80 protein-coding genes, 1 tRNA gene, 2 pseudogenes, 1 riboswitch and 2 other annotated features are annotated in these 85413 nt (G+C 40.0%); of the genes and pseudogenes, 74 read left to right on the forward strand and 9 right to left on the reverse strand.

All coding sequences use genetic code 11. The features are described 5' to 3' along the window. Positions 1-236: 236 nt before the first annotated feature. The 16 genes from F4694_RS22015 (at position 237) to F4694_RS22090 (ending at position 19575) form a co-directional block, all read left to right on the forward strand. Positions 237-824 (forward strand): GNAT family N-acetyltransferase, encoded by a 588-nt coding sequence (locus F4694_RS22015; RefSeq protein WP_218895785.1) that lies wholly within the window; start codon positions 237-239, stop codon positions 822-824. Next, on the forward strand, positions 802-1800 hold the full coding sequence (locus F4694_RS22020; protein WP_308806527.1) for an alpha/beta hydrolase: 999 nt from the start codon (positions 802-804) through the stop codon (positions 1798-1800). The genes F4694_RS22015 and F4694_RS22020 overlap by 23 nt, the downstream gene beginning before the upstream one ends. Before the next feature lie 6 nt (positions 1801-1806). Beyond that, a complete protein-coding gene (locus F4694_RS22025; protein WP_179601921.1) occupies positions 1807-3159 on the forward strand; it encodes an aspartate aminotransferase family protein in 1353 nt (450 codons plus the stop codon). Positions 3160-3171: 12 nt separating this feature from the next. Then, positions 3172-4692 (forward strand): pyridoxal phosphate-dependent decarboxylase family protein, encoded by a 1521-nt coding sequence (locus tag F4694_RS22030; RefSeq protein WP_218895786.1) that lies wholly within the window; start codon positions 3172-3174, stop codon positions 4690-4692. Next, entirely contained in the window at positions 4673-6454 is a 1782-nt protein-coding gene (locus F4694_RS22035; RefSeq protein ID WP_179601923.1) for an IucA/IucC family protein, read from the forward strand. The genes F4694_RS22030 and F4694_RS22035 overlap by 20 nt, the downstream gene beginning before the upstream one ends. Then, positions 6451-7002 (forward strand): GNAT family N-acetyltransferase, encoded by a 552-nt coding sequence (locus F4694_RS22040; protein WP_179601925.1) that lies wholly within the window; start codon positions 6451-6453, stop codon positions 7000-7002. Before F4694_RS22035 ends, F4694_RS22040 begins: the two co-directional genes overlap by 4 nt. Positions 7003-7039: 37 nt before the next feature. Beyond that, on the forward strand, positions 7040-8299 hold the full coding sequence (locus tag F4694_RS22045) for a lysine N(6)-hydroxylase/L-ornithine N(5)-oxygenase family protein (protein WP_179602053.1): 1260 nt from the start codon (positions 7040-7042) through the stop codon (positions 8297-8299). Positions 8300-8312: 13 nt separating this feature from the next. Continuing rightward, a complete protein-coding gene (locus tag F4694_RS22050; protein ID WP_179602055.1) occupies positions 8313-10091 on the forward strand; it encodes an IucA/IucC family protein in 1779 nt (592 codons plus the stop codon). A gap of 324 nt (positions 10092-10415) precedes the next feature. Next, positions 10416-12119, forward strand: coding sequence for a long-chain-fatty-acid--CoA ligase (locus F4694_RS22055; RefSeq protein ID WP_179601927.1), 1704 nt, complete (start codon positions 10416-10418; stop codon positions 12117-12119). Between the two features lie 189 nt (positions 12120-12308). Next, a complete protein-coding gene (locus tag F4694_RS22060) occupies positions 12309-12893 on the forward strand; it encodes a TetR/AcrR family transcriptional regulator (protein ID WP_179601929.1) in 585 nt (194 codons plus the stop codon). A 31-nt stretch (positions 12894-12924) separates the two neighbouring features. Further along, positions 12925-13698: an enoyl-CoA hydratase gene (locus F4694_RS22065; RefSeq protein WP_179601931.1), complete on the forward strand. Its 774-nt coding sequence runs from the start codon at positions 12925-12927 to the stop codon at positions 13696-13698. A gap of 90 nt (positions 13699-13788) precedes the next feature. Continuing rightward, on the forward strand, positions 13789-14562 hold the full coding sequence (locus F4694_RS22070) for an electron transfer flavoprotein subunit beta/FixA family protein (RefSeq protein WP_179601933.1): 774 nt from the start codon (positions 13789-13791) through the stop codon (positions 14560-14562). Positions 14563-14621: 59 nt separating this feature from the next. Further along, positions 14622-15599 carry an electron transfer flavoprotein subunit alpha/FixB family protein gene (locus tag F4694_RS22075; protein ID WP_179601935.1) on the forward strand — a complete coding sequence of 326 codons (978 nt, stop codon included), beginning with the start codon at positions 14622-14624 and terminating at the stop codon, positions 15597-15599. A gap of 166 nt (positions 15600-15765) precedes the next feature. After that, a complete protein-coding gene (gene trxA, locus F4694_RS22080; protein WP_095248849.1) occupies positions 15766-16080 on the forward strand; it encodes a thioredoxin in 315 nt (104 codons plus the stop codon). Positions 16081-16211: 131 nt separating this feature from the next. Beyond that, on the forward strand, positions 16212-17984 hold the full coding sequence (gene uvrC / locus F4694_RS22085) for an excinuclease ABC subunit UvrC (protein WP_179601937.1): 1773 nt from the start codon (positions 16212-16214) through the stop codon (positions 17982-17984). Positions 17985-18053: 69 nt separating this feature from the next. Next, positions 18054-18232: riboswitch (Lysine riboswitch) on the forward strand. Positions 18233-18351: 119 nt separating this feature from the next. Next, positions 18352-19575: an aspartate kinase gene (locus F4694_RS22090; protein ID WP_179601939.1), complete on the forward strand. Its 1224-nt coding sequence runs from the start codon at positions 18352-18354 to the stop codon at positions 19573-19575. A gap of 47 nt (positions 19576-19622) precedes the next feature. On the opposite strand, the gene F4694_RS22095 is transcribed toward F4694_RS22090, so the two are convergent. Then, a complete protein-coding gene (locus F4694_RS22095; RefSeq protein ID WP_179601941.1) occupies positions 19623-20075 on the reverse strand; it encodes a YslB family protein in 453 nt (150 codons plus the stop codon). 437 nt (positions 20076-20512) lie between these two features. On the opposite strand from F4694_RS22095, the gene F4694_RS22100 reads away from it, so the two are divergent. The 18 genes from F4694_RS22100 to yihA all read left to right on the forward strand — a co-directional run bounded on the left by F4694_RS22100 (position 20513) and on the right by yihA (position 38999). Beyond that, a complete protein-coding gene (locus F4694_RS22100; RefSeq protein ID WP_179601943.1) occupies positions 20513-21121 on the forward strand; it encodes a succinate dehydrogenase cytochrome b558 subunit in 609 nt (202 codons plus the stop codon). A gap of 63 nt (positions 21122-21184) precedes the next feature. Further along, positions 21185-22942 (forward strand): succinate dehydrogenase flavoprotein subunit, encoded by a 1758-nt coding sequence (gene sdhA / locus F4694_RS22105; RefSeq protein ID WP_179601945.1) that lies wholly within the window; start codon positions 21185-21187, stop codon positions 22940-22942. 6 nt (positions 22943-22948) lie between these two features. Then, complete coding sequence (sdhB, locus tag F4694_RS22110; protein WP_179601947.1) at positions 22949-23710, forward strand: succinate dehydrogenase iron-sulfur subunit; 762 nt, start codon at positions 22949-22951, stop codon at positions 23708-23710. A 131-nt stretch (positions 23711-23841) separates the two neighbouring features. Then, entirely contained in the window at positions 23842-24426 is a 585-nt protein-coding gene (locus F4694_RS22115) for a class D sortase (RefSeq protein ID WP_308806531.1), read from the forward strand. Between the two features lie 164 nt (positions 24427-24590). Then, positions 24591-24815 carry a spore germination transcription factor GerE gene (gene gerE, locus F4694_RS22120; protein ID WP_009796032.1) on the forward strand — a complete coding sequence of 75 codons (225 nt, stop codon included), beginning with the start codon at positions 24591-24593 and terminating at the stop codon, positions 24813-24815. A 196-nt stretch (positions 24816-25011) separates the two neighbouring features. Next, positions 25012-25461 carry a MarR family winged helix-turn-helix transcriptional regulator gene (locus F4694_RS22125; protein WP_179601949.1) on the forward strand — a complete coding sequence of 150 codons (450 nt, stop codon included), beginning with the start codon at positions 25012-25014 and terminating at the stop codon, positions 25459-25461. A 16-nt stretch (positions 25462-25477) separates the two neighbouring features. Beyond that, complete coding sequence (gene racE, locus F4694_RS22130) at positions 25478-26272, forward strand: glutamate racemase (protein ID WP_179601951.1); 795 nt, start codon at positions 25478-25480, stop codon at positions 26270-26272. Positions 26273-26407: 135 nt separating this feature from the next. Then, complete coding sequence (locus F4694_RS22135) at positions 26408-27454, forward strand: GerMN domain-containing protein (protein ID WP_179601953.1); 1047 nt, start codon at positions 26408-26410, stop codon at positions 27452-27454. Positions 27455-27582: 128 nt separating this feature from the next. Continuing rightward, complete coding sequence (gene rph, locus F4694_RS22140) at positions 27583-28335, forward strand: ribonuclease PH (protein WP_179601955.1); 753 nt, start codon at positions 27583-27585, stop codon at positions 28333-28335. Between the two features lie 14 nt (positions 28336-28349). After that, the gene (locus F4694_RS22145) at positions 28350-28958 is read left to right on the forward strand and encodes an XTP/dITP diphosphatase (RefSeq protein ID WP_179601957.1); all 609 of its coding nucleotides are present in this window, start codon (positions 28350-28352) and stop codon (positions 28956-28958) included. Positions 28959-28960: 2 nt separating this feature from the next. Then, the gene (locus tag F4694_RS22150; RefSeq protein WP_179601959.1) at positions 28961-29479 is read left to right on the forward strand and encodes a metallophosphoesterase; all 519 of its coding nucleotides are present in this window, start codon (positions 28961-28963) and stop codon (positions 29477-29479) included. A 111-nt stretch (positions 29480-29590) separates the two neighbouring features. Further along, a tRNA-Arg gene (locus tag F4694_RS22155) sits at positions 29591-29667 on the forward strand. A gap of 281 nt (positions 29668-29948) precedes the next feature. Further along, positions 29949-30974 carry a tetratricopeptide repeat protein gene (locus F4694_RS22160; protein WP_179601961.1) on the forward strand — a complete coding sequence of 342 codons (1026 nt, stop codon included), beginning with the start codon at positions 29949-29951 and terminating at the stop codon, positions 30972-30974. Positions 30975-31123: 149 nt separating this feature from the next. Continuing rightward, entirely contained in the window at positions 31124-32401 is a 1278-nt protein-coding gene (tig, locus tag F4694_RS22165) for a trigger factor (RefSeq protein ID WP_179601963.1), read from the forward strand. A gap of 395 nt (positions 32402-32796) precedes the next feature. Beyond that, a complete protein-coding gene (clpX, locus tag F4694_RS22170; protein WP_179601965.1) occupies positions 32797-34056 on the forward strand; it encodes an ATP-dependent protease ATP-binding subunit ClpX in 1260 nt (419 codons plus the stop codon). A 163-nt stretch (positions 34057-34219) separates the two neighbouring features. After that, a complete protein-coding gene (gene lonB / locus F4694_RS22175) occupies positions 34220-35887 on the forward strand; it encodes an ATP-dependent protease LonB (protein ID WP_179601967.1) in 1668 nt (555 codons plus the stop codon). Between the two features lie 206 nt (positions 35888-36093). Then, positions 36094-38421 (forward strand): endopeptidase La, encoded by a 2328-nt coding sequence (gene lon, locus F4694_RS22180; RefSeq protein WP_179601969.1) that lies wholly within the window; start codon positions 36094-36096, stop codon positions 38419-38421. Next, positions 38418-38999: a ribosome biogenesis GTP-binding protein YihA/YsxC gene (gene yihA, locus F4694_RS22185; protein WP_179601971.1), complete on the forward strand. Its 582-nt coding sequence runs from the start codon at positions 38418-38420 to the stop codon at positions 38997-38999. Before lon ends, yihA begins: the two co-directional genes overlap by 4 nt. 30 nt (positions 39000-39029) lie before the next feature. Here the strand turns inward: yihA and F4694_RS22190 are convergent, their stop codons facing one another. After that, positions 39030-39518 (reverse strand): LiaI-LiaF-like domain-containing protein, encoded by a 489-nt coding sequence (locus tag F4694_RS22190; RefSeq protein ID WP_179601973.1) that lies wholly within the window; start codon positions 39516-39518, stop codon positions 39030-39032. A gap of 234 nt (positions 39519-39752) precedes the next feature. Here F4694_RS22190 and hemA point away from each other — a divergent pair, with 234 nt between their 5' ends. From hemA to ysxE, 8 genes are all read left to right on the forward strand, one after another. After that, positions 39753-41093 carry a glutamyl-tRNA reductase gene (hemA, locus tag F4694_RS22195; protein ID WP_179601975.1) on the forward strand — a complete coding sequence of 447 codons (1341 nt, stop codon included), beginning with the start codon at positions 39753-39755 and terminating at the stop codon, positions 41091-41093. Between the two features lie 12 nt (positions 41094-41105). Continuing rightward, complete coding sequence (locus F4694_RS22200; protein WP_179601977.1) at positions 41106-41939, forward strand: cytochrome C assembly family protein; 834 nt, start codon at positions 41106-41108, stop codon at positions 41937-41939. 9 nt (positions 41940-41948) lie between these two features. Further along, positions 41949-42887, forward strand: coding sequence for a hydroxymethylbilane synthase (gene hemC / locus F4694_RS22205; protein WP_179601979.1), 939 nt, complete (start codon positions 41949-41951; stop codon positions 42885-42887). Further along, entirely contained in the window at positions 42881-43654 is a 774-nt protein-coding gene (locus F4694_RS22210) for a uroporphyrinogen-III synthase (RefSeq protein ID WP_179601981.1), read from the forward strand. Before hemC ends, F4694_RS22210 begins: the two co-directional genes overlap by 7 nt. A gap of 32 nt (positions 43655-43686) precedes the next feature. Then, on the forward strand, positions 43687-44667 hold the full coding sequence (hemB, locus tag F4694_RS22215; protein WP_179601982.1) for a porphobilinogen synthase: 981 nt from the start codon (positions 43687-43689) through the stop codon (positions 44665-44667). Positions 44668-44694: 27 nt separating this feature from the next. Beyond that, on the forward strand, positions 44695-45981 hold the full coding sequence (gene hemL / locus F4694_RS22220) for a glutamate-1-semialdehyde 2,1-aminomutase (RefSeq protein WP_179601984.1): 1287 nt from the start codon (positions 44695-44697) through the stop codon (positions 45979-45981). 152 nt (positions 45982-46133) lie between these two features. Next, positions 46134-47231, forward strand: coding sequence for a stage VI sporulation protein D (gene spoVID, locus F4694_RS22225; RefSeq protein WP_179601986.1), 1098 nt, complete (start codon positions 46134-46136; stop codon positions 47229-47231). A gap of 84 nt (positions 47232-47315) precedes the next feature. Then, positions 47316-48353 carry a spore coat protein YsxE gene (gene ysxE, locus F4694_RS22230; RefSeq protein ID WP_179601988.1) on the forward strand — a complete coding sequence of 346 codons (1038 nt, stop codon included), beginning with the start codon at positions 47316-47318 and terminating at the stop codon, positions 48351-48353. 17 nt (positions 48354-48370) lie between these two features. Here the strand turns inward: ysxE and F4694_RS22235 are convergent, their stop codons facing one another. Next, complete coding sequence (locus F4694_RS22235; RefSeq protein WP_179601990.1) at positions 48371-48568, reverse strand: hypothetical protein; 198 nt, start codon at positions 48566-48568, stop codon at positions 48371-48373. Positions 48569-48740: 172 nt separating this feature from the next. Continuing rightward, positions 48741-48977 (forward strand) — a binding site (T-box leader). Between the two features lie 67 nt (positions 48978-49044). Between F4694_RS22235 and F4694_RS22240 the strand changes: the two genes are divergently transcribed. The 18 genes from F4694_RS22240 to minD all read left to right on the forward strand — a co-directional run bounded on the left by F4694_RS22240 (position 49045) and on the right by minD (position 66074). Then, positions 49045-51690, forward strand: coding sequence for a valine--tRNA ligase (locus F4694_RS22240; RefSeq protein WP_179601992.1), 2646 nt, complete (start codon positions 49045-49047; stop codon positions 51688-51690). 66 nt (positions 51691-51756) lie between these two features. Further along, a complete protein-coding gene (locus tag F4694_RS22245) occupies positions 51757-53079 on the forward strand; it encodes a bifunctional folylpolyglutamate synthase/dihydrofolate synthase (RefSeq protein WP_179601994.1) in 1323 nt (440 codons plus the stop codon). Between the two features lie 70 nt (positions 53080-53149). Further along, complete coding sequence (locus F4694_RS22250) at positions 53150-54865, forward strand: sensor domain-containing diguanylate cyclase (protein WP_179601996.1); 1716 nt, start codon at positions 53150-53152, stop codon at positions 54863-54865. Between the two features lie 343 nt (positions 54866-55208). After that, positions 55209-55475, forward strand: a complete 267-nt coding sequence (locus F4694_RS33005) for a pilin (RefSeq protein WP_374757442.1) — start codon at positions 55209-55211, stop codon at positions 55473-55475. Positions 55476-55510: 35 nt separating this feature from the next. Beyond that, a complete protein-coding gene (locus F4694_RS22260; RefSeq protein ID WP_179602061.1) occupies positions 55511-56251 on the forward strand; it encodes a prepilin peptidase in 741 nt (246 codons plus the stop codon). Positions 56252-56429: 178 nt separating this feature from the next. After that, complete coding sequence (gene pilM / locus F4694_RS22265) at positions 56430-57095, forward strand: type IV pilus biogenesis protein PilM (protein ID WP_257029345.1); 666 nt, start codon at positions 56430-56432, stop codon at positions 57093-57095. A 161-nt stretch (positions 57096-57256) separates the two neighbouring features. Then, positions 57257-57757, forward strand: coding sequence for a fimbrial assembly protein (locus F4694_RS22270; protein WP_179601997.1), 501 nt, complete (start codon positions 57257-57259; stop codon positions 57755-57757). 146 nt (positions 57758-57903) lie between these two features. Beyond that, the gene (locus tag F4694_RS31855) at positions 57904-58110 is read left to right on the forward strand and encodes a hypothetical protein (protein WP_218895788.1); all 207 of its coding nucleotides are present in this window, start codon (positions 57904-57906) and stop codon (positions 58108-58110) included. A gap of 5 nt (positions 58111-58115) precedes the next feature. Continuing rightward, a complete protein-coding gene (locus F4694_RS31860) occupies positions 58116-58451 on the forward strand; it encodes a hypothetical protein (RefSeq protein WP_218895789.1) in 336 nt (111 codons plus the stop codon). A 222-nt stretch (positions 58452-58673) separates the two neighbouring features. Next, complete coding sequence (locus F4694_RS22280) at positions 58674-59123, forward strand: type II secretion system protein (RefSeq protein WP_179601998.1); 450 nt, start codon at positions 58674-58676, stop codon at positions 59121-59123. A 115-nt stretch (positions 59124-59238) separates the two neighbouring features. Beyond that, positions 59239-60318, forward strand: a complete 1080-nt coding sequence (locus F4694_RS22285; RefSeq protein WP_179601999.1) for a hypothetical protein — start codon at positions 59239-59241, stop codon at positions 60316-60318. 230 nt (positions 60319-60548) lie between these two features. Then, a complete protein-coding gene (locus tag F4694_RS22290; protein ID WP_179602000.1) occupies positions 60549-61118 on the forward strand; it encodes a Maf family protein in 570 nt (189 codons plus the stop codon). 44 nt (positions 61119-61162) lie between these two features. Next, positions 61163-61852, forward strand: a complete 690-nt coding sequence (radC, locus tag F4694_RS22295; RefSeq protein WP_179602001.1) for a RadC family protein — start codon at positions 61163-61165, stop codon at positions 61850-61852. Positions 61853-62008: 156 nt separating this feature from the next. After that, positions 62009-63031 carry a rod shape-determining protein gene (locus F4694_RS22300; protein WP_179602002.1) on the forward strand — a complete coding sequence of 341 codons (1023 nt, stop codon included), beginning with the start codon at positions 62009-62011 and terminating at the stop codon, positions 63029-63031. 28 nt (positions 63032-63059) lie between these two features. Next, complete coding sequence (gene mreC / locus F4694_RS22305) at positions 63060-63947, forward strand: rod shape-determining protein MreC (RefSeq protein ID WP_179602003.1); 888 nt, start codon at positions 63060-63062, stop codon at positions 63945-63947. Continuing rightward, positions 63944-64462, forward strand: coding sequence for a rod shape-determining protein MreD (gene mreD, locus F4694_RS22310; protein WP_179602004.1), 519 nt, complete (start codon positions 63944-63946; stop codon positions 64460-64462). Before mreC ends, mreD begins: the two co-directional genes overlap by 4 nt. A gap of 126 nt (positions 64463-64588) precedes the next feature. After that, positions 64589-65269, forward strand: coding sequence for a septum site-determining protein MinC (gene minC, locus F4694_RS22315; RefSeq protein ID WP_179602005.1), 681 nt, complete (start codon positions 64589-64591; stop codon positions 65267-65269). 1 nt (position 65270) lies between these two features. Next, positions 65271-66074 (forward strand): septum site-determining protein MinD, encoded by an 804-nt coding sequence (gene minD / locus F4694_RS22320; RefSeq protein ID WP_179602006.1) that lies wholly within the window; start codon positions 65271-65273, stop codon positions 66072-66074. A gap of 236 nt (positions 66075-66310) precedes the next feature. Here minD and F4694_RS22325 read toward each other — a convergent pair whose 3' ends face one another. The 3 genes from F4694_RS22325 to F4694_RS22335 form a co-directional block, all read right to left on the reverse strand. After that, positions 66311-66757, reverse strand: coding sequence for a hypothetical protein (locus F4694_RS22325; RefSeq protein ID WP_179602007.1), 447 nt, complete (start codon positions 66755-66757; stop codon positions 66311-66313). 30 nt (positions 66758-66787) lie between these two features. Continuing rightward, positions 66788-67168, reverse strand: coding sequence for an adenosylmethionine decarboxylase (gene speD, locus F4694_RS22330; protein ID WP_179602008.1), 381 nt, complete (start codon positions 67166-67168; stop codon positions 66788-66790). A 145-nt stretch (positions 67169-67313) separates the two neighbouring features. Further along, entirely contained in the window at positions 67314-69095 is a 1782-nt protein-coding gene (locus F4694_RS22335) for a spermine/spermidine synthase domain-containing protein (RefSeq protein WP_179602009.1), read from the reverse strand. Positions 69096-69492: 397 nt separating this feature from the next. Between F4694_RS22335 and F4694_RS22340 the strand changes: the two genes are divergently transcribed. The 10 genes from F4694_RS22340 (at position 69493) to pheA (ending at position 77300) form a co-directional block, all read left to right on the forward strand. Further along, complete coding sequence (locus F4694_RS22340; protein ID WP_179602010.1) at positions 69493-70278, forward strand: M23 family metallopeptidase; 786 nt, start codon at positions 69493-69495, stop codon at positions 70276-70278. Further along, the gene (locus F4694_RS22345; RefSeq protein WP_179602012.1) at positions 70271-71137 is read left to right on the forward strand and encodes a M50 family metallopeptidase; all 867 of its coding nucleotides are present in this window, start codon (positions 70271-70273) and stop codon (positions 71135-71137) included. Before F4694_RS22340 ends, F4694_RS22345 begins: the two co-directional genes overlap by 8 nt. Positions 71138-71221: 84 nt before the next feature. Further along, positions 71222-72682, forward strand: a complete 1461-nt coding sequence (locus F4694_RS22350; RefSeq protein WP_179602014.1) for an Rne/Rng family ribonuclease — start codon at positions 71222-71224, stop codon at positions 72680-72682. 48 nt (positions 72683-72730) lie between these two features. After that, positions 72731-72812: a sequence feature (ribosomal protein L21 leader region), on the forward strand. 12 nt (positions 72813-72824) lie between these two features. Then, a complete protein-coding gene (gene rplU, locus F4694_RS22355; protein ID WP_179602016.1) occupies positions 72825-73133 on the forward strand; it encodes a 50S ribosomal protein L21 in 309 nt (102 codons plus the stop codon). 15 nt (positions 73134-73148) lie between these two features. Further along, positions 73149-73478 carry a ribosomal-processing cysteine protease Prp gene (locus F4694_RS22360; RefSeq protein ID WP_179602017.1) on the forward strand — a complete coding sequence of 110 codons (330 nt, stop codon included), beginning with the start codon at positions 73149-73151 and terminating at the stop codon, positions 73476-73478. Between the two features lie 12 nt (positions 73479-73490). After that, complete coding sequence (gene rpmA / locus F4694_RS22365) at positions 73491-73784, forward strand: 50S ribosomal protein L27 (RefSeq protein WP_034674968.1); 294 nt, start codon at positions 73491-73493, stop codon at positions 73782-73784. Between the two features lie 213 nt (positions 73785-73997). Further along, the gene (locus F4694_RS22370) at positions 73998-74528 is read left to right on the forward strand and encodes a sporulation initiation phosphotransferase B (protein ID WP_179602019.1); all 531 of its coding nucleotides are present in this window, start codon (positions 73998-74000) and stop codon (positions 74526-74528) included. Between the two features lie 43 nt (positions 74529-74571). After that, positions 74572-75861, forward strand: a complete 1290-nt coding sequence (gene obgE, locus F4694_RS22375; RefSeq protein ID WP_179602021.1) for a GTPase ObgE — start codon at positions 74572-74574, stop codon at positions 75859-75861. Positions 75862-75950: 89 nt separating this feature from the next. Next, the gene (locus F4694_RS22380; protein WP_179602023.1) at positions 75951-76406 is read left to right on the forward strand and encodes an ACT domain-containing protein; all 456 of its coding nucleotides are present in this window, start codon (positions 75951-75953) and stop codon (positions 76404-76406) included. A gap of 48 nt (positions 76407-76454) precedes the next feature. Then, positions 76455-77300, forward strand: coding sequence for a prephenate dehydratase (pheA, locus tag F4694_RS22385; protein ID WP_179602025.1), 846 nt, complete (start codon positions 76455-76457; stop codon positions 77298-77300). Between the two features lie 569 nt (positions 77301-77869). On the opposite strand, the gene F4694_RS22390 is transcribed toward pheA, so the two are convergent. Both F4694_RS22390 and F4694_RS22395 read right to left on the reverse strand, forming a co-directional pair. Continuing rightward, complete coding sequence (locus F4694_RS22390; protein ID WP_179602027.1) at positions 77870-78409, reverse strand: transcription repressor NadR; 540 nt, start codon at positions 78407-78409, stop codon at positions 77870-77872. A 39-nt stretch (positions 78410-78448) separates the two neighbouring features. Continuing rightward, positions 78449-79579, reverse strand: a complete 1131-nt coding sequence (locus tag F4694_RS22395; protein ID WP_179602029.1) for an IscS subfamily cysteine desulfurase — start codon at positions 79577-79579, stop codon at positions 78449-78451. 109 nt (positions 79580-79688) lie between these two features. Between F4694_RS22395 and nadB the strand changes: the two genes are divergently transcribed. The 4 genes and pseudogenes from nadB to safA all read left to right on the forward strand — a co-directional run. Continuing rightward, positions 79689-81266: an L-aspartate oxidase gene (gene nadB, locus F4694_RS22400; RefSeq protein ID WP_179602031.1), complete on the forward strand. Its 1578-nt coding sequence runs from the start codon at positions 79689-79691 to the stop codon at positions 81264-81266. After that, a complete protein-coding gene (nadC, locus tag F4694_RS22405; protein ID WP_179602033.1) occupies positions 81235-82083 on the forward strand; it encodes a carboxylating nicotinate-nucleotide diphosphorylase in 849 nt (282 codons plus the stop codon). The genes nadB and nadC overlap by 32 nt, the downstream gene beginning before the upstream one ends. A gap of 2 nt (positions 82084-82085) precedes the next feature. Continuing rightward, on the forward strand, positions 82086-83183 hold the full coding sequence (nadA, locus tag F4694_RS22410) for a quinolinate synthase NadA (RefSeq protein WP_179602035.1): 1098 nt from the start codon (positions 82086-82088) through the stop codon (positions 83181-83183). 142 nt (positions 83184-83325) lie between these two features. After that, positions 83326-83481: pseudogene (gene safA / locus F4694_RS32410) on the forward strand (SafA/ExsA family spore coat assembly protein); the annotation flags it as partial. A 197-nt stretch (positions 83482-83678) separates the two neighbouring features. On the opposite strand, the pseudogene F4694_RS33010 reads toward safA, so the two are convergent. Further along, positions 83679-83990 (reverse strand): annotated as a pseudogene (locus F4694_RS33010) (pentapeptide repeat-containing protein); the annotation flags it as partial. Between the last annotated feature and the right edge of the window lie 1423 nt (positions 83991-85413).

Here is an 85413-nt window from a genome sequence, read left to right on the forward strand (position 1 = left end):
TTTTTTATGGGTAAGAATAGGGCTAATGTTCTACCAAAGATCGTTCCCGAACACCGTGACTGGGCAGGATGAACTGATTTCTTGATTTTTATTGACAATGATAATCATTTTCAATTAAGATTTTCATGTAATCTAAATGTTCTGACAGGCAGGAGCTGATTGATATAAAGAGAGAAGAAGATTTTGAAGCAATTTTGCAAGACAGGGAATATCATAAATTCATCTCATTCAGACATGTGACTGGAAAAGATATAGATATCCTGCATACTTGGATGCAGCTTCCGCACATTGCCCCTTTTTGGAAGCTTAACGTGAGCAGAGATAGATTTGCCGGCTATTTGGACCGGACGCTTAACGCAGAAAATAAACGGGTTTTTCTCGTTTATGTAGATGATCTCCCTGTGGCCTACCTGATGGCGTACAGCATTTTTCAAGATCCCGTAAAAGACTATTACGAAGCAAAAAGTGGTGATCTTGGCATGCATCTGCTTATCGGGCCGAGAGAATTCTTAAATAAAGACGATGGGCTTATGCTCATAAGAGCCATGACGGCCTTTCTTATGAAAAAATATGAGTGCGGACGCATCATAGGTGAGCCTGATGTAAGAAATCGAATTGTCATTCCGATTTTAAAGAGAATTGGCGGAGAAAGATTTGGCACCATCACGATGCCCCATAAGAAAGCAGCTTTAATGATAGGTGACAGAAATCGTTTTTACCGCTATTTATTGACGAAAGATGTTGAATTTAGGAAAGAGCCTAAACTGGAAGACAACACTTTTTGGAAAGCAGGAGCGCCATGTGAAAAGGAACCATCCAATTGATCAGGATCTATCAGATTTGCTTGGGCGCATCAGTGAAAAAATGATGGAACTTAAGCATCCGCCATTGGAGGAACTGACGCCTGAACAGTCGCGATTTTTTTATAAAGAAGCAAGAACATTTTTCAAGCCGTTTGAGTCAGACGGCATTCAAACACATAATGTCAATGTTGGTGAAGGGAATATCCCTGTCAGGATTTATCAGCCGGCAGGAGCCGAAGAACTGCCGGTTTTTCTATTTATGCATGGAGGGGGATGGGTCTTTGGAGATTTAGACAGTGCGGACACATTATGCACGTATTTTGCAAAGAATGCGGAGTGCCTTGTGATTTCAGTAGGTTACAGGCTTGCTCCTGAACATCCGTTTCCGGCTGCACTGCAGGATGTCATGGTTGTGGCACAATGGGCGCTTCAAAATGTTTGGCACTGGAACGGAAATCCTGCTCAGATGGCGATTGGAGGCGAATCGTCTGGAGCGAATCTTGCAGCAGCGGCAGTCCTCTGGATGAAGGAACTTGGAAGCTGTCCTTTTCATCTTGAAGTCCTTATTACTCCTGTACTTCGTCATCAGTTTGAAACGGATTCCTATCAATCTGGGTATGCATTTAATTTGACGAAAGAAAAAATGGAGTGGTTTTGGAACCATTACGTAACCGATGCGAGACAGGGAAGCCATCCATTTGCTTCTCCTCTGAATGCCAAAAGTCATAAAGATGTGCCGCCATTGCTTTTGGTAACGGCAGAATATGATCCGTTAAGAGATGAAGGATTCCAGTATGCGGAAAAACTTAAAAACGAAGGGGTTCATGTGAAACATCTGCATTTCAGGCAGCTCGTTCACAGTTTTCCTAATATGATCGGCCAGGTCAAAAGTGCAGATTCAGCCATGATGGAACTGGCCGGAACTTTAAAAACGAAGCTAAGAGAACGTTTTTTATTTTTAATTGAGAATGAGAATTATTTTCAAAAAGAAAGGTGATTATATTTGCTGACAAATGAATTCTACCTAAACAGTCAAAACAAACGGGAATCGAATGCAAGATCCTATCCGCGCAGAATTCCGATTGCCATCAGTGAAGCAGAAGGGATTTATGTAAAAGACGTAGAGAACAAAACGTACATAGACTGTCTAGCAGGAGCAGGCACACTTGCACTTGGCCATAACCATCCTGTTGTGGTTGAGGCAATTGTAAAGGTAATCAGAGGGAAACGCCCGCTTCACACGCTTGATCTTACGACGCCAATGAAAGAGGAGTTTGTGGAAGAATTGTTTGCTGCACTGCCGGCCTCATTTGCAGAAAATGCGAAGATTCAATTTTGCGGCCCATCTGGTTCAGATGCGATTGAAGCAGCAATGAAGCTGGTGAAAACGGCAACTGGAAGGGGCGGAATGCTCTCGTTTCAAGGCGGATACCACGGAATGACCAATGGATCCCTCAGCCTCATGGGGAATCTTGGTCCGAAGACGAAAATTCCGAATCTGATGTCTGAAGTTCACTTTCTTCCATATCCATATGCATACCGCTGTCCGTTTGGCATTGGGGGAGAAGAAGGAGCAGCAGTTGGATCGACATTCATTGAACGGACCTTGAATGATCCGGAATCAGGGATTGTAAAGCCTGCGGGAATGGTCATGGAAGTTGTTCAGGGTGAGGGAGGCGCCATACCTGCACCAGATGAATGGGTGAAGCAAGTCCGCCGGATTACTTCTGAACAGCAGATTCCACTTATTGTGGATGAAGTGCAGACAGGATTCGGGCGTACGGGAAAAATGTTTGCATTTGAGCATGCGGGCATTACTCCTGATGTGGTTGTTTTATCAAAAGCAATTGGCGGTACTCTTCCTCTTGCGGTCGTTGTCTATCACAAAGATTTAGACCAGTGGGATCCTGGCGCTCATTCAGGAACCTTCCGCGGTAATCAGCTTGCCATTGCTGCAGGTACCGCAACAATGAAGTTTATTAAGCGGGAAAAACTTGACGAGCAGGCAGCTCTGCTTGGAGACTTCCTCATGCTGCGCTTAAAGGAAATGAAACAAGATGTCCAATCCATTGGTGACGTCCGAGGTTTAGGTCTTATGGTTGGGGCCGAAATCGTCGACAAAACCGCTCCTGCAGATGCACTCGGAAGTTATCCTGCAAATCCGCAGCTGGCTAAGAAAATTCAGCAGGAATGCTTTAAACGAGGGCTGATCCTTGAGCTTGGCGGCCGCCACGGAAGTACCGTCAGATTCCTGCCTCCGCTGATTATCACAAAAGAGCAGCTTGAAACGGTGTGCGATCTGTTCTTTGAAGCGGCTATGGCAGCGGAAAAAGCGCTTATGCCAAGTTTCGTATAGGAGGTGAAGAAATTGACACCCAGTATAAAAACAAAAATCAATGCTTTTTTTCTCACAAATTCACAAGGGAGCATGGAAAGCTATCAACATGTAATGAACCAGGCGATGGAAACGCTGAAATCAGCCGTTCTTGCAAATGCTCCATTCAGCGGTGCTTCTCCTCAGCTTGTTAAGGAAGGACTTGAAGCTCGATTTCCTGAGTTCCTCCCTGAAGCTACCTGCAGTCCCAGGGAGGTTTTTCACAAGCTTTCATCTGCGGTTGCTGACCATGCCGTCTCTGTCCATCATCCGTTATGTGCAGCACATTTACACTGTCCGCCGATGCTGCCTGGTTTAGCAGCTGAAGTGTTGATTTCAGGATTGAATCTTTCAATGGACTCCTGGGACCAAAGCGGCGCTGCAACCATGGTGGAGCAGATGGTAATGGATGGGCTTTGCCGCCTTTTCGGTCTTTATGAAGGCGACGGAGTCATGACGAGTGGAGGAACACAATCCAACTTGATGGGGCTTCTTCTTGCAAGAGAGCGTGCAGCTTTAAAGCTTTGGAACTGGGATATTAAGAAGCAGGGTCTCCCTGTAGAACACCACCTTCTTAAAATTCTGTGCTCGGATGCAGCCCATTTTTCCGTACAGCAGGCAGCCTCTGTTTTAGGGCTTGGAGAAGAAGCCGTCATTCCTGTAAAAACAGATGCAGCCCACAGGATGTGCATGAACGATTTAGAAGAAAAGCTGAAGCAGCTTAAAAAAGAAGGAAAAATTCCTTTTGCTCTAATCGCCACAGCAGGCACAACCGATTTTGGAGCCATAGATCCCCTAGAAAAAATGAGTCAGGCCGCTAAGCAATACGATCTTTGGTTCCATGTAGATGCGGCGTATGGGGGAGGCCTCATGATGTCAGATCAGCACAAACACAAACTGAAAGGCATTGATGAGGCGGACTCCATCACCGTTGATTTTCACAAAATGTTTTACCAGCCAATCAGCTGCGGGGCGTTCATGGTAAATGACCGCAGCACGTTTTCCTATATGAAGCGGCACGCAGATTACCTCAACCCAGAGGAAGATGATGAAGAAGAAGTGCCGAATCTTGTAGGAAAATCCCTGCAGACAACTAGAAGATTTGATGCGTTAAAACCCTTCCTATCTTTTCAGCTGATAAGCAGGAGCGACTGGTCAGAAATCATCCGCCGCACCCTTTCCCTCGCACAGGAAGCATATAAAATGCTTGAACATGACAGTTCATTTACGGTTATGCATAAACCTGAGCTGAGCACGGTTGTTTTCAGGTATACAGGGGACTGCATGCTTACAGAGGATGCCGTCAATCTTCTAAACTACCGGATTCGGGACAGGTTGCTTGCAAATGGAGAAGCGGTCATTGCCCGTACAAAGGTAAATGGGCATGCTTGCCTGAAATTTACTCTATTAAATCCTCTCGCAGAAGCAGAGGATCTGTCAAAACTGATCCAGAGAATAAAAGAAATCGGACAAAATGAATGGAGGAGGCTTCAGAATGAACAGGGAAGAAGCTAGAAAACGTGCAGAGTATGCTACGCTGCAAAGCTATTTAAATTGTTATATCCGTGAGACGGGAAAAGGCTCTTTAACAGAGGATGTTCCACCAGAGCTTAAACATGCCCATTCAGGCAAATGGATGAAGCTTTCGCTTAAAAATAAATCTGCTTTATACATACCTTTAGCTTATTATTCAGAAACAGGACGCCACTTAGTTGGACCAGTAGTTTATATGGGTTCTGAAAAACTGAATTTCATGGACTGCATTGATGTGACGTTAATAGACTTGAATGCTGGCAAGCCGGATGAAAAAAAGAATGAGCTGCTTAACCGCATTTCCCAGAGCTGTACGCTGATGGCAGCATTTATTGAAAAACGTTCAGGAGAAGAAGACGAACTGTATGGCACAGACTTTGATTTCCTTGCAGCAGAGCAGTCGCTTTTATTTGGACACCTGTTTCATCCTGCACCAAAAAGCAGGGAAGGGATGAATGAAGAGGAAATCAGATCCTATTCACCTGAATTAAAAGGCTCCTTTCCGCTGCATTATTTCAGAGCTCCTGCTGACCTTGTTTATTCTAAATCCCTGCTTCCGCATTCAGCCATTCAGCAGATTAAGCAAATGGTCCTTGATGATCCGGAAATAACAAATGACTTCAAAAACAAGTATGCAAAAGAGGACGGGCACGCGCTGCTTCCGCTGCATCCGTGGCAGGCAAAATATGTCCTTCAAGATCATGAGATTAAGAGTCTTGCAGAAGCGGGAGCTATTGAAGACCTTGGACAGCAAGGACGTTCTTACTTTGCCACCTCCTCACTGAGAACAGTATTTCATCCTGATGTGCCGTTTATGCTGAAGTTTTCATTGAACATAAAAATTACGAATTCTGTACGGGCTAATTTAATGAAGGAACTAGAACGCGGCGCAGAGGTAAAAGAACTGATGGAGGCCGGCCTCGGGAAGGAAATTTCAGATGAGTTTCCGCAGTTCAGGTTTGTTCACGATCCGGCATTTCTCACCTTGAAGCTGGAGGACAGGAAAGAATCCGGGTTCGAAGTCATCCTTCGAGATAACCCGTTTTATCAGGAAAATGCGGATCAAACAACGGCCATCGTCTCTTTATGCCAAGATGGACTGAAAAGAGGAACATCAAGACTTTCAAGCATAATCCGCGGCATAGCAGATAAAGAAAACCGCACCACAAGCGAAATCAGTTCGGACTGGCTAAAGCGTTACTTGGAGATTTCCCTAAAACCGATTCTCTGGCTTTATTATGAGAAGGGGATCGCACTCGAGGCTCATCAGCAAAACAGCATTGTTCAGTTGAATGACGGATATCCTGAGCGATTCTTTTACCGTGATAATCAAGGATTTTACTTCTGTGAATCAAAGAAGAGCGTACTTGAGTCATTTCTTCCTGAAGCGGGACAGAAAAGCGAAACCTTCTGTTCAGATACAGTAGCAGATGAGCGTCTGCGCTACTATTTCTTTTTCAATCATTTGTTCGGTATTGTGAATGCTTTCGGGACGGCAGGACTGGCAGACGAACGCATGCTGCTTAAGATCATCCAGGAAGAAATGGAAGCCTATTCTGTTCCAGATGGACATCCTTCTCAGCTTATAAAAAGCTTCCTGGAACGCGAGAAACTACCTTGCAAGGCCAATCTCATGACACGATTCCACGACTTAGATGAGCTTGTAGGTCCCCTTGAAACTCAGTCTGTGTATGTGGATGTTCCAAATCCACTGTTAAAAAAGGAGGCCGTCGCTTCATTATGATTCAACAAGAAACAAACAAAGTGATTACGTTCCGCAAGGTTGATTTTGAGAAGGATGCGGTCTTACTTCATCAGTGGCACCATGAGCCGCACGTCATTCCTTTTTGGCACCAGAACTTTCCATTCAGCCAGTATGCAAAGCACTTAAAGGGTTTACTTTCGGACAATCATCAAACCTTATGGATCGGCATGATAAACGGGGAAGAGATGAGCTACTGGGAAACATATTGGGTAAAAGACGATATCATCCGCCGCTATTATGGTGCAGAACCATTTGATCAGGGAGTTCATTTGCTCATTGGAGACCCCTCTTATTTAGGAAAAAGTCTGGCAGAGCCTATGCTTCAGAGCATCATGAAGCAAATGTTTTCTGACAGCAGGACAGCGAGGATTGTTGCGGAACCTGATAGCCGCAACACTAAAATGATTCACGTGTTTAAAAAGTGTGGGTTTGTTCCGCAAAAGGAGCTTAACCTTCCTGATAAACAAGCCCTGTTTTTGATCTGCACAAGAGAAGATTTTGAAAGGAGGCTTACAAGTGGTTTATGACGTGATTGGTGTCGGACTTGGTCCGTTTAATCTGGGTATGGCTGCCCTTATAGATGAAACAGGCGGAATGGACGCTTTGTTTTTTGATCAAAAACCGGAGTTTGCCTGGCATGAAGGATTACTAATCGAAGGAACGACTCTTCAGGTTCCTTTTATGGCGGATGCCGTTACAATGGTGAATCCAGCGAGCAAATACAGCTTTTTGAATTATTTGCATCACCAGAAACGGCTGTACCACTTTTATTTTTTGGAATCTTTCCATATACCCCGAAGAGAATATAACCATTACCTCCAATGGGTCTCAAAGCAGCTGTCATCATGCCGGTTCAGCAAAAGAGTCATTGATGCAGCCGAGCATGCGGATGGCTATGAAGTTAGTGTAGAAGATGTTTTGACAGGACATGTGGAGATTTATTACGCGAAGCATGTGGTTCTGGGAATGGGAAGTGCCCCGAATCTGCCGGAATGGACGGCGGCAGGCAGCCGGAATCTCTATCATTCTTCTGAGTTTTTGCAAAGAAGGAATGAAGCACTGGGAGAGACAGTCACAGTAATTGGCTCAGGGCAAAGTGCAGCAGAGGTTTTCCTTGAGCTTTTAAAAGAGCAGGTAACTGCGGGTTATAAGCTGAATTGGCTAACACGTACAGACGGTTTCTTTCCGATGGAATATTCCAAGCTCGGGCTTGAACATTTTTCACCTGATTACACGGATTATTTTTACCGCTTGCCTCAAAGCCTGAAGGATGAAGTTGTGTCGAAGCAGGATACTCTTTATAAGGGAATAAGCGCAGATACGATTGCAGACATTTACAATCTTTTATATGAAAGAACGATCGCTGGACAAAAGCCGGACGTACAGCTCCTTGCCAAATCGGCAGTTAAAGATATCTCTGAATATGGGGGCGGTCTTTTGCTCGACTGTTATCACTGGGAGGAGGGTGAATCGTTTAAGGTTGAAACAGATACCGTTATCGCTGCAACAGGATACAAAACCCTCTGGCCAAAAGCATTCAGCAGCCTGGCTGATTCGATAAAATGGGACGAAGCAGGACGCCCTGTTATTTCGAGAAACTATCAGGTTGAAATGCATGAGACAAGAGATGGGCACAAGGTGTTTATTCAAAACGGCGAGCTGCATACCCATGGGGTAGGAGCGCCTGATTTGGGGCTTGGCGCTTATCGGAATGCCGTTATCATAAATTCGATTGCCGGTAAAACAATGTTTGAGATTCCAGAAAAAAATGTCTTTCAGCACTTTGGGATCCAGCATCTTGCCCGGAAGAAACAAACCGTATAGGAGAGTGAATGAAATGGAAACGAACGTGAAAAAAAGGCACTGGGAAATAGCAAACAAACGGCTGCTTGCCAAAATGATTGCAGAGTTTTTATATGAAGACATGATTTCAGCTGAGAAAACGGATGGTCTTTATCACCTTACATTAGAAGGCGGGACGATGTACAGATTCCAGGCGGAAGAACGGCTTATGGACAGCTACTGGATAGACCCTGACTCCATTCAGATAAAAACAGGCGGTGAATGGGCAAATGCTAAAAGCGCAGTTGCCTTTCTGCTTGAGCTGCAAAAGGAAATCGGCATCAAACCATTTACTGCCGCTTATCTGATTGAAGAATATAAACGGACGCTGCTTGCAGATGCCCATATCTTGGCCAGCCAGGAAAATCAGCGGACTGAGTCCCTCCTTGAAATCGATTATGCCGAGCTTGAAGGGGAAATGACCGGTCATCCATGGATTACATATAATAAAGGAAGAATCGGATTTTCCTATACGGATTACCTACAGTATGCGCCGGAACAGAAGAAGGTGGTAAAGCTTGACTGGATAGCTGTTTCAAAAGAGAAGGGGAGCTTTCATTCAATTGAAGAAGTAAATTATGAAGATTTACTGAAAAGCGAGCTTGGTGATTCTCTTTGGGTAACGTTTCAGAAGGTTCTGCATGAGGAAGGTATTCAGCCGGAGGACTATTTCTTCATGCCTGTTCATGAATGGCAGTGGAATCATGTCCTGGTACCACTTTTTTCAGAAGAGCTGTTTGAAAAGCGCATCGTTTATCTTGGAAAAGGAGAGGATGAGTACCTGCCACAGCAATCCATCAGAACCTTCGTGAACATGAAAGATAAGATGAAATATCATGTGAAGCTTCCGATGAGCATTTTGAATACACTCGTTTATCGCGGCCTGCCGTCTGAGCGGGTGGTGCTTGCACCGGAAATCACGCAGCATATTCAGGGAATCCGGGATCGTGACTCATTCTTGCGTGATACATGCAGAGTTGTACTCCCTGGAGAAATAGCAAGCATGAACTACGCACATCCAGATTATACAAAGCTGCAAGGGGCTCCATATCAATTCCTTGAGATGCTAGGTGTCATCTGGAGAGAAAGTATTTATTCATTCCTGGAGGAAGGAGAGCAGGCGATAACCCTGGCTGCGCTTTTATATGTTGGGGAGGACGGAGAATCCTATGCGCTTGAACTTGCCAAAAAGGCTGGCCTCAACGCAGAAGAGTGGACAAAACAGCTATTTGATGTGCTGCTTCCGCCGCTTCTGCACTACTTATATCAATATGGAACCGTTTTTTCGCCTCACGGTCAGAATACCGTTGTCATTTTAAAGGACAGCAAACCGCACCGTCTCGCCGTTAAAGATTTTGTGGATGATGTGAACATCAGTGATCAGCCGCTGTCCGAGCTGGAAAACATCTCAGCAGAGTTAAAAAATGTGCTGAGAAGCGAGGCTCCGGAAGGACTCTGTCAATTTATCTTTACCGGATTGTTCGTATGCCACTTCCGCTATCTCGCAGACATTCTTCATCGGAGCAGGGAGCTGGATGAAGCTGTTTTCTGGAACATGCTAAGAGAGACGATTCTATCTTATCAGGCGCAGTTCCCTAAACTGAAAGAACGATTTGAGCTGTTTGATCTGTTGAGACCATCCTTTAAAAAACTTTGCCTCAACCGGAACCGGATGATTGAATATGGATATGGCGATGGCGATGACCGGCCTCATGCTTCAGAATTTGGAAGAGTAAAAAACCCGCTGGCTGCTGGAAAGCCTGCGGTTGTTTAAAAAAGTTAGGGTGACAGTATTCAAAAGGTGCTGCCACCCTTTTTTTGTTGCGCCTAACCTGCAAATCGCCCAGAACATCATTGCAGCAATAAAAAGAGGAATATAAGCGGTCAGACGGGAACGCTCAACATCTATTTATTTTTGGCCAAAGGTATCGACAACAAGCGGTGCAAGATAGCCCCCGAGGTTAATCCCCGACCAGCAGTGATTTTTTTATCGTGATATAGTGAACATATATTGTTATTGTAATTGTTTAAACAGTCTGACTATATTATAATGAAAGGGAAGTGGTAAATTGACAATAGAATAAAAAGGAGGGTTACTATGTACGGATCTAAACCATGGCTCACGTCTTATCCCGAGGATATTCCTGCAGAACTGGAATTTCGAAAAGAACCTGTTCAGCAGTATTTAGTAGATGCAGCAAAGAGCTTTCCAGAAAAAACTGCAATCCATTTTATGGGCAGGGAAATGACGTATAAAGAGCTTTACGATGAAGCATTATCCTTTGCCAGCTATCTTCAGCAGATTGGTATTTCAAAAGGTGACCGAGTAGCCATTATGCTTGCCAATACACCACAATCGGTCATAAGTTATTTTGGTATACTAATGGCGGGAGGCATTGTCGTTCAAACAAATCCGTTATATACCGAACGTGAACTTGAATACCAAATGAAAGACTCCGCAGCGAAAGCGATCATCACACTCGACATCCTCTATCCACGCGCTTCTAAGGTGATGCCGCAAACTGATTTGCAGCACATTATTGTAACCGCTATCAAAGACTACTTGCCATTTCCAAAAAATTTAGTTTATCCTTTTGTCCAGAAAAAGCAATATGGAATTGTTGTTAACGTTAAACATGAAGGCAATACTCATTTATTTAAAGAAATCGTTAAAATGAAGCCTAAAAAACTCGTAGAATATGAATTTAATTTTGAAGAGGATGTTGCGCTGCTTCAATATACAGGCGGTACAACTGGTTCTCCAAAAGGGGTAATGCTGACACATAGGAATTTAGTAGCAAACTCCTCCATGTGTACGGCCTGGCTATATAAAGCAAAACCGGGTGAGGAATCAGTCTTAGGGATTGTTCCATTTTTCCATGTCTATGGAATGACAATCGTGATGATTTTATCGGTTATGCAGGCGTATAAAATGATTATATTACCTAAGTTCGATCCATTGACCACCTTAAAGACAATCCAAAAGCAGCGTCCTACTTTGTTTCCAGGTGCGCCAACAATTTATATCGGTCTATTAAATCATCCTGATTTGAAAAAATATGATTTATCTTCGATTGATTCCTGTCTCAGCGGTTCTGCTCCACTCCCTATTGAGGTCCAGGAGGAGTTTGAGTCAATTACAGGCGGGAAACTCGTTGAAGGATATGGATTAACAGAATCTTCTCCAGTCACACATGCCAATTTCTTATGGGATCGTGAACGGATAAAAGGCAGCATTGGTGTTCCTTGGCCAAATACCGAAGTAAGAATCGTATCAATGGATGATGGTGAGGACATGCCGGTTGGAGAAATAGGAGAAATTATCATTAAAGGTCCTCAAATCATGAAAGGCTATTGGAACCGTCCTGAGGCTACGGAGGAAACGATAAAAGATGGCTGGCTGTATACGGGTGACCTTGGCTATATGGATGATAAAGGGTATTTTTATGTAGTAGATAGAAAGAAGGATATGATTATTGCCGGAGGATATAATATATATCCAAGAGAAATCGAAGAAGTATTATATGAACACCCAGATGTGTTGGAGGCTGTTGCTGCGGGAATTCCAGACCCTTATCGAGGAGAAACCGTTAAAGCATACGTTGTCTTAAAAGAAGGATCACAGATTACCTCGGATGACTTAAACCAATATGCTAGAAAATATCTAGCGGCATATAAGGCGCCAAGACTATATGAATTTAGAGAAGAATTACCGAAAACCGCGGTAGGGAAGATATTAAGAAGAACTCTTGTAGAGGAGGAAATGAGAAAAATAGAAGAAGAAAATAAAAAACATGCCTAATTCACGCACTTCTTTTTTTTGCGTAATATAACTTGTCCCACTGGTGACAATAAAGTATTATAAAAATGTCTTTGTATTTCTTGACAGAAATACAACAAATATCTATTATAAAAATATGAATGATTATTCATTCATATTTTCTTTTTTTAAAATTACTAAATTACTTCTTCGGGAGGAGGGAGAATTATTATGAAAAAAAATAAGCCAAAATACATGCAAATCATTGACGCAGCAGTAATTGCTATTGCAGAGGTAGGGTATCATCAGGCACAGGTTTCAAAAATTGCAAAGCAAGCTGGTGTTGCTGATGGCACGATTTATCTTTATTTTAAAAACAAAGAAGACATTCTCATCTCACTCTTCGAAGAAAAAATGGGAAGCTTTATTGAAAAAATAGATGAAATGATAGCAGGAAAACAGAGCGCGGCGGAGAAGTTATTAATGATGATAGAAGCTCATTTTAAAAACCTTTCTGATGATCATCACATGGCAATCGTAACCCAGCTTGAATTACGACAATCCAATAAAGAATTGCGTTTACGTATAAACAATGTTCTAAAAGGCTATCTACGTGTGATTGATAAAATCATCATAGAAGGAATTGAATCGGGAGAGTTTTCAAGCGACCTCGATGTCCGTCTTGCCAGACAAATGATCTTTGGCACGATGGATGAAACCGTGACAACCTGGGTTTTAAATGAGGAGAAGTACGATTTAATGGCACTCGCTAAACCGGTTCATAAGCTTTTGATTAAAGGCTGCGGGAATCATTAATTTTTGAGTGTTATGAGGAGGAGGGAAACTATTGGAATACTTAAAGTGGTCTAATCAAGACATGATTGGGACGATCACCATCATGCGTCCACCGGCAAATGCCCTCTCACAAGGACTATTACGGGAATTGTCGGCTGTACTAGACGAAATTGAACCTAATCGTGATATTAAGGTGATTGTCATTCATGGGGAAGGGCGTTTCTTCTCAGCAGGTGCTGATATTAAAGAATTCACGACCGTCTCATCTTCCGAAGGCTTTGCAAATCTTGGGAAATATGGACAAGATTTGTTTGATCGGATGGAGAAGTTTCCTAAACCTATCATTGCTGCTATTCATGGCGCGGCTCTGGGCGGGGGCTTGGAACTTGCCATGGCATGCCATATCCGTTTGGTAGGAGAAAAGACCAAGCTTGGTCTTCCAGAACTGCAGCTTGGATTAATCCCTGGATTTGCTGGAACACAGCGTCTTCCGAAATATGTTGGAGTTGCACGTGCAGCTGAAATGCTGTTCACGTCTGAGCCAATCACAGGATTGGAAGCGGTTCAATTTGGTCTGGCGAACCATGCGTATCCAGAAAATGATGTATTAGAACAAGCACTAAAATTAGCTGGTAAGATTACTAAAAAGAGCACAGGCTCATTAAAAGCCACCATTCAATTATTAAATTATGCAAAAAACGAAGAGTTTTACGAAGGCTCTAAAAAGGAAGCAGAGTTGTTCGGAGAGATATTTGTTTCTCCTGATGCAAAAGAAGGCATTCAGGCCTTTATTGAAAAAAGGGAGCCAAATTTTAAAGGTGAATAACTTCTACATAGAAGTTAATGATATTTTTTTATGCTAAATTTTCTTAATCTTTAAAACAAAAAAAATCTTTGCATTAATAGGAGGGAAATCATGAACATTTTTGTACTATTAAAAAGAACGTTTGATACGGAAGAAAAGATTACTATTTCTGGCGGAAAAATCAACGAGGATGGTGCTGAATTTATCATCAATCCTTACGATGAATATGCAGTTGAAGAAGCCATTCAGGTCCGCGACGCAAATGGCGGAGAGGTAACCGTTATTTCAGTAGGAACGGAAGAGGCTGAAAAGCAATTGCGCACAGCACTTGCTATGGGAGCTGACAAAGCAGTGTTAATCAATACTGAAGAGACGAGCGAAAACGGCGATCAATTCACAACTTCTAAAATCATTGCTGAATACCTTAAGGATAAGGAAGCAGATCTTATTATCGGTGGAAATGTAGCAATTGATGGCGGTTCTGGTCAAGTAGGTCCACGTGTGGCTGAATTGTTAAACATTCCTTATGTTACGACCATTACTAAGCTTGAAATCGATGGAACAAATGTAACCGTTACCCGTGACGTTGAAGGGGATTCTGAAATTATTGAAACAAGTCTGCCATTATTGGTAACAGCTCAGCAAGGTTTGAATGAACCTCGTTATCCATCTTTACCAGGTATTATGAAGGCAAAGAAAAAGCCGCTTGAAGAACTAGAATTAGATGATTTAGACCTTGAAGAAGATGATGTTGAAGCCAAAACAAAAACAATTGAAATATATTTGCCAGCTAAAAAGGAAGCAGGAAAAGTGTTGTCTGGAGAATTAAATGATCAAGTAAAAGAACTCGTTCACCTTCTTCATACGGAAGCAAAAGTAGTTTAATTGTAAATGCACGAAATCACTCAGAATAGCCAAAAATGATTTGCAGGAGGGGTAAAGGAATGACTAGAAAAGTATTAGTATTAGCGGAAACGCGTGACGGTTCTTTACGTAATGTTTCATTCGAAGCAATTGCTGCAGCGAAAACAGTAGCTGAAGGCGGAGAAGTAGTTGGTGTTTTAATCGGTGAAAATGTTAGCGCTTTAGGAGCGGAATTAGTTCAATTCGGTGCCGACCGCGTTGTTGTTGTGGAGGATGAAAAGTTAAAGCAATATACATCCGATGGTTACGCACAAGGATTACTTGCTGTACTTGAAAAAGAAAGCCCAGAAGGTTTAGTTTTCGGACATACTTCACTAGGAAAGGACCTGTCTCCAAGAATTGCAGCTAAGCTATCATCAGGCTTAATTTCGGACGCAACTGCTGTTGAAGTTGCTGGTGGAAATGTTGTCTTCACAAGACCAATCTATTCTGGTAAGGCGTTTGAAAAGAAAATCGTGACGGACGGGTTGATTTTTGCAACGGTAAGACCAAATAACATTGCACCTCTTGCCAAGGATGAAAGCAGAACAGGTGAGGTTGCCGCCTTATCGGTTGAAATTAAAGATCTTCGTGCAATTATCAAAGAAGTTGTTAGAAAAGCGAGTGAAGGCGTAGATTTAAGTGAAGCCAAAGTCGTAATCTCTGGCGGACGCGGTGTCAAGAGTGCAGAAGGCTTCGAACCACTTAAGGAATTAGCGAATGTACTAGGCGGCGCAGTTGGTGCATCCCGTGGTGCATGTGACGCGGACTATTGTGACTACTCTTTACAAATCGGTCAAACTGGAAAAGTGGTAACACCAGACCTATACATTGCTTGCGGAATTTCTGGAGCAATCCAGCACTTAGCAGGGATGTCTAACTCTAAAGTAATCGTGGCGATCAATAAAGATCCAGAGGCAAATATCTTTAAAGTAGCGGATTACGGAATTGTCGGGGATCTATTTGAAGTAGTACCACTTTTAACCGAAGAGTTTAAAAAAATTAAAGTTCACTCATAATATATAGGGCGAGCAGTGGCAAACTGTTCGCCTTATTACATATAATCAGCCAGAATATGAAACGTTTTTTAGGGAAAATTACATCCGAGACAGATTATTAGCATGATGGTTTAAACAATGCTATACTTTCGTTAGAAATTAGTATTTATTTAGGAGGCATAAACAAATGGCTATTTCAAATGTAACCGATGCAAATTTTTCTGCTGAAACAGGCTCTGGTCTAGTTCTTGCAGATTTCTGGGCTCCATGGTGTGGACCTTGTAAAATGATCGCTCCTGTTCTTGAAGAAATTGATTCAGAAATGGGCGACAAAGTGAAAATCGTTAAATTAGATGTAGACGATAACCAAGAAACTGCTGCTAAATACGGCGTAATGAGTATCCCTACATTACTTGTTTTCAAAAACGGCGAAGTAGTTGACAAAGTAGTCGGCTTCCAGCCAAAAGACGCTTTAGCTGGTGTGTTAGAAAAGCACGTTTAAAGCATAGATAACCTTAGCTAGGATATTTCTAGCTAAGGTTTTTTATTTGGAAAAGACATTTACTTTTCTTATTCACTAGTTTGTTTTAAAATTTATAAGTATAAATTAAAGACGGAGAGGAGCAGCTTGAAATGAATGAGACTATCAAACAAAAATTAACACTGCTGCCTGATCAGCCTGGCTGCTACTTGATGAAGGACCGTCAGGGAACGATCATTTACGTGGGGAAAGCAAAAATACTAAAAAATCGTGTACGGTCCTATTTTACCGGGTCACATGATGGTAAAACTCTAAGGCTCGTCAACGAGATTGAGGACTTTGAATATATTGTCACCTCATCCAATATCGAAGCATTGTTACTCGAATTAAATTTAATTAAAAAATACGATCCTAAATATAATGTAATGCTGAAAGATGACAAAACCTATCCGTTTATTAAATTGACTGCGGAGAGACATCCGAAACTCATCATTACAAGAAAAGTAAAAAAGGATAAAGGTAAGTACTTTGGTCCTTATCCTAACGTCATGGCGGCGAATGAAACGAAAAAGCTGTTAGACAGAATCTATCCATTACGAAAATGCTCAACCCTTCCAGACAGGGTTTGTTTATATTACCATTTAGGCCAGTGCCTGGCACCATGTGTAAATGAAGTACACGAAGAGCAATACAAGCAAATGACCGATGAAATTACCCGCTTTCTTAATGGTGGATTTAAAGAGATTAAGAAAGAACTAACGGAAAAAATGACCAGTGCTTCTGAGGAATTGGATTTTGAGCGTGCAAAGGAATTCCGCGATAAGATTATTCATATTGAAACCATTATGGAAAAGCAAAAAATCACGATGACAGATTTTACAGATCGTGATGTGTTTGGCTACGCTGTCGATAAAGGTTGGATGTGTGTTCAAGTATTCTTTGTACGCCAAGGAAAATTAATTGAACGTGACGTTTCCATGTTCCCTATCTACAACGTGCCAGAAGAAGAAATTCTTACCTTCCTAGGTCAATTTTACGAAAAATCCAATCATATTAAGCCGAAGGAAATTCTAATACAGGATGAAATTGATTTGAATCTCGCAGAACAGCTGCTTCAAGTAAAAGTCCTAAAACCTCAGCGTGGTCAGAAAAAAGATTTAATTAAAATGGCAATCAAAAATGCAAAAATAGCATTGAATGAGAAATTTTCACTGATCGAAAAGGATGAGGTAAGGACGATCAAGGCTGTCGAAAATCTTGGCGAGCTTATGGGTATTTATACCCCACACCGAATTGAGTCTTTCGATAACTCTAATATTCAAGGGACCGATCCTGTATCTGCGATGGTGGTCTTTATCGACGGGAAACCAAATAAGCGTGAATATCGAAAGTATAAGATTAAATCTGTTAAGGGTCCGGATGATTATGAATCGATGCGTGAAGTAACAAGAAGAAGATATTCTAGGGCGTTAAAAGAGGAACTGCCGCTGCCGGACCTCATTATTATTGATGGAGGAAAAGGACATGTGGAGGCTGTTAGAGATGTCCTGGAAAACGAGCTTGGCTTAGATATTCCTTTGGCTGGTTTGGTGAAGGATGATAAGCACAAGACTTCTCAGTTGTTATATGGCAATCCTCTACAAATTATCCCGCTTGGGAGAAACAGCCAAGAGTTTTATTTATTACAAAGGATTCAAGATGAGGTTCACCGGTTTGCAATTACCTTTCATCGTCAGACCCGAGGTAAAAGTGCGTTTCAATCACTGTTGGACGACATACCAGGTGTCGGTGAAAAACGTAAAAAACAGCTATTAAAGGAATTTGGTTCCGTTAAGAAAATGAAGGAAGCGACATTTGAAGAGTTTAGAGCCATTGGAATTCCCGCTCCTGTGGCGGAGGAATTAATTAAAAAACTTCAATCATAGTGATTGTCAGAAAAATGCCGCTATGCTATAATGAGTGAAAATTATATTACTATCACTTTTTAATACTAAAGTGAAGGTAGAGGTGCGAGCTTCAATAGTAGTGATTCGGAGAAGGATGAGCTTCGGAGATGAATCATGAAAGGGGATGTTCGCCGAAGTGAAGAAAGTCTCATTTCTTTCTTTGCTGGTCTTGCATTTAATAAATGCCGGATTGTCAAGGCTAAATGCCTTGGAGAGCTATCTTACATTGTAGACGCAGAATTTTTTTGTGTATTCAAGCAATGAGATGCCCTCTCATTGCTTTTTTATTTTTTTGCGGGGAAACATATAATGATAGCTAAACCTATAACTGAAAGCAGGGGAAAAGATGGGTTTAATTGTACAAAAGTTTGGCGGTACTTCGGTTGGAAGTGTAGAAAGAATTCTAAATGTAGCACAAAGAGTAAAAGATGAAACCGATCAAGGGAATCAGGTTGTAGTGGTTGTTTCGGCAATGGGGAAATCCACTGATCAACTTGTGGATCTGGCAAAAGAAATTTCCGCAGCTCCCAACAAACGGGACATGGATATGCTGTTAAGTACAGGAGAACAAGTGACAATTGCCTTATTGTCAATGGCTCTAAATGAACAGAATCTTCCTGCTGTTTCGTTTACAGGATGGCAGGCAGGAATTGTTACGGAACCAGTTCATGGAAATGCCCGCATTACGACCATTAATACAGAAACGGTAAAAAATCAGCTTGCTGCCGGTAAAGTGGTAATTGTGGCAGGTTTCCAGGGGATTACAGAAGATGGGGAGATTACAACTCTTGGTCGAGGCGGTTCAGATACAACTGCGGTGGCACTCGCGGCTGCACTAAATGCAGATAAATGTGATATTTATACTGATGTTACGGGTGTATTCACCACAGACCCTAGATATGTGAAGAGTGCGCGTAAATTACAGTCTGTGTCTTATGATGAAATGCTCGAGCTGGCGAATTTAGGTGCAGGAGTATTACATCCAAGAGCTGTAGAATTTGCGAAAAACTATCAAGTCAAACTTGAGGTTCGCTCAAGTATGGAGAGAGTAGAAGGAACAGTAATTGAGGAGGAAGCATCAATGGAACAAAACCTTGTAGTCCGTGGAGTGGCATTTGAAGATGAAATCACAAAGGTGAGTGTATTAGGACTTGCCAATTCTCTAACAAGTTTATCAACGATTTTTACAACCTTAGCTGAGAACCATCTGAACGTAGATATTATTGTTCAAAGCACAACAGAAGCAGAAACAGCAAATCTTGCTTTTTCCATTAAAACGCAGGACCTTATGGAAACATTAAATGTCCTTGAAAACAGCAAAGATGTTCTCAACTATGAACAGCTCGACGCTGAAAATAAACTGGCAAAAGTATCGATTGTTGGATCCGGTATGATTTCAAACCCAGGAGTAGCAGCGAAGATGTTTGAAGTACTAGCGGCAAACGAGATTCAAATTAAAATGGTCAGCACCTCAGAAATCAAAGTTTCAGCAGTAGTCGAAGAAAAACACATGCTGAAGGCAGTAGAAGTACTGCACCAAGCATTTGGTCTTTCTGCAGACAACCAATAATAAAAAAAGCTTTCATCGGGAGTGCCTGATGAAAGCTTTTCTACATACTAAAGTGTGTCTTTACGATCCCATTTGACGGTGAATAGGACTTTGTTGGCTTTTTTAACTGGGTGTTCGAAGGTCTCGGCGATGACTTGTTTTTGGAGTTCGATTTGTTGAGCGAGAAAGCCGGCTTCGATTTGGAAGAAATGTTCGGCTTTTGATTTGACTCGCGAAACGATTAACGGGCTGACAAGTTCAAATTCGATTTCATCCTTACGCTCCTTTATTAGTTCGAGCTGTCCCCACGAAGCTTTTGAGAAAAAATCGATGATTTCATCAAGGCTGTTTAAAGGGTGGTTGCGAGCTAACCGTTTTCCGGCCCAGTAAAGGATTTCAGGTGTGTCTTTTCCTAAGATATCTGGCAGTATGAATTCTCGAATCAATTCATAACCAAACAATGAAATATTTCTTGGTTCTTTCGATTCTAGAGTAAGTTCAACGGCAGTACTTTCATTCATTTTGCTTCCCCTCTTTCTACCATTCTATTATATACAATTACGGCTTTAAGTTAAGAACACTTTTTATGAAATATAGTGTAAAGCGTTAGAGTGGTAAAGGATTGTTATTTTGCAATACGATAGCCTGTCTTTCATCATAATTATATTTCCCATTTATGAGAAGGGGCTATTGATAAAATTTAATTATTTACTGGATTGAATACAAGATAATTCCATTTGCAAGACATAAAACTTTTAATTTATTATAATATCAATATATTTTAAAAATTTTATTTTTATGAAACTTTTGTGTATCCGTTTTCTTGACGCTAATACCCGATGGGAGTAAAATGGACTTGTCACATTATTGTCACACTGGTGCTAAGTTATGAATTCTATTTAAAAACAATAGAGACAAAATGCTTAACATCATTTTAAAAATTCAAGGGGGGTTAATAATGGCGGGGAATCGTGAGTTTTTTAATCGAAGATTGCATTCTTTACTAGGGGTAATTCCAATAGGTTTATTCCTTGTGCAGCATCTAGTAGTCAACCATTTTGCTACAGGAGGGGCTGAGTCCTTTAACAAAGCTGCAGATTTTATGGGGAACCTTCCTTTTAGAATTGTTCTAGAAACAGTAGTTATTTATTTACCAATTTTATTTCATGCAATCTATGGCCTTTATATTGCTTTTACCGCAAAAAACAATGCCGGGAAATATGGATATTTCAGAAACTGGATGTTTTTACTACAGCGGGTATCAGGTGTCATTACGTTAATCTTTATCACATGGCACGTATGGCAAACTCGCGTTGCAGCAGCATTTGGTGCGCATGTTAACTATGACATGATGGCAGATATCTTTTCTTCACCATTCATGCTTGTTTTCTATTTGATTGGTGTAATTTCAACTATTTTCCACTTTGCAAATGGTTTGTGGTCATTCTTGGTTAGCTGGGGTATTACAGTTTCCCCACGTTCACAAGTAATTTCTACATATTTCACTATTGGGGTTTTCATCGTCCTATCAATTGTAGGAATTAGAGCAATCTTAGCTTTTGTTTAAAAAATTAACTTCATACTCTGTGTTGAAAAATATCGGATTTTTGGATTAAGGGAGTGAGTCACAATGAGTAAGGGTAAGGTGATCATAGTTGGCGGCGGCTTAGCCGGCTTAATGGCAACCATCAAAGTTGCAGAACAAGGAACACCCGTAGAATTATTTTCACTTGTTCCAGTTAAACGTTCCCACTCTGTTTGTGCCCAAGGCGGTATGAATGGAGCAGTAAATACAAAAGGAGAAGGCGATTCTCCATGGATTCACTTTGATGATACCGTTTATGGCGGAGATTTCTTGGCTAACCAGCCGCCCGTTAAGGCGATGTGCGAAGCAGCACCTGGAATTATTCACCTAATGGACCGGATGGGTGTAATGTTTAACCGAACTCCAGAAGGACTTTTGGACTTCCGTCGTTTCGGAGGTACGCAGCATTCACGAACAGCTTTTGCTGGAGCAACAACAGGTCAGCAGCTTCTTTATGCATTGGACGAGCAGGTTCGTCGTCATGAAGTAGCAGGATTGGTAACAAAGTACGAAGGATGGGAATTCTTAGGCGCAGTTGTGGATGACGATGGAGTTTGCCGAGGAATTGTTGCCCAAAACCTTACATCGATGGAGATTAAATCCTTTGCTGGTGATGCGGTTATTATGGCAACCGGCGGCCCTGGAATCATCTTCGGAAAAACAACCAACTCTGTAATCAATACAGGCTCAGCTGCATCTATCGTTTATCAACAAGGTGCATATTACGCAAATGGTGAAATGATTCAAATTCACCCAACTGCTATTCCTGGTGATGACAAGCTTCGCTTAATGAGTGAATCAGCACGTGGTGAAGGCGGACGTGTTTGGACATATAAAGACGGAAAACCTTGGTACTTCTTAGAGGAAAAATATCCTGCGTACGGAAACTTAGTACCACGAGATATTGCAACACGAGAAATTTTCTCTGTCTGTGTGGATCAGAAGTTAGGTATTAATGGCGAAAACATGGTTTATCTAGATCTTTCACATAAGGATCCAAAAGAATTAGATATTAAACTTGGTGGAATCATTGAAATCTATGAAAAATTCATGGGTGACGACCCGCGTAAAGTTCCGATGAAAATTTTCCCTGCCGTACACTATTCAATGGGCGGTCTATGGGTTGATTATGACCAAATGACCAATATTCCTGGACTTTTTGCTGCCGGAGAGTGTGATTATTCACAGCACGGTGCCAATCGTTTAGGTGCAAATTCATTACTTTCTGCTATTTATGGCGGAATGGTCGTTGGACCGAATGCGGTTAGATATATCAAGGGTCTTGAGAAGAGTTCAGATGCCGTATCATCTACTGTATTTGATCGTCACGTAAAGGAACAAGAAGAAAAATGGTCTTCTATTATGTCTTTAAATGGTACGGAAAATGCGTACGTTCTTCATAAAGAGCTTGGCGAATGGATGACTGATAATGTAACAGTTGTTCGCCATAACGACAGATTATTAAAGACAGATGATAAGATTCAAGAGTTATTAGAACGTTATAAAAATATTAACATTCAAGATACAAGCAAATGGAGCAATCAAGGGGCAACCTTTACGCGTCAATTACAAAACATGCTTCAATTGGCACGCGTAATCACAATCGGTGCTTACAATCGTAATGAAAGCCGCGGCGCGCATTATAAGCCTGAATTCCCGAACCGTGATGATGAAAACTTCTTGAAAACGACAATGGCAAAATTTGTTGATGGCTCATCTGCACCAGCTTTCCATTACGAAGATATTGACGTTTCCTTAATCAAGCCTCGTGAACGCAACTATGCAAAAAAGAAAGGGGAGTAGGAACATATGTCTGAAAATAAAACAGTAAAATTTATTGTTACCCGTCAAGATAGCCCTGATTCTGCTCCTTATGAAGAGGAGTTTGAATTAGCGTATCGTCCGAATATGAACGTAATTTCCGCTTTAATGGAAATTCGTAGAAACCCTGTTAACACAAAAGGACAAGCTACTACTCCGATAACTTGGGACAGTAACTGTCTTGAGGAAGTTTGTGGAGCTTGCTCAATGGTGATTAATGGTAAGCCGCGCCAATCATGTTCAGCACTTGTTGATCAGCTTGAGCAGCCCATCCGTCTAGAGCCAATGAGAACATTCCCGGTTGTGCGTGACCTTCAGGTTGACCGCAGCAGAATGTTTGATGCATTAAAGAAAGTAAAAGCTTGGATTCCAATCGATGGAACATACGATTTAGGACCTGGTCCACGTATGCCAGAGAAAAAGCGTCAATGGGCTTACGAACTTTCAAAATGTATGACATGTGGTGTCTGCCTTGAGGCTTGCCCAAATGTAAACAGCAATTCAAGCTTTATTGGCCCTCAGCCGCTTTCACAGGTGCGTTTGTTTAATGCACATCCAACTGGTGAGATGAATCGTGGAGAGCGCTTAGAAGCAATTATGGGTGATGGTGGCCTAGCTAACTGTGGTAACTCACAGAACTGTGTACAATCATGTCCAAAAGGGATCCCATTAACGACTTCAATTGCAGCATTAAATCGTGATACAACCTTCCAAGCGTTTAGAAACTTCTTCGGAAGCGACAACGCATAAAGTCTTAAAACCTTCTTTTCTATCACGAAAAGGGGGTTTTTCTTACTTTAGAGACAGGGACTTTTGAACGACCTTTTGGTATACTAATAGTAAAGTGAATTGAAGTAAGAAAAAAAGGATGGTACCTGAGGGTGAAAAAACTTCCGTTATTAATCATTTTGGCAGGACTAGTTGTCATTGGTATCGGTGTATGGCAAATCGTTGAGACTAATTTTATGAGCGATTCTACATTAAAAGAGGCCAAAAGAATTGTAGCAGAGGCAGAGTCTAAATATGATGAAGAAGAACCGATCAAGAATCTAAAAAAAATTGATCCTCCTAAATTTGGGGATACGGTAGGTTTGCTTTCGATACCGAAGATTAAATCTGAATTAGCCATCGTTGAAGGTACCGACCCGAATGATTTAAAAAAAGGAGTCGGGCATTATAAGGGATCGTACTTCCCGGGTGAAAATGGACAAATCGTTTTATCTGGACATCGAGATACTGTATTTCGACGCTTAGGTGAGCTTGAGCCTGGAGATATCTTTGAAATTCAATTACCAAATGGGAAATTTAAATATGAATTAACGAATACGAAGATTGTAGATGCAGAAGATCGGACAATCATTACCCTGCAAAATACTAAAGAAGAATTAATCGTTATCACGTGTTATCCATTCCGTTATATCGGTAACGCCCCACAACGGTATATCATATATGCGAGGCCAATTTAAAGTCCTTTTAACATAAGGACTTTTTTTATTGATTTTTTTTACAAAATTATTCTCCTTAAAGCATTTCTAGTCACTCTAGATGTGTCAGTTACATAAGATATCGTGACTAAATATATACCCACCCAACGGTTCATAACTGGCGAAGGCAAGGAGGGTCACAATACTTGAAGGAGAATGAATATACTCACAAGCCGTTACTCACCAAACGTGAAAGAGAAGTATTCGAACTCTTAGTACAGGATAAAACTACTAAGGAAATCGCTGGTGAATTATTTATAAGCGAGAAGACGGTTCGAAATCATATTTCCAATGCTATGCAAAAGCTTGGTGTAAAGGGGCGTTCACAAGCAGTTGTAGAGCTCCTTCGTATGGGAGAGCTAGAACTTTAATCATGACCGGCATCCTACGGGAGGCCGGTTCATGTTTTTATACACGGAAAATCTAGATATATACATATGAATTTGTAGTGGCATATGTTTCAACTTGAAATTTTATCGAAAAAAGTAGAAAATAGAGCAAGATGAAAAATCGGCTAAAGTCTACGAAAACAAGGCAAAGGGAATCCAATATAGGAGTGTTATAGATATGACTGTAGAAAATACACAAAAGGTCAGCGCGGAAATTGTTGCTAGTTTAGAAAAAGATTTACGTTATATTTCAGGTATTATTAAGCAAAAAGGCAGGGAAATGCTCAGTCATTATAAAATTACGCCGCCACAATTTGTCGCGTTACAGTGGCTTTTTGAAGATGGCGATATGACCATTGGTGAACTGTCTACTAAAATGTATTTGGCCTTTAGTACGACAACCGACCTTGTAGACCGGATGGAAAAAAACCAACTGGTTGTAAGGGTAAAGGATCCAAAGGACCGCCGTGTTGTCAGAATTCACTTACTTGAAGAAGGCGAAAGAATAATAGATGAAGTAATAAAGAAGCGTCAAGTGTACTTAGAGGAAGTTTTGACCAATTTCTCAGTAGAGGAAATTCAACAACTTCAAACCAATTTGATGAAACTGCATCAAGATATGCGTTAAAAAAGAGGCGAGGATTTTGAAACAACCAATTGGTGTCATAGATTCCGGTGTTGGTGGATTAACGGTTGCAAAAGAGATTATGAGACAGCTTCCGAATGAGAAAATTATTTATTTGGGGGATACGGCAAGGTGCCCATACGGTCCTAGACCACTAAAGGAAGTAAAAAGATTCACCTGGGAACTAACTACATTTTTGTTAGAAAAAAATATAAAAATGCTCGTCATTGCCTGTAATACAGCAACGGCAGCTGTCTTGGATGAAATTAGGAATAAGCTAAGCATACCTGTGATCGGAGTAATCTACCCTGGGGCACGCACCGCTATCAAGCGGACAAAGAACTATCGAGTAGGGATTATTGGTACAGTAGGTACAATCAAAAGCGGAGCCTACGAAAAAGCGTTAAAAGCATTAAACAGCCGGTTATATGTTACTGGACAAGCCTGTCCAAAGTTTGTGCCACTTGTTGAAAGTGGTGAGTACGATGGGGAGATTGCAGAAAGAATTGTCATCGAAGCATTACAGCCGTTGCAAAATCAAAACTTAGATACACTAATCCTTGGCTGTACCCATTACCCTTTGCTTGAACCACTCATTCAAAAAGTGATGGGTGAAGGTGTGAATGTTATCAGTTCTGGGGATGAAACAGCAAGGGAAATCAGTGCGATTCTCCAGTATAACAATATACTGGAATCCGATGAGAATGAACCGGACCATGAATTTTACACTACGGGGTCTAGGTATATCTTTTCAAAAATAGCTTCGCAGTGGCTCGGAGTACCTATAAATAATGTTAAAAAGATTAAATTATAATTAAGTTCCTATTAAAGGAGCTTATTTTTTTTGAAAAAAATGAAAGAATGTCCTATTTTTCTTTCTAAAGGCGGTCTAATTATTTTCATAGGCTCGTATACATGTTAGTACAAACTGTCTTAGGAGGGAAAAAATATGTCTAAAAATAAAGTAAAACCCCTTGTTACAGCCGTTTTTGCTTCAACACTTCTATTATCGGGGTGTGGTTTGTTCGGTACTGAAGAGCAGAAAAAGGTAGATCCGCCAAAGCAGGTTACAGTGAGCGATACAAACCCGACTAAGGAAACCACCGGTAAGAGTGAAGAAGTAGAAGGAACAGTAAAAACAGAGTTATACTTAATAAATAAAGATGGGTTAGTGGTGCCACAAACACTTACACTGCCAAAAACGTCTTCCGTAGCGAAGCAAGCATTAGAATACTTAGTGGCTAACGGACCGGTTACCGACATGCTGCCAAATGATTTCAGGGCTGTGCTGCCAGAAGAAACCCAAGTTTCCGTTAACATTAAAGATGGTGTAGCCGTGGTTGACTTCTCGAAGGAATTTAAAAACTATCAGCCTGAAGATGAAAGAAGAATCCTTGAAGCGGTCACCTGGACACTTACACAATTTGATACAGTGAAGAAGGTAAAGCTTCAGATGAACGGACATGATTTAAATGAAATGCCTGTAAACGGAACACCAATCAGTGAGAATCTATCGAGAGCGACAGGTATCAATCATGATACTGCCGGCGTTACGGACATTACAAACACAAAGCCAGTGACCGTATATTATATTGGCGGTGAAGAAGACAATTATTATTATGTACCTGTGACAAAACGGGTTAGCACGAGTGAAAAGAATAATGTCGTCGCAGTTGTCAATGAGCTGGTAAAAGGACCAAATGTAAAATCTAATCTGGTTTCTGAGTTTATGCCTGACGTAGAACTGCTAGAAGCTCCGAAAATCGAAGATGGAAAGGTAACGTTAAACTTTAATAAATCCATCTATGGAAGCTTTGAAGAGAAAATTGTTTCTGAACATTTATTAAACGCCCTTGTCCTTTCATTAACGGAACAAAAGGGGATTGAAAGTGTTGCGGTTACAGTAGATGGCAAGGCAGAACTCGTTAATGATAAGGGTGAAAAAGTTTCTGAACCAGTCACTCGTCCAGAAAAAGTCAACACAGGTAGTTTCTAAAAATATATTTTTGATATACTATATAGTGACAATCAGGGAGGTTGCCTTTTGGCTTCCTCTTCTTTATTTGATTTTAGAGATGACAAACGGTGGGAGAGGTATTCCCATCCACAAGGAGGAAAAAAGTTGTGCGTGTTGATGGTAGAGAACGACTGCAATTAAGACCTATACATATTGAAACAGGTTATTTAATGCACCCAGAAGGCTCAGTCCTAATTTCAGTGGGGAATACAAAGGTAATTTGCACAGCAAGTATTGAGGAGAGAGTTCCACCTTTTATGCGAGGAGAAGGAAAAGGCTGGATTACCGCTGAATATTCTATGCTGCCTCGTGCAACGGAAACAAGAAACATTCGTGAATCTTCAAAAGGGAAGGTCACCGGAAGAACGATGGAGATTCAGAGGTTAATTGGACGGGCATTAAGAGCGATTGTCGACTTATCCGCGTTAGGGGAAAGAACAGTATGGATTGATTGTGATGTCATACAAGCTGATGGGGGAACAAGGACTGCCTCGATTACTGGAGCATTTGTTGCAATGGCCATTGCCCTCAATCGACTTGGTGAAAAAAAGGGTTTTAAATTCCCCATTACTGATTACTTAGCAGCAACTAGTGTTGGAATTTTAAAAAATAACGAAACAGTGCTAGATTTAAATTACGCAGAAGATTCTAAAGCACTTGTCGATATGAATATCGTTATGACAGGAAATGGTGAGTTTGTAGAATTACAGGGAACGGGTGAAGAATCTACATTCTCATACCAACAGCTTCAGGACCTTTTAGGTGCAGCTCAGGAAGGGCTGATGGAGCTATTTGAACATCAAAAATCTGCGTTAGGGGAAGAAATAACCTCGAAAATTGAAGCAAGACGCAAGAAATAAGGGGATATGGAGTTATGAAGGAAGTTATCATTGCAACTAAAAATCCTGGTAAAGCAAAGGAATTTGAACATATTTTTGCACCGAGAGGTATTGCGGTCCGGACACTGCTTGATTATCCTGAGATAGAGGATGTAGAAGAGACCGGGACATCTTTTGAAGAAAACGCCACGTTAAAAGCAGAAGCGGTTTCGCAGCAGTTAAATAAAATGGTAATTGGTGATGATTCTGGTTTAATCGTTGACGCCTTAGAAGGCAGACCGGGTATATATTCAGCACGTTATGCTGGTGAGGAGCCTAAAAACGATCAGAAAAATCTTGAAAAGGTATTGCTTGAACTTAAGGGTGTTCCAGAAGAAGATCGCACCGCTCGGTTTTATTGTGCGCTTGCTGTAGCTATGCCAGGGAAAGAAACGATTACTGTAGCTGGGACATGTGAAGGTCGAATTCTCGAGGAGCAAAGGGGAACAAATGGTTTTGGTTATGACCCTGTGTTTTATGTGCCAGAGAAAGTCAGCGCGATGGCAGAATTATCCTCTGATGAAAAGAATAAAATAAGTCATCGAGCGAATGCTTTGAGAAAGCTTGAAGGTATGTTAGATTCTATTGTAGAAAGAGCGGAATAATCATGAGCAAAGTTCTTGTTGTTAGTGATAGCCACGGTTTAACGAACGAGCTTGAGGTTTTAAGGGAGAGGCATCTAAACGAAGTAGATTTAATGATTCATTGTGGTGACTCTGAAATGATGCCCGACGATAAAGTGATGAATGGGTATGTCACGGTCAAGGGAAATTGCGATTTTGGCAGCTATCCATTAGAAACTACTACCGAGATAGCTGGCCGTAAGTTTTTTGTTACTCATGGTCACAGATATTCAGTTAAGTCGTCACTAATGAACTTAAAATACAAGGCAGCAGAGGTTGGAGCAGATGTTGTCTGTTTCGGACATTCCCATGTATTGGGCGCAGAAGTTATAGGGGGTACGTTGTTCTTGAATCCTGGCAGTATTCGTTTGCCAAGGGAACGTTTCGAAAAAACCTATGTGATCCTAGATTTATTAGATGAAAAAATCAAAATGTCCGTTTATGACATCAGTGGACGGGAATTAAAAGATTTAACCTTTGATTTTGCTTTGCCGAAAAAATGAGGGAAGACTTTTTCTTCCCCTCCATTTTATTTTTTAAAAAAGTTTTAAAATAGTGTTGACTTTAATAGATATGGATTATATAATAAATCTTGTCTTTGAAATACTTATTACGTCCCAGTAGCTCAGCCGGATAGAGCATACGCCTTCTAAGCGTACGGTCGGGAGTTCGAATCTCTCCTGGGACGCCATTTATCTACATACCAATAAATATTACTCACCTTCAGAAGGTGAGTTTTTTTGTTTTTAAAATTCGTGTCATTTCTAAGGGTAAATAGTGCCGATAAATCGGGAGCAGCGGAATTACGGTAACAATCACCGTTAGATAGTGCCCATAAATCAGGATCAACACATTTAAATTAACAATCAGATGACGTACTTTATTCCCCCATATTAGAAGGTGAGTTTTTTTGTTTTTTATCCAATTCATGCTACACTATTTTCCATATAGATGCAGAGGACGGTACAAAGTATGAAAAAACGGGAACGAGCGAAACGGAAAGATAATATAATATTCCTTCCCGGACTCGAAAAGAGATTGACGGATAAGGGTCTTGAGAGCCTTCAAAACAAGAGATACCAAGAAGCTATTTCTTTGCTCGAGGAAGCGAAGGCTCATGACCCAGAAAATAGTGACATACTAATAGGACTCGTGCTCGCATACTTTGAAGCAGGAGCCTATATAAAAGCGAAAGACTTAGCGAATGAAATGCTATTAAAGGGCATCGGTGAGTATTTTCATATGGTCGATTTGTATCTGACCATCTTAATACAGCTGCATGAATATCAGGAAATTGTTTCAACGATTGAAGCCCTGTTTGACGAAAAAGAAATCCCACCAGACAGACATGATCATTTCCTCACCATCCTCCAATTTAGTAAACGGATGGCTGACAATAGTCAGCAGGAACTGATGGAAGAAGTAAAAAAAGAGCCCCATCTGAAAGAGCTCAAACTAACATCTCTTAAAAATCTAAACGAACAAATGCTTGCGATTTCGAGTTTGGCGGAGAAAAATATTCGTCCTTATATGGATGAAATCAAAGAATATCTCAATTCAGAATCTGGTCACCCTTTCTTGAAAACTATGCTCCTGACCTTATTAAAAGAGCAGGAATATGATAAGAAAATAGAGGTTAAGAAGTTTAATGAGGAATTAGGCATTGTCCCCACAGAACTTCCAGACATTCAAACACAGCCGAGAATGAAGGAAATAGAGAAGATACTAGAGGCAAATTTAGAAAATAGTGACCCTGTTTTATTTGAAAATATGAAAGGAATGGTAGAGAGGATTTTCTTTATAAGCTATCCTTTCGAGCTCAAGCCTGAAGCCGCGACAGCATGGGCTGCTGCTTTTCACTTATTAGTTCTTGATTACCTAGGCGGAGAACCGGATGTCGATAATGTTTCAGAGGAATACGAGATTTCTACTGAAATGATAGAGCAGGCACTTGCGAAAATTAGAGAATTAGAAGAAATTTCTTATCCCAATATATAGGTAACTCTGTTGAAAGAAAAAAATCCTGTGTTATAATGTAAGGGTTGCATTGTGTAAAAACTATCTTTTACATAAAAAAAGAGGGTAATTCATTATCCTGACAAATTCGTTACGAATGAAATGATAATAGATTGTTGGAGGGAAATAGTATGACAGTAAAATGGGAAAAGCAAGAAGGAAACACCGGTGTCCTTACTGTTGAAGTAAGTGCTGAAAAAGTAAATGAAGGCCTAACTGCAGCTTTTAATAAAGTTGTTAAGACAGTAAATGTACCTGGTTTCCGTAAAGGAAAAATGCCACGTCAAATGTTCGAAAAGCGTTTTGGCGTAGAATCTCTTTATCAAGATGCATTAGATATTCTTCTTCCAGAAGCATACGGAAATGCAATTGACGAAGCAGGTATTGAACCAATCGACCGTCCTGATATCGACATCGAACAAATGGAAAAAGGTAAAGAACTTATCTTCAAAGCAACTGTACAAGTTAAGCCTGAAGTAACATTAGGCGAGTACAAAGGTTTAGAAGTAGAAGAGTTCGACACAACTGTAACTGACGAAGATGTAGCAAAAGAATTAGAAACTCTTCAAAACCGTCAAGCTGAGCTTGTAGTGAAAGAAGAAGGTACTGCTGAACTTGGCGATACTGTTGTTCTTGACTTTGAAGGATTCGTTGATGGTGAAGCATTCGAAGGTGGAAAAGCTGAAAATCATTCACTTGAATTAGGTTCTGGCTCATTCATTCCAGGATTTGAAGAGCAGTTAGTAGGAGTAGCTACTGGCGAATCTAAAGACGTTGAAGTATCTTTCCCTGAAGAGTACCATGCAGCTGAACTTGCTGGTAAGCCAGCAGTATTCAAAGTAACAGTTCATGAAATTAAAGGTAAAGAACTTCCGGCTTTAGATGACGAGTTTGCAAAAGATGTTGATGATGAAGTTGAAACATTAGATGCATTAAAAGAAAAAATCAGAACTCGCTTAGAAGACAGCAAGAAGCACGAAGCTGAACATCACCTACGTGATTCTGTAGTTGAAAAAGCGGCTGAAACTGCACAAGTTGAAATTCCAGAAGTTATGGTAACAAACGAAGTAAACCGTATGCTTCAAGAATTCGAGCAACGTTTACAAATGCAAGGTATGAACCTTGAGCTTTACTTCCAATTCTCAGGTCAAGATGAAAATGCTTTACGTGAGCAAATGAAAGAAGAAGCTGTAAACCGTGTTCGTGTTGCGTTAACACTTGAAGCAATTGCAAAAGCTGAAAATATCGAAGCTACTGACGAAGATGTAAATGCTGAGCTTGAAAAAATGGCTGGCATGTACAATATGACTGTTGATAACATTAAGGCTGCACTTGGCGGCGTTGAAGGTATCAAAGGTGATCTTCAAAAGCAAAAAGCGGTTGAATTCTTAATCGAAAATAAAAAATAATAAGTATTGTAAAAACATGGCACGAGTTTATCGTGCCTGTTTTTATACATTTTTTCAATTACATATTATAATAAGTACAGGGAAACCTTTTTAACAAGTAGCAGGAAAAACAGTTTTACATAGCGAATTAAGTAAAACCGGCATTATCAAAGATTTAATTTGATGAAAAATGGTTATGCTTAATGGGTACATAGGAATTACTTAAAGTGCTCCAAACAAAAAATCGTCCGCTTCCAGGAAAACATAATTGAAGAAGGCTTTTTATTACCAGTCCGCTGGGTCCATGTGTTACAATGCAATACATACCGCTGAATCGTATCGAAAAAGAAACGGATTTTTGTTTGTGTTACGCAACTTTAAATAGTGTTATAACACGTTTTCAAGGGGTGAAAGAATTGTTTAAATTTAATGATGAAAAAGGCCAATTAAAGTGTTCCTTCTGTGGGAAGACACAAGACCAAGTACGTAAATTGGTGGCCGGACCAGGTGTATATATATGTGACGAGTGTATCGAGCTTTGCACAGAAATCGTTGAAGAAGAGCTTGGAACAGAAGAGGAAGTAGAATTTAAAGACGTTCCTAAACCAAAAGAGATCTGTGAGATTCTTGATGATTACGTCATTGGTCAAGACCAAGCAAAGAAATCGCTGTCAGTAGCGGTTTATAATCACTACAAACGAATCAATTCGAATAGTAAAATTGATGACGTAGAGCTTTCAAAAAGTAATATCGCTATGATTGGACCAACTGGAAGTGGTAAAACGTTATTAGCTCAGACATTAGCACGGATTCTTAATGTTCCATTTGCGATTGCTGATGCCACATCTTTAACTGAAGCTGGTTATGTTGGGGAAGACGTAGAAAATATTCTTTTAAAATTGATTCAAGCCGCTGATTACGATGTGGAAAAAGCTGAAAAGGGTATTATTTATATTGATGAAATTGATAAAATTGCCCGTAAATCAGAAAATCCTTCAATCACAAGAGATGTATCTGGTGAAGGTGTACAGCAAGCATTATTAAAAATTCTAGAAGGTACGGTTGCGAGCGTTCCACCTCAAGGCGGACGGAAACATCCACACCAAGAATTCATTCAAATCGATACAACAAATATTCTCTTTATTTGCGGTGGTGCGTTTGATGGTATCGAACCAATCATTAAGCGCCGCTTAGGTCAAAAAGTTATCGGATTTGGTTCTGATGTTAAGCAGCAGGAAATTTCGCAGAAAGAGCTTCTTTCGAAAGTATTACCTGAGGACTTACTCCGCTTCGGTTTAATTCCTGAATTCATTGGTCGTCTTCCTGTTATTGCAAGTCTTGAGCAGTTAGATGAGGAAGCATTGATTGAAATTCTTACGAAGCCAAAGAATGCTTTAGTAAAGCAATATCAAAAAATGCTTGAAATCGATGAAGTAGAATTGGAATTTGAAGAGGGCGCACTTAGTGAAATCGCGAAGAAAGCGATTGAACGTAAAACAGGCGCACGTGGTTTGCGTTCTATTATTGAAGGAATCATGCTTGATGTCATGTTCGACCTGCCTTCTCGTGATGATATTCAGAAATGTATTATTACGAAAGAAACGGTTATCGACAATAGTGTTCCGAAGCTTGTCTTAGAAGATGGAACCGTTGTAGCAGAAGAAAAATCTGCTTAATCAAATCAAACTAAGAGAACTCAGTTAATCTGCTGGGTTCTCTTTTTCTGCAGATTATACGTGCCAACAAAAACAGTTTCTTACAATTTGTGGTTTATTCCCTCTCTATGCAGGAAATACTTATAAATAACTACTTAAGTTTATTGTAGCAGGAGGGAAAATTATGAGTTGGACGGGGATTGCCTTATTTGTACAGCTGTTTTTCGGAATTATCATTGGGCTGTATTTTTGGAATTTGCTAAGGAACCAACGGACACAAAAGGTTTCCATTGATCGGGAATCCCGTAAGGAAATGGAACAGCTTCGAAAAATGAGATCCATATCATTAACAGAACCATTAGCTGAAAAAGTACGTCCGACTAGCTTCCAGGATATTGTTGGACAAGAAGACGGTATAAAGTCATTAAAAGCAGCATTATGCGGACCAAATCCTCAGCATGTCATTATTTATGGACCACCTGGGGTAGGAAAGACAGCTGCTGCTCGATTAGTTTTAGAAGAAGCGAAAAAAAATCAAAAATCTCCATTTAAACAAAACTCTGTCTTCATTGAATTAGATGCAACAACTGCTCGGTTTGATGAAAGAGGCATTGCTGATCCACTAATTGGTTCGGTTCACGATCCGATTTATCAAGGTGCGGGAGCAATGGGGCAAGCGGGGATTCCTCAGCCCAAGCAAGGCGCAGTTACCAATGCGCATGGCGGTGTTTTATTTATTGATGAGATTGGCGAGCTGCACCCGATTCAAATGAACAAGCTTTTAAAGGTTCTCGAAGACCGAAAAGTATTTCTTGAAAGTGCCTATTATCATGAAGAAAATAATCAGATTCCTACACATATCCATGATATTTTTAAGAACGGTCTGCCGGCAGATTTTCGTTTAATTGGAGCCACAACAAGAACGCCAAGTGAAATACCACCTGCGATTCGTTCACGCTGTATGGAAGTTTTTTTCAGAGATTTAACGCAAGAAGAAATTATTCAGGTTGGGCAAAAAGCAGCTGAAAAAGTAAAACTAGATATTAGTGAAACTGGCTTAGATATTTTATCTACATATGCAAGAAATGGACGCGAAGCCGTTAATATGATTCAAATTTCTGCAGGGCTCGCGATTACCGATGAACGTAGTTATATAAAAGACGAAGATTTAGAATGGGTGGCTCATTCTAGTCAATTATCACCAAGAATGGAAAGAAAAATTAATGACGATTCTCGAGTGGGCCTTGTAAATGGACTAGCCGTTTATGGTCCAAATACAGGGGCATTGCTGGAAATAGAAGTAACGGTCATCCCGGCCAAAGATAAGGGAACCATTAACATTACCGGGATTGTCGATGAAGAAAGTATTGGCGGACAAGGAAAATCCATACGCAGGAAAAGTATGGCACGTGGTTCGATTGAAAATGTTATTACCGTTCTACGATCAATGGGTGTCCCAGCAGGCGATTTTGATATTCATGTCAATTTCCCAGGCGGTGTTCCAATCGATGGTCCGTCTGCAGGAATTGCCATGGCAACGGGGATTTATTCGGCCATTTACAAAGTTCCGATAGATAACAAGGTAGCGATGACAGGAGAAATAAGCATTCATGGAAACGTGAAGCCAATCGGCGGCGTATACCCTAAGGTGAAGGCAGCTCAAAAAGCGGGTGCGACCACCGTTATCATCCCTGAAGAAAATATGCAATCGATATTAAATGAAATTAAAGGAATCCGGATTGTTCCGGTTACCCATTTAAGTGAAGTTTTTGACATTGCGCTCGTCAATAACCTTGCCCAAAATCAAGCTATTCCAGCTTCTGTCGAGCTTTCTAAAAAAGAATCCATTTAACCATTACACTTCGGTTGTAAAAACCGAAGTGTTTTTTATGAAAGAAATGGTGCTAGTTTGGGAAAATTAAAATATATATTGACAAGCAGATATTGTGCTTTCGTAATATTAGACACATATATGCAAATGAGATAGAATTGTACAAAGACGATTTGCTGCTTTTATGAGCAAGAAAGATTGATTGATGCATGTGGAGGTGCAATTTAATGGCGAAAGAGATAGAATTGATCGTCCCCCTCCTGCCGCTTCGAGGGTTGCTGGTATATCCGACAATGGTCCTTCATTTAGATGTTGGACGTGAAAGATCGGTTGAAGCCCTTGAAAAAGCGATGGTAGATGACCATTTAATTTTTTTAACAACACAAAAGGATATTGCAATAGACGATCCTTCAGAAGAGGATTTATACCAAATTGGTACATTAACGAAGGTTAAACAAATGCTTAAGCTTCCAAATGGAACCATTCGAGTATTGGTTGAGGGACTAAACAGAGCAAAAATACAAGCATTTCATGATGAGGACGAATATTATGCTGTCAGCATTATGACATATGAAGAAGCAACAACAAAGGATGTAGAAGATCAGGCATTAATGAGAACGATGCTTGAGTATTTTGAGCAATACATAAAGTTATCGAAAAAAATCTCCGCAGAAACCTATGCTTCGGTGGTAGACATTGAAGAACCAGGAAGAATGGCAGATATTATTGCTTCTCATTTGCCAATCAAACTGAAAGAAAAACAAGCAATACTTGAAACCATTGATGTTAAGCAACGAATGAATATGGTCATTGATACCATTCAAAATGAAAAAGAAGTGCTTAATCTAGAGAAGAAGATTGGGCAGCGTGTAAAGCGTTCTATGGAAAGGACGCAAAAGGAATATTACCTGCGTGAGCAAATGAAGGCGATTCAGAAGGAATTAGGCGATAAAGAAGGTAAAACCGGTGAAATCGCTGAACTAACGGAAAAAATTAAAAATGCGGGTATGCCTGAGAATGTTCAGCAAACTGCATTAAAAGAACTTGACCGCTATGAAAAAGTGCCTTCAAGCTCAGCAGAAAGTGCCGTTATTCGTAACTATATTGAATGGCTGATTACCATCCCATGGTCGAAGAAAACCGACGATGATATTGATATTCATCGTGCTGAAAAAATCCTTAATCAGGACCATTTCGGTCTTGAAAAAGTAAAAGAACGTGTGCTGGAGTTTTTATCGGTTCAGAAACTGACCAATTCCTTAAAAGGGCCAATTTTATGTCTTGCTGGACCTCCAGGAGTAGGAAAAACAAGCTTAGCACGCTCCATAGCGAATTCATTAAATCGTAATTTTGTCCGTGTATCCCTCGGTGGTGTTCGTGATGAATCTGAAATTCGCGGTCATCGAAGAACCTATGTTGGAGCAATGCCAGGTCGAATTATCCAGGGAATGAAAAAAGCGGGTACCATTAATCCAGTCTTTTTATTAGATGAGATTGATAAAATGTCCAGCGACTTCCGTGGTGATCCTTCTTCTGCAATGCTTGAGGTGCTGGATCCGGAACAAAACCATAATTTTAGCGATCATTATATCGAGGAAACCTATGACCTTTCAAAAGTAATGTTTATTGCGACCGCCAATAATTTGTCAACAATTCCAGGTCCACTTTTAGATAGGATGGAAATTATTACGATTGCAGGTTATACAGAGATTGAAAAAGTTCATATTACAAGAGACCATTTGCTGCCAAAACAGATTAAAGAAAATGGGCTGACAAAAGGCATTCTCCAAGTGCGTGATGACGCGATTCTTAAGGTGGTTAGATATTATACACGTGAAGCAGGTGTGCGGAGCCTCGAGCGACAAATGGCTACCATCTGCCGGAAGACAGCGAAAATTGTGGTTTCGGGTGAGAAAAAACGTGTTGTTGTTACAGAAAAGAATGTGGAGGAGTTCCTTGGTAAGCCTAAATTTCGTTACGGTCAAGCCGAAACAGAGGATCAAGTCGGAGTTGCGACAGGTCTGGCTTACACGACTGTTGGCGGTGATACCTTGCAAATTGAAGTGTCTCTTTCGCCAGGTAAAGGAAGACTCGTACTAACAGGTAAACTTGGGGACGTCATGAAAGAATCGGCCCAGGCGGCATTTAGCTATATTCGTTCTAAAGCCGGTGAACTTGGAATTGAAGAAAACTTCCATGAAAAATATGATGTTCACATTCATGTTCCAGAAGGTGCTGTTCCAAAAGATGGTCCATCTGCAGGAATCACAATGGCGACTGCACTTGTGTCGGCGCTAACGGGCAGAGCCATTCGCCGTGAAGTAGGAATGACAGGTGAGATTACACTAAGAGGCCGGGTGCTTCCGATTGGCGGATTAAAAGAAAAAACACTCAGTGCTCATCGTGCAGGATTAACCAAAGTTATTCTCCCTAAGGATAATGAAATGGATATCGATGATATTCCAGAAAGCGTAAGAAATGAAATAGAGTTTGTGCTTGTTTCACATGTCGATGAAGTTCTTCGGCATGCACTAGTAGAAGGTGGATTGCAATGAAAGTAGTTAGTTCCGATATCGTCATCAGTGCCGTAAGGCCAGAGCAGTACCCTGAAACAGACCTGCCTGAATTTGCATTAGCAGGTCGCTCGAATGTTGGTAAGTCTTCTTTTATCAATAAAATGCTAAACCGAAAAGGGCTTGCAAGAATTTCGTCAAAGCCGGGTAAAACACAAACATTAAACTTTTATTTAATCAATGAAATCCTTCACTTTGTCGATGTTCCGGGTTATGGATACGCGAAGGTTTCAAAGTCCGAGCGTGCTGCTTGGGGAAGAATGATTGAAACGTATTTTACCTCCAGAGAGCAATTGAAAGCAGCCGTTTTAATTGTTGACTTACGACACCCGCCCACACAGGATGATATCATGATGTATGATTTCTTAAAGCATTATGGAATTCCTTGTGTCATCATCGCGACAAAGGCGGATAAAATCCCAAGAGGGAAATGGCAGAAACATTTAAAAGTAACGAAGGAAACGCTCGATTTAGATGAAAATGATCAAATCGTCCTTTTCTCATCCGAAACAGGTGAAGGAAAAGATAAAGCGTGGTCTATTTTACAAAGCTATATGTAATAAAAACGTCAGGCACCTTTGGCCTGACGTTTATTTTTTCTTTTTAAAAAGAAAGTAGATTCCGACTAGAATGATGACCGCAGGCCAAAACTTCCAAACAAAACTCAGGCCATTTTGCAGTAACCCAAAATATTCTGCAACTTTGTCGTAAAATAATAGCAATAATGCCAATACTAAAAAGAGAAACGCTTGAAACAAACCATTATTCGTTTTTTGAAAACGTAGAAAGTAGCCGATGGATATAAATAATACAAGCATGCCAATCGTGTTGTTCGGCCAAATTAAGATTTTGCCGGCCATATGGTAATGAAGGCCAAAACCTGCGATGATGACACCTGGTAAGATGGCTTCATGGTCATTTGCAGAGTATCCCTGCCCTAAAAAGGCAACGCCGATAATAATAAGAAGTGTCGGCCACGAATAAAATGTCTGTAAAACTGTAAATCCCGATTGCTGTAAGAATAGAAAGGCTCCAAAGCCTATGAGAATAATTCCAGGGAAAACACGCTGGTTCTTCATTTTAACACCACTTCCAGAAAGGTTTACTTGAATCTAGTCTATTTTTTTGGTACTGTACATAAGGATGATATAATTTATTAATTACCGAACTTTTTTTTCCTATCTATAGTAACATATTCTTTCTTATTCTGTTCACAATTACCGGGTAAAAGTTAAAAAAACCCGTGTTATAATCAGACTAGTTAATAATGTATTAGTAGTTTTTGTATTACTTATTGGGGGTGTACTTCAAAAATGCATATTGTAGTGATCGGTCTAAACTATAAAACTGCCCCTGTGGAAATCCGTGAGCGGTTAACATTTAATGAAGCCGAGCTTGGGGATGCAATAAAAAAATTAAATACCAAAAAAAGCATCCTTGAAAATATCATTGTCTCTACATGTAATCGTACAGAGATATATGCGGTTGTCGATCAGCTGCATACTGGACGCTATTATATTAAAGAATTTTTATCTGAATGGTTCAGAATTGAGCAATCTGAGTTTTCACCTTTTCTATTTGTTTACGAAGAGGACGGGGCTATTGAGCATTTATTCAAGGTAGCATGCGGCCTTCATTCCATGGTTTTAGGGGAAACACAAATATTAGGGCAGGTTCGTACGAGCTTTATGTTAGCTCAAGAACTTGGAACGACAGGTACGGTCTTTAACCAGCTATTTAAGCAGGCGATTACACTTGCGAAGCGCGGACATGCTGAAACAGATATTGGTGCCAATGCGGTCTCAGTTAGTTATGCTGCAGTTGAACTAGCGAAGAAAATTTTCGGATCACTTGAGAATAAGCATGTTCTCATTTTTGGTGCTGGTAAAATGGGTGAGCTTGCGGCGCAAAACCTGCATGGCAATGGTGTAAGAAAAGTTACGGTTATCAATCGTACGTTTGATAAGGCTAAGGTTCTGGCTAACCGTTTCTCTGGTGAGGCCAAAACGGTTGATGAACTCCAAAATTCCTTGATTGACGCAGATATCCTGATCAGCTCAACAGGAGCAAAGGATTTTGTCATTACAAAAGCTATGATGGAAAAAGTAGAGAAAAAGCGTAAGGGCAAGCCATTATTTATGGTTGATATTGCTGTTCCACGTGACTTAGATCCAAGAATCGCAGAGCTTGAAAGTGTCTTTTTGTATGATATTGATGATTTAGAAGGAATTGTTGAGGCCAACCTTCAGGAGCGCAAGAAAGCAGCTCAGGTTATCATGTTGATGATTGAAAAGGAAATTGTTGATTTCAAGCAATGGCTCGGATTGCTGGGAGTAGTTCCTGTTATATCTGCTCTAAGAGATAAGGCAGCTGCTATTCAATCCGAAACGATGACCAGTATTGAGCGCAAGCTCCCTCATTTATCGGACAGAGATAGAAAGGTTCTAAATAAACATACAAAGAGCATTATCAACCAGCTGTTAAAAGACCCTATCTTACAAGCAAAAGAATTGGCTGCTCGTCCAGATGCTGAAGAGGCATTGGATTTATTTATGAAAATATTTAATATTGAAGAGCTTGTAGAAAAACAAACGAAAGCAGCCGAAACGAATAATGCAGTGGTTCATGTACCGCAGGCTTCCTTTCAGTCATAAGAGGTACTGAATATGTTTGACTTCCATATGACGCGGCTGCACGAATTGACAGTAGTCCTATATGCCTTCAGTGTGTTGTTATATTTTTTCGATTTCATTCACCATAACCGGAAGGCAAACCGTATCGCCTTCTGGTTACTTGCGTTTGTATGGGTTTTACAAACCGGCTTTCTTACTTCCTATATGATAAAAACAGGAAGATTTCCTGCATTAACAATCTTTGAAGGTCTTTATTTTTATGCTTGGGTTTTGGTAACTTTATCGCTTGGAATTAACCGTCTTCTAAAGGTCGATTTCATCGTTTTTTTTACAAATATACTAGGTTTTATTGTCATCGCGATTCATACATTTGCTCCGATTAACCATGATTCACATGTCATAAGTAATCAGCTAATGTCAGAACTTTTGCTTATACATATCACAATGGCCATTCTATCTTATGGTGCCTTCTCTGTGTCTTTTGTGCTGTCACTTCTCTATCTGATTCAATATGATTTATTGAAAAGGAAAAAATGGGGGACAAGGCTTTTGAGAATAGCAGATTTAAGTAAGCTGGAACGTTCCTCTTATATATTAGTAGTCATTGGGGTTCCTATGCTGTTATTAAGTCTGATCTTGGGTTTACAATGGGCCTTTTTAAAGGTTCCAGGGATGCCATGGTACGATATGAAAATTATTGGTTCCTTTATTCTATTAGCCGGATACAGTATCTACTTGTATCTGCGTATCGTTAAAAATATGTCAGGCAGACAATTAGCCTTTTGGAATGTCGGTTCATTTTTAATTGTATTAATTAACTTTTTTCTATTTGGTCAATTATCATCATTTCACTTTTGGTACTCATAGGAGGCAGTCATGAGAAAAATAATCGTAGGTTCTAGACGCAGCAAATTGGCTCTTACTCAAACAAACTGGGTGATAGAACAGCTGAAAAAGCTAGGCGGCAACTTTGAATTTGAAGTAAAAGAAATTGTTACTAAAGGGGATAAAATCCTTGATGTTACGCTTTCAAAAGTAGGCGGTAAAGGGTTGTTTGTTAAGGAAATCGAACAGGCCATGATGGATAAAGAAATTGATATGGCTGTTCATAGTATGAAAGACATGCCAGCTGTTCTGCCTGAGGGTTTAACAATCGGCTGCATACCTTTCCGTGAGGACCATCGTGATGCATTGATTTCAAGGGATCATATTACGCTAAAAGACTTGAAGCCAGGAGCGATTATTGGCACGAGCAGTCTTCGCCGCAGTGCGCAGATTTTAGCCCAGCGCCCAGATTTAGAAATTAAATGGATCCGTGGAAATGTTGATACAAGATTACAAAAGCTCCAAGATGAAGAATATGACGCTATTATCCTAGCTGCAGCAGGACTTTCCCGTCTTGGCTGGGCAAAAGAAACCATTACGGAATTTATCGATGCAGATATTTGTGTTCCAGCGGTTGGGCAAGGTGCATTATCCATCGAATGCCGTGAAGATGATAAGGAGCTTCTTGAACTTTTTGAAAAATTCACTTGTAAAAAAACAGAAAGAGCGGTTCGCGCAGAACGTGCTTTCCTTCAAAAAATGGAAGGCGGCTGCCAGGTGCCGATTGCTGGCTTTGCCTATGTAGCGGATAATGATGAAATCGTTCTTACTGTTTTAGTTGCTTCTCCTGAAGGTCAAGAAATCTTTAAGGAAGAATTAAGGGGCACTAACCCAGAAGAGCTTGGTATTAAAGCTGCAGACCTATTAATTGAAAGAGGAGCTAAAGATCTGATTGAGAAGGTTAAACGGGAGCTCGAGGGTCAATGCTAAAACCGTTAGGGTTGAAAGACAAAAAGGTCCTGGTCCCTCGTGGAGCAGGTCAGGCAAAATCCTTTTCACAACTTGTCGAAAAGTATGGAGGGATTTCAATTGAAATCCCTCTTATTGCATTTCGGCCAATTGAACTCACAGCGCAGCTGCAAACTGCTATGAATGAGATTAATACATATGACTGGATTGTTTTTACTAGCAATGTCACTGTGGAAACGTTCTTTTCTTTTTACAAAAATGCAGATCAAAAATCATTTCCGAAAATTGCTGTGATAGGCAGGAAAACGGAAGAGGTACTGCAGGAAAGAGGATACAAAGCAGAGTTTGTACCAACTGCCTATGTGACCGAGGTGTTTACGGAAGAATTCCTGCCTATAGTACCGAGTGGTTCAAAAGTGCTAATCCCAAAGGGAAATCTAGCACGGGAATATATCTCTGCTTCGCTTAGTAACCATGGTGTACATGTCGATGAAATTGTTATATACGAGACTTACATGCCAAATGAGAGTCGTAAGAAACTAGCTAACATGCTTTCTAATGATGAACTTGATATCTTAATGTTTACGAGTCCTTCGACTGTTAATCACTTTATGGGTGTCGTGAAGGAGTATAACCTCGAGAGTCATATTCATAGATGTGTGATTAGCTGTATCGGACCAGTTACAGAGAAGAGATTACTCGCCTATGGACTGCCCGTTCACGTGTCTCCAGAGGAGTATACAGTTAAAGATATGATTAAAGGCACCATTCAGTTTTTAGAAAAATGATATTTTAAAATAAAACTTGGGGGTAAAAATAAATGGAACTTCAATTTTCACGTCATCGCCGATTACGTACGAGTGCTAGTATGCGTGCACTCGTAAGAGAAAACCACTTAACACCAGACGACTTTATCTATCCGTTATTCATCTATGAAGGTGAAAACATTCGCAGAGAAGTATCTTCTATGCCTGGTGTATTCCAAGTATCAATGGATAACCTAAAAGCTGAAATGGATGATATCGTTGCTCACGGCATTAAGTCCGTTTTATTATTTGGAATTCCGACTACAAAAGATGAGTGCGGTACACAAGCATTTCATGACCATGGCATTATCCAAGTTGCCACCCGATGGATTAAGGAACATTATCCAGAAATAATTATTGTGGCGGATACTTGCTTGTGCGAATATACGAGCCATGGACATTGTGGAATGGTTGAAGGCGATAAAATTTTAAACGACGAATCTTTAGAATTGCTTGTAAAAACAGCTATTGCTCAAGCTGAAGCAGGTGCGGATATTATTGCTCCATCGAATATGATGGATGGCTTTGTGGCAGCAATTCGTGCTGGTTTGGATGAAGCAGGATTTAAAGATATCCCGATCATGTCTTATGCAGTTAAATATGCTTCTGCTTTTTACGGTCCATTCCGTGAAGCAGCTGAAGGCGCTCCGCAGTTCGGCGATCGTAAAACGTATCAAATGGACCCTGCAAACAGAATGGAAGCATTCAGGGAGGCAGAATCCGATGTGGCTGAAGGTGCAGATTTCCTAATTGTGAAACCGGGAATGCCTTACCTTGATATTGTTCGTGATGTTAAAAATAACTTTAATCTTCCTGTTGTGGCTTATAACGTCAGCGGTGAATATTCGATGATCAAAGCTGCGGCTGCAAACGGCTGGATTGACGAGAGACAAACCGTAATGGAAATGTTAATCGCCTTCAAACGTGCAGGTGCAGACCTTATTATTACATATGCAGCTAAAGATGCATGCCGCTGGTTAAAAGAAGATCACTAATAACAACTCGAAAAGAGGAATTCAAAAATGCGCTCATATACAAAATCAGTAGAAGCATTTAAAGAAGCTCAAAACTTAATGCCAGGCGGCGTTAACAGCCCGGTACGTGCGTTTAAATCTGTTAATATGGATCCGATTTTCATGGAAAGAGGAAAAGGTTCAAAAATCTATGATATCGATGGCAATGAATATATCGATTACGTATTATCATGGGGACCGTTAATCCTTGGCCATACAAATGACAGAGTGGTTGAAGGAATTAAAAAGGTGGCTGAGCTTGGTACGAGCTATGGTGCACCGACATTAATGGAAAATGAACTGGCTAAGCTTGTGATTGAACGAGTACCTTCGATTGAAGTGGTAAGGATGGTTTCATCCGGAACAGAAGCAACGATGAGTGCGCTTCGCTTAGCACGCGGCTACACTGGCCGCAACAAGATTTTGAAATTTGAAGGCTGTTACCATGGACATGGTGATTCTCTCTTGATTAAAGCTGGTTCTGGCGTTGCTACACTCGGATTACCAGACAGTCCAGGTGTACCTGAAGGAGTCGCTAAAAACACGATTACAGTGGCATACAATGACCTTGAAGGCGTTAAATATGCGTTCGAGCAATTCGGTGATGATATTGCTTGTATTATCGTTGAACCAGTTGCAGGGAATATGGGTCTTGTCCCGCCGCTACCAGGATTCTTAGAAGGTCTTCGAGAGATTACTTCCGAAAACGGTGCATTGTTGATTTTTGATGAAGTGATGACTGGCTTCCGTGTCGGCTACAACTGTGCGCAAGGCTATTTCAATATCACTCCTGATATTACTTGTCTTGGAAAAGTAATTGGCGGTGGTCTTCCAGTTGGCGCTTACGGCGGTAAAGCTGAGATCATGCGACAAATCGCTCCTGCAGGACCAATCTATCAAGCAGGAACACTTTCAGGGAATCCTCTTGCGATGACTGCTGGTTATGAAACATTAAGTCAATTAACACCAGAGCATTACGAAGAGTTCAAGCGCTTAGGTGACTTACTCGAAAAAGGAATTACCGCAGCTGCCGAAAAGTATGATATTCCTGTTACCTTTAACCGTGCTGGTTCGATGATCGGTTTCTTCTTCACCAAAGAACCTGTCATCAATTATGAAACAGCAAAAACGTCTAACTTAGATTATTTTGCTGCTTACTATCGTGAAATGGCAGAACAAGGGGTATTCCTGCCGCCATCTCAATTCGAAGGACTATTCTTGTCTACAGAACATACCGACGAGGATATTGAAAAGACAATCAAAGCAGTAGAAATCGCTTTTTCAAAACTAAAGTAATACTTTTTAGCACTCACCTCCTAGCAGGTGAGTGTTTTTGTTTTTAAACTTTTTACATAAGAGGGCTTTTTTATCATAAATAAAAGCATTCGATCATAGAGTGTAAGTGACATAGTGATTTTGCTTAAAAGGAAACGAAAGGAGGAGTCGCTTTGTCTCAGGAGAATCAATCGTGCCTGCGATTTTCCTTGGAGGAGTCATTGTGGTTTAGAAAAGGACAGGAAGTGGCTGAACTTGTGTCGATTTCTCTAGACCCGGATATTACCATCCAGGAAAATGATCAATACGTAACTATACGTGGTTCGCTGGAGTTAACTGGCGAATATAGAAATGACGCTGAAAGTACAGTAGAAGAGGAAGAAAATGTACCTATTCAAAAGTATGTAGAAAGAGTGGATCCTCAAGAGGAAGGCATTTGTGAATTTTCACACCGTTTTCCTGTCGATATTACCATTCCAAACAATCGGATTCAAAGCATCTATGATATCGATGTCATTGTGGAGTCATTTGATTATTCGATTCCGGAACGCAGTTGTCTGAAACTGTCCGCGGAATTAACCATCAGCGGCTTGTATGATTCGACTCAACAAGAAGAGGTTGAGGAACGAGAGGAGTATGAAGTACTCCATCGTTATCAAGTAGAAGTACCATGTGCAGAAGAACAAGAAGAAGCAGAACAGGAAGAGAATCAATTTGAGGATACTTTCTTGTTTGAAGCGGAAGCAAGAAAACTGCCTGAGGAGGAAAAGGTTGAAGTTTTCCCGAAATTCCCAACTTTTTCGTACCAAGAGCCTGAAGAAGAGGAAGAACCCCAACAGCCAAAACAGCCTGTTGTTTTTGAACATTCAAGAAGTGAGGCTAGTGAGCCCGTCCAAGAGATAGAAGAAATCGTAGAGGAAGCTCCGGCACAGCCAATTGCAGAAGAGGAGGCACAAGAGCCTGTAGAAGCAAAAGAACCAGTTCTAGAGGAGAGTTCTTCTTCTCCGGAGGCACCGCCAAAACAAGCCAAAAAGAAACCATCTAAGAAGAAAACAATGACATTAACGGAGTTCTTTGCTCGCAAAGAAGATAGCTCCGATCAAGCTAGATTAAAAGTTTGCATTGTCCAAAAGGGCGACACGCTGGATAGTCTTGCCGACCGTTATGCGGTATCAGTCCCGAATCTGCTGCGTTACAATAATCTTGAACTCAATCAAGATGTATTTGAGGGTCAAGTATTATATGTACCTGTCGCATTAGCAAAAAAGTAATCAACAAATACATGGTGAGCGGGTTATTAACCTGCTCCCATCTTTTTAAGGATTTTGCTCTAGCTGAAAGGCAGATGAATGTCGATGCGCGACACATTTCAGGTGGATTCACTGATACCTATATTAAATAACTACCAAGTAAAACCTTATTTTGTTGAGGAACACGGCAATATTAAAAAAATCTATTCCAATAAAGGGACTTTTGCATTAAAGAAAATGGACCCGACAATTGGCACAGACTTTATACGCCATGTTCATCTTCTTTACCAAAAGGGCTACAATCGAATTGTCCCTATCTATCCGACGATGGACGGAAGGTATGCCGTTCTCCATGATAAAGCCTTATATTACTTAATGCCATGGATGTCGAATGAAGTAAAGGAAGATCGGACACAGAAACACCAGCAGCTATTTCGTGAGGTGGCAAGGATGCACACCATCACTGCTAAGGAAATTAAGGTAAATAAAGAGGAGCGGACAGAGCATTACGAAAAAACGATTGAGGTGCTCGATAAGAATCAGGAATTTCTGGACGGCTTTATCGATGAATGTGAAAAAAGGACGTATATGTCCCCATTTGAATTGGTGTTTTGCTTGTACTATAACGAAATAAGTCAGGCACTTCGCTTTTCTAAAACCAAATTCGAAGAATGGTATGAAAAAACAAAGGAAACAGAAAAAGCACGAATGGTGATTACACATGGAAAAATATCATCCGAGCATTTTCTTTACGACGAAAAAGGGTACGGCTATTTCATTAACTTTGAAAATGCACGCTATGGCTCACCGATTCATGATCTACTGCCATACTTTTCACGTTCCTTTAATACCCAGCCACAAAGAAATGATGAAGCAGTTGAATGGGTTTACCATTACTATAAATATTTTCCCTTTAAGGCAGATGAAAAATTGTTATTCTTTAGCTATTTAGCTTATCCTATTCCGATCATCCAGGTAGTCGAAAGATATTATAAAAAAGAACAGCCAAAAAATGAGTTGAAGTTTGTCCGAATGCTGCAACGGAAATATTGGCATTTGAAGAATTCCGAATATGTTGTGATGAGAATGACTGAAATCGATGAGCAAGAAAAGAAGGCAAAAGAAGGAGCCCAGCAGCAGTAATCATGCTAATTGGGCTCTTAAACAACTTCAAAATATATAGATATTGCGATTGCAATAAACACCGCTAACAAAAGGACATCAAACACAGTGGGAATAAAAATCGTTCGTATTAATTGAAAAATCGTAAACGGCAAAATCAACTGCTCGCATACTCTCCTAGTGGTTCGATACCAGGGAGTGTAGGAGTATTTGGTGATAAATTTCCTTCGCTTCATGTTTTACTTCCTCTCCACAAATGGCATTTCTTTTATGTATATTCTTCCTACATAGTGAATTCTCCTAATTTCTTAACGTTTTTTACAAAATGGTATATAATATAAAAAAATTGGCTATGATTATTGACGACTAGAACACTTTTTGGGTAGTATAAACAATATAATTAAAAACACACAAGCATAGACAGGGAAGAGTACGATGTACACCTGCTTAAAGAGAGGGAACCAGTAGCTGAAAGGATTCCTAAGCAGACAATCGGAAGGTCGCCCTCGAGCTTCTTCTGCGAACGGATGTATACATCCCATTAGTTGAAGACGGATCAAATCCGTTATTTATTTAAGCGCCAATCCATTTGTTTAGGGTTGGAAAAAAGGTGGTACCGCGAAGCAAACTCCATTCGTCCTTTTATTGACGAATGGGGTTTTTTGTTTGTCTAGTTTTTCTGGATAGAAAGAGAAATGAAGGAGATGGTCAAATGGAAACAAAGGAAATTACCATGCCAACAAAGTATGATCCACAGTCGATTGAGCAGGGACGTTATGATTGGTGGGTGAAAGGAAAGTTTTTTGAAGCTCAAAATGATGAGGGGAAGCTGCCTTATACAATTGTAATCCCACCGCCAAACGTTACTGGAAAGTTGCACCTGGGGCATGCCTGGGATACAACTCTACAAGATATTGTTACACGCATGAAGCGGATGCAGGGGTATGATGTTCTCTGGCTTCCGGGAATGGACCATGCCGGTATTGCGACGCAGGCTAAGGTTGAAGAAAAACTTCGTGGCGAAGGCAAAAACCGTTATGATTTAGGACGTGAAAAGTTCGTTGAGGAAACATGGAAGTGGAAGGAAGAATACGCTTCTCATATCCGTCAGCAATGGGCAAAGCTAGGTTTAGGATTAGATTACAGCCGTGAACGTTTTACATTAGATGAGGGCTTATCAGCTGCCGTTCGTGAAGTCTTTGTGACTCTCTATAACAAAGGTCTTATTTATCGCGGCGAATACATTATCAACTGGGACCCTTCCACAAAGACAGCATTATCGGACATCGAGGTTATTTACAAGGATGTTCAAGGTGCTTTCTATCATTTGAAATACCCGTTAACAGATGGTTCAGGACATATTGAAGTAGCAACAACTCGTCCAGAGACCATGTTAGGTGATACAGCCGTTGCGGTTCATCCAGAAGATGAGCGTTACAAACACTTAATCGGTAAAACCGTTATTCTCCCAATCGTTGGCCGTGAAATCAAAATTGTTGGTGATGACTATGTAGATATGGAATTCGGTTCCGGGGCTGTTAAAATTACACCAGCACATGACCCGAACGATTTTGAAATCGGTAACCGTCATAATCTTGAGCGTGTTCTTGTGATGAACGAAGACGGCACAATGAATGACAGAGCTGGAAAATACAAAGGGATGGACCGTTTTGAATGCCGCAAGCAAATTGTTAAAGACCTTCAAGAACAAGGTGTTCTCTTCAAAATTGAAGAGCATTTGCACTCAGTAGGTCATTCCGAACGCAGCGGGGCAGTAGTTGAGCCTTACCTTTCAACACAATGGTTCGTTAAAATGCAGCCGCTTGCCGATGAGGCAATCGCTCTTCAAAACAAAGATAACAAAGTTAACTTCGTTCCGGATCGTTTTGAAAAAACGTACCTTCACTGGATGGAAAATATCCGCGACTGGTGTATCTCAAGACAGCTTTGGTGGGGTCATCGCATTCCTGCATGGTACCATAAGGAAACAGGCGAGGTTTACGTTGGCCATGAGGCTCCTGCAGATAGTGAAAATTGGGAGCAGGATAAGGACGTATTGGATACGTGGTTTAGTTCTGCATTATGGCCTTTCTCTACAATGGGCTGGCCAAATGTTGAAGCAGAGGACTTTAAGCGTTTCTTCCCAACCGATGTTCTCGTAACTGGTTATGATATTATTTTCTTCTGGGTATCAAGGATGATTTTCCAAAGCCTTGAATTTACAGGTGAACGACCATTTAAAGATGTTCTGATTCACGGCTTAGTTCGAGATGAACAAGGTCGCAAAATGAGTAAGTCTCTTGGTAATGGTGTGGACCCAATGGATGTTATTGCAAAATACGGTGCGGATTCCTTACGCTACTTCCTTTCAACCGGAAGCTCTCCAGGTCAGGATTTACGTTTTAGCTTTGAAAAAGTTGAATCTACTTGGAACTTCGCCAATAAGATTTGGAATGCCTCTCGTTTTGCATTGATGAATATGGATGGCATGACATATGAGGAAATTGATTTTAGCGGTGAAAAATCCGTTGCAGATAAATGGATTCTAACGCAATTAAATGAAACGATTGAAAGTGTTACCAAGCTTTCAGAGCGTTATGAATTCGGAGAAGCAGGCCGTGCCCTTTACAACTTCATCTGGGATGATTTCTGCGATTGGTATATTGAGATGGCAAAGCTTCCATTATATGGTGAAGATGAAGCAGCGAAGAAAACAACTCGTTCTATCCTTGCACATGTTCTTGATCAGACGATGCGTTTGTTACATCCATTCATGCCGTTCATTACCGAGGAAATCTGGCAGAACTTGCCGCATAACGGCGAATCAATCACAACTGCTCAGTGGCCAGAAGTGAATCTGGCATACTCTGATGAACAAGCGGCTCAAGAAATGAAGATGTTAATGGAAATGATTCGTTCCGTTCGAAATATCCGTTCAGAAGTAAACACACCAATGAGCAAGAAGATTAAAATGCTTGTAAAAGCAAAGGATGATTCAGTATTAGCGGCTCTTGAAAAGAACCGCAGCTATATTGAAAAATTCTGTAACCCAGAAGAATTACAATTGGGAACAAACCTTGAAACACCAGAGAAGGCAATGACCGCTGTAATTACCGGCTTGGAAATCTATCTTCCTTTAGAAGGTTTGATTAACATTGACGAAGAAATTGCTCGTCTCAAAAAAGAATACGACAAGTTAACGAAAGAAGTAGAGAGAGTTGAAAAGAAATTAAACAACGAGGGCTTTATGAAAAAAGCACCAGAAAGCGTTGTTACCGAAGAACGGGCAAAGGAAAAAGACTATCGCGAAAAAAGAGCGTTAGTAGAGGCTCGTATAAATGAGTTAAAAGGTTTATAATAAAGTAAACGAGACGAGTCCTAAACTAGGATTCGTCTTCTTTTAGAAAAAAATGGGGTGACAAGAATGTTTACAACTTATAGCGAAGCCCTTGAATGGATTCACGCAAGATTAAGACTCGGGATTAAACCAGGACTTTCCAGGATGGAATGGATGATGGAAAAGCTTGGCCACCCAGAGCGGAAAATGAAAACCGTTCATATTGGCGGTACAAATGGCAAAGGTTCCACTGTAACTTTTTTACGTAATATTCTCGAAGCAGCTGGTTATTCTGTAGGTACCTTTACTTCTCCATATATTGAACAATTTAATGAGCGAATCTCGGTTAATGGAAAACCAATCTCTGACGAAGAAATCCTTGAGCTAACCAATGTGATTCGTCCCTTAGCGGATGAATTAGAAGAAACCGAGCTTGGGGGACCAACTGAGTTTGAAGTGATCACAGCGATGTCTTTCTATTATTTTGCCAATGTAAATCAAGTGGATATTGTTATCTATGAAGTGGGCTTGGGTGGAAGATTTGATTCTACCAATATTATTCAGCCAATTGCTTCTATCATCACGAACATTGGTCTGGATCATACAAATATACTAGGACACACGTACGGGGAAATTGGATTTGAAAAAGCAGGAATTATTAAAGATAGAATCCCTACTTTTACTGCGGTAAAAAATGAAGATGCTATAAAGGTAATAAAGGAACGGGCTGAAAAAAAGCATGCACCACTATTACGATTGAATCAGGATTTCACCATAACCTCCCACAGTCCACAAGCTAATGGTGAGATGTTTACATTAATAAGCGATGACCAAACGTTAGAACAGTTGGAAATCAGCATGATTGGCCAGCATCAAACAGAAAATGCTGCTTTAGCAGTAATGGCTGCTCAATCTATCAACCAAGATGGGGATTTTTCAATAAATGAAGAGTCCATTCGGACAGGCTTAAAGAAAGCATATTGGCCAGGACGATTTGAAATCCTTTCCGACCGTCCGCTTGTCATAATTGACGGCGCTCATAATGATGAGGGCATAAAGGTACTCGTTCAGGAATTATCTACTCGTTATTCTACCTATAGCATTCATATAGTATTTGCAGCTCTAAAAGATAAAAAGCTGGATCAAATGATTGCTCAATTAGATTCTATTGCCGATGAAATTTCCTTTGTATCATTCGATTTTCCTCGAGCAGCTCAAGCGAAGGATTTATTTGCTATCAGTAAATCCAAGAATAAAGTGATGGAAGACAATTGGGATACACATTTATCAGAGATTATTAATTCATTAGGTTATAATCAGATCCTTGTCATTACAGGCTCTTTGTATTTTATTTCTGAGGTTAAACTATACTTAAGTGAATTTTTGAAAAACAATAGGATTTCACTATGACAGGCTTAAAGATTTTTGGTAAAATAGTTTTATCTTGATTTCAAAATAACTTTCGATAGGAGGGGTTAGAATGACAGTTACCGCAAAAACAAAACGAAATATATTCCTTGTATGGCTCTTGCTTGTCCCAGCAGGATTGTGGTTTACCTATCAAACTTATCCTCCTAACTTTTCAGGCCAATGGTTAGATATTGCGGCATTTTTGATTTTAACATTTGTTGTTGCTTTTATGCCGATGGTCATAAATAATACACCTATTTTCTTAATTCAATGGGTATCACTCGCTACGTTTTTAACTTTCGGAATATTTGTTGAAATGGTCTTTGCACAGGCAGCGGTAATCGTGTTATTACTCAGGCTCCGACTTCAAAAGGACCAACTTTTCAGGATACCGCTAAATTTAATTATGTTTTTTCTGGTATCCCTAGTCAGTGGTGTCGTTTATTATGCACTTGGCGGGCAAACAACTCCTACTATTGTAAATAATCTGCATTCCCTTTCACTTGCTGCAGTATATGCTGTAGTAAATTACTTCTTAAATCAGGTCATTATTTCATTCTATCTATATTACATTTATAAAAGTAAGGGATCCTACTTTGGGAAGGATTTCATTGTGGAGACGGTTACCACATTTATTACTTTGCCGCTTGGCTTTGTACTTTATATGTTTTATAACCAGCAAGGACTATTAGCTCTATTGATTGTAGCTATTCCATTTGCAAGTTTATCAATGATCTTTAAGCTCTACTACGCAAGTGAGAATATTAACATCTACTTACAAAAGGCTGCTGAAATAGGACATCAAATGGCAGAAAAGCTAGAAGTGGACGGAGTTATCGACCTGTTTATTCAAAAGCTTAGCGAAATGCTGCCTGTAGACTATGCTTATATTTTCGATGTTGCCAATGAGGAGGATCTCAAATTAGTCCGCCGGATACAAGGCGGCGATACAGAATTACCCTTAAATATACCTATAATCAAGAAGAATCAAGGAATCAGCGGACATGTTTGGTCAAAAGGAAAAGCACAATTGTACTCTACAGGCATGCAGTGGAAAAGATATTCTATAGGATATATTCCTGGTGATGCCGAGAGTATCTTAGCTGTTCCAATTCAAAGGAATAAAAAGATTATTGGTGTAGTAATGCTAGCTTCAAAGCGCAAGCGTGCTTACGAAAAATTCCAGTTGGTTATTGTGGATATTCTTTGTTCCTATTTTGCAGTAGCGATGGAAAATGCTAAACATTATGAATTGACAAAGAAGCAGAGCGAACGCTGCGCTTTAACGAAATTATATAACTATCGTTACTTTAAAAAATTATTAACCGAGGAATTCGATAAAATTTTTCATTTTGAACAAAAGGTCTTATCGTTAATCATTCTTGATATCGACCACTTTAAAGCTGTTAATGATACGTATGGACATCAGAGCGGAAATGAAATCCTATGTGAGCTTGCTGCTAGATTAACAAACATTGTAGGCTCTCGCGGTACCGTCGCCCGTTATGGCGGTGAAGAATTTGTTGTTTTACTGCCGGAGGTTGATAAAGAAGAAACCTATCAACTTGCAGAAATGATTCGGCAATCTATCGCCAACTGGCCATTTACTTTGATGCAATCCTTAGAGCTAACACAACAACAAATTAAGATAACTGCGTCGATTGGAATCGCAACCGCACCTGAGGATGCAGAGGATGCTTTAGCATTGGTTCGACATGCAGATCGAGCACTATATGTTGGTGCAAAGCGAGCAGGAAGGAATAAAGTAGCAGAATATATCAAATAAAAACCTTTGTAGAGGCCTACAAAGGTTTTTTCGACATTATTAATTAAAAAACAACAATATATAAAAACATTCTACTTTGTTAATGTAGGCATTCTGATATAATATTAGTAAAAATATTAATAGAAAACTAGTTCGATAGTAACAAAAAGGTTCGGGGAATTTAGAAATTTTTGAAAGGGGGAATCCGCTTGTATAGGTATAATATAGTCTCAAAAGTGACTGTTTTTTTTATTTTAGCTATTATTTACTTTTTAATTAATATTCACCAAATTTCATATGCAGAAACTAGCAATTCTCCAGAAATAAATTTTGAGCGGATGCTGTAAAAGCTGATGCTATTCAAATTTTAAACTCTGCAAAAACCTATGTTGCAGCAAACTGTGTACCTGAAGGTGGAGAATTAACTGATGATGAATTAGGATCATATGTTGATGGTTCAAAAATTGATACTTACACTGTAGATGTTACCGAGGATGGAGACAATAAAATAACATATTCCATAACAACCGAAGATGTAGAAGTTGGTAATAATACTCTAACATTTACAGCAGCTGAAATTTCAGATATCAATAACTTTAAAGAAGCTAGTGGAGAAATTACTCACAATTAATATTAAAGGGAGTTAACTAATAAGTGGAAATACCTATACTCTTATATATTCTCTTTTTAGGCTTATGTTTAGGCTCATTTTATAACGTTGTTGGACTTCGAGTTCCATTAAATCAATCCATTGTTAAACCGCGATCACATTGTCCGAATTGTAATCATACTTTAACAGCTATAGATTTGATACCGGTTTTATCATACTTGTTCTTGAGGGGGAAATGTCGGCGCTGCAAGGCGCCCATTTCGCCCTTCTATCCTATTATCGAGTTGATGACTGGAATTCTTTTTATGTTAGCACCAATCATCTTAGGCTGGTCGACTGAGCTAGTTATAGCTTGGACCCTCATTTCCTTAATGGTCATAGTCTTTGTATCAGATATTCATTACATGCTCATTCCCGATAAAGTATTAATCGTGTTTACGTTTATTTTTCTAGTTGAAAGATGGTTCATTCCTCTATCACCATGGTGGGATTCACTTGCCGGGGCGGCAGTTGGATTTACATTACTCTTAGCCATTGCCTTCATAAGTAAGGGGGGAATTGGCGGCGGAGATATTAAACTTTACGCAGTAATTGGACTTGCATTAGGCATTAAACTTGTGTTGATTTCCTTCTTTTTAGCGACATTTTTTGGAGCTGTTTTTGGCTTACTAGGAATGCTGGTTGGAAAGGTGAAAAAAGGAAAACCGATGCCTTTTGGCCCCTATATTGCCCTCGGAACCATTACAGCCTATTTTTACGGTGAGAACATTCTTGAATGGTATATTCAATTTATATAAGGAGTCTTTTACAAGGCTATCAATTTTACGTTTGGCAGAAACAAAACTATAAACATAACCATAAAGGATCATGCGATACGTTTTGTCGAATTAAAGCAAACTCAGCCTGCTGTTGTTCAAAGGAAGGGGGAGCGTTATTTGCCAGCGGGATTGATCAAAGAAGGAAAAATCATGGACTATGAGACTCTGTCAACTATACATTGAACAATGTATATCTGATTGGAAAATAGCGAAAAGACATGTCCGCTTTTTAGTACCAGATTCTTTTGTTGTTATCCGGATGGTGTCACTTCCCATTGATCTAAAAGAGGACGAAATTAAAGGTTATTTATATATGGAAATTGGAACAAGTATTCACTTGCCATTTGAAGATCCAGTCTTTGACTATACGTTAATGGATTCAGATACTAACAATAGGCAGATCTTACTATTTGCTGCACCAGAGGACATTGTAAGAGAGAATATGGGATTATTTGATGAGGTAAGATTAAAAGCTGTTGCAGCAGACATATCTTCGCTTGCTTTATATAGATACTATAATCAGTTAGAGCCAGCCAGCGAAAATCAAAACTTATTAGTAATACAATTTGATCTACTAGAGGTTAATGTAAGTATCATTGAAGAGAATATTCCAGTTTTCACAAGACATATTTCCATGGAAGTAAATAGGGAGAATTGGACTCACTCTCTAACAAATGAATCTTCCTTCACCCTTAATGTTACCGGTGATAAGGATGAGGCTTTTATTTCAATAAAGGATGCTTATACACAAATTGAAAAAGTAATCAATTTTTATCAGTACTCCTTAAATCAAGGGAAACAACAAGTAGAAAAAATCCTATAAGATGGTGATCATCCCTGTTTACATGAGATTTATTCTCAGTTAGAAAACAGATATGGGATTCCAATTCACATGATTGAAGTCGAAAATCAAGATAAAAAGGTTGAACCTATTCCACCGCAATTTCATCTAAATGTTGGTTTAGGCCTAAAAGAGGTGTAGCGATGCTAGTAGATATAAACCTGCTGCCTAAAAGGGATGAAAAAAATATTGCCTTCTATGTAATAACCATTTTAGTAGTGTTATTGTTAACCGGCGCTTCAATTTTTTTCATCTTCTCTTTAAATGAGAAAAAGGACGAACTTCAATATTTAGATAAACAGATTACCTTGAATCAAACAATACTAGATGATCAGTATGCAAAATTATCCCAATATGAGTCTTCGAGTTCAATTAAAGAATTAGAAAATGCTATTAAATGGGTAGATGAACAACCTTATAATCTAGTTTTTATTTTAAAGCAATTAACAAAATCCCTCCCTGAGAGAGGGTTTAGGATTGATTTTGAAATGAACGAAGAAAATGTAATTACAGAAAGAGTCCAATTTGATACGAAAAGTGAAGCTGCGTATTACCTGACTTCAATTTTAAAATATCCTTGGATAGAAGAAGCCGTAATAAGTGAGGCAAAAACTGCTGAGATTCTAAAAGACAACAGTGAGTAAATTAATAATGCGTTTGAAATATTAAATGAAGCAAATATCGTTCCACGATATTTTGCGGAATACCAAATTAGACTTGATATTCCAAAAGTTAAAGAACTTAGTGAGAAACAAGATCGTACTAACGATGAGGAAGGGGGAACCACCCCGTGAACCTCGAATTAACGAAAAAACATATTCTAATCATTGTCTTAAGTGTAATTGTTATTGGTGCTATTACACTTTCAGCCTATTTTCTTTATATCGTTCCGGTGAAGAATAGTGTAGAACAAAAAAAGACTGAGCTTAAGCTATCAAACCAAGAGTTAACGATTCTTCAAAATAAACTTAACAAACAAATGATCAAACGATCTTAAGTACGATGGAATTACAAAAGCAGGTACCTGTGAAAAGATTACTTGATCAGTTGCTCCTTAATATTGAAAAGGCAGAAATAGTCTCGGGTACCAATATAATTGAAATAAAAATAAATGGTACAGAACAAGATGAAGAAATAGAAGTTGTTGTTGAAAAGTCCGATAGCGGTTCCAGCAAACAAAATGGAAATGAAGAAACGAAGACTCAAGAAGACGTAACATTACCTAATGGTATAAAGAAGACATCAATCATTTTAATAGGTGAGGCTGAAAGTTATTTTGACCTTGAAAAGTTTCTTTATGAACTGCAAGAAATGAAACGAACGGTTAAAATTGATTAATTTAGCTTCACAGGACTTGATGAAATTTATTCAGTTGACCAATCTGAACAGTTAATAGATTTTGAAGTTGCCATTTCTGCATATTATTATCCAACATTAGTAGATTTACAAAGCGAGTTACCTCCTCTAGATACACCAAAAGATTCTAATAAGAAAAATCCTGTTAGTGGATTTCCTGATTTAACTGAAAGTGATAAACCATAAATGAATAGGGTTAACAAGATGATTAGGAATAAAAGATTAAATCAAAAGGGTCTTACTCTTATAGAACTTCTAGCGGTGCTGGTAATACTCGGTATTGTTTCTACGATTGCAGTTATTTCAATATCGAGAGTAATAGAGGATGCCAAAGACCGTGCTCTTGTAGGGAAGGCATACGCTTTAAGAGATGCTGCAAATTTATACTTAAAACAAAAGATATTAGACGGTAATGGTCTAACAGAGAATATTACCTATTCAGATTTGTATGATTCTGACTATATCGATGAAATCAAGGACCCTGATACGGGTAGATATCTTTCATCGACAAACCCTTCTTATATACAAGTATCTGGAGAGATGATTACAGGTGTTTGCTTTATAGGAGAAAAAAGAAATCTATGTACCTACAAAGGAGTAACTGGTCCGATTCCAGTGAAAGACTTATCAGTAGAGTTCATTCAAAATAATTAACAAGAAATTTGACGAAAGCATTCGATAACAAGACGACAAAAGTCTTGTTATTTTTTTTTGTCTATATGATAGGATGGTAGAAATTGCTATTGGTAGAGGGAAGGAGTACGAGTTAGTGGACAAGCCGAATCGTGGCAATACCATCAAAATAAAGTTAAATGGAGAAAGCCAAAATTTCACGGAAGAGCCCATTAAGAAGGAACAAGAATCTGGTAAAGATTCTTTTACTAAAGTGATAAACATCGACGAAGATTTCAATGATCAGGATGTTTTTCTTGAGACTGCTGCTGCAAAGGAATCAGTCGATGAAAGCTTTGATTGGATTATACCTGAATCTGCAGAAAACGACATTCAGGAATATAAAGTGGTCAGCAGCCAAAACCAGAAAAAAGGCGGGAAAAAGAAGCCAGTCTCTTTCACAACCTTTTCAATGAAGCGAAATGGTGGCGTGTTAAAATCTATTATTGTAACTGCCGTTTTTGCTATCTTAATTGGGACGAGCTTTGGGGTCCTCATGCTTAAGTTAGTCATTAGTGAAAACAGTAAACCAGCAGTAACTGAGCCAGTGAAAATAGGTAAAGGGTCCGACAAAGGTTCAGAAGCAACCGGTGGTAAGAGTAGTTCTATTGTACTTGCTGCGCAAAATGTGTTTATCGTCCAAGGTGGAGCTTTTACGACCAAAGATGCTGCGTCTGGAGCAGCAAACGAGGCAAAAGGTAAAGGCGCACCAGCTCAAACATTAACAATGAATGATAGAGAATTTATGTTTTTAGGGGTGGCAGACTCTATTGAAACAGCAAAACAAATGGAAGGTCATTATGAAGCAAATGGCTTTGATGATGTACTTCCCAAACAAATATCCATTGCTGAAAAGACAATATCAGATATAAACGAAACTGAAAAAGGTTTCTTAGAAGCGGCTTCAGCTATTTACCAACAACTATCAAAGGTGACTTCTAAGGCCATTGTTTCTGGAAGTATGTCATCAGAAGCTAGTAAAGAAGTCGTAGGGTTTGGTGATCAACTTAGTCAATCGGCAGACAAGCTGAAAAATGAGAAAGTAAAAAATCTTAACAAGGAATTATCGAGTGCGTTGGCGGGTGTAGCAACATTTCAAGAAAAGAAGAGTAAAGATAGTTTGGTTGAAGCACAACAGCATTTATTAAATTATCTAAGTATCTATTATTCATTGTAGTCGACAAAAGCTGATATTTTCCGGGAAATTATCCTTGAATAACGAGCCTGTCTATTTTGGACAGGCCTTTTGTAATGAAATCATAATATTTTGAATTTAATTTCGAGAGATACTTTGCATAATTTGACAAATTTCTTCGAACTTTAATCATATAAAAATTGTTTGCTTCTACAAATTCTGATACGATTATCATGTATCTCCCTAAATGATGCAAAAGGTAAGGTGATGAAATGCAAAACCTCATTTTAGCCTCTTCTTCTCCACGGCGAAAAGAACTTCTAGAAAACCTCCGATTAACATTCACGATCTCAAGCAGTGAAGTAGATGAAAGCTTTGATCCAACGCTTTCTCCAGAGGATGTAGTTATGGATCTTGCCGAGCGAAAAGCACAGGTTATTTTTAAAGAATATCCAGAAGCGTTTGTTATTGGTTCAGACACGATAGTTGTTGCCGAAGGCCAAGTCTTAGGAAAGCCAACTGACGACGCAGACGCAACGGGAATGTTAAAAATGCTTTCTGGCAAAAAACATGAAGTTTATACCGGTGTTTCCATATTGTCTCCAAATGGAACAGCACGTTTTTTTGAAAGAACAGAAGTCTGGTTTTGGGAGTTAACGGACGAGGAAATCAATTTTTATGTACAAAGTGGTGAACCGCTTGATAAAGCAGGTGGATATGGAATTCAGCAGCTTGGAAGTATGCTTGTCAAAAAAATAAATGGAGACTATTTTGCGGTTATGGGCCTGCCCGTCGCAAGAACTTATCGCGAATTAAAGAGGCTAGGCTACCAATTGTCGTGACAGCTATGTAGTTCTTTAACTCCCTATCATAGGGAGGAATTAGAATGTCAACCAATTCATTCATGATTCGTGATTTTCCTCAAGATGAAAGACCAAGAGAGCGATTTATTCAAAATGGTCCAGCCAGTTTATCAAACCATGAATTAATTGCGATCTTACTTAGAACCGGCACGAAGGATGAAAGTGTTCTTCAATTATCGAACCGGCTGCTTACTAATTTTGAAGGCTTACGGCTTTTAAAGGATGCCACCTTAGAAGAAATGACTGAAATCAAGGGGATTGGTCAGGCGAAGGCTATCCAAATTCTAGCCGCTGTCGAAATTGGCAGGAGAATAACGAACTTAAACCATACTGACCGCTATGTGATCCGCTCCCCTGAAGATGGAGCTAATTATGTGATGAATGACATGCGATTTTTATCACAAGAGCATTTTGTTTGTTTGTATCTCAACACGAAAAACCAAGTACTCCATAAACAAACCATCTTTATAGGAAGCTTAAACGCCTCGATTGTACACCCTAGGGAGGTGTTTCGCGAAGCACTGAAACGGTCAGCAGCCTCTATCATATGCCTCCATAACCACCCCAGTGGCGATCCCGCACCGAGCCGTGAGGATATAGAGGTAACTAAAAGACTTGTGGAATGCGGGAAAATGATAGGGATCGATGTTCTCGACCACCTCATTATTGGCGAAAACAAATTTGTCAGCCTCAAGGAAAAAGGATATTTATAATACTATGATTTTTTTAAACGTTGGGATATAATAATGTTTATGATTTTTTAGGACATTTTTCGTGATTATCATATAAATTTACTAGAAAAATTACATGAATAGAAGGTATATTCACTTACCTTTAGCTATTTTCGTATCAGAAAGGGAGATACAACTATGTTTGGAATTGGGACAAGAGACCTTGGTATTGACTTGGGGACTGCAAATACCCTTGTTTATGTAAAAGGTAAAGGGATTGTATTAAGAGAGCCATCTGTTGTGGCGATGCAGACAGACACGAAATCCATTGTGGCGGTTGGTAATGACGCGAAGAACATGATTGGACGTACACCAGGAAATGTTGTTGCGATGAGACCAATGAAGGATGGAGTTATTGCAGACTTTGAAATTACCGCAGCTATGATGAAACATCATATTCGCCAGGCAATTAAAAGTAAGAGTATCTTCTCCGGTAAACCGTATGTAATGGTGTGTGTTCCATCCGGAATAACAGCTGTTGAGGAAAGAGCGGTTATTGACGCAACACGTCAAGCAGGTGCCAAGGACGCTTATACGATTGAAGAGCCATTTGCAGCTGCAATCGGAGCTAACCTGCCTGTATGGGAGCCAACTGGAAGTATGGTAGTTGATATCGGTGGCGGTACAACTGAAGTCGCGATTATTTCTTTAGGCGGAATAGTTACAAGCATCTCCATTCGTGTGGCTGGCGATGAAATGGACGAATCAATCGTTTCTTATATCCGAAAAAATTATAATCTTATGATTGGTGAACGTACGGCGGAAGCGATTAAAATGGAAGTTGGTTCTGCAGGTGACTCTGAAGGAATTGATAATATGGAAATTCGCGGACGTGATTTACTAACTGGTTTGCCAAAAACGATTGAAATCACTGCGAAAGAAATTGGTGTGGCATTAAAGGATACAGTTTATGCGATTGTAGAAGCTGTAAAAAATACATTAGAAAAAACACCGCCAGAGCTTGCAGCGGATATTATGGACCGGGGAATTGTTTTAACAGGCGGCGGCGCCCTTCTTCGAAATCTGGACAAGGTGATTAGTGAAGAAACTAACATGCCTGTTCTTATTGCAGAAAACCCGTTAGATTGCGTAGCAATCGGCACAGGAAAAGCCTTAGACCATATTCAGCTATTCAAAAACAAAGCAAAAGAATCTAGATAAGAATGTAGAAAAATAGAGGTGTATAATCATGCCACAGTTCTTTTTGAATAAACGATTGATCGTTTTGCTGGTTAGCATAATTGTTCTCGTGGCATTGATTGGGTTTTCGTTAAGGGAGAGAAGTAAACTATCCTGGCCGGAGCAGTTCTTAAAGGATACTGCCGGCTTGGTTCAATCCCTGGTCTCAAAGCCTGCTCATTTGGTTGCAGGTTTTTTTGAGAATCTTCAGGACTTGCAAAATACATATGAAGAGAATAAAGAATTAAAATCACGGATGGAGAAACTTGTTAGCCTTGAAGCACAGGTACAGGAGCTGGAAAAGGACAATAAAGAGTTGCGTGATATTCTCGGTGAAGAAGAGACCCTGAGAGATTTTGAACCTTTACAGGCAACAGTAATAGGTAGAAACCCTGATCGTTGGCATGAAATGATTATTATCAATAAAGGGAAAACAGACGGAATTAAAAAAAATATGGCAGTTGTCACGGCACATGGCTTAATCGGCAAGGTGAAAACCGTCAATCAATTTAGCTCAACCGTTCAACTATTGAGTGCGATGGATCCAAAGAATCGAATCTCTGCTATTGTCCAAGGTGACACAAACGTTTTTGGTCTTGTGGAAGGCTATGATGAAGAGAAAAAAGCATTATTAATAAAAGCGATTCCTTCTGGGGTTGAAATTAAAAAGGGACAAAATGTTATCACCTCTGGTCTAGGCGGCGTCTTTCCTCAAGGTTTGCAAATTGGTAAAGTAATTGAGGTTAAGCCTGATCAGTATGGATTGAACCAAACTGCATTAGTTGAACCAGGTGCGGATTTTTACGATTTAGAAAATATCATTGTGATTACCAGAACAATTGCTCAGCCTAGTGAAGCAGATATGGCGGGCGAAGGAGAGGAGGAGGAGGATTTGTGAAGAAATTCCTTCTTCCTCTTTTGTTTCTATTCCTTTTTTTATTAGAGAGTTTGTTTGCTCAATATGCCCCTCCTGAAGTTTTTGGCCGCAACTATATTTTGGCGCCTCATTTTCTGTTCGGAGGTATCTTGTTCCTTGCCATCTATGCAGGCAGAAAATATGGAATCATTTATGCGGCTATTTTTGGACTATTATTTGATATCGTGTGGATTGAAATTATTGGCATTTACCTGTTTCTTTTTCCATTCATTACGTACCTTATTTCGAAAATCATGCACGTCCTTCAGACAAATATCATTGTTGCATTTTTTGTGTCTCTAGTGGGGATTGCCTTGCTGGAATTGGGTGTCTATGAAATGGACTTTTTAATCCATATCACCACACTTGATTTTATGAGTTTTCTTGAAATGCGTTTTTATCCTTCACTCATTTTAAATGCCGCTTTCCTTTTGATTGCTGCGTATCCTTTAAAGCGTCATTTTGAAAGTTTTGCAGAAAGCTTACGAGATGAATAAGATTTGTATTTCTTTTTAAAAAAAGGAGAATACATAAAGCGTGTCGAATTGTATAATAAAAGTGTGTCTATGTGTTTCCAGATGCCGCATGAATGTGTTTCTTATTATTTGAGGTGAGTTTTCTCCATGAAAAAGCGACAAAATGTTACGATAAAAGGTACGAAGGATGGAATTGTCCTTCATCTTGATGATAGCTGTTCCTATGAGGACTTAAAAAAAGAGCTCGATGATAAACTTTCAGCAAATCAAACAACTGAAGGTGAGCGTCATTTAACCCCTGTTAAAGTTGATGTTGGCAACAGGTACTTGAGTGATGCTCAACGTGAAGAAATAAAAAATCTTATTCGGCAAAAAAAGAATTTAGTAGTCGATGATATTGAATCGAATGTGGTCACAAGAGCAGAAGTGGACAAGCTAAGAGCGGAAAACGAAGTTGTTACCGTATCGCGTATTATTCGCTCTGGACAGGTGTTAGAAGTTCCTGGGGATTTATTGCTCATAGGGGATGTGAATCCAGGTGGCACGGTAGTAGCAGGCGGAAATATTTTTATCATGGGTACATTAAAAGGGATTGCGCATGCTGGCGTATTCGGAAATGATCAAGCGGTTATTTCAGCATCAAGTATGCAGCCTTCCCAGCTAAGGATTAGTGACTGTATAAACCGTGCCCCAGATAACGCTCAAAAAACAGAAAAGCGTGAGATGGAATGTGCGTACATCGATGATAACCATCAAATCATCGTAGATAGATTGCAAGTTTTAATAAATTTAAGGCCTAATTTAAATAGATTCGAAGGGGGACATTAATGTGGGAGAGGCAATAGTAATTACATCCGGTAAAGGCGGCGTCGGAAAAACCACGACTTCCGCTAATATAGGTACAGCGTTGGCCCTTCAAGGCAAAAAAGTATGCTTAGTGGATACAGATATTGGCCTTCGGAATTTAGATGTTGTTATGGGGCTCGAGAATCGAATTATTTATGATCTTGTGGACGTGGTGGAAGGTAGATGTAAAATTCACCAAGCACTCGTAAAAGATAAGAGATTCGAAGATTTATTGTATTTGCTTCCAGCAGCGCAGACAGTTGATAAGTCAGCTGTGACGCCAGAACAGATGCACAAACTAATTAATGAGCTTAAGCAAGACTATGATTATATTATTATTGATTGCCCTGCGGGAATTGAACAAGGTTTCCAAAATGCGATTGCCGGGGCGGACCGTGCGATTGTCGTAACAACTCCAGAAGTTTCAGCCGTTCGTGACGCAGATCGAATCATTGGATTACTTGAGAAAGCAAAGACCGTCGAGTCACCGAAGCTTGTGATTAACCGTATTCGAAACCATATGATGAAGAGCGGCGATATGTTAGATGTAGATGAAATCACTACACATTTATCCATTGAGTTAATTGGGATTGTCGCAGATGATGAGGAAGTAATCAAAGCTTCCAATCATGGTGAACCGATTGCCTTAAATCCAAATAGTAAAGCGTCTATTGCATACCGGAACATCGCTAGACGTATTCTAGGCGAATCGATTCCATTGCAACCACTAGAAGATAAAAATAAAAGTGTTTTTGGCAAAATTAAACAATTTTTTGGTGTTAGATAATAGGCAAAAGCCTGTCCATATGGTATGGACAGGCTTTTTTTTGTTATTAATTGGTAGAAAATGTCTAAACGTCCAAAACTATATAAAAATAGTCCAAAACCTCAAGGAAAACGTCCAAAACTACCTGAAAATAGTCCAAAACCTCATGAATATTGTTCAAAACCTCGTGAAAATAGTCCAAATAGCAAGTTCCTAGGTTTAGTCGCACCCCATGTGCATGCGCAGATTGAAATATATTAATATCCAATTAAATGCAAGGTGAGTGACGCTCTATTATATCGCGGTAGTCTACCTCTAGGAGCATAGGTGTCAGCAATAAAGATACCAATTGCATCACCAGCATACAAGTAAGCTTGAACATTTATTCCTGTGATGGTACTTATCCCGTTTGCATCAAAAGTGGAACCTATCAGTGGGTCAGATCCATCATGACGCCGGTTGATATTGAACATCACCGTTTGCTCTTCCTCTAATATGACGGATACATCCGCTGTGATCTGATATACACCTGAATTGTGTACTGTAATACTATTTGAGGCAATATCCGGTCGGGTATTTTGATAGGGTCCAGCTATTGTAAAATCTATTAAATTCCCCGTCACGAGAGGAATAATTTTATCATGGGGCAAATCTTGTTTATATAATGATCCATAAGTAAATGGCTTTACGTTTTTGGTTCTCATATGTTTCCACCTTGGTTTAATAGGCAAAGGTCAATTGCCTAGTTCTTCACACGTAATCGTTTGTGGATAGGAAACTCCTCGAGAAATGGAGTATACCATTGATTGTTTGGAAGATAATTCCTTAATAAGGAATTCTACTTGAGGTGTAAGCTCTAGAGTCCCGCACGTATAAAAGTCTAATGATACATACCTTTCCTCCGGCCAAGTATGAATCGATAGATGAGAAGTGGATAAAACCAGCATTCCTGTTACACCTTGTGGCTCAAATTGGTGGAAGTAAGAGTATAAAATCTCCATATTTGCATCAAGAGCCGCTTTTTTACACATTCCTTCTAAAAATTTGATGTCATTTAAATGAGTCGAATCGCACTCAAATGCGTCAATGATAATATGCTTTCCTTCTTTGCTCAAAGCCTCATCATTCCCTCCGTTTTCCTTTATGGTATGGGATTTACCAAAAAATAAATTGTACGGTTGTCCATGTTTTAAAGAAATAATACCTAAAAAGTTGCTCTACTCGTTGAACAACTCAAGGAGTAGAGTCTTTTTTTGTAGGTTACCTTCGCAGTTCTTGATTATAAATTTCATGTAATTTTAGGTTAGACAAGGTATTCATATGTGAATTTTCCTGGACTGACCGAAATTTTGACGGAAAGACAAATAAAGTCGATAGGTCATCAGGGAGCGTTTGATAAGGGACAGCTACCTTTCTATTGGGCAAATGCAGCTGCTTTTTTGATGCAAGGTGGAATCCCCAATCCCCGAAAGAAGGGACTTCGGTGTGATAACTCCTAACATGCATTCCTGTCCCTTTTAGTGATAACCCAATGCTCCAGTATACAAATGGAGCATATTCTGGTGAATGAGATTGACAGACTAGAATGCCATCTTTCGTAAGAAGATTGGATAATTTCTTAAAAAATTCCACCGTATACAATCGGCTCAATATTTCATCGCCTGGATCTGGCAAGTCCACAATGATGACATCATAAAGTTCCTTTTGTTCTTTTTGAAATACCTGGATATCTTTTTGATGGACGGATACACGCTTATCGTGGAGTGCTCGTTGGTTTAGGTTCGCTACCCTTGGTATATTACTCGCCATGTGAATCATTAATGGATCAAGGTCAACTAGGTCAATATGCTTCACATCTGGGTATTTAAGAACTTCACGAATGGCAAATCCATCGCCGCCGCCGGCAATCAGAATGCGTTCCCGTTTTTGAACCATGGAAAGTGCCGGATGAACAAGTGCCTCATGATAGATTTGTTCGTCTAAAGAACTAAATTGTAGCTGTTTATCTAGATAGAGACGCACATCGCTTGTCTCCAAAACTTTTACACAATCCCCTTTTGTTCCGCCTTCATAAAGTAATCTGTGTGGATTGGAGAGCAGATGATGAAGCTCTTTCGTTTCGTCTTGGTCTTGAATATCCTTTGAATTTGCTGAATAAAGTGTGTGGAGATTTAAGGATCTAATTGAGTTAACCATAGCTTGATTTCTGACTGATCTCACCCGGTTCGAAAAAGTAAACCATGAATAAAAATCTTCAGGAAGTGTACGATTTTGTATATTAATCTTTTTTTCTTTTCCCCATACTAACCGTTTTTTCGCAGCAAGATGAAATCCGCAATCTCCAAACCAAGGAACATTAACATGATAGTTCAGAGTGTACAGGGAAGAACTCTGCAGTGTTTTATCAATACTCCAGAATGCCAACGGATTGTCTTCAGGTGAGGTAGACGTGACAACCAAAATACCGCAATCGGTTAGGAGGTTGGACAATTTTTTGAAGAATTCTTTTGTGTATAATTTACTATCTTGCTTGTTTTCTGGATCTGGTAGTTTTGCGATTATCACATCAAACTGATGCTGACTTGTTTGTAGAAAATCATATATGCTACCCAGGTCTATTTGAACGCGATTATCAAAAAAAGAATTCTCGTTCATTTCGCAAAGTTCAGGTGTTTTCTGGGCTGCTATAAGGGTTTCTGGGGATAAGGATACAAGACTAACGTGACAGACGTCAGAGTATTTGAAAACTTCTCGCAGTGCCAGTCCGCACTCATCCCCGATCATTAATACGCGTTTGTGCTGGTCTGAAAAAACAAATGCCGGATGGACTAGTGCTTCATGATAAATCCGTTCATCCAAGCTATTCCATACTAGTTGATCATTCCGGTATAAACGTATATTTTTTGTTTCTATCAAAAGTACGTCTTGGTATGGACTCTTGCCTTCAAAAATAATGTGGTGAGGACCTTTTAATAATTGCTGTAACTCAATTAAATCGTAAACATCACCACGAAAAGAATCATGTTTGTCACTTGTAGACAAAATCATTCACCTCTATTTATTTAACTTACAGCCATTATATGGATAAGCACTAAAAATTGTGTGGCTTATCCACAAATCCATGAAAGTTTCAGTTAACCATTACTGGATTTATTTTTTTAATTGGTAATATTTGTCTAAATGTCCAAAACGCTATGAAAATAGTCCAAAACCTTATGAAAAATGTCCAAAACCATGTGAAAATAGTCCAAAACACTTAAAAAATGTCCATAACCATGCGGAAGATGTCCAAAATCATTAATTCTCCAAAACTATAACAATAATGTCCAAAGCCACGAAGAAAACATTCTATAACCCTAAATAAATATTCCTAGAGTCATACTCTTAAGGACAACCTCATAGACTTGTACAAAAAGGTCACTAAAGGTTGGTGGGTATAATGCGGTCTACTCCAGAAGAAATACGACGACGAATCGCAAAGCGAAAAAGGGAGCAAGGATCATCAGCAAAAGGTCCAGAACGAGAAATTACCTGGCCGGTGGAGGATGAAAAATACGGTGCGAATCATTTCTCTACCTATGAAGCAGGTAAGGATGATGGCATCCATCCATTATTCAAAAAGGAAGTTTTCATTTTTAAAATCTTGGCATCTGCACTATTATTTCTTGTGATTGCCATTATGTTCCGAGAAAACACAGCAAGCTTTGCTCCAGCAAAGGATTTTGTGTTGAAAACCATGGAGCAGGATTTTAAATTTGCCACCGTATCAAAATGGTACGAGGATCAATTTGGTAAGCCATTAGCTCTTTTGCCGTTTACAGATAAAGAAAAAGGTGGAGAGCAAAACGTGGTCGAGAAAGATCCTGATATACCTGTATTTTCAGGTAAAGTCCTTGAAAATTTTGAGAAAAACGGACAGGGAATTATGATTGAAACAACAAAGGGCGCTACTGTAGAAGCGATGAAAGAGGGAAATGTCATGTTTGCTGGTGTTAAGGAAGATACGGGTAAAACCGTCATCATCCAGCACGCAGATCAGACGCAATCTACCTATGGAAATCTCGATGAAATAAAGGTTAGTTTATATGAATTTATTGAAACGGAAACTGTCGTGGGCACAGCCTCAGAATCAACGGGTGAGGACAAAACAAAGGGTAAGTATTATTTTTCTATTAAAAAAGGCGATGATTTCATCGACCCAATACAGGTGATCCGCTTTGAATAGAGTCATATATTTATTACAACATGTATATATCCATCCTTTGTTATGGTTTGTTATCGCAATATCGATTGCTACAGCACATTTCCTCGAGGTATGCCTTTTGATTGGCATCATTTTCATCCATGAAATGGGGCATGCTGCTGCGGCTTCTTTTTTTTCATGGCGTATAAAGAAAATCACCCTCCTCCCCTTTGGTGGGGTGGCTGAAATGGAGGAGCACGGGAACCGGCCGTTAAAGGAAGAGGCAATTGTTGTCCTCGCAGGACCTGCTCAGCACATTTGGATGGTGACATTAGCTTTCGGGCTATTCAACTTTGAGCTAATTCCTGAAGATATGTTTCAATTGTTTTTTCACTACAATCTTATGATATTTATCTTTAATCTGTTTCCCGTCTGGCCGCTTGACGGAGGAAAGTTGATTTTCATGTTTCTTTCCTTAAAAAAATCATTTCCCATAGCTCACCGATTAACATTAATCATTTCTTTTTTTAGCGTTGGAATCTTTTCGGTAGTTACGCTCCTAGCCGCTCCGCAGCAACTAAACGTCTGGATTATCGTAGGCTTCTTATTATTTTCCCTTTATCACGAGTGGAAGCAACGCCGCTACATCTTTATGAGATTTTTACTTGAGCGCTACTATGGTAAAAAAAGCGACCTTCAAGCTCTTAAGCCCATCCAAGCCAATGAACAGGATTTGCTCATTGACGTTTTAGAAAAATTCCAACGGGGCTGCAAACACCCGATTATTGTTGAAAGTGACGGCAAAGAAAAAGGGATGCTGGATGAGAATGAATTGCTGCATGCCTATTTTTCAGAAAAACGGTTAACGGATAAAATCAGTGACCTTCTCTTTTCTTACTAATTAGGTATAATATAAAATATTAGAAAAAAGGCTCCAGCCCATAGGCGGTGAAGCTGGATTAGCCTAAAAAGTGAGGACGAAGGTTTGGAAAAGTTAATCATAAATGCAATGTCGAATGAAAAGAGATTTGCTCTTGTAAGTAACAACACAGTTGAAAATATTATTTTTGACCGACCAGAGCAGCGATCTTTGGTCGGTAATATTTATTATGGGACCGTGACTAAGGTTTTGCCTGGTATGAATGCAGCCTTCATAGATATTGGAGAAGAGAAGAACGCCTATTTACATCGTGATGTGCTCACGTCGTATGTTTTATCACCGGAACGAACGATTGATAAAGAAAAGAAAAGTGTATCCTCCTTTGTTCATCAGGGAGAAAAGTTATTAGTACAAGTAGATAAGGATGCAACAGGCGTTAAAGGTGCTAGAGTGACAGGCATTATTGAAATCCCTGGGGACAACCTTATTTATATGCCTCAAGGTCGCTATGTGGCAGTCTCTAAAAAAATTGTTGATGAAAAGGACGATCTTCGCAGTTTTGGTATGAAATTGAAAGGTGAAGAGGAAGGCCTAATTTTTCGTACTTCAAGTACCTCAACCACTCAAGAGGAAATGGAAAAGGAACTAAGTACTTTACGAAGCCAGTATACCGAACTATTGGAGAAAGCAGCGTCTTTTAAAAAGCCGGCGATCCTATATCAGAAAGATACCTTTACCGAATTAGTTCTTGAGTCCATCAAGAATATGTCATCGGGTGAGGTGTTTGTTGATGAACTTTCATTAAAACAACAAATACAATCGAAAAACCCTAATCTAAAAGTTACTTATTATAATGGGAAAGAAAATATCTTCACCCTTCATCGGATTGAGCATGAAATTGATAAAGCACTAAAGCGAATCGTCTGGCTCGACAATGGTGCCTATTTAATTTTTGATGAAACCGAGGCTTTAACGATAATCGACGTTAATACCGGAAAATTCTCCGGTAAAAATGATTATCAGGATACAGTGGTAAAAACAAATTCCCTAGCTGCAATTGAGACTGCCCGTCAGCTGAAACTGCGTGATATTGGCGGAATCGTCCTAATTGACTTTATTGACATGAAAAACGAGAAGGACAAACGTTACATACAAGATATGATTGAGAAGGAATTCCAGAAGGATGAAACTAGGACCAAAATCATCGGTTTTACCTCACTTGGTATCCTGCAGTTAACCAGAAAGAAAACAAAGGTCTCGCTCTCAGAAGCCCTTCAGGAAAAATGCCCAGCTTGCGATGGAACAGGAAAAATATTAAGTGCAGAGACAATAGCATTCCGCCTAGAACGCGAATTGTTAGAACATCGAAGTTCTGATGCAGAAGCAGTATTAGTTGAAACAACCATAAAGGTTAAAGAGGCTATCGAACCACATCTCGAAATGGTAGAAGAATGGCTGCAGTTTAAAGTATTTTTCTCGATTCAGTCATCTGCGACACATTACTATGTTATAAAACAATTTGGGAATAATGCCGAAATAGCGAAAAAAGCCAGAGAACCTTATTGACACTTTCGCCTATACCATGATAAAATTATCGATGTTATGTTTGTAGCACCCGTGCTACAACCGCACATCACAGGTATTAAGTCTAATGCTCAAAGCTTAGCGCCTGTATATGGCGAGTCTGAGTTTATAAGGAGGTGCAAGTATGTACGCAATTATCGAAACAGGTGGTAAGCAATTGAAAGTAGAAGCTGGTCAAGCTATCTACATCGAGAAGCTTGATGCTGAAGCAGGCGAAACAGTTACATTTGATAAGGTTTTATTCGTTGGTGGAGATAACGTGAAAGTAGGTAGCCCATTAGTTGAAGGCGCTACTGTAACGGCTAAAGTTGAAAAACAAGGTCGTCAAAAGAAAATCATCGTTTTCAAATACAAAGCGAAGAAAAACAACCGTAAAAAGCAAGGTCATCGTCAACCATACACTAAAGTTGTGATCGAAGCGATCAACGCGTAAGGTGTTGGGCAATAGATGATATCTATTACAATTAATCGTTCTGAATCCGAATCAATTCAATCCTTTATAATAAGTGGTCATGCATTCTTCGCCGATCGAGGAAAGGATATCGTCTGTGCAGGCGCATCCGCAGTATCCATCGGCGCAATCAATGCTGTACATGCCTTAACAGGTGTGACTCCAGAGATTGAACAGGGAGATGGCTTTCTCCGCTGTGTTGTTCCAGATAGACTTCCGGAAAACATAAATGAGAAAGTTCAGCTTCTTCTAGAAGGTATGATTATATCATTACAAACGATTGAAGAAGAGTACGGAGAACACATAAAAATAACCTTCAAAAAGTAGGAGGTGGAATACATGTTATTAAAATTAGATCTTCAGTTGTTTGCATCTAAAAAGGGAGTAGGTTCTACAAAGAACGGACGTGACTCTATCGCAAAGCGCCTTGGTGCTAAGCGTGCAGATGGTCAATTCGTAACTGGTGGTTCAATCCTTTACCGTCAACGCGGTACAAAGATTTACCCAGGTGAAAACGTTGGCCGTGGCGGTGACGATACTCTATTTGCGAAAATCGACGGCGTTGTAAAATTCGAACGTTTAGGTCGTGACCGTAAAAAAGTGAGTGTTTATCCAACAGCTCAAGAAGCGTAAGCTTTCAGTGAAAACTCTAACCTGATTGGTTAGGGTTTTCTTTTTTAAACAATGAGGAAAAATTATCCAATAAAAACTCCAATTTGATCTCCCAAAAGTAGCCTCATAATACCTCAATTGGAAAACATTCACGCAAAAGTGCTTACTCATGTGAACTTTTTTGATATACTAACAGAAAATAGTCTTTTCGACACGTAGGCTAGGAGTGCGATTATGGAAAAAGAATGGGATATCGTTGAAGTGCTGCGGCACTCACGACATGATTGGCTGAATAGGCTGCAGTTAATCAAAGGGAACTTGGATTTAAATAGAATTGACCGGGCGAAAGCATATATAAATGAAATTGTAATCGAAGCACAGCATGAATCGAAGCTGTCGAATTTTCATTTGCCTGGATTTGCCTCCTTGCTTTTAAAATCAAATTGGGAGAATCATTTATTTCAGCTTGAATATGAGGTTCTTAACGATTTAGAGGCAGTGGAAATAAATGATGACATTCTTTCGAATTGGACAAAATCCTTCTTTATTTGTTTAGATCAGGCGATTGAGGCCTTTCAAGAAAATCATTTATCAATAACAATTCAACCGGAATCAAATGGAGTTCGTTTCTTTTTTGATTTTAGCGGAATAATAATAAAAAAAGAACTGATTGAACAATTCCTGATCTCCTCGGAAATCGAAGTGACGGTCAAGGAATTCTCAGAAAGCGAATTAGGATTAGAAATCTATATGCCTGAGGTATAGGGTGAAATCTTGGTTCGCCATCAGTCAAATCAGGAGGATTCACATGTTTGTCGATCAAACGAAGATATACGTAAAAGGCGGAGACGGCGGTAATGGAATGGTCGCGTTTCGCCGTGAAAAATATGTTCCAATGGGCGGACCTGCTGGCGGAGACGGCGGTAAGGGTGCCGATGTAGTTTTTGAAGTAAATGAGGGCTTGCGTACGTTAATGGATTTCCGTTATCAACGTCATTGGAAAGCGCCGCGTGGTGAACATGGTATGTCCAAAAATCAGCACGGGAAAAATGCCAAAGATATGATTGTTAAGGTACCACCAGGCACAGTAGTAATGGATGCAGAAACAAAAGAAGTCATTGCCGATCTAGTTGAGAATGGTCAGCGTGCCGTCATTGCCAAGGGAGGTCGTGGAGGTAGAGGAAATTCTCGCTTTGCGACACCTTCAAACCCTGCGCCAGAACTTGCTGAAAATGGAGAACCAGGACAAGAGCGCGATGTTATCCTCGAGTTAAAACTGCTTGCAGATGTTGGACTCGTTGGATTTCCTAGCGTTGGAAAATCAACATTATTATCAGTCGTTTCTTCAGCAAAACCAAAAATAGCTGAATATCATTTCACAACGATTGTCCCTAATCTTGGGATGGTTGAAACAGAGGACAATAGAAGTTTTGTTATGGCCGACCTTCCAGGATTGATTGAAGGTGCGAGTGAGGGTGTTGGACTAGGACATCAATTCTTACGTCATATTGAACGGACACGGGTTATCGTTCATGTAATCGATATGGCTGCGATGGAAGGACGCGATCCTTATGAGGATTATCTGACTATCAATAAAGAGCTAGAAGAGTATAACTTACGTTTAACGGAACGTCCGCAAATTATTGTTGCAAATAAAATGGACATGCCGGAAGCAGAAGAAAATTTACAGAAATTTAAAGAGCGTTTAGAAGAGGACTTTCCGATTTTCCCAATTTCTGCTTTATCAAGAAAAGGCTTAAGAGAGCTATTATATGCGATTGCTGACAAGATCGAGGAGACTCCAGAATTTCCGCTTGATCATGAAGAAGAGGAAACAGGAGTTAATCGCGTACTTTATAAACATGAGGCAGATCCTGAGGCTTTCTATATCACAAGAGAACCAGACGGCTCATTCGTTATTCAAGGGGAAAAGGTTGAAAAATTATTTAAGATGACCAATTTCCAAACGGAGGAATCTGTTCGTCGTTTTGCTAGACAGCTTCGTGGTTTAGGGGTGGACGAGGCTTTACGGGCAAAAGGTGCAAAAGATGGGGATACCGTTAAATTATTAGACTTCGAATTTGAATTTGTTGACTAGATACGAACATGTCTTTGAGAAATTATAGCCAGAGCGCCCCGATTTCGTAACACGGGCGCTTATGCTTTTCAAATCGGGTGGGTAGAAAGATGAAAAATGAAAAATTTGATAAAAAATTTTACTTAATTAGAGAAGACGTCTTGCCTGAAGCGATGAAGAAAACACTTGATGTGAAGGAAATGCTCGAAAGGGGTAAGGCTGAGTCTATTTGGGATGCGGTGCAGCAAGTAGACTTAAGCAGAAGTGCCTATTATAAATATAGGGACACGGTATTTCCATTTTCCACGATTGTAAAGGAACGATTAGTTACGCTCTTTTTTCATCTTGAAGATCGTTCAGGTACTTTGTCTAAGCTTCTTAGTGTAGTTGCTTCTTCTGGCTGCAATGTGTTAACCATTCATCAAACGATTCCATTGCAAGGAAGGGCAAACGTGACACTTTCGTTGAATACCACCGAGATTTCTACAGATATAGATGAACTGCTTTTAGAATTACGTAAGCTTGAATTCGTAGAAAAAGTTGAAGTGCTTGGAACAGGCGCATAATGGATTTTTTTACAACAGAGAGATTTTTGTTAGGGAGTGTGTGGAGTCATGAAAGTTGGTTTTTTAGGACCAAAGGCAACCTTTACCGAATTAGCGGTGAAGAAGGTTTTTCCTGGATTTGAGCTTGAACCATATCGGACCATTCCTGAATCCATGGATGCGGTTGTCAGTGAAAAAGTGGAACTAGCCGTTGTTCCTGTTGAAAATACCCTTGAAGGTACAGTAAATATTACATTGGATTACCTAACACATGTGGTTCAATTACCGATTGTCGGTGAAATTACCATTCCAATTAAACAGCATTTGATGGTTCACCCGGATAATCAAGAAATATGGCAGGATGTTACTAAGGTGTACAGTCACTCGCATGCCATTGCACAGTGTCATAAGTTCTTACATAATCAGTTTCATGGGGTACCTTATGAAAGTGTCAGCTCGACTGCTGCGGCAGCGAAAATGGTAATGGACCACCCAGAACAGCGAATTGCCGCGATCGCCAATGAATTGGCTGCTGAAGAATATGGATTATCTATTGTTCAACGCGACATTCATGATTTTGATCATAATCATACTCGCTTTTTTGTCTTATCTGAAAAGGGGATTAATTTTGAGGAGTTTAGTGGTTCATCCCATTATAAAACTACTCTAATGGTCACACTTCCGACGGATAAGGCTGGAACGCTCCATATGGTACTATCAGCCTTTGCTTGGCGAAAAATAAACCTGTCAAAAATTGAATCAAGACCTATGAAAACAGGTATTGGCAATTATTTCTTTATTATTGATTTGGAAATGAAACTTGATGACGTTTTAATTCCAGGTGCAATGGCCGAGCTCGAAGCACTTGGCTGCGGCGTTACATTGCTAGGAAGCTATCCTTCGAAAATGGTTTAATTGAAATTAAAGTACCGGGCAAATGCTCGGTACTTTTTTGCAATTTAGTGGTTGAGGTATGTATGTATTGATCCTTATTCGAGAAATTGCACTTGCAGAGCCCTGATTGAGGACAAATCCTGGGGTGACTAAACCGAGATTAGTCCTCAAGAGCCCTTATTGGGTACAAATCATGAGGTGACTAAACCGAGATTAGTCCTCAAGAGCCCTGATTGAGTACAAATCATGAGTTACCTAAACAGAGATTAGTCCTCAAGAGCCCTGATTGAGTACAAATCATGAGGTGACTAAACCGAGATTAGTCCTCAAGAGCCCTGATTGAGTACAAATCATGAGGTGACTAAACTGAGATTAGTCCTCAAGAGCCCTGATTGAGTACGAATCATGAGTTACCTAAACTGAGATTAGTCCTCAAGAGCCCTGATTGAGTACAAATCATGAGTTACCTAAACCGAGATTGGACCTCAAGAGCTCTATTTGAGTATCAAATCCCAAGTTCCGAAGCGGAGAATAGTCCTTGAGAGTAAAAAAGGCAGCCAATCATATGATTGGCCACCATTCTATTGCGTCTAGTATTCAATTAAAAAGCCAGCTTCCTTCAAAGCGGCTTCGGTTTTGTCTAAGGTTTGAACAGAAGAAGCAGCAATCGTATGAAGATGAATCCCGCCTGTTAATTCCGATAATAACGCAGCCTTCGTCTTATAGATGTTATCTAAGAATTGTTTTACCTCTTGGCGATTGGATACCATGATCGAGGCTGTTAAATCTCCGTAAACCGCATGCTCGATTTTAACATCCTTTACTAATACACCATGATCCACCATTAAATTTAGCTCTTTTTCTGTGTCATCAGGTGAGTGCCTGCAAGCAATCGTTCTTTCATATGTTTGTGTGCCTGTGTTTTGCTTAAAATATAAATAGCCTTGACTTGTTGCGATGATCGGCTCCTCTTTTGCTTTTAGGAGTGTAATATCCCCGACAATTACCTGCCTGCTTACATTTGTTCGTGTTGCTAACTCGCTTCCTGTAAGCGGTACAGGGCTGTCTTTTAGCAGCTGCAGGATGAAAGCTCTCCTTTCATCGCCAAGAATCTTTTTTTGTTCAGCCATAAGTACCTCCTCATATTTCAACCCTATTTTACCATAGTTCTATAGTTTAAATTTCTTCACGATATCTACAATAGTTTCCCCAAGCTTCACTACATCTTCGATCCTCGTTGTCTTCCCAAACGAAATACGGATAAATTCCTTAGCTTCTTGAGGGCTCAATCCTAAAGCTTGTGTCACTTTTGCTGGAGCTTGCATACCAATTTGACAAGCACTTCCGGTTGAAATCGCGAATCCGTACCGATTACATTCCAGCATCATCCATTGACCTTCAACACCAGAGATCCGCAATCCGATAATTGAAGGTAACTGTGAGTCAGGAGCTGCTTCAAAAATAACCACAGAATCCTTAATAGGATTAAGCGACTCCATTAAAGTGGCTCGAAGCTGTAAAAAATGATCGTGACATTGAACAAGTTGGTCATGTATCTTTTGAGCCGCTGCAGTCATAGAAGCAATAGCAGGGACGTTCACCGTACCTGGCCTAAAGCCTCTCTCATGTGATCCTCCTGGAAAAAAAGCTCTCCAAGAAATAGCCGGATCCACATAAACTCCGCCAACCCCTTTTGGACCATAAATTTTATGACCAGAAAAGGAGAAGCTGCTGACCAGCGGCGTGATTTTTTTTAACTCTATTTTTCCAAAAGATTGAACAAAATCACTGTGAAAATGGATATCATACTCTCTGCAAATACGAGCGATATCTTCAAGCGGCTGAATTGTGCCTATTTCAGAATTAACATGCTGCACGATCACTAACACCGTGTCAGGGGTAATGGCATTCGCCAATTCTTCTATGTTAATGAGCCCGGAAGAGTTGAGCGGCAAATAAGTAATGCTATAGCCTTCTAACCGGTCGAGAATACCGTGAATGGATGAATGCTCGGCCATCCCAGCGATGATGTGCTTCCCAGCTTTTTTAGGAACTGACAATAATGCCTCAATCGCTAAAAAGTTCCCCTCCGAACCACCACTTGTAAAGTATAAACCTTTTTTATTTATCCCTAAAAGATTTGCCAGCTCTTCACGGCAATTCTCTAACAAGTCCTGTGACTGCCCGCCAAAATCATGGAGGGAGCTTGAGTTTCCAAAGAACTCAGTTGAAGCCTGCAAAAACACCTCTGCTGCTTCAGCATCTAATGGAGTCGTCGCCGCAAAATCAAAATAAATCATTAGTAATCTCCAATACTCTTATTTTTTTATTACGAAAAAAATCTTGATATTAGTTTAATTCTATGTAAATATAGATGTCAAGACACCTGTTAATCCAGGAGGACTCAAGATGACAATAAATGATGATGTTTTAATTTTAGGAAGTGGGATTGCTGCACTGCAGTTAGCCTCATTTTTAAATAAGGATTTAAATGTGAGGATACTCACAAAGGAAAAAATTAGAACCGCTAATTCTTATCTTGCTCAAGGTGGTATTGCCGCTGCAATTGGCGAGCATGACCATCCCAATAAACATATCGCAGATACATTTGAAGCAGGAAGATATCACAATAATCAAGAAGCCGTTAAAGAAATCATAGAAGCCGCACCTAGGCTGATTAAGTTCATTTCTGAACAAGGATCTGTTTTTGATAAAAATCAAGATGGTGAATTGCTGCTTGGAATGGAAGGCGCACATAGTGAAAAGCGAATTGTTCATGGCGGCGGAGACGCTACAGGTAAAAATGTAGTCGAGTTCCTTATTAGCACGCTGAAGGAAAATGTCACCATTGAAGAAGATGTTTTTGCCTATGAGTTATTACTGAATTCCGAGAAACGCTGCATTGGTGTAAAAGCAAAAATGCCAGATGGTACTATAAAGCAGTATTACAGCCGGAATACAATCGTAGCAACAGGCGGCTGCGGGCAATTGTTTACCTATACTTCAAATGCTGATACAGTCAGCGGTGACGGGATTGCAATGGCCTATTTAGCAGGTGCTGAAGTGGTTGATATGGAGTTTATTCAGTTCCACCCTACACTTTTATACCTAAATGGTGAAACGAAAGGGTTAATTTCTGAAGCGGTACGCGGCGAAGGTGCCGTTCTCGTGACGGATGATGGCACACCAATTATGGAAGGTGTTCATCCACTTAAGGACCTTGGTCCAAGGCATGTTGTCTCACAGAAAATCTATGAATATCTTAAAAAAGGCAGCCAAGTATATTTAGATATTAGTAAAATTGAAACCTTTAAGCAAAGATTCCCTTCGATAACCGCTATTTGTGAGGAAAATGGCCTTCCGTTATCAGAGGGAAGAATTCCAGTTGCTCCCGGCAGTCATTTTTTAATGGGAGGAATTAAAACCGATTTATACGGCCGGACTTCCATAAAGGGGCTATTTGCTATTGGTGAAGCCGCCTGTACAGGATTGCATGGGGCAAACCGCCTTGCAAGTAATTCCTTATTAGAGGGTTTATATATGGGAGAAAAGTTATCTTCAATACTAAATGAGACAGAATACGAAGATATCCTTTCAACAGAAATCATTCGTCCATTTATTCCGCAAGAGAAAGTAATTTTACCAGACTTGCAACAAATAAAGGATACGATGATGGAGCGGGTAGGTATTGTCCGCAATAAGGCAAATCTCCAAAACCAAAAAGCATGGTTAGATACCTTTAAAGCACACCAAATAAATAATCTTACTATCTATTCTATTGAAGAGTTGAAAAAGATTTTTATGCTGATTAACGCAAGTTTAATTACCGAAGCTGCTTTGAAACGAACCGAAAGCCGTGGTGGTCATTTTCGAAGTGATTACGCAAAAGAAGACGACCATTATTGGTTAAACAAAACCATTATTCATAAAAATAGCCAGGGATTGGAGAGTAACCATGAATACAATGAAACTGCGCTCGCTACTTGAGCAATTTTTTATCGAAGATATTGGGGAACAGGATATTACAACAGATTTAATTTTTGCAGATGAAACAAAAGGCGAAATCGTCTTTCTCTCAAAAGATAATGGCATTTTTTGTGGAGAAGAAATCATTAAAACCGGTTTTAAACTTTTGAATACCGACATTGAAATACAGCTTTTTGTCAAGGATGGTCAAGCTATTGAATACGGTCAGAAGCTTGCAACAGCCTCTGGAAAAATAGCGGATTTATTAAAAGGGGAAAGAGTTGTTCTCAACCTCATCCAAAGAATGAGCGGGATTGCCACCCTTACACGTAAAGCAGTTTCTACATTGGATAGTGGTCATACCAAAATTTGTGATACGCGTAAAACCACACCTGGTTTAAGAATGCTTGAAAAATATGCCGTTACCTGTGGAGGAGGCTTCAATCATCGTTTTGGTTTATACGACGGAATCATGATTAAAGATAATCATATTTCGTTTGCAGGCTCGATAACAAATGCAGTTGAAAGTGTTCGCAAAAAAGCAGGTCATATGGTGAAGGTAGAAGTTGAAGTTGAAACGGAGTCTCAGGTGAGAGAAGCGGTCAGCGCCGGTGCAGATGTCATTATGTTTGATAATCGTAGCCCAGATGAAATAAAAGAACTAATTAAATTAGTTCCTTCAGGATTCATAACGGAAGCTTCAGGCGGGATTCAATTAACCAATTTAGCTGGTTATCGTGATACAGGTGTTGATTATATTTCACTAGGATTCTTAACACATTCATATAAAGCACTCGATATAAGTGTAAAAGTTCTTTTTAGGGAAGGGGAGAAATAAACGTGAGTATTTTAGCAGCCATGCAAAAGAATAAAATGATTCCTGAAAAATACAAACAAATGTCGCAGGAAGAGTTAGAAGCTAGAGTGGTAGAAGTGAAAAATAAATTAGGCTCAAAACTTTTCATTCCAGGACATCATTACCAAAAAGATGAAGTCATTCAGTTTGCCGACGCGACCGGAGATTCCTTGAAACTAGCACAACTATCTGCTGAAAATACCGAAGCAGAATTTATTGTTTTCTGCGGCGTTCATTTTATGGCAGAAACGGCGGATATCCTAACAAACGATAACCAAAAGGTCATTCTCCCAGACATGCGTGCAGGCTGTTCTATGGCTGACATGGCAGACCTGGATCAAACTGAAAAGGCATGGGAAATTCTTCAGGGGATTTTTGGTGATACGATTCTTCCATTAACATATGTTAATTCAACTGCAGCGATTAAATCTTTTGTTGGTGCTCATGGCGGTGCGAGTGTCACCTCTTCAAATGCAGAGACAATGGTTAAATGGGCATTTACCCAAAAAGAACGTATTTTATTTTTACCTGATCAGCATTTAGGCCGCAATACCGCTTATGACTTGGGTATAGGTTTAGATGAAATGGCAGTTTGGAATCCAATAACGAATAAGCTTGAATACGAAGGAGATCCTTCAAAAATAAAAGTCATCCTTTGGAAAGGTCACTGCTCTGTTCATGAGAACTTTACTGTTCAGAATGTCCATGATACGCGCAGCCAATATCCTAATATGACAATCATTGTTCACCCTGAATGCCGCCGTGAAGTCGTGGAATTATCCGATTTGGCTGGTTCAACAAGTTATATTATTAATGCGATTGAAAAGGCAGAGCCTGGTTCTGAATGGGCAATCGGAACAGAAATGAATTTAGTCAACCGTCTAATTAAGAATCACCCCGATAAAAAAATTATTTCACTAAATCCTGCCATGTGTCCTTGTTTAACCATGAATAGAATTGATCTGCCGCATTTAGTGTGGAGCCTAGATACACTAGAAGAAACAAAGAATACGATTAAAGTGGCTCCAGAGATTGCTGAAAATGCTAAATTAGCGCTCGATCGCATGTTACAAAATTCATAATGATTAGGGTAGATGCAATTTTCATGAACAATTGCATCTATTTTATTTTCGAGGGGTTGATTCATATTTTCCCGAAAATAAGCATAAGTTTTTCTGAAGAATGTTAGCACTTTGCCCATCATCACATAGAATATATGGACTTATGCATAGGAGGGAAATCAGAGTGAAGATCCATATCGTACAGAAAGGGGATACTCTTTGGAAAATCGCCAAGAAGTACGGCGTGAATTTTGAAGAGCTGAAAAAGATGAATTCACAGCTCAGCAACCCTGATATGATTATGCCCGGTATGAAAATAAAAGTCCCAACTTCAGGTGGAACAATAAAAAAAGAAGCGCCTATGGGAACACAGCCGGGGGCCACAATCAACTTAGGCGCCAAGAAAGAAATGCCGATTGCTGGGCAACCGTTTACCAAAGAGAAACCAAAAGAAATGCCGATTAAAACCGCTCCAAAAAAGGAGGTTCCAATTAAGGAAGCACCGATAAAAGAAGCTCCAATTAAGGAAGCACCGATAAAAGAAGCTCCAATTAAGGAAGCACCGATAAAAGAAGCTCCAATTAAGGAAGCACCGATAAAAGAAGTTCCTATTAAAGAAGCACCGATAAAAGAGGTTCCTATTAAAGAAGCACCAATAAAAGTAGCACCGATAAAAGAAGTGCCAATCAAAACTGCACCAGCCAAAGAAATACCTATTAAAGAAGCACCTATTAAGGAAGTGCCGATAAAAGAGACGCCAATAATAGAAGCACCAAAAACACCATACACTCCAAAAATGCCTCTGCAAATCATTCCAGAAATCGACATTAACAACTATTATCTGAACAACATGACCAATATGGAGGTTAAACAGCCAGTGCTGCCTCCAAAACCAGCCAACATACTTCCTGAAATAAAAGAACCTGTAAAAGAACCGATAAAAGAATACCCAGTTATGCCTGTACAAGAAGCACCAATGGAAAACCAGATCCCTGTACAGCAGCAAATGCCGCAAGATTATTGTGTACCTATATCACCAATAATGCCTGGAACAGGATTTTGTCCGCCGCCGCCACAATGGTGCCCGCCGCCGCCTTGTCCACCAATGTCATTTATGCCTTATCCACAAGTTCAAGGAGCGGTAATGCCACAGGTACCTAATATGCTTTTTAATCAACCTGGATCAATGCCAGGGGTAGCAGGTGCGGAATATATGCCACATGGCTTTGATGATGAATCTTCATCCTTTATGCCGCAATTACCAATGAACAACCCTATGCAAGGAGGCTTTGGCCAAATGCCAATGGGTAGCCAAATGACAGGAATGGGTCAAATGCCAATGGGTGGCCAAATGCCAGGAATGGGTCAAATGCCAATGGGCGGCCAAATGCCAGGAATGGATCAATTGACAATGGGCAGTCAAATGCAGGGAATAGGTCAAATGCCAATGGGCAGTCAAATGCCAGGAATGGGTCAAATGCCAATGGGCGGCCAAATGCCAGGAATGGATCAAATGTCAATGGGCAGCCAAATGCCAGGAATGGATCAAATGCCAATGGGCAGCCAAATGCCAGGAATGGATCAAATGTCAATGGGCAGCCAAATGCCAGGAATGAGTCAAATGCCAATGGGCAGCCAAATGCCAGGAATGGATCAAATGTCAATGGGCAGTCAGATGCCAGGAATGAGTCAAATGCCAATGGGCAGCCAAATGCCTGGAATGAGTCAAATGCCAATGGGCAGCCAAATGCCAGGAATGGATCAAATGTCAATGGGCAGTCAGATGCCAGGAATGAGTCAAATGCCAATGGGCAGCCAAATGCCTGGAATGAGTCAAATGCCAGCAGGATTTGACCAAATGCCAGCAGATGATCAAATGCCATATTTTGATGAAAGTTCAGAAGTGCCAGTAGGCTCGCCAGCAGCCACAAATCAAGGCTGGTTCAATCAAGGTATGCAGGGAATGGGAGCTCCAATGATGAACCCAGGATTCAGTCAACCAGGAATGGGAGGACCAATGGGAGCAGGCTTCGGTCAACCAGGAATGGGAGGACCAATGGGAGCAGGCTTCGGTCAACCAGGAATGGGAGGGCCAATGGGAGCAGGCTTTGATCAGTCAGGAATGGGAGGACCAATGGGAGCAGGCTTTGACCAATCAGGAATGGGAGGACCAATGGGAGCAGGCTTCGGTCAACCAGGAATGGGAGGGCCAATGGGAGCAGGCTTTGATCAGTCAGGAATGGGAGGACCA

Source organism: Neobacillus driksii, assembly GCF_013409995.1.
Lineage (GTDB): Bacteria > Bacillota > Bacilli > Bacillales > Cytobacillaceae > Neobacillus > Neobacillus driksii.

Coding starts and splice junctions, on each gene's coding strand:
- F4694_RS22075 (WP_179601935.1), top strand. CDS start 14,622: ATGACTAGAAAAGTATTAGTATTAGCGGAAACGCGTGACGGTTCTTTA.
- lonB (WP_179601967.1), top strand. CDS start 34,220: ATGAGTTGGACGGGGATTGCCTTATTTGTACAGCTGTTTTTCGGAATT.
- sdhB (WP_179601947.1), top strand. CDS start 22,949: ATGTCTGAAAATAAAACAGTAAAATTTATTGTTACCCGTCAAGATAGC.
- nadC (WP_179602033.1), top strand. CDS start 81,235: ATGAATACAATGAAACTGCGCTCGCTACTTGAGCAATTTTTTATCGAA.
- F4694_RS22200 (WP_179601977.1), top strand. CDS start 41,106: ATGTTTGACTTCCATATGACGCGGCTGCACGAATTGACAGTAGTCCTA.
- F4694_RS22150 (WP_179601959.1), top strand. CDS start 28,961: ATGAGCAAAGTTCTTGTTGTTAGTGATAGCCACGGTTTAACGAACGAG.
- F4694_RS22135 (WP_179601953.1), top strand. CDS start 26,408: ATGTCTAAAAATAAAGTAAAACCCCTTGTTACAGCCGTTTTTGCTTCA.
- obgE (WP_179602021.1), top strand. CDS start 74,572: ATGTTTGTCGATCAAACGAAGATATACGTAAAAGGCGGAGACGGCGGT.
- F4694_RS31860 (WP_218895789.1), top strand. CDS start 58,116: ATGGAATTACAAAAGCAGGTACCTGTGAAAAGATTACTTGATCAGTTG.
- hemL (WP_179601984.1), top strand. CDS start 44,695: ATGCGCTCATATACAAAATCAGTAGAAGCATTTAAAGAAGCTCAAAAC.
- F4694_RS22360 (WP_179602017.1), top strand. CDS start 73,149: ATGATATCTATTACAATTAATCGTTCTGAATCCGAATCAATTCAATCC.
- F4694_RS22045 (WP_179602053.1), top strand. CDS start 7,040: ATGGCTGCCCTTATAGATGAAACAGGCGGAATGGACGCTTTGTTTTTT.
- F4694_RS22055 (WP_179601927.1), top strand. CDS start 10,416: ATGTACGGATCTAAACCATGGCTCACGTCTTATCCCGAGGATATTCCT.
- F4694_RS22100 (WP_179601943.1), top strand. CDS start 20,513: ATGGCGGGGAATCGTGAGTTTTTTAATCGAAGATTGCATTCTTTACTA.
- F4694_RS22145 (WP_179601957.1), top strand. CDS start 28,350: ATGAAGGAAGTTATCATTGCAACTAAAAATCCTGGTAAAGCAAAGGAA.
- mreC (WP_179602003.1), top strand. CDS start 63,060: ATGCCACAGTTCTTTTTGAATAAACGATTGATCGTTTTGCTGGTTAGC.
- tig (WP_179601963.1), top strand. CDS start 31,124: ATGACAGTAAAATGGGAAAAGCAAGAAGGAAACACCGGTGTCCTTACT.
- F4694_RS22270 (WP_179601997.1), top strand. CDS start 57,257: ATGCTAGTAGATATAAACCTGCTGCCTAAAAGGGATGAAAAAAATATT.
- F4694_RS22090 (WP_179601939.1), top strand. CDS start 18,352: ATGGGTTTAATTGTACAAAAGTTTGGCGGTACTTCGGTTGGAAGTGTA.
- pheA (WP_179602025.1), top strand. CDS start 76,455: ATGAAAGTTGGTTTTTTAGGACCAAAGGCAACCTTTACCGAATTAGCG.
- F4694_RS22190 (WP_179601973.1), bottom strand. CDS start 39,518: ATGAAGAACCAGCGTGTTTTCCCTGGAATTATTCTCATAGGCTTTGGA.
- F4694_RS22125 (WP_179601949.1), top strand. CDS start 25,012: ATGACTGTAGAAAATACACAAAAGGTCAGCGCGGAAATTGTTGCTAGT.
- F4694_RS22395 (WP_179602029.1), bottom strand. CDS start 79,579: ATGATTTATTTTGATTTTGCGGCGACGACTCCATTAGATGCTGAAGCA.
- F4694_RS22300 (WP_179602002.1), top strand. CDS start 62,009: ATGTTTGGAATTGGGACAAGAGACCTTGGTATTGACTTGGGGACTGCA.
- nadB (WP_179602031.1), top strand. CDS start 79,689: ATGACAATAAATGATGATGTTTTAATTTTAGGAAGTGGGATTGCTGCA.
- ysxE (WP_179601988.1), top strand. CDS start 47,316: ATGCGCGACACATTTCAGGTGGATTCACTGATACCTATATTAAATAAC.
- rpmA (WP_034674968.1), top strand. CDS start 73,491: ATGTTATTAAAATTAGATCTTCAGTTGTTTGCATCTAAAAAGGGAGTA.
- hemC (WP_179601979.1), top strand. CDS start 41,949: ATGAGAAAAATAATCGTAGGTTCTAGACGCAGCAAATTGGCTCTTACT.
- F4694_RS22050 (WP_179602055.1), top strand. CDS start 8,313: ATGGAAACGAACGTGAAAAAAAGGCACTGGGAAATAGCAAACAAACGG.
- F4694_RS22060 (WP_179601929.1), top strand. CDS start 12,309: ATGAAAAAAAATAAGCCAAAATACATGCAAATCATTGACGCAGCAGTA.
- rplU (WP_179602016.1), top strand. CDS start 72,825: ATGTACGCAATTATCGAAACAGGTGGTAAGCAATTGAAAGTAGAAGCT.
- F4694_RS22340 (WP_179602010.1), top strand. CDS start 69,493: ATGCGGTCTACTCCAGAAGAAATACGACGACGAATCGCAAAGCGAAAA.
- F4694_RS22250 (WP_179601996.1), top strand. CDS start 53,150: ATGACAGTTACCGCAAAAACAAAACGAAATATATTCCTTGTATGGCTC.
- hemA (WP_179601975.1), top strand. CDS start 39,753: ATGCATATTGTAGTGATCGGTCTAAACTATAAAACTGCCCCTGTGGAA.
- F4694_RS22040 (WP_179601925.1), top strand. CDS start 6,451: ATGATTCAACAAGAAACAAACAAAGTGATTACGTTCCGCAAGGTTGAT.
- minC (WP_179602005.1), top strand. CDS start 64,589: ATGAAAAAGCGACAAAATGTTACGATAAAAGGTACGAAGGATGGAATT.
- F4694_RS22380 (WP_179602023.1), top strand. CDS start 75,951: ATGAAAAATGAAAAATTTGATAAAAAATTTTACTTAATTAGAGAAGAC.
- F4694_RS22290 (WP_179602000.1), top strand. CDS start 60,549: ATGCAAAACCTCATTTTAGCCTCTTCTTCTCCACGGCGAAAAGAACTT.
- hemB (WP_179601982.1), top strand. CDS start 43,687: ATGGAACTTCAATTTTCACGTCATCGCCGATTACGTACGAGTGCTAGT.
- F4694_RS22235 (WP_179601990.1), bottom strand. CDS start 48,568: ATGAAGCGAAGGAAATTTATCACCAAATACTCCTACACTCCCTGGTAT.
- sdhA (WP_179601945.1), top strand. CDS start 21,185: ATGAGTAAGGGTAAGGTGATCATAGTTGGCGGCGGCTTAGCCGGCTTA.
- F4694_RS22370 (WP_179602019.1), top strand. CDS start 73,998: ATGGAAAAAGAATGGGATATCGTTGAAGTGCTGCGGCACTCACGACAT.
- F4694_RS22210 (WP_179601981.1), top strand. CDS start 42,881: ATGCTAAAACCGTTAGGGTTGAAAGACAAAAAGGTCCTGGTCCCTCGT.
- F4694_RS22035 (WP_179601923.1), top strand. CDS start 4,673: ATGAACAGGGAAGAAGCTAGAAAACGTGCAGAGTATGCTACGCTGCAA.
- uvrC (WP_179601937.1), top strand. CDS start 16,212: ATGAATGAGACTATCAAACAAAAATTAACACTGCTGCCTGATCAGCCT.
- F4694_RS22070 (WP_179601933.1), top strand. CDS start 13,789: ATGAACATTTTTGTACTATTAAAAAGAACGTTTGATACGGAAGAAAAG.
- F4694_RS22280 (WP_179601998.1), top strand. CDS start 58,674: ATGATTAGGAATAAAAGATTAAATCAAAAGGGTCTTACTCTTATAGAA.
- F4694_RS22390 (WP_179602027.1), bottom strand. CDS start 78,409: ATGGCTGAACAAAAAAAGATTCTTGGCGATGAAAGGAGAGCTTTCATC.
- F4694_RS22325 (WP_179602007.1), bottom strand. CDS start 66,757: ATGAGAACCAAAAACGTAAAGCCATTTACTTATGGATCATTATATAAA.
- pilM (WP_257029345.1), top strand. CDS start 56,430: ATGAGACTCTGTCAACTATACATTGAACAATGTATATCTGATTGGAAA.
- F4694_RS22245 (WP_179601994.1), top strand. CDS start 51,757: ATGTTTACAACTTATAGCGAAGCCCTTGAATGGATTCACGCAAGATTA.
- F4694_RS22240 (WP_179601992.1), top strand. CDS start 49,045: ATGGAAACAAAGGAAATTACCATGCCAACAAAGTATGATCCACAGTCG.
- trxA (WP_095248849.1), top strand. CDS start 15,766: ATGGCTATTTCAAATGTAACCGATGCAAATTTTTCTGCTGAAACAGGC.
- F4694_RS22160 (WP_179601961.1), top strand. CDS start 29,949: ATGAAAAAACGGGAACGAGCGAAACGGAAAGATAATATAATATTCCTT.
- yihA (WP_179601971.1), top strand. CDS start 38,418: ATGAAAGTAGTTAGTTCCGATATCGTCATCAGTGCCGTAAGGCCAGAG.
- radC (WP_179602001.1), top strand. CDS start 61,163: ATGTCAACCAATTCATTCATGATTCGTGATTTTCCTCAAGATGAAAGA.
- F4694_RS22095 (WP_179601941.1), bottom strand. CDS start 20,075: ATGAATGAAAGTACTGCCGTTGAACTTACTCTAGAATCGAAAGAACCA.
- lon (WP_179601969.1), top strand. CDS start 36,094: ATGGCGAAAGAGATAGAATTGATCGTCCCCCTCCTGCCGCTTCGAGGG.